The following is a 115,343-nucleotide window of genomic DNA, read 5'->3' as shown; positions in this document are numbered from 1 at the left end:
GTCGCCCTGTTTTCTCCGTTTCTTTCATTGTGTACAGTTTAGATAAGGTAACTGCCTCTCTAATTTTTGTTATGCCACACAGCTGCGTGACACACTCTTTTAGCTGCTCATTTTGAAGCACAATGTTGATTATTTTTTTGAGTGACCTGAACTCCTTGAAGCTGGGGTCAGCATTTTTCAACCGATAATGGGCTTTTTCAAAGGCCACGATCATTTCAACTTTTCGTTCAGGAGAAAACCGTGGATCTTCCGCTGGCCTTTTGATGTTTATGCGACCATGAGCAGGCAGAGGTGGTGAAGCGTCCTGATTAACCTGTAATTTCAGCAGATTTGATGCCTTTCTTTGCATGTGACTCGTGATCTTGGCATCGTAAACCCTGCCCAGCTCTTCTGTCACTTTCTTAACTTCAGCTTTGCTGGTTTTCTGTAAGGACTGGATAAATATATCCCGGTTTTCGCGGAAAACTTTGCAGATAAAATTATAGTGATAATAACTCAGCGCCTCCAGACTTATATTCTCGCATATAATAGCATTTCCGAATTTGGTTTTTGATTTAGCCGGAATAGCGTCCAGGAATTCATGAAATATAAAACCTTCTGGTGGCATACACTGTCGGAGAAATTTTTTTTCTGAAGAATCAAAGATGCTCTGAAGCTTTTCGTCTTTAAACGCACATATAAACCGTTCCTGGCAACGTTGCTTAATATCTTGTGCTATGGAATAGTCGATTGATGAACCTCCATCGGACTGCAGATATTCATTTAAATGTGAATAAAATTTTCTGGCATTCTCTCTGATGAGTTCTTGAAACAGGCTATTGAGTTTCTTAGTGAGGAAGTCTTCAACAATTATTTTTATGTCCCTGGACGCTTCCGTGATGCCATGGGGAGGATTCATATACTTCTGTGCTGTGCACTGGATTGCATAGTCACTGAGTGCGAGTGACTTACCCTGCAGGCTGCCCGCTATCCAGGCTGGAAGAGGCGGAGTGACAACGGAAACAACACGGCTTAGCAAACTTGCTGTCCAGGAACCTAACCGGGCACCAGACACCAAAACCTGGCCCATATTCAGACTGATGGAGGTATCGTACATTACCACACAGCCTTTGACCCTGGCTGATGTCGACGAGCCTTTAGGCCCGGATGGTTTTTTCCCTGCTTTTTTGGTGCGCGCCCCTGAACCAGCGTTCTGTTGTCTTTGTGGGGGTCTACTTCTTTGTATACTGTTTATCGGTACCACCTGTGTGCATTTTGCGACAGCAAATTGTCTCTGTTATTGTTGAAATAATTCTTTAACTATGGCCGCAACAAAACATCAACAGAACCTGACCTTTTTTCATTAACAAGACCTCATCCGAATCAATTTGGCATATCGCGCGCGATCACATCAGCCGGAGGCTTGGGAATGTTACCAGCAGCATCAGGATTTAAGTTCGGGTATTGGCTCAGTACTTGATTGATCCTGGCCCCCAATACGCCTATCTGTTTTTGTTCTGACGCGCTATATTTCAAAATTTCAGAATACTCCCTGGCTAATGGGCCCTGCTCGACGTAAAAACAGGGCCTTTCAGGAAAGCTCCAGAGAATGCGGTTAAATTCGTCATATTCTTTATCAGTTAACACCGGTTTGACTGCCTTCAGCAGTCGTACCTGAGAAAACATTAAATATCCCCGGTCCATATCAAGGTTGCGGACAAAACTTGTTAACTCCACACCAGCCCTGTAAAAATCACGCTCATCATATTCACGGGGGGCATCACCCGGATTGTCGAGGCGAGACAACATAACGGCATCCACAAAACCTTTCAACTTTCCCGCCAGATAATTAGCCTTATCCCTGTAGACGGCCATGCACTTATTATATTGCTGCTGTGATTGCTGCTTGTATGCTGCGGCCTCCGCCGGCAGGTGAGGCTTAAGCTCCGATAGACTTTTATTATATTTAGCTATCTGATCCTGATGAACCTTAATTTCTTGAATGTCCCTCTGTAGCTCATGCCTCAACCCTTCCCGTACAGCCTCTATAGACGCTTTCGTTATAGGCTTCAGACTGCTGTACGCAAAATAAAACCCCACAATAGCGACTACAGCTCCAGCAACTGCACCGCAGGCTAATGGGTTTTCCTTGATGGCTGATTCCATCACTTCAATCACACGATCAGACAGACCTGTACCTGGTCTGACTCTGTCAGGAACCCTCCCCAGATGCTCTGCCAATTTAGCAAAAGCAACAGCTCCGGCAGCAGCAGAAACCCCGATGCCGAATGCGGTAGGGCCAAATTTTATTGTAGTTCCATCCAGAGGGTCATAACGGAGATAAGCTTCCCTGGCATATCTAAACAAACCACCCTCAGAAACACTGCCTGATGAGAGTTCAGGCTGTATCAACTGACCTGGATTCATCGCATTACTAACGAACATAACCAAACTCCTGTATGCTGAATTGAGTTAAGTAGTTCACCATTTGCTATCGCATAAATCGCTGACAACATAGCCATTTAAATAGAGTCGAGCATTTGTAGACGGAAATGCTGTTTTATTTTCACTCTACCCCTTGCTAAACAGGATTAATTACTGGTTAATCTATCGAAAATATTCGATTGCATTTGGTTAACTGCTTATGCTGGCTGTTTGAGCGCGTTACAGCCATTCAGAAAGGTTAGACCTCCATTCTCGTACTAAGTTCCAAACACAAATTATGGGAGTGAATATAAGCAGACGGAAAATTGAACTTTTTGCCTCCACGACAATCATTTAAATGTCGATCCTGCGATAACGTCACAAACACTATGTTAGAGGCAACAACACCCCAGGCAGGGAACGCTTCTCAGAACATACTCGATGATATAAGTGAGCATTGTACAAGTGGCTCCTCACAGCTCTTACAACCCATTGCAATCAATAACAGGAGCAACCGGTATATTGACAGCTCCGGGCCAGAAGAAAAGCACACTAAACCTTTCGCTGAGTATTCCATCCTCGCCCCGGAACCAGCACTTACCATCCCCAAACTGTCCCGTCGTTTGAACAGACTGGTCCAGCTGGCTTCTGATTTCAACATCATCTGGGATATCGGCTGTGACCACGGTAAAGCCGGAATGGCCCTGGCCATTAACAACGTATCCAGAGAAGTCCACTGTATTGATTGCTCCAAACACGTCATTGCCCGGCTTCAATCTCTTCAGCTGCCCACTAACCTGACGGCTACCTGCGTGGATGCAGCCACCGTTAAAATACACAACTGTAAAGATGAGCTGGTCATTCTTGCTGGCATGGGTTCCCATACCGCCAACAAAATCATTGATGGAATTCTTGCAGAAACAGGCGATTATCAAGCCAGCTTTCTGATCAGCATTCATCGAAACCATGATGATACAGTGGCACACCTTGCTGGCCGCTATGGATTTAATACGACGCAACACAGTGAGATAGAGGAAAAAAAGTACACTTACCGTTTTGACTTAATGTCCCCTCAATAAGCAGTTGGCCAATAAGCAGAAATACATTAACGATGGGTGTTCGGTGATAAGCAACGGCAGCAAAAAGAAGTCCATGGATCTTTACGGTGAGGCAAATTCAGACAATAAAAAAACCGGCGCTCTGGCCGGTGACTTTTGGCGCGTAAAATGGGTTAATCAATAATGTCATCAACGGTAAGATTCAGGGCTTGTGCAATTTTAGTAATTGTTTTCAAGGAACCCTGCTTCTTGCCACTCTCAATCTGGCTGATCATGGCTTCGGAAATACCGGTTTTTTCAGCGAGGGACTTTTGACTCATGCCTCTGTACTCTCGCCACACCTTCACAGTGTTTTCAGTCAACAACCTGTTCACTACTTCAGCAGGTATCAACTCTTCCTCACCCCGGCGTAACGCAGCCCGAAATTCATGAACAGCATCAGAATCCTCCAGGTCCTCCAGCTTCTCAAGCATTGCCTGATATTCGTCATAAGGCATAACCACAAAAGCCGGTTTCCCTTCATGCTTCAGTATATCGACCATCACCAAAACCTTTGGGGGCATTGCCCCCATGTTTAATGCTTGTAAATCTTGCCTCGCGGCGCAATTTTGATCACCTCAATGATCAGCCTGTCATGCTCAATCTCGTAAACAACGCGCCAGCCTCCAACCCGCAGCCTATAGCCTGCTTCACCCGTCAGCTTCTTTACATCACCGTCTGGAAGCTTGTTGATAGCCTTTTGAATCCTCAATCGGTCAAGCTCTGAAGCTTTCCTCAGAACTTTAACGGCCTGCTTTGAGAAAACCACCTTGAACATTGCATTATTCTACTGCACATTAACTTAAAGTAAATATAGAATTTACCCCAGGTTATTCAACAAAAAATCTTGCAAATTTGATATGCCGCCGATTTTGGCGAGGAATAAACTGGCACGCAACGGTATTGCATAACTGGTTCGGTCATACAAAACAATTTGTCAAACCAGTGATACTTTTGCCTGCTGGCAAACTATCCGCATGTTAACATTGCATTTATTACCGATCAGATGGGGCTCACGGACTATTCGATGCTGGTTAAACCCTATGGTTGCCAGATGAAAACAGAGAGCCGGAATGAGGTTATTCACATCTGGACCGCTCTGGAGTCCAACGGGCATTGCCTGGATAAAAATGCCCCGATGATGCCCCAGGAATCAACCAACACCACTTAAGCTATTGGATTAAATGGAAAATACCGACCTCTCCAACCACACTCCGATGATGCAGCAGTATCTGCGCATCAAACAGCAGCACAGGGATCACCTGGTGTTTTACCGGATGGGTGATTTCTACGAGCTGTTTTATGACGACGCCAAAAAGGCTGCACACCTGCTGGACATTACCCTGACCAAACGAGGGCAATCCGGTGGCGAACCTATCCCCATGGCGGGTATTCCATACCATGCGGTGGAGGGTTATCTGGCCAGGTTGATCCGGTTGCGTCAGTCTGTTGCCATTGCCGAGCAGATTGGTGATCCGGCCATCAGCAAAGGGCCGGTTGAGCGTAAGGTGGTTCGTATTCTGACCCCCGGTACCGTTAGTGATGAGGCTTTGCTGGATGAGCGTCAGGATAATCTGCTGATGGCGGTTAACCAGCGGGAAAACCGCTATGGGCTGGCATTTCTCGATATCAGCAGTGGCCGGTTCAATGTGCTTGAGGTGACCAGTGAAGAGGCACTGCTTTCTGAAGTTGAGCGCCTGAGCCCTGCCGAAGTATTACTGAATGATGACCGCAACTGGCCTGAGATATTACTGCGTCGCCCCGGTTCCAGCAAACGCCCCCCATGGGACTTTGACCATGAGAGTGCTGTTGAGCAATTAACCCGACAGTTCCAGACGCAAAGTCTTGATGGCTTTGGCTGCAGCCACTTAACACTGGCTATTGAGGCGGCTGGCTGTCTGCTGCAGTACGCCCGGGAAACACAGCGAACTGCCCTGCCCCATATTCGCGCCCTGGCACAGGAAAACCGCGAAGAGAGCGTGGTGCTGGATGCCGCCAGCCGGAGAAACCTGGAACTGACCACCAATATGAATGGCGGCCGGGAGCACACAGTGGCTGCAGTGCTGGATCGCACAGCCACGGCCATGGGCAGCCGCCTGCTCGGACGATGGATCAACCGGCCACTGCGCAATATTGACAAACTGCAGGCCCGTCAGTCAGCAATCACCGCCCTGAAAGATGGCTGCCATTTTGAGTCCCTTTATCCCATTCTCAAACATATTGGCGACATTGAACGTATTCTTGCCAGGGTTGCCCTGAAGTCTGCCCGACCACGGGATCTGGCGCGGTTAAGAGATGCCCTGCAGCAACTGCCAGAACTGCAGCAACAGCTGGCAACGATTGATAGTCAGACAGTACATCAACTGGCGAAAAGCATCAGTGAACACCCTGAACTCGAAGCATTATTAACCCGGGCCATCATTGAGAACCCACCTGTGGTGATCCGTGATGGTGGCGTGATCGGCGAAGGTTATGACGCCGAGTTGGATGAGCTGCGCTCCATCAGTGAGAATGCGGGTGACTATCTGATTCAAATGGAATTACGGGAGCGTGAGCGTACGGGCCTGCCCAGCCTGAAAGTCGGTTATAACCGGGTACACGGTTACTATATCGAATTGAGCCGCCGAGAATCCGAAGACGCCCCGGTAGACTATATTCGCCGCCAGACCCTGAAAAATACTGAACGCTTTATTACCCCGGAGCTGAAAGAGTTTGAAGACAAGGCGCTGTCCAGCAAAAGCCGTGCCCTGGCCCGGGAAAAAGCACTGTACGATGAGCTTCTGGACAAACTGGTGGCACAGCTGGGACCACTCCAGGAGTGCTCCATGGCCCTGTCAGAGCTGGATGTGCTCAGCAACCTGGCTGAACGGGCCGAGACACTGAACTTCCGCCGTCCTGAAATCCTGCAGAGCCCTGGTATTGACATTGTTGAAGGCCGCCATCCGGTTGTTGAGCAGGTTTTGGACGAACCGTTTGTGGCAAACAATGTCACCTTCAATGTTCAGCGTCGTATGCTGATTATCACCGGTCCCAATATGGGCGGTAAATCCACCTATATGCGACAGACGGCGTTGATTGTGCTGCTGGCTCATATTGGCAGCTTTGTACCGGCATCCCGTGCGCGTATTGGTCTGGTGGATCGGATTTTCACCCGCATTGGCTCTTCGGATGACCTGGCCAGTGGTCGTTCAACCTTTATGGTGGAAATGACGGAAACCGCCAATATTCTGCATAACGCCACCGAACAAAGTCTGGTGCTGATGGATGAAATCGGCCGTGGAACCAGCACCTTCGATGGGCTGTCCCTGGCCTGGGCCTGCGCTCAATATCTGGCGGATTCAGTAAGGGCATTCACCCTGTTTGCCACCCACTACTTTGAGTTGACCCAGCTGCCCGACGAGTGCAATACGGTAGTGAACGTGCATCTCAATGCGACCGAACATGACGATCGCATTGTCTTTCTTCATGCGGTTCAGGAAGGTCCTGCCAGCCAGAGCTATGGCCTGCAGGTGGCACAACTGGCCGGTGTACCCCGACATGTCATTAACCAGGCACGGCAGAAACTGGCCATGCTGGAGCAGCAGGAACCCGCTCCACAACCTGTTGCAAAACCATTGGGAAAGGCTATTTTCACACCTCAGGCTGATCTGTTTGCCAGCCCTGAGCCACACCCGGCGGTTGCAGCCCTGGATAAAACAGACGTGGATAACCTGACACCCCGCCAGGCCCTGGAGCTTCTTTATACGCTCAAGGGGCTGGGAAAATAATTTAATGGTGCTTATACCCTGACCGGTATAAGTTTATGGTAATCCCGGCTATCCAGCGGGTTTACAACTCTGGTAGACTTGCCCGACGTTTTTGTATTGCCTCAGGTTCTGTTAAGAGAACCTGACATAATGTTTCAGGTCACATTATGACATGCTTTCGTTAACTGAGTTGTTATCACGATTTTAACAGCAAAACCGGGCAGTACTTTTTTTTAGTCAGATCAAATGGAGTTTAACCACCATGGCTTTCGTAGTGGGTGAAAACTGCATCAAGTGCAAATACACCGATTGCGTGGAAGTCTGTCCTGTGGACTGCTTCTATGAAGGACCAAACTTCCTGGTTATTCACCCGGATGAATGTATTGACTGCGCTCTTTGTGAGCCAGAGTGTCCGGCAAACGCTATTTTCTCCGAAGATGAGGTTCCCGATGACCAGCAGGAGTTCATCGAACTGAACGCCGTGCTCGCGGATGTCTGGGATAACATTACCGAGAAGAAAGACCCTCTCCCTGATGCAGCAGAGTGGGATGGCGTGAAGGGCAAGCTGGACCAGCTGGAACGCTGAGTTCAATAGCAAAAAAGCCATGAGGGTTACTCATGGCTTTTTTATTAACGGAAATTCAATGTCAGGCCATCAGTTAAACAGGGACTCTCCTGACAACCCCTGCTTTTCAAGAATAGATCGAAGCCGTTTTAAAGCCTCTACCTGAATCTGTCTTACCCGTTCACGGGTCAGGCCAATCTCCTTACCGACTTCCTCAAGCGTGCTGGTTTCATACCCCCTGAGACCAAACCGGCGGGCCACCACCTCTCGCTGTTTTTCTGATAACTCACCTAACCAGCGGTCAAGACTGTCATTAAGATCCAGATCCTGTAACAGTTCGGCCGGGTCGGCACCTTTTTCATCAGAGATCGTATCCAGAATGGATTTATCAGAGTCAGGTCCCAGTGGTGTATCAACCGATGTCACTCGCTCATTAAGACCGAGCATCCGTTTTACATCAGCCACCGGCTTATCCAGCAACTCGGCAATTTCTTCCGGGCTGGGATCATGATCCAGCTTCTGGGTTAATTCCCTGGCAGCCCTGAGATAGACGTTCAGTTCTTTAACCACATGAATGGGCAGCCGTATGGTGCGGGTCTGATTCATGATCGCCCGCTCAATCGTCTGTCGTATCCACCAGGTCGCGTAGGTTGAAAAACGGAATCCACGTTCCGGATCAAATTTTTCAACCGCACGAATCAGACCAAGGTTACCCTCTTCAATCAGATCAAGCAGTGTCAGGCCACGGTTGACATAGCGCCTGGAGATTTTAACAACCAGCCGGAGATTACTTTCAATCATCCGACGTCTGCCCGCTTCTACCCCTTTTCGGGCAAGGCGGGCGTAGTGAACCTCTTCCTCAGGGGTGAGGAGAGGTGAAAAGCCAATCTCATTCAGGTACAGCTGGGTTGCATCGATGGATTTGTAAAATCCATCGTCTTCTTTTCGACGACCGGTACTCACCGGAGACACAGCCGCAGGCCGTGGCTTATCGATATCATCGTTCTCGCCAACCACTTCAATGAGGTCACCGGCATTTTCGTCCGGGCTCAATTCATCCTGTCCCTGGATTACATCGTCAGCATAACTGCTTAGCTCTGCGTCATCCCTCTTCGATGCCATAAGAGTTAGTCCTATCCGAAAGTCCCACTCTATGTCGGGCAACCTGAAGTTGCGCCGACACCCGTGAGATCCCTCTACTACAACAGCCACTGACCTTCGTTATCAGCGCCCTGGAAGGTACCCCATCGGGTCGACCGGTTTACCATCACGCCGAATTTCGAAGTGCAGCTTAGGCTCCGTCGTTCCTGTAGAACCTATTTCGGCTATCTTCTGGCCCGCTTTAACTGAGTCTCCCTCATTCACCAATAGATCCCTGTTGTGCGCATAGGCGCTCAGATAGCTACTATTATGTTTCAAAATGATCAGCCTGCCATAGCCGGACAGGTCGCTTCCTGCGTACACTACCTCACCACTGGCTGCTGCCTTTACAGGCTCTCCTAATTTGCCGCCAATATCAATCCCCTTGTTAACGGGCATTTTGAGCGAATAGGCGGAAATAATTTTTCCGTTCGCAGGCCATTGCCAGCCACTGCTGCCGGAAGCGGTACTTTTTGGCGTCGAACTCTTTGCTGTATATTTTTTAACCGGAGCGCGGCTTTTGGCAACTGTTTTCTTTGGCTGCCTGACTGGAGTTACCGACGGAGTGGCAACCCCGGACCGATGGATAGATAAGTCTATTTTCTGCCCCGGATAGATAGTATAAGGACTTCGAATGCTATTCTTTCGGGCCAACTCTCTGAAGTCTCTGCTATAGAGCCAGGCTATTGAATAAAGAGTTTCTCCTCTTTGGACAATATGCTGACCTGAAGTCACCTTCGGTGGTGACCTCAGGTCAGTGACCGTAACCCTGGCCGGATCATGGCTGCAACTTGCAGTTAGCAGGCAGGCTGTTAGAAAAAGTATTTTTATTGAGCAATCACTCAAATTAATCAGAGTGATTTTCATGAAATCCAACACTTTATCAACTCCACTACCCTGCATACCCACAAAAATCATATATTCAATAATCGAATATAGAATGTAACTTATGGTTTAAAATATTATACCAATGTTAGTATTTTCACCTATATTGGCACGATGATTTAGTGCTTTTTACTACCCATCCACTCAATCATCGCCACCAAAGCAATGGCAAAAATCATCAGCCCAATAGATTCAACCAGATAAGCAGGCTGCCCGGTAATTCCCTGATAATTCATCGGCGAAACATTCGCCTGAATCAGCGGGACCAACTCACCGGAACTGTTAATCCGTGTTTCCAGCGTCTCCTTCCATGGCCAGACTTTGCCCAGGGCTCCAAGCATCAGGCCGGTCAATAGTGAAATCGCCAGATCGCGGTGCTTGTTTAGCAGCCATGACAACACATGAGAAAAGCTGAGCAAACCGCCGATACAACCCAGGCCAAAAACGGTCAGCACACTGAAATCCAAACTTTTCACGGCATCAATGACCGGACCATACAGCCCCATCATCAGTAACATAAAGCTACCGGAAATACCTGGCAGAATCATCGCGCAGATTGCAATGCTACCGGCAAAAAACAGCGTCACGGGCTCTGGTTCAAGACTGGTCGGGGTTAATACACCTACAGCATAAGCAATCACAATACCAGCGATCAGGGTGATGATAGTCGCCACATTCCACTGATCAACCTGACGAATCATATGCAATCCGGACACCAGAATCAGACCAAAAAAGAATGCCCAGAGCATCTCCGGATACGTCGCCAGAAACCAGGTAATCACATGGGCAAAGGACAGAATACTGGTCAGCACACCACCAAACACACACACCAGAAATGTGCCGTCTATTCTCTGCCACACACCGGCAACCCCTTCCTCACCAAGTACCTTCAGTAACGATGGGTTAACACTTTTCAAGGCATTCAGCAGCCGGTCATAAATGCCGGTAATAAATGCGATGGTTCCACCGGATACGCCCGGCACAACATCGGCGGCCCCCATAGCCATTCCCCTGGCGATGAGGGCAAAGTAAGAAGAATGATTCGACATGTTCTGACCTTTGGAACAGAAGTTAAGTAAAATGCCATCAGCCATCCCTGACTGACTGCTTTTTGTGTGGGTACGTTGTAAAAAAAGGCAACGTCTTTTTTATCAGGTATCAGCGTATAACACCGGCCAGCAATGGTACAAACCGGACAGCTTCCAACACCTTGCGCTGATACTCATCACCGTTTCTGGTCACCAACACAAGATCCTGAAAGTTGTTTCCTCCAACCGGAATGACCAGCCTGCCACCTTCCGGAGACAGCTGGCTCAACAACGCTGCCGGAATTTCTCCCGGTGCCGCCGTGACGATAATCCCATCAAATGGACTTTCTTCCGGCCAGCCCATACCACCATCGGTATGACGAAGACGAACATTATTCATAGAGAGCCTGGAGAGTCTCTGCTGTGCCTTCTCCTGCAATGGCCTGATGCGTTCCACGGAGTAGACCTTAGCCACCAGCGAAGCAAGCACAGCCGTCTGATAACCGGATCCGGTGCCAATTTCCAGTACCTTGTTCAGTTCACCCCGGGCCAACAGTTCTTCTGTCATTTTGGCCACAATATATGGCTGGGACAGCGTCTGATTATGACCAATCGGCAGTGCTGTGTCTTCGTAAGCACGATGCGACAGCGCCTCATCGAGAAAAAGATGACGGGGAATGGTGCGAATGGCATCCAGAACCTTGCCGGACTGAATACCCTGATCCATCAGGCGCTGGATCAGCCGCTCTCTGGTGCGGCGTGACGTCATACCGATACCATCAATTTCAAGATCCCTCATACACAGGCTCCAAGCCAATCCTCCATCAGTGATAACGTTGCATGGCTGGTCTTATCGTATTGCAATGGGGTAATGGATACATAGCCAGAAGCCACTGCATGAAAATCAGTCCCTTCCTCAGCAACCAGGGGCTTACCAACACCGCCGATCCACCACACCGTATTGCCACGGGGATCGGTGATTTTTACCGGAGGCTTTGACGGGTGACGATGGCCGAGCCGGGTAATTTTCATTCCACGGATCTCTTCATAGTCACAGGCCGGGACATTGACGTTAAGTATCGTGCCTTCTGGCAGAACCTGATCCTCAAGGCGCAACATCAAATCGTGCAACACCCTGGCGCTCACTTCCAGGTGGTGATCCCCTTGACCACAGGATGAAATAGCGATTGCGGTTTTTGCCAGCATGCGTCCTTCCATAGCCGCAGCCACAGTCCCCGAGTAGAGCACATCATCGCCCAGGTTTGCGCAACTGTTAATACCGGAAACTACGCGTTCCGGAAGGCGGCCAAACAGCCCACTGACGGCGAGGTTGACACAATCTGCCGGTGTCCCGTTCACGCTGAAGAACCCATTGTCGTGCTCTTTCATACGCAGCGGCCGGTCCAGAGTGAGGGAATGGCCCTTGCCAGAACAATCATTATCTGGAGCCACTACCCAGCACTGACCGTGGGATTTCATGGTGGCAAACGAAAGGGCCAATCCCCTGGCGGTAACGCCATCATCATTGGATAGCAATATGGTCATAGTCCCTCAATCCTGAATTAATCCAAACTTTTCTTAAGCCCACTGTCGTGAACTGCATGACTCATTTCACGACCATGCTTCATGGTTCTTTTTCATAACAATTAAACAACTCCCTGAGCACAGAAGTCGCAAAACAGCCCTTTGGCAACCGGAAGCGCAATACCAGTGAACTTCCTTCCGGACTGTTTTCCCACACCCAGGTGAACTGCTGAGGTATCAGGCGGTTAACTCTGCGCTCCTGTAGCAAACCGGCCCTCTCAAGTCCATCACAAAACTGAGGATATCCGACAGTGACCGACTGTTCAAAAGTCAACACCTGGTCGGTCACTTTCGATGCCCCCCTGCCCCACAGCGGCGAAGTCGGACTCAGCTCACCATTCCCCAGGCGGGTCATCATGGCTTCGTCCGGCGCTGCAAAAATCAGGCTATTACTATCTGGAAATCCTAATGCATCTCCACAAAGATACTGGTTCCAGACCCCGGCAATAACCTTTTGCGACAGAACCCGGTTAAACAGCCAGGATCGGGCTGCAGACAGATAGACCGATCGTTTATTACGCTGAACCCTGAATTTTCCAGCCAGCATATCGACGGCTTTGTCAATATTACGCCCCTCATGACCAAAGCGCTGTTCACCGAAGTAATTAGGCACCCCTTCACGAGATATCTGCTCTAACCGGGCATTAACCAGTGCAGGATCAGCATCAACACTCCGCAATGTGATACAGAAGTCATTTGCCTTCAGGGCACCGGTTTTCAGTTTTTTCCGGTGGCGAGCCTGTCGAATGATCCGTATGGTATCACTCTCCAGCCCACTCCAGTCGGGATCAGCCATACCAGGCAGGGAAACACAAAACCATTGACGTGTAGTTCCATGGCGATCTTTTCTCCCGGCATAACTTACCGACTGTCTTCTGACTCCTGCATGTCTCGCCAGAAGCCTTGCAACCCAGTCGGTATTCTCACCTTTTTTTTCAATCAGCAGAAAAAGGTGTTCACCTTCACCTTCCGGCTCAAAAGGCAACAGCTCATCAACCAGAAAATCTTCATGACAGGACTTGAAAAGACAACCACCTAAAGGACCACCAAAGGCATAATACCAATCAACGGAGTAATCGGCAGGCATCGGTACATCTGCATCCATGATGCGCACTCAACAAAGCAAAAATTAACAATAAACAATACCGCGTTTGACGCAGTTTTTGAAAGGGAATACCGAAAAATAACCATGGGTGGTGGGCCTCCTTGTCCAGAAGACTCCACCCTTTGAATCATGATCCCAAATCTGTCAACAGAACAACGGCGTGAACTGCGATACCCTCTTTTCTACCGGTATAGCCCAGCTTTTCAGTGGTGGTCGCTTTGACATTCACCAGAGATGGGTCAATCCCCATGTCTTCGCTGATATTCTGCCGCATCTGATCAATGTGCGGTGCCATTTTAGGAGACTGGGCAATGATGGTACTGTCCATATTGACGGGAACCAGGTTGTGCTGCTCAAGCAGGGCAATAACATGACGCAGTAACTTGCGACTATCAATGCCAGCATAGCGTTCATCAGTATCCGGAAAATGCTTGCCAATATCACCCAGACCTGCCGCTCCCAGAAGTGCGTCGCAAAGGGCATGAAGCAGCACATCGCCATCAGAGTGCGCCACCAGCCCATGGGTGTGAGGGATTTTCACTCCGCCCAGAACAATATAATCACCTTCACCAAAGCGGTGAACATCAAACCCATGACCAATACGCATCAAGTGACCTCAATAAGTTTCGACTGCTGTTCTATATATAGAGTGGCCAGAGCCAGATCAGTTCCCCGGGTCACCTTAATATTATCGGCATGTCCTTCCACCATCACGGGCTGTTTGCCAGCGTATTCAATGGCACTGGCTTCATCCGTTACCGGCATCTTATCCGCTATCGCTTTTGCCATTGCATCGTGCAGCATTTCGAGACGGAACATCTGCGGTGTCATGGCATGCCAGAGTCCCTGACGGTCTACTGTTTCAGATACAACATCATTGCCCCCGGCCCGCTTGATGGTATCGGTAACCGGGCAACCCAGCAGACCTCCCACAGGGTGGTTATGGAGCTGATTAACCAGCCACTCCATATCAGAACGGCGAATGCAGGGGCGGGCCACATCATGAACCAGTACCCAGTCATCAGGGGAACCTATATCCAATAGCACTTTCAAACCATTAAGTACCGAGTGGTAACGCTCATCCCCCCCCTGGGCCAGGAGAATTCTTGGGTTGCGGAGTAATTCAATGGATTGGTGATACTCATCATTATGATCAAGCACCACCACGATCTTTTCCAGACCGGGAAAATCCAGCAACCGCTCCAGAGTATGCACCACCAGGGGCTTGCCCTTGATTTCAAGATACTGCTTGGGAATATCGATATTCATTCGGCGGCCAACGCCTGCTGCCGGAACAACCGCCCAGTACCGAACCGTATTCATGGTTTCTACGCTACTCACTCTGATACCCTTAATTTGAACATCCAGAAGCCCGCTCAGAAACGGCTCCTGACCAATACAGGATTTAATCGTAAGTCAAAAAGAACGTTTCATCACTGCGGATCATACCCAGCTCCTGACGCGCTCTCTCTTCAACCGTTTCCAGCCCCTGCTGCAGCTCCACAACCTCTTTGGCCAGCAGACGATTACGCTGGTACAAACGTTCATTCTCCAGCCTGAAACGCTCAAGGTTATCTTGTTGTGTCAACATTTCAGCCACACTGCCTTCACCAATCCAGAGCCTGGTTTGCAGGTAAACCAGCAGCAGTGTCAACAGGGCTATTGCCAGTTTTTTCATCATCAGTTCCGCTTTAAACCGTCACTATCCAGCAGCAGGGGCAGCACCAGAAACAGGATGCAAAAAGCTGGGGCAGTAATAGAGACTTAACGGTGAAGTTTAACAGGAGTACCCGTGGTTTAACATATGACCAGTTATTTGAACTGTTTCACATTAATGAAGGTCATTAGAAAAAAGCCAGACATCAAAATAAGCAACTCAAATAATCGCTCTTACTATCCTGGGTATTTATGAACGAAAGACACCCAGGTTGTATTACCTGTTGAGTTCAATCTGGTACTGGCTACCTATCACCCGCAGGCCAAAAACCCGGGAGTTCGGAATATGCCGACTGGCGATCCCATTGGCAGTACCAACAGCTATATACCCCCGACTGCCACCCCCATCCTGCCCGTGGAACACAGAACCAATAACCGAATCACCGCCGTTTCCAGCCCAAGGCCGTTGCTATTGCTGGATCTTCCAGAGCAACCCATAAGGCACATACTGGGTTTTTTAGGGGATCGTGATATCAAGGCCATGGCACAGACCTGTTCGTCTTTGCTGGCTATCGTCCGTGCAGAGCATCTGCCCGCCAGGATCTGGTTTAAACAGTTCGAGCCACGGCAACAGCAGCAATTCATCCAGATTGCCAAAAACATCAGCAACCAGGAACTGAAAGCCTGGCTGGGGCAATTCACCGGCAATGAGACGCTGATCAGCACTATTTGCGGCCAGTCAGCCGGGGAAGTAACAGACAACGACATACCGCCACGGGAACCACAAAAAGGGAAATATTTCCCGCAAATCCTGTTTTACACAGTGAGCCAGTTGATGGTTAACTGTCGTACTTTCCAGCCGGAATTGGCAATATCCATCGATTGCATCCCCTTTACGGCTGCATCAGCCACACTCAGCGGCGATGGACGCTTTCTGGCGACCAACAGTTACGCGCGCTGCGGTTCGGGTTACGGCAGAACGGAAATCACCACAAGGCCCACAGAGATAGCCATTGCCCATGAAGACAGAGTGCGGCGGATTACCTTCAGCACTGATAACCGGCATATATTGAGCTACACGGCTTCAACCGCAAAAATCACCAGCTGCAATGCCGACGGCAGCTGGACAGAAAAACTCATCATCATTTCTGATAGATTTATCAGCTCGGCAACTTTCAGTCCCGACAGCCGCCATGCTGTGATGGCCAGGAGTGGTCGCAGGGCCATAATATGCTCAATAGACCAGACTGGCCGCTGGGCAGTAACAACAACAATGGGACACAAAGGGAGGATTTTTTCAACAATATTCAGCCCTGACAGCCGCTTTATAGTCACCACCAGTGACGATCACACGGCGAAAATCCATGGCCGTGACAGCAACGGCAACTGGCTGGAGCTGACCACCCTGAACCATAATGGCAAGGTCAGTGCCGCTGAATTCAGCCCTGATAGCAAACATATAATCACCATTAGCGACAAAAATAACCAACCTGATCGTACCGCAACGATTTTCAGCAACACCGATAACGGTTGGGTAAAAAAAACCTGTATTAACCACTCCCAGGAAATCACATACATTTCATTCAGCCCTGACAGCCGCCATGCAGTAACGGAGAGCTACGAATATGCTGCCAGAATCCTGAGCTTTGATACCCGCGACAACTGGCAACATAAAACCACGATTAAGCATAAACGACAAATTTCTTCTACTAGATTCAGTCCCGATAGCCACTATTTAGTCACGGCCAGTAACGATCATACAGCAAAGATCTACCGGTATGATGCAAACACCAGGCGCTGGTCAAAACAACAGATTATCGTCCATGATGATATGTATATTACCTCAGCCACGTTCAGCGCTGACAGTCGGCATATCCTGACATTTTCCCGCAATTACTCACCAATATCCCTACCTGTATGCAACGCCAGAATCCACACTTGTACGGCCGGTGGCAACTGGATAACCAGCCTCAATTTTACGACAGCAGGCGGAGTTTACTCCGCCAAATTTAACCACGATGGCTCCCATATTGTCATCGAAGCCAGAAATGATGACGCCATCATAATCTATGGCCTTACGGCAGACGGCAACTGGTTACACAAATCGACGCTGCACCAACATTACAAGCTTGACCTGGTAACATTCAGTGCCCACGGGGGACATTTAATGACGATCAGTAATGACGCTCAACTGGTGCAGGTCTGGCACCTTTATAAGGAAGATTTAGCGCCACATCCCCAGTGCTCTTTAAATAAACTGTCGCCTCCCCCTGGCAAAAAGGCCCGAAAGTCTGCTCCAAAAGTTCACAGGTAAAGGGCGATCGACGGGTTGACTTTCCCCCGGTCGGGGTGATTCAGGCTTCTTTGCGCCTGACAGGTTTGCCCGCTTCGCCGGGCAAACAAAAAAAGGGAGGCTTAAAGCCTCCCCTTGCCATCAGCAGTGACTGCTAATCAGGCACGCTTGAATTCAGCAATACCACGGTAAGGCGCTTTGCCTTCCAGCTGCTCTTCGATACGGATCAGCTGGTTGTACTTGGCTACACGGTCAGAACGGCACAGGGAACCGGTCTTGATCTGGCCAGCACAGGTACCTACCGCCAGGTCAGCGATGGTAGCGTCTTCGGTTTCACCGGAACGGTGAGAGATAACGGCAGTGTAGCCAGCGTCTTTGGCCATCTTGATCGCATCCAGAGTTTCGCTCAGAGAGCCGATCTGGTTGAACTTGATCAGGATAGAGTTGGCGATGCCCTTATCGATACCTTCTTTCAGGATCCTGGTGTTGGTTACAAACAGGTCGTCACCAACGATCTGGATCTTGTCGCCCAGCAGTTCAGTCTGGTACTTGAAGCCATCCCAGTCAGATTCATCCAGACCATCTTCAATGGAGATAATCGGGTATTCTTCGGTCAGACCTTTCAGGTAGTCAGAGAACTCATTGGAAGTGAAGACTTTGCCTTCGCCTTTCAGGTTGTACTTGCCATCTTCGTAGAACTCGGAAGCTGCACAGTCCATAGCCAGAGTGATGTCGGTGCCCAGAGTGTAACCGGCCGCAGCAACGGCTTCTTTGATGACCGCCAGAGCGTCTGCATTGGAAGCCAGGTTTGGCGCAAAACCACCTTCGTCACCCACGGCAGTGTTCAGACCCTTGTCGGAGAGAACTTTCTTCAGAGCGTGGAATACTTCAGCACCCATGCGCAGCGCTTCAGCAAAGTTTTTGGCACCAACCGGCTGGATCATGAATTCCTGAATGTCAACGTTGTTGTCAGCGTGCTCACCGCCGTTCAGGATGTTCATCATTGGCACTGGCATGGTGAACTGGCCGGCAGTACCGTTCAGCTCAGCAATGTGCGCGTACAGGGGCATGCCTTTATCAACGGCAGCGGCTTTGGCAGCGGCCAGAGACACCGCCAGGATGGCGTTAGCGCCCAGTTTGGCTTTGTTGTCAGTGCCGTCCAGATCGATCATCTTCTGATCCAGGCCACGCTGGTCATTGGCATCAAAACCAAGCAGTGCTTCACGGATAGGACCGTTAACATTGGCAACGGCTTGCAGAACGCCCTTGCCCAGGTAGCGGGACTTGTCACCATCACGCAGCTCCAGAGCTTCGCGGGAACCCGTGGAAGCGCCGCTGGGAGCACAGGCAGTACCAAAGGCACCAGACTCAAGAATGACGTCAGCTTCAACAGTGGGATTACCACGAGAATCGAGGACTTCGCGAGCCTTGATTTCCTTGATAGCGGTCATGAGATACTCCGGGTGAAGAATTCGGAAATTTCAAGTGAGAGGTAAGCAATACCGTAAAAGAGCAGTGGCATTGTTACGGGAGCGGCAACTATACCACCGGAAAATCCTGTGTCAAAGCCTTACAATTTCGCTGGACACCGCGCCAACATTGAGCTTCGTGGATTTCTGATCGTTACTGTTAACGACTGTTAATCGCCTGTTAACCATCGTTTAAACCAGGCACCAATGATCAAATAATCATCAAACAGCCATAACAATGATAAGTAAAATTACTACCTGAGATACAATTCAAAAATCAGTTTTTCTGCTGTGCAGTCAAAATCAAACATGGCATCAATGGTGGCACTGCCCTGATGGAGATTCACCGTTTTCTTTACCTGACAGTGGTCAGAAATACTGTTGGCCAGGGCTTCCATCGTTGCCATCTGGTCGTTTGCCTGTTGCTCAGTATCCCCCTTTATGGTCATTTCGAGGTGAGTATCCCCGGGTGCAATCACCTGGCCAATCTCTAAACAGTGATCGGCATCAACTTCCAGTTCAGCGGTGGTATTGTCCATATCAGGCCTCCTGTTGAATGCCAGATGATGATATGCAAGGAATGGTTTTCTGAAAAAAACCAACAATAAGATAGCACAATGGCCTTGAAAAATGAGTAAATAAGAAAAATCGGAAATAAAATGGAACCATATTCCAAATTATTGGTCAAATAAAAGTAAGAATCACATCCTGTGAAAAAGGATTGGACGCAAAAACAGGAAGAACCGAATTAAATTAAAAAATTCTTATTTATAAACGAAAGTTATTATAGAGCACCCAATGTCTAATACAGTATCAAATTTAATGGATTCAAAATACACTGGCTATCTTCAAGATAACTGTATTTTTGCCAGTTTTCTGAGCATCCCGGTTACTGTCGCCAAGGCTTTATTTCCAAGCTTACTTTTGTCGTCTGAAGAAAGCAGCCTTCAACCAGAAAAAATTTCTTCATACAATATATCAGTTCGTAGTGTTGACGGTTATATCTTAGTATCTCTTCCTTCTGACAAGGATACTCATCCCGATAAAACCACGACAATGCCTCCTCCATCAACAGGAGATTCTGACGAATTAGAATGCCGTATTCCCGATAATGATGATGATCCGCGACGATACTTTTCATTCTGGTTTAATGCCTCACCGGGCAAATCCACTGATCACGCGTCCACATCATTAATCAAGGATTCATTATGTGTGGCTATTGCGGATGATAGCGATGCAGATGATCAATTTTTCGAAAAAACGATGCCTGTTAGTGGCCCTGATAGCATAATCCCTCCCATAAGTCTGCACTGTTTTGAAACTGACAGTATGATTTACATTCATAACGATTCAGAAAAACTGGATATTCATACTGTTGACATCATTAAGGGCAGTGAGCTTGCCAACCAGCTTGGCATTTCGGGTAAAATCAACGTTGACAAAGTGTTTTATCAACCAGGAACCGGTGCTATTAACGCCCAGGTAACGATCAATGGCTTAGAACAGTCATTGACTCTTTTTTATATCAAAGTAGAAACCAACATCAAGCTTCCGGTCACTCAATATCAGCTGGATTCTTATCTCTCAGAGACAAAAAATGAGTATGCTCCTCACTATAAATTTTTCAAGGAGGAATTAAAAAAGCATCTCAGCCCAAAGGTCATGGGAACGGACAAAATAAAAGACGATAAAGACGGTGAAGAAAATAAAATCAAAGAAAATAAAATCAAAGAAAATAAAATTGAAGAAAATAAAATCAAAGAAAATAAATTGAGAATGGAATCATTAAGAATAACGATGCCAACGTATATGCATCCGAAAACCATAGAACAGGAAAAATATTTTTGTTGCAATCAGGGTATCAGCGCCGTCACTAATAAAGAAGGAACTGACGTCATTGAAGCGGTCAAGAGGAGAATGTACCAGCAGGAGGAGAAATTAGTTAGCCTCAGAGGGCCACGGTTGGAACACCCGAATATAGATTCAGCACTAGAACACGTCAAGCAACAAAAAATCGCGCTGCCGGCCAGTCAGCGTGATGCTAAAAATCTGAAAATACACTTTGACAAGCCACAGAAGGTTACCTTGTCCCAAAGACAACTAGAAACAGTCAATATGCTAAATCAAAGGAGGCTTATGCATAAAAAGGAAGGGATTGATTTCGGAGCCCCTAAGGATACTCCAACTGAATTTCCACATTACTTACTGCCCAGCGACTCCCCCAAAAAATTGATCAAATCTGTTGATAAATAGCGATTAAACCAAAAAAAGACTGCGCATTGTGTTTAGACATTCCCTTAAATATCAATAATTTTGCCTATTTGCGGGAATCGCTGCTTACCTCTTATCATTTAGCTATGGTGATTTGGGAAGCAGTTCCGTAAATAGAGCCGCTTCACCTCACAAATGAAAAGTCCTAGACTTCTTCAGGTTCAGGTTTAGGTTCAGGTTGCATTGCGATGGCATCATGTGTCGGAATATGGCATAGCCGTTCATATGCCGGAGTGTGGCATAGCCGGTCATAGATTGATTTACATCCGTTATACATCTTGCACAAGCTACCGCTGGCAACAAAAAAAGCTGTTGATGTTACTGCTATCTCTGTCAAAAAGAGCGGGGTAAACGGAGTTAGTTCTCCGTACTCATCAGACTCAGCAAGGGACATATTATTAAAACAATGCTCCCTCAAAAAGACTTTACCAGGATCATTCAGTGGTGAAACGACCCGATTTTTTACAAAGGTAGTACAAGTCCCAACAGCAATTGAATATAAGGCGCGAAAGATCGTTGATGAATAAAGATCATTGCGTTCTCGCTGGGTTGAATTATCAGATGGATTAGTTACAGCCTCGGATTCGGGATTGCCTGGCATTGATGATCCAGCGTTAAAACCGGCTGAACGAGTTATTGGAGTCATTCTTAATATCCTCACTGGTTGACATTTTTAAGACAATATCAGGAGGTATTTCGTTCAATTCTAATCAACTTTTTTTTAATTATTTTTACTATCAATGGTTAATATTTTGATGTCGATGGAAATTTTCCCGGTTTGGTTTTTCAGGTTAGCTTCGGTTTATTTTACCTGCCACGGGCAAATGGAATGGGAAAGCGCTGGAATGGCGAATGGTCATCCCGGATAAGAGATGACCAGAGTCATCCGAAAACCATAACACCTGTAAAGCATTATGGCTGCTATCTGGTCAGGAATTCAGACCAGGGAAGTGGCTTCGACTTCATCATTGGCTTCTGGATAGTCTCCGGCAGGTTGATTTGCTGTAGCATCAGGCCTCGAAAAACAGGTGCATGCCCGGTCATATATAGATTTACATCCCTCATACAATTTGCACAGGCCACCGGTGGCAAGAAAAAAGGATGTTGACGCAACTGCCACCTGTGACAAATAAGCCGGAGCATACGGAGTTAGATCTGTGTACTCGTTTCTCTCAGCACTGGACAAATTATTGAAACAATGATAGGCCAAAAAATCATCGCGAGGTTGATTCAGTTGTGAAACAACAAATTGGTTTATCAGAGTAGTATACGATCCAAAAGCTATTGCATAAACTGCATGACAGAGCGTGGATTGCAAAAGATGTTTGCCATTTCGCCGGGTTAAATTATCAGGTGATCGAGTGGTTGCATCCATATTACCTGGCAGCACTGGTCCAGTATTATTAGTTGCACTGTTTGACATCATGTTAAAATCCTCATTTGTTAATTTTTTTTGTGGACACTATCAGAAGGTATTTCGTTCAGAAGGTATTTCGTTCAATTTTTTTAAGGCAGGTGCAGGCATTCCCGGTCTTGGCCGTGCCCGAGTGAAACCATGGCAGCTGCTTTTATTATTGGCGGCACCAACCGTATTGAGGCATCACTGAATTTATGCCAGCCAACTTTATCTACTCCACCATTGCCCAAAAGTTAATGAGACTACCAATGAGCGTCGCTACCACCATTTCTACCCCTGACCAGGTACAAATTCAGCCTAAGGAAGCTGCTTAGGCTTAATCACAGTCTCCTGCAGGTTGGTTTGCTGTGGCATCAGGCGCTGAAAAATAAGTGCATGCCCGATCATATATAGATTTACATCCGCCACACAATTTGCACAGGCCACCGGAGGCAAGATAAATGGCTGTTGACGTTACTGCTAACTGTGATAAGAAAAGCGAGCTATGCGGAGTTAATTCTCTGTATTCCTGAAACTCAGCAAAGGTCAAATGATCCTCCAAAAAATCATGGCCAGGTTCATTCAGTTTTGCAATAACAACCCTGTTTACAAAGACAGTCCACGTTCCAACAAATACTGAAGCAGCTACGTGCATGAGATTGGGTAGCAAATGATCCTTGCCATGGCACCGGGCCAAATTATCAGGTGATTGAGTCGTTGCGTCCGTATTGCCTGGCATTACTGGTCGATTATTAGTTGTACAGTTTGGCGTCATTTTAATATCCTCGTTTGTTGTTATTCAGACACTATCAGGAGTTATTTCGTTCAATGTTTAATTGAGTTTTTGCTGCTTGATTTTAACTATGAAAACTTACTATTTTGATGTTTGTGAAAAGCCTCCCGGGATTTTTGCTGTGTGCTTTTTTCTACCAATGGCTAATGGATTGGGAAAGCGCTGGTAACATAACCTCAACGTGTGAACAGACTGTCATACTTCTGCAATATACAAGTAATATTTCTGTAACATTTCCCCTCTATTCTCGCCCCCATCGAACACAAACACACTCAAAGCGTTTTCGGGGGAAAAGAACCATGACGTTCTTAAAGTCTGTTGTTGTATCCTCAGTTTTAGCCGCCGCCACTCTTTCCGGAGTAGCCAGTGCACAGTCGATCAACGGTGCTGGTGCCAGTTTTCCGCACCCTGTCTATGCCAAGTGGGCAGAAGAGTACAACCAGGAAACCGGCGTAAGAATTAACTATCAGGCCATCGGTTCCGGTGGCGGTATTCGTCAGATCACGGCCAAGACCGTTGATTTTGGCGCTACCGACGCACCAATGGATCAACAGAAACTGAATGATGAAGGCATGATTCAGTTCCCGATGGTGATGGGTGCCATTGTTCCGGTGGTCAACATTCCTGGCATTGAACCAGGTGCCCTGAAACTCACCGGTGACATTGTTGCTGATATCTACATGGGCAAGATCAAAAAGTGGAATGACGAGCGCATTACCAGTATCAACCCGGATCTGAAGATTACGGGACAATCCATTTACGTGGTACACCGTTCAGACGGCTCCGGAACCACCTATAACTTCACTGACTACCTGAGTCAGGTCAGTGAAACCTGGAAAAACGACGTCGGCACCAACACCGATATTACCTGGCCCAAAGCGGCTACCACCATTGGCGCTAACGGCAATGCCGGTGTGGCCAATTTTGTCCGCCGTACCCGTGGTTCCATTGGTTACGTCGAGTATGCTTTTGCCAAGCAGAACAACCTGAGCCACACCCAGCTGGCCAGTGCCGAAGGCAAGTTTCTGCAACCAACAATGGAAACTTTCCAGGCAGCAGCCATAAACGCTGACTGGAAAAACGCTCCCGGCTTCCGCCTGCTGTTGAATAACCAGCCCGGCGCTGATTCCTGGCCAATGACTGCTGCCACGTTCATCCTGATGCACAAAGATCAGGTGGATGCCGGACGGGCCAGAGAGATCGTCAAGTTCTTTGACTGGAGCTATGAAAACGGTGACGAGATGGCGGAAAAGCTGGATTTCATCCCCATGCCAGACAGCGTCATTGAACTGGTTGAAAACACCTGGAAAGAGCAGCTGACCCACAAAGGCACAGCCATCATCCAGTAAACCTGTGACGTTTATTTAAAAAAGTAGGAAGGATTTCAGGGCAATGAGCTTGACGGCTCATTGCCCTCCCGACAATTATGCATTCCACCTCCAGTGCTCTCACATTACGACCTGGCACAATCAACGGCGATTCGATTTTCCATCGACTCAGCTTTGCCAGTGCCGTATTAATCTTCCTGGTGCTGATCGGCATCATTCTCTCCCTGATTGACGGTGGCTGGCAGGCGCTGGCCAAATTTGGCCCCGGCTTTATCTTCAATAACACCTGGGATCCTGTCGGTGGTGAATTCGGTGCCGCAGCCGCTATTTACGGTACCCTGGTTTCCTCGCTGATCGCTATTGTTATCGCCATTCCCGTTGGGCTCGGAACCGCCATCTTCCTGGCTGAACTGGCACCACAGTGGATCAGCAGGCCCGTGGGTATGGCCATTGAACTCCTGGCTGCAGTACCCAGCATTATCTATGGCATGTGGGGCCTGTTTGTCTTCGCCCCCTGGTTCTCTGAAGGTTTCCAGTTCTGGGCGCTGGAGAACCTGGTTAATATCCCCCTGATTGGCCCCTGGTTTGATGGTCCTCCCATCGGCATCGGCCTGCTGACGGCGGGTATCATTCTGTCGTTTATGATCCTGCCCATTATCACCGCCCTGACCCGCGATGCCCTGAAAACCGTGCCGAATGTTGTTCGTGAGGCAGCATACGGCATTGGCGCGACACCCTATGAGGTCATCACACGTGTACTGTTGCCTACCATCAAGAATGCTGCTGTCGGTGCGGGTATTCTCGGTCTTGGCCGTGCCCTGGGTGAAACCATGGCGGTTGCTTTTGTTATTGGCGGTGCCAATCGAATTGAGACATCACTCTTTATGCCAGCAAGCTCTATCTCCTCAACCATTGCCCAACAGTTCAATGAGGCCACCAATGAGCTGCATATTGCCTCATTGATCAGCCTGGGGCTGGTGCTGTTTATCCTGACCTTTGTGGTTATGGGTGCAGCGCGCATCCTGTTGAGAAAGCGTTAAGGAGTTGGTGATGTCATTAAGAAAACTCAAAAATCAGGCGTTTATCGGTTTCTGCATACTGTCAGCACTGTTTGGCCTGGTCGTATTGTCCAGCGTACTGTCCAGTCTGGTGGGCAAGGGCATTGCCGGCATGGGGCTGCATATTTTTACCGAATTGACCCCGGGACCCGGTAGCCATGGCGGCCTGAAAAACGCCATTGTCGGCAGCTTGATGCTGACCACCCTGGGCATTGTTATTGCCACCCCCCTGGGCATTCTGGCTGGCACCTGGTTATCCGAAAGCAACAAGTCATCAAAGGCCGCAGAGATGCTGCGCTTTCTGAACGGCATGCTGATGAGCGCACCCTCGATCCTGATCGGTCTGTTCGTTTATAACATGGTGGTGGTGACCACCGGTTCATTCTCTGGCTGGGCAGGGGCAACCGCCCTGGCCATTCTGGCACTACCCATTATTGTCAGTACCACTGAAGAGATGCTGCGCCTGGTGCCAACCACCCTGAAAGAAGCAGGCAGCGGCCTCGGCGCACCCCGCTGGCAGGTCATTACCAAACTCTGCTATCGCGCTGCCGGCCCCGGCATTATCACCGGCGTACTGCTGGCCATGGCCCGTATTACCGGTGAAACTGCCCCGCTGTTGTTTACCGCACTGAACAGCAATTATATGACCACGGACATGAGCCAGCCCATGGCCAACCTGCCGGTGACTATTTACCAGTACGCCATGAGCCCTTATGAGTCATGGAATGAGCTGGCCTGGGCCGGTGCCCTGCTGATTACCACTTTTATTCTGATTATCAATATTCTGGCCACCGTGTTACCTCGCTGGCTGAAAGCAAGAAAGGCTGCCAAATGACCATGAATAAAAACGTGCATGTTTTTATGGAAGAACGTCCTGAGCATATCGACAGTGTCCAGACAGTATCTGACGTTGCCATAACCGGACTGGAAAGTGCTAACCCGATGCCACGGATGGAAGTTAAGGGTCTGAATTTTTTCTATAACAAAGGCGCTGAGCCCGCGTTGAAAAATATCAACATGCCCATTTATAACAACCGGGTTACCGCCTTGATCGGCCCATCCGGCTGTGGTAAATCCACACTGCTGCGAACCATGAACCGTATCTATGACCTGTACGGCACTCAGCATGCCCAGGGTGAGGTATTACTGGACGGTGAAGATATTCTCAAGAGCCATGTGGACTTAAACGCATTGCGCTCCAAAGTCGGCATGGTGTTCCAGAAGCCAACGCCCTTCCCCATGTCCATCTATGACAACATCACTTTTGGCCTGAAAATGCAGGGTGGTCTGTCAGCTCCACAAATGGCAGTACGGGCCAAAAAGGCACTGAAACGTGCTCACCTGTGGAAAGAGGTAAAGGACAAACTGGATGCCGATGCGAGCAGCCTGTCTGGCGGACAGCAGCAGCGCCTGTGCATTGCCCGTACTATTGCCCTGAAGCCCGAAGTCATTCTGATGGATGAGCCGACATCCGCACTGGACCCTCTGGCCACGGCAGCCATTGAGGAGCTGATTTCCGAGCTGCGGGAAAAGTACACCATTGTGATTGTCACCCATAATATGCAACAGGCGATGCGTATCTCTGATTACACAGGCTTTATGTACCTTGGGGAGTTGATGGAGTTCGGCCCTACCGAGAAGATTTTCCATAATGCCGACAACCAGAAGACCCGTGACTATATTGCCGGCAACTTTGGCTAACGTGCTTTCTTAGGATAGACATTAAGCGCCTACTCCTCTGCAAGTTAAAGATGGAACCACGAAGGACACGAAGAGCACGAAGGAAAAGAATAGCTCTTCTTCTTTGTGCTCTTCGTGTCCTTCGTGGTTCCATCCAAAACCCCAATGAAAATGGAGGGATAAGCTTAATGTCCAACCTAAGAACGTGCTTTATCTGACCATCCATGGGGCTGTTGACGTTTCGCGGAACTCGTAACGACGCGCCAACGGGCCCTGATATTCTTTCTTGCACTTCCTTTATCCTCTGCCAGAATTCCATCTCTTACTTTTCGACAAATCCAGCCTGCCTGACACAGACTTAAAAGGAGTTCACATGAAGTTTGCATTTATCTATGCCATGCCCGGCTTACAGTCCTCATCCATCCAGGAAAATGTTACTGAAAAAGCCCACTTTTATTGTGTATCCGTTGATATGAACCACAGGGAAACCGCCGCAGATATCGCCAGAGAACTGGTTGAGAAAAACGGTGTCCAGATGATTGAACTTTGTGGCGGGTTAGCCAGCGCTGAAATTATTGCACTGGTAAAGGAAGAAACCGAAAACAGGGTGCCTGTTGGCGCAGTATTTTATGGGCCTGAATGTAGAAAGCCACTGATTGAACTGATGGGAATTTAGCCATTTGAAAAGCCTTTATCATAAGCCAGCAAGAGTGAACAGCCAGACCGACGAATACGATCAGATGTTCTACCAGTGCTTTCGTCTGAGTCATAATAGACTCAGACAATGTGTTATGAGATCCGGGAGTATCAATCACCAGGCTATCATGTTCGTTAACACCCAAAAAGTCATTTTATCCACTACGCGGAATGTAATTGAGATTGCTCCGGGGAACTATTTGCCAGCATATCATTCAGGATTTTAATATAATTAATGGCTCCCCTTAATATTTCAATATCCTTTATTTTCACATTACGTGTCTCTTCAGGGAAATAACTTCCACAGAGCACTCCTTTTAAGTCACCCATTGCCCCCCTGACTATTTCCATACGGTTCCGTTCTCGCTCATTAGCCAAGCGTCGTTTCTTACTGACTCCTGTCAGGCATGCCACCTTGCGTTTTCTCTTCTTGACAGCCTTCTTATTGTTAGGTTCGACAATATTACTCGATGATGATTCAGTATCATCAACTGACGGCCGGTTGTTTTGACTGATACCTTCGGATCTGCTTTCGATAGCAGGAAGTGACTTAGTTGCTGCCTGTTCCCGGGGCATCTTATCAGTACCCGCCAGGCAGTGGTTCAATGGCCCGCTTTGAGGTTTGTCCGCATTATCAGTATTTGTTGCAAGAGAAACTGCAATTTCATTAAATTCCAGAGGGCAATGCCTGTCAGGATCTGTTTTAACAGTACTGATTTTGAAACTGGATAATTGACTATCAGCAAATAAACCAGGCTGTGTTGATTGGCTCTCAGGATACAATGCCGGTTTATCTTCGACTTTGACATTCTGAATTGTACGCCCGGCGAATAAAGGATTTGGATAGTTATCATCCAGGAAATCACTCAAGAGGCTAAATTTACGTTGAGAACCATCTGTACATATATTGAAGTTGCTCGCACCGTTCATAAATGTGCTCCAGATTTATTTTATTTCTAAATACATGACCAATTTTAAAAACAATAGTTCACTAAAAATGACTAATCTGAAACAAGCCCTATTATAGGTGGTGAAAGAAAAAGGTTAAGGTTGATATGTAAGTAGCTAACCATATGAAATCGAATATTTCTGACTCCTTGTTCCGGCACTCTGCTTCGTTACAACTCCGGTTACATAGCTACGGCTATGCTCCCTCCGTTGTGCCTCGCATAGTACCAGCCCAAGAAGCCAGAAATATTCGATTCCATATGGCCAGCTACTTACAGTTCGATTTACTGATAGTTAAAAACAGCCATCTCATTAGCACCTCACGTAACAGAAAAAGCTCCTTTTTCATCAAATAACCTCCCGCTTCTGAACAAAAACAGGAGGAACTGAGTAAAACAGCAGAACTTAGTGAGTATTCAGTGCTTCAAATGATTTAACCAGCTCATCCAGTGCTTTCATCTGAGTCAGGAAGGACTCAAGCATAGACAGGCGGAGTGCTGAAGGGCCATCACAGCGGGCATTATCAGGATCAGGATGAGCCTCGAGGAACAGTCCTGCCAGGCCAACCGCCATACCGGCACGGGCCAGTTCAGTCACCTGGTGGCGGCGGCCACCGGACGCGGACCCCATTGGATCACGGCACTGCAGCGAATGAGTCACATCGAAGATAACCGGAGCACCGCCGCTCACCTGCTTCATGGTATGAAAGCCAAGCATATCGACCACCAGGTTGTCATAGCCAAAGTTCACACCACGCTCACAGAGGATCAAACGGTCATTGCCGGCTTCCCGGAATTTATCGGTAATATTCCCCATCTGGCCGGGGCTGAGAAACTGCGGCTTCTTGATGTTAATGACCGCACCGGTTTTGGCCATGGCTTCTACCAGGTCCGTCTGGCGGGCCAGAAACGCTGGCAACTGAATCACATCCACCACTTCCGCCACAGACTGGCACTGATGAGGTTCATGGACATCAGTAATCACCGGAAAGCCAAAGGTCGCTTTCAGCTCCTGAAAAATCTTTAACCCCTCATCAATGCCCGGACCACGGTAGGAAGCGATTGACGAACGGTTAGCCTTATCAAAGGAAGCCTTGAAGATATAGGGAATACCGAGTTTTTCGGTAACCCGCACATACTCTTCCGCCACTTTCATGGCCAGGTCTCTTGATTCCAGCACGTTCATCCCGGCAAACAGGACAAACGGCAGGTCATTAGCGACCTGAATGCCATTGACATCAACAATTTTGCTTTTCACAAACGTTCCTTCAGACGTTCCAGAAAAAACCTGCAAAAGCAGGTATCAACGATTGGCTTCAGTGAGAAGCGTGCTTAAAAGCCTGCGCTGCATGAATAAAGGCAGAAAACAGGCCATGGCCATCCCGGGGCGTTGAGGTAAATTCCGGATGGAATTGACAGGCGACAAACCATGGATGGTCAGCAACCTCAACGATCTCTACCAGACTGTTGTCTTCTGAGCGACCGGCAATAACAAGACCAGCGTCTTCCAGTGCCTCAACGTAATGGTTATTCACTTCATAACGGTGACGGTGGCGCTCGGTAATAACATCCTGACCATAGGCTTCACGGGAGAGTGTACCGGCAATCAGGTTACAGTTCTGGGCACCCAGACGCATGGTGCCGCCCAGATCAGAACCTTCGTCGCGCTTTTCAACCATACCGTCAGCGTCGATCCACTCAGTAATAAGACCAACCACCGGATGGTCCGCCTGACGATCAAATTCCGTACTGTTTGCCCCTGCCAGACCGGCAACATGGCGGGCATACTCAATGACCGCCACCTGCATGCCAAGACAGATACCCAGGAAAGGAATCTTGTTCTCACGGGCATAGCGTACGGTCTGGATCTTGCCTTCCACACCACGGTGACCAAAGCCACCGGGCACCAGAATAGCAGACACCCCTTCCAGGGCAGAAAGACCATCCTGCTCGATGGTTTCAGAGTCAATATAACGAATATTAACCTTGGTACGGGTTTTCAGACCGGCATGTTTGATCGCCTCAATCAGCGACTTATAGGCATCCAGCAGTTCCATGTACTTGCCCACCATGGCGATGGTGATCTCTTCGGAGTAGTTAAACTCACGATCCACCACATCGTCCCACTCAGAGAGATCCGCTGGCTGGCAGCCCAGGTTGAAGCGATCCACAATGATCTGATCCAGACCCTGCTCGTGTAGCATCCGCGGAATTTTGTAAATGCTGTCCGCATCTTCCAGGGAGATAACCGCACGCTCTTCTACGTTGGTAAACAGGGCAATCTTGCGGCGGGCCGAGGCATCAATGTACTGTTCGCTGCGACATACCAGGATATCCGGCTGAAGACCAATCGAGCGCAGCTCCTTAACGGAGTGCTGGGTTGGTTTGGTTTTGGTCTCACCGGCGGTTTTGATGTAAGGCACCAGGGTCAGGTGCATCAGCATGGCACGTTGAGATCCCAGCTCCACCTTGAGCTGGCGAATGGCTTCCAGAAATGGCTGGGATTCGATATCACCAACAGTACCACCCACTTCCACCAGGGCGATGTCCGCATCGCCCGCACCATTAACCACCCGGCGCTTGATCTCATCGGTGATGTGGGGAATAACCTGTACCGTACCACCCAGATAGTCGCCACGACGCTCTTTACGCAGAACATCCTGGTAAATCCGGCCAGAGGTAAAGTTGTTACCCTGCTTCATGGTGGTACGGATAAAACGCTCGTAATGCCCCAGGTCCAGGTCAGTCTCGGCACCATCTTCGGTAACGAAAACCTCGCCATGCTGGAAAGGGCTCATGGTACCCGGATCGACGTTGATATAAGGGTCCAACTTGAGCATCGTCACCTTGAGACCGCGTGCCTCAAGAATGGCGGCGAGAGATGCCGATGCGATGCCTTTGCCTAACGAGGAAACAACACCGCCGGTGACGAAAATATAACGCGTCATGCTTACCTGCTGTGAAAATAATTAAAGCGGGGTGAAAAGAGAGTCTCAAGATGGGATATCAGGATACCAAAACCGGCTGTAAACGTAAAACCGTTATTACATCAATACAATACCCGCGCAACCAATGCCTAACAGAATGACTCGTGCCAATTACCGGGGCGATCACTCACTCTGATATCCGAACCACTAACACTCATTTATCAGCGCCGGGGATAAAAAACCGACAGTTTATGGTCAAAGCAGCAATAGCACAAACACTCATAATTTCGCTGAGGTTGATTTATGTATCCCCCACAATTTGAAGACACGAATATAATACGTTATGCCACCCACGGAGCCACGGGCCAAAATGGAGCCTGCGGTGCAAACGGTGAATTCGGCGGTCATCCGGGGCAGCACGGCACCCGGGGAAAATGCGGCCAAAATGCCCCCGCATTGAATGTTGCATTATCAACCTACAATGGCATAGTTTTTGCGCAAGGGAACCAGGCGTCACATACGTTCGATCTGTCCAATAGAAAAGTATCAATCATTCTTGAAGCCCGGGGCGGTGATGCGGGCGATGGTGGCAACGGCGGTGATGGGGGCAAAGGACTAACCGGGCGCAAGGGAAGAAACGCCACCCGATATCGGCTGGGTGAAAACGGAGGTCAAGGCGGCCCCGGAGGCAAGGGTGGCGATGGCGCACGAGGTGGCGATGGTGGCAATGGCGGCGAAGTAACCCTTACATTAGCACCTTCGCAAACCGATCTACTCATGCTAACCAACATCCCTGACGTTCGGGGTGGTGCCAGGGGAATGGGGGGAAGAGGTGGAAACGGAGGCCCGGGAGGAGACGGAGGAGAAGGCGGGGATTCATGCTGGTATACCGATACCAGGAGCTACACCACCTCAAGCGGGCAGACCCGAAGCACCCGTACATTACATGTTACTCCGGGAGGACATCGTGGCCACTGCGGTCCCCCGGGACAAGACGGGCGAAACGCCCCTGATGGACGTCGCGGGAACCCTGGCAGTTTTCATATCGCTGTGGGCCATAATCATTATCCCGGGCCTTATGACCTGTCCGTTACTGACTACAGACTGCGGCTAAATAACCCCGGCGACGATGGTTTTTTCGAACCCGGCAAAGCGGTCTCTGTTGATCTCTCCGTCACTAATACTGGTTACATGCCAACACCAAATACACAACCAATCAGAATGAGCCTCGTGGGTAATAAATGGGTCAGCATCAATCCCGGTTCTGTTTTCAATCTCCCTTTCGAGATACCGCCTGGCAAGAAAGTTAACCCGCAGGAAAGCCTGGAATTTACCATTAACAGGCCTCAAACCATACCCACCGGTGAGCCCCTGAATGAAACGGGTATCGCCAACTTTAGCGCCACTGTCGGACGGATTGAGCGACAGTTCTCAAAAGTAGCCTCACAGAAAATCAGCTTTCCCGTAAGATTTCCAGCGAATATCGATGCGATAAAAGGGGACAGATCAATCAGCCGCACTGAAGAAGCTTTGCTGTGCGTAAAAGTGAACAATATTTCTCCGAAAGCCCTTGGTTTGCAGGGCAGCCAACAGAGGTTGCTCAAATTGAACTTTAAAGCAGATACCAATAATGGCCAGACGAGAAGCGACGACGTTGCTTTTTACAGCAGAGATGGAGTAGCGTTCAGCGGCAATCAGGGGCTCACGAAATCGATCGATGACCTACCTCCCTGTGGCCAGGGCGGACTTTCAGGTTCGATCGCATTCAAAAATCCTGCACAACCTCTTTACTCAAAAGTAACACTATTCGCAGAACTCGAACTGGGACGTTTGGATTGCCCGACAGATCCCCGGCTGACGGAAGTGGTACACCGAAGAGTATTTGAAGTTCAGTTTGCCGAAGGTTACCAGTACAAACCTGATGCGGACTTTCTGTTAGTTACCAACGCCGACACTTCTTTGCCAGAATGGAATCAATGGAAAACTCTGGCCGATCGGCTTGGACTGACTTTTGCCACCTGGAACAGCTCGCTCAACAACGGGATAAGCCTGTACCATGAGCCGCAATCCGGGGAAACGGAAGGGCATCCACCCCATCCGGCTGTCGAAACCGACACTTCACCATTGCCCGCGCCCGAAGTACCAGCGGATAGCAACGTCACGTTAGTTGATCACTTTAAAGACAAAACCATTGTTTTTCTGGATAATAACCCCACCTGTGTACGCACCCTGAAGCCCTGTGATTTATTCCGATCTGCCAACAGCGGAGTCAGAAGCTACATAGTGGGGCCAAACCCGGTCAGGGAAGACCTGTTTTACCCAGAAAAAGATCTTGCTGCAAACCTCAGCGGACGTGCGAGGAAAACGGTAGTAGAGAACTACATCCGCACTATGAACAGATCATCCGAGGACAGACTGGTAAAAGCAGCAAAAAAACAGGCAAAAAAATTGCAGAATGAGTGGCCTGAAAAAAGATTTACCGTCGTTTATAACTACGAAGACCTACCGCTACCAAGAAATAGCCTGCCCATTATCGGAACGTACGGACCCAAAAAACATCAGATTGGTACACTGACCTCCATTCTTTCGCCGACGAAACACATGTTTACCAATCTATCCAAACAACCTGACGAAAGCGATCGCTCTGATTACGTCCTTGACCCAAGTAACGTCTACGGCTTACTAAAAAGTCTGCCCTTGCAGAAAAAAATTCAGCTGGTGCAAAACAATATCACTGAACACCGGGATACCTTGAAAAAAGCCATACTCTCAGATCTCGTGGATGAACATAAAGCGTTCAGTCAAAAAAAGTGGGCAGGCAGTATCGGTAAGAGCGCATTGAAGAAGCGTTTGACCTGTTTACAACAAGTGGTAAATGCCAGCTACTCTGAGCCCGGAAGTAAAGAGCTGATACAAGAGATACTCATTGAATTTCGTGCTTTTGCCGCCCGGATGCCCGGGCTCTGGGATAAATTATCCCACAGTCACCAGCGCCAACTGGCCACAGTAACCAAAAAAATGATCGATAGTTTCAAGCAACAAGAGGATATTGACACTAGCAACTGTCTGGAAAATTACAAAGCAAAGAAACAGAGTTTTACCACGATTCGCCGAAAGGATTTATGGCGTCACTATCAGGACTCTGACGTTTTGCCAGTCCCTCAAAATGTTCTCAATGACCGGAACCCCGTGATTGATTTCAACGAATTACAAAATCCATACGAAGCTGAGAGGGTGTCCCGGGTTGCTGAAAACAGGCGCTATTTCACAGACCATAGAGAACGTTTGCGGGCATTGGAAACATTAGAAAACGGTAACTCAAACGACATTAACCCATAAAATAAAGGCGGATGGCTATTACCAGTGGAGAGCTAAACCATCGCTCTCGCTGGCATAATAACCATCACATACCCAAAGACCGGGAGCTGCCACCATTTGATCACCATCAAAAACCAGGGGCAGATATTCTCTCAGCCACGGTGGCACGTTATAGTCCTGCAGCCATTTTTTCAGGGTTTTGCGACCTCGCCGACCGGCAATGGCAAACTTTTCATCGCCGGATATATGGCAACGGCGTTTCAACAGTAAGGGTTTTTGTGGCAGTCGTATGGCGCTACCATTGTGCTCCTGTTCGGCACTGCAGATCAGCGACCGGTCTCCCAACACCACTATTGGCTCTTTCTGCCAGTCCCAGATCATGGGTTCAAATGCCAGCAGGTTCACTTCTTCATCCAACACCACCAGCATTTGTTGGTAGCGAGTCAGGGTAAAGCGAGTTGAAACTTTCAGCAAAGGCTCGGCGTCGATTCGAGCCTCAATCACTTCATCAAAGGTCTGTTCAAGGGTTTCTCTTGAAGGGGGTTGTATTCCCTGCAGTTTCAACCATTGGCGAACCACACGTCGCCGGGAGCTGACATCAAGGGATTGCAGAGTTGTCAGGTTAATCAGCGGTTGCTGGCCAGGCAGCCATTGCGGGCGATAATCAATACAAGCGGCCAACTGTTCGGCAGTTTGTTGCTGAACGGTCTGATTCATCTGCCCCACTTCCCGGGCAAATTCAACCAATCGTTCCGACGCACCCGGCCAGCGCTCTTCCACCATGGGCATCAGTCGCTGACGGAGAAAGTTGCGGGAGAAGCGTTCATCTGTATTACTGTCATCTTCAATAAATCGGAGGTTATTTGCCCGGGCGTAATCTTCAATGGATGATCGGGCCACATTCAGTAAGGGCCGTAACAACAGTCCATTACCCAGGGACCTTTGTTCGGGAATCCCCTGAATACCATCAACACCGGTCCCGCGGAATAACCTGAGCAGAACCGTCTCTGCCTGATCATCACGATGATGCCCCTGCAACAGACAGCCACCCTCTTCCACGGCATTGCTAAATACCTGGTATCGCGCATCCCTGGCCGCCTGCTCCAGACCATAGCCGCCATTTTCCAGAGAAACTCTGGCGATGGTCAGCGGTATCTGCCACTGTTCACATACCGACTGACAGTGCTCAGCCCACTGATCAGCGTAGCGGCTCAAACCATGATGAACATGAACAGCACACACATCAGCGATATCTCCCCGGTCACGCAGGCAGGCCAGCAAATGGAGTAAAACAGTGGAGTCAACACCGCCACTGAATGCCACCGTTAAAGGGCATTCAGAAACCGGTAACTGCAGGCTTGAAGATAGTTGATCAAGCACCCACTCAGAGCTGAGTGGGTGACAGGAAGTGATCTCTGCACTGGTTTTTGCCATCGTTTTCGCAATCAAAGCGCCCCAGAATCCCTGATTTTCTGGTAACGATTTTCCAGCAGGGTATTGCTGTCCAGTGCCGAGAGGATGTTCAACTGATCCACCAGCGTTGCTTTCAAACTGGCAGCCGCTGCTTCAGGATCCCGGTGCGCACCACCCAATGGCTCTGCCACCAGGGTATCCACCAGACCCAGCTCTTGCAAACGACCAGCGGTTACCCCCATGGCTTCAGCAGCAGTGGAAGCGTACTCGGCTTTTTTCCAGAGAATGGAGGCGCAACCCTCAGGGGAGATAACAGAGTAGGTTGAATACCCCATCATCACCAGATGATCACAAACCCCAATGGCCAATGCGCCACCGGAACCACCTTCACCGATCACCGTGGAAATCACAGGCACTTTCAAGCGGGACATAACCGCCAGGTTGTAGGCAATCGCCTCACTCTGCCCACGTTCCTCGGCACCAATACCGGGGTATGCGCCCGGCGTATCAATAAAGGTCAGGATGGGCATATTGAAACGCTCTGCCATTTCCATCAGGCGACAGGCTTTACGGTAACCTTCCGGTTTGGGCATCCCGAAATTCCGGCGTACTTTTTCTTCGATCTCACGCCCCTTCTGATGACCAATCACCATCACCGCCCGACCATCCAGTCGGGCCATGCCACCCACAATGGAAGGGTCATCGGCAAAATGGCGATCGCCATGGAGTTCATCAAACTCGGTAAAAATATGGCGAATATAGTCCAGCGTATAGGGCCTTCTGGGGTGTCTGGCCAGCTGGGCCACCTGCCATGAGGAGAGGTTGCTGAAAATGGAATCCGTCAGACTGCGACACTTATCCTGCAGTGTGGCAATCTCTTCAGTAATATTCAGCTCTGCATCGCTGCTGACCAGTCGAAGCTCTTCTATCTTGGCTTCCAGTTCAGCAATTGGCTGTTCAAAGTCCAGGTAATTCGGGTTCATGAAGTCCACTTATCATGGCCAGATAGTAAATAGGGTTCAAAATACGTAAACACCGCCAGAAAGTCGAGTTAAAAAGCGTAATCGCCTGTAAACAAATCAGCGTTATGTAGTCCTAAAGGGCTCCAGAAAATTCATATGAGAATAGGATGACATCATGTGCAAAAGGTAAAATTTCTGCCTGACAGGGGACACTATTTGAAGGAAGGAGGTCCGCCCCATGAACATTAAGGTCATTCAGGTCCCACCCAATGCAACGCTGGCCTACCGGTAAATTCTGTACACTTTTGGTGTTCAAAAAATCATTGACAAACCAGCCTACCCGAATGATCAGAAGTTACCATGAATAACGGGACAGACAGGGCCGTGAAGCATTGACCAGAGTCACATCATAAGTATGCAGACAAAGTTTGTTCAACAATGGCTAACCACTCTGGGTCTTCCGGAGGTCTTTCCGGGGCTTTCGCTGGTAACTCCGGGACTTCCGGTTTATGTGCTTCATGGATCGTACTAAATGAGTCAGACCCAAATCCCAACAGCGGCCTGATGAAAGTCGCTATGTCGCTGCCTTTACAAGCCAGTTCAAAAGCTGACAATGCTTCTTCAAAGGTCTTTCCACAATAAAAGGAAAAAGGAAAGCCGTTGTTATCGAGCCGTAAGTCATCATAACCCGTGTACCGGATTTTCAGGTGTTCAGGATCAAATTTAAATAGCTGTTTACAAAGAGCAGGCCTCAGTGTGTAGAGGAAAAACATACCATCATCCAGTTGACCAGCATGTATTGAATAAGGGTCATACAACTCTCTGAACACTCTTCTTGAACGTTGATGATATTCACCTGCCTCAAATTCATCGAGAACAAGAATACCGGTAACCTCTTTCAAGGTACTGTCACATACCTTGAGATCCGCCTGGCCCAGTGCTCCATCTGCACACGGAAAGTATTTCTCCAAAGTGTGGGGCAAAAAGAAGTTGGGGCTCTGTCCAAGTTTTCTCATATTTCGAAAAACCCGTGAAGGCGAACCAGTTGCCGCTATGATGGTATCGGAGTCCACCAAGCTGGGTGAATATTTAATTAACAACTCTGATCCGGACCGGGAATTATCAGCCTGTGGTATCGCGGCAGAAGCCCCGGAAACTATGGTAGTCGACAGGTTGTTAAACTTTCCCTGATGATCATCTGTTATGGGTTTAGTCTCTTGCTTTGGTTGTGCTGGCAACGCCTTTTGGCAAGACTCGACAGGAGTCATAAAAAAATTCCTTCCATAAAAATTGCATTAAGTTCATGACCATTTGCTTTTCAGGCAACCCGAAAACCCGGCGCAGCCTTCAAGCAAGAAAATTTAGATTCCATTTGGTCATTAACTCTGACTCCATATTCCAATGAAAGTTCTATACAAGGTGATTTTATTTTTCCGTTCAGATTTTCTTACTCCTGAAAAGGGAAACTGCAAAAGACCACAGCTCCTGTTTCATACCTCAATTCCGCATACTCAGTAAGTTCTTTAAGTCAGGCATACTCAACGTTAGCAGCATTTTTGCCAAGCCACTGCCTGAGTTCCAGCACCAGCTCATCACTGGGGCTGACCAGCCACTGCTCGCCGAGCATCAGGCTGGCACGGGCATCGTCCCGATGGTAATCAATCCTGACCGGAAGCCGCCCCGGCTGCCCGCCCAACATTGACGACAGTTTTCGTTCAAAATGACCATCAATCTGCTCATGGGAAACCTCAAGAACCAGGCGACGGGCATAATGGCTGCGGGCATCCACCACTTTCATCACTTTTTTCGAGCGGACTTTCAGGCTACCGGAGTAATCATCAAAGGTGACTTCCCCTTCCACCACCAGCACCGCGTCTTTATGGAGCAGGTGTTGATACTCGCCAAACACATCGGCAAACACCGACACTTCAATCCGTCCGGTGCGATCATCCAGGGTAACAAACGCCATTTTGTCCCCCTTCTTGTTTTTCATCACCCGCATATCCACCACCAGCCCGGCAATATTCTGGCTATCGCCCCGGGCAGGCTGCAGGTCTTTGATACGGTTGCGGATAAAGTGCCGGATTTCACTTTCGTATTCATCAATAGGGTGACCGGTCAGATAGAGCCCAAGGGTATCCTTCTCGCCACCCAGACGAACCTTATCCGTCCATTCGCTGGTTTTCAGATAAGTGTCGTAAACAGCCTCTTCTCCGGCGGGGACCAGGGCACCAAACATATCCATATGACCGGAATCCAGGCTCTTGGCCGCCTGATCCGCCGCTTTGATCGCCTCAAGCTGGCTCGCTTCCAGCACGGCCCGGTTGAAATTCAACTGTTGCGGCTTTTGTGGGACCGGCCCAAGCAGATCCAGCGCCCCGGATTTGATCAATGCCTCCAGCACCCGTTTGTTGATGCTTTTGGCATCCACCCGCTCACAGAAGTCAAACAGGTCCTTGAATGGACCACCCTCTTTACGAGCCCGGACAATCGCCTCAATAGGGCCTTCACCCACGCCCTTGATGGCCCCCAGTCCATAGACAATATGGCCATCGTCATTCACGCCGAACATATATTCGCCGCTGTTCACGCTGGGTGGCAACACAGTCAGCCCCATATCCCGGCACTCCTCAATAAAGGTCACCACCTTATCGGTATTCTGCATATCGGAACTCATGACCGCCGCCATAAACTCCGATGGATAGTGCGCCTTCAACCACAATGTTTGATAGGAAACCAGGGCGTAGGCCGCAGAGTGGGATTTGTTAAAGCCGTAACCCGCGAACTTCTCCACCAGGTCAAAGATCTTCATGGCCAGCTCACCATCAATCCCCTGGCTGATAGCGCCCTCTTCAAAGACTGCCCGCTGCTTGGCCATTTCTTCCGGCTTTTTCTTACCCATGGCCCGGCGCAGCATATCCGCACCACCCAGGGTATAACCGGCCAACACCTGGGCAATCTGCATCACCTGTTCCTGATACAGAATAATGCCGTAAGTGGGCTGCAAAATAGGCTGAAGCCACTCGTGCTGATACTGGGCATCCGGGAACGAGAGTTCCTCCCGGCCATGCTTACGGTTAATAAAGTTGTCCACCATCCCGGACTGCAGCGGCCCCGGACGAAACAGGGCCACCAAAGCGATAATATCTTCAAAGCAATCGGGCTGGAGACGCTTGATCAGATCTTTCATCCCACGGGATTCCAGCTGGAAGACCGCCGTCGTTTCCGCCCGCTTCAGCATGTCGTAGGAACTTTTATCTTCAAGATCGATGGCTTCAATGGCCAGAGGCTCTTCACCCCGCTGCGCCCGGCGGGGGTTAATCAGTTTCAGGGCCCAGTCAATAATGGTCAGTGTTCTCAGGCCCAGAAAGTCGAACTTAACAAGACCTGCGTATTCCACATCATTCTTGTCATACTGGGTGACCACCCCTTTACCGTGCTCATCGCAGTAGAGCGGAGCAAAGTCCGTCAACTTGGTGGGGGCAATCACCACACCACCGGCGTGCTTGCCGACATTTCGCGTGACCCCTTCCAGCTTCAGCGCCATCTCCCAGATTTCCGCCGCTTCTTCGTCGGACTCCAGAAACTCCCGAATGGCTTCTTCCTGTTCATAGGCCTTACTGAGGGTCATGCCGATTTCAAAGGGGATCATTTTGGAAAGGCGATCCGCCAGACCATAAGACTTACCCTGAACCCGGGCCACATCACGCACCACCGCCTTGGCCGCCATGGTTCCGAAGGTGATGATCTGGGAAACCGCATTGCGTCCATAGGTTCGGGCCACATAATCAATCACCCGGTCCCGCCCTTCCATACAGAAGTCAACGTCAAAGTCGGGCATCGACACCCGCTCAGGGTTCAGGAATCGCTCAAACAGCAGGTCGTATTTGATCGGGTCCAGATCGGTGATTTTCTGGGCATAGGCCACCAGGGACCCGGCACCGGAACCACGCCCCGGCCCCACAGGAATACCGTTATTTTTAGACCACTGGATAAAGTCCATTACGATCAGGAAGTACCCGGGGAATCCCATCTGCAAAATGGTGTTCAGCTCAAAGTCCAGTCGCTCCCGGTAGATTTTTTCGGTTTCCGGAAAGTCCGGTGCCGAGGTATCAAACAGAAACGCCAGACGCTCCGTCAGGCCGTCATGGGAAAATTCACGGAAAAACTGATCCATGGTTTTCCCTTCTGGCACGGGATATTCCGGCAGAAAGTACTCACCCAGTTTGACATTAATGGAACAGCGCTGGGCAATGGCCACGGAGTTGGCCAGGGCCTCGGGAATATCCGCAAACAGCTCGACCATCTCATCTTCAGACTTCAGGTACTGCTCTTCGCTGTAGCGATGTTCCCGGCGGGGATCATCCAGAACCACACTTTCGCCGATGCAGACCCTGGACTCATGGGCTTCGAAATCATCCCGGGTCATAAACATCACATCATTGGTGGCCACCACCGGACAGTTGAATTCTGCCGCCAGAGCCACGGAACCATGAACGCACTCTTCATCCCCTGCCCGGTTGGTGCGGTGCAGCTCCAGGTAGAAGCGATCAGGAAACGCCTCCATCCACTCCTGCAATATCTCACCCGCCAGCGGCTTTTTGCCCGATAACAGTGCCCGGCCAATCTCACCTTCCCTGGCACCGGAGAGCGCAATCAGGCCCTCTGACTGAGCCATGATCCACTCCCGTTTAACCAGTGCTTTTTCATGGTGTTGATTTTCCATAAACGCCCGGGAGATCAGCTCGGTCAGGTTGTGATAACCCTGCTCATCCATACACAGCAACACCAGACGGGACGGCGCATACTTGTCCACCGGATTTTCCACCCAGAGGTCAGCACCACAAACAGGTTTGATACCCGCCCCCATGGCCCCGGAATAAAACTTCACCAGCGCACAGAGGTTGGACTGGTCGGTCACCGCCACCGCCGGTGTGCCAGAACCGGAAATCGAGCTGATCAACGGTTTTATTCGCACCAAACCGTCGCTGAGGGAAAACTCGGTATGCACCCGTAAGTGGATAAATCGTGCAGTCATGGGAGAAGGAGGTCCTGAATGGCAATCGGGTAATGATAACAATGAAGGGATGCACCTAACAAATTAATATTTAATGCAATATTTAATGCCAATTAAAAAACAAGTGTTAAATTCCAACATCAAAAAAGTACATTAAAAAAACAGGGAATTCTTTAACCTCAATTTCTCGCAATCCTCGCTACGGATGCTTAAGTCCGACAGTCTCTATTTAGTAGTAACTCATAAATCGACTTAAAATTCACCGTATTCAGGAATTCCCTGGCAATGGTGGTTAATTCCTCAGATTTAAGCACCAGCGCATTGTCCGTGTTGTGTGCCTGACTCAGATAACGGGCCTTAACCGATTTTTCAAGAGCAGAATTATTCTGTGTTTTCGTCATCATGGCATACAGCTCTTCCGGTGAGGATACTTCATGGGCACCATATCTGTTGGAATACCTGCGTCCGACAGAAGCCTCAAGAAAACAATAAGTTAAACGACCGCCCCTGGTTTTTGTCATATGATACAGGTAATAAGTGAATGCCTGGTAAATAGCCTGTTTAACCATAGCGTTAGGGACACTTGAATTGCCATTACCCGGCACATGGAGGGAATTTATAATTGGCTTGTACCTTGTCCAGATTTCCTTGGTTTTTTTATTATACTCTTCAGACTCTTTTTGATTTCGACTGCCTTCTCGCTTCGCTGGAAGACGGGCAGACCTGTGAGTTTTATTGGTATCTCTTCTGGGTACTTTACGAACTTCAGCGAAATATTGAGTATATGTCAGATTATACCTGAAGTTTGTTTCCATAACCTGCCATGGTTCTGATGGATAATGGGCTTCAACTTCATCCGCGATAACTGTGTAGGCCCAATCAGGCTTACCCAGTATAATAACCGGGCGAATGCCAGTCTTACTGGCGTTAAACTTTGGAAAAGCGGGCTTTCGCACCAACATTCGCTCAATGTCCGGAATGCCCTCAGGATTGTCCGTCCAGGACAACTGTAAAGACGAACAGTCGATTTTTTCTACCAGAAATGGCGAAACCCCATTAAAGCTTTGGGTTACAAAAAAATGATTGTCTCCTTTCAGTTCCCAATCGTAATAACTCAGCCACTTCTGGCTATTCATTCCCGGAGTCAGCAATGCTTTATACCACTGTCCCAGGTAATTGACGGCCTGAGCCTTCAATTCCTTTACAGTTTCCAGACGTACCATCAGGTCATGATACTTACGAGCTGGAATAATATCGGTATAGTATATTTGCGGGGGTCTTAGCCAACCCGCCTTGAATGCTTCAACGGCAAACTGAATGACTGGGGGGTGGGCTGAATTACTCTCTGTCAGTATATCCACAATTGAACCCAACCAATGATCATGATCATTATAACGGTTGTGAACAATCGCTTTTGAGTAGAGCGCCTTGAGCAGCCCGCTCACCTGATCTTCACTACTGCTGGACAATATTTGACTCACCGCCTCAGACATCGGTTTATAGTAGGTACAGGAATTCCTACAAAACACCCTGCCAATCAACCCAGATTCATCAACGTTCAGTGTCTCTTTCTTTTCCAGGATTGAGACGCCCAGAGAAAAACCGGTTAAGTCTTTTTTTTCCCAAAGCCTTCTTACCACCTCGCTGGTACTTGGCACTTTACTTGGTAATGCACAGCCTGCCTCAAGGGCTTTGTGCAGATCTTCGATACTCCAATTATAAGCTTTGGCAAGGCGCTGCTGTTGCTCTGGATCAATACTTTCCAGAAACGCCTTAATCTTCTTTGACTCGGTGCTGGAACCACCTCCCTGCCTGAAAGGCTGAAAGTCAGGTTCGATTCGTTTTACATGTTTTACAGGAGCGCCTCCGAGATCCTCTGGCTTCCAGCTCATGCCGCCATCCAGTGAATACTCCGGATACAGGTGGTATTTAGCTCTTACTGCGCGAGCAGGAATTCCAAAATAGCGGCAGAGCGCCACAAATATGGGCGTTCTGTGTTGACAACTGCCCTGTTGACGCCACAGCAGAAAGCGAAAAAAACCTTCACCACCTTCATATTTCTCTGAGCCTTTAAAATTTTCGCAATACTCTGCTATTGCAGCAATACGATCTTTCAGGGTCTTTGCCGACTGAATACAATGAATCTGTTTCTTTTGATTCTCTGGCATATCAGCTGCTGCAAAGCCGTTAAAGAATTCAGTTAATTGTAACTTCATGGGATCAGAAACAGTGCAGTCTAACCTCGCATCGCCAGATTGCTGCAATAAATCCAACGTTTCGACCGATAGTTTTTTACACGAACTTTTTGTCACTCTTTTTTCTACAACGTAGTTAACTGTTATTTCCTGATCATCCCCGACATTTGGAAAACGCACCATGTGAAGGCCTGTATACCTGTCTTTTATCAACCGGTAATCCAGAGACGGTTTTATTCGCAAAGCCTGGATAGTTTCATCCAGGTTCAGACCTGGCAGGTAAAAATACTTATCCTTGTCTACCCACAGGCAATGAACACCCAGGCTCTGCCCACTGCCCAGGGTTACTTCTCCATCAGGCAGAGCGGAGGGAAGCACCACCTCAAAACCGAACGCCCCGGGGCTGAAACTTCGTAGTTCAACATTACCCTTATTATTCAAAGCCACATCAAAGACCTCCAGGCGATACATCCTGGGGCTTTCACGAGAGGAAAAAATCTTTCTCTCCACCAACTGAGGTAACTCTCTGTGTTCATAAGCGGTATCAACATCCAAATGCAGAATCGTTTTGGCGGGTAACTCTGCCTGTTTATCAAGAGGCAGGGTATAGTTTGCGGAAATAGTGGAAGCCTCTGTTTCGCCATTTTCCCGTGGTGCAGATTGAGCAGCTGAATGGTCAGAGAGTGGCTTTCCCGGAGAGTTGTGTGTATCGCCACTATTTACTGAAACAGCACCAGTTACTGAAACAGCACCAGTTACTGAAACAGCACCAGGATATTGTCCATCAATAACTTCCTCTTTTTTTGCCCGTTTCTGGTCTATCGCTTCTGCGCCGGAACTGTGAAAATCTGACCTTTTTCGAGTACCCTGCCTATTGCCACTGCAGGAATAGTGTCTGACGGGGTTTGAGACTATCCGTGAGATTTTCTGCCAAAAAGCAGGCCACAAAAAAACCTTGTTGGCATCCCATGCACTTATCTGTTTGTCAGCTTCCCGGAAGTATGGCTGGTTAGTGGATATTTTCAGGGTTTGCTTTTGGGCATCCGTCAGGGTAAAGACTGTATTTGCCTCCACCCCAGTGTGATTAAACCTGTGATCAAACCAACAGTGCTGCCAGTATCGATAAAGAGTCTGGGTCAGAGTATCATCCGCATCTTTCGGTTTCGGGGAGAGATCCGAAGCCAGCCATTGGGCCTGAGCCACACGCTTGATGATTTCCGTTCGGGCCTCTGCATCACCCAGGTCAGCCTTGATTTGTATTTCATGGTGCTGTTCATCAATATGGTTGAGATTGCTGCGACGTATCAACCAGGGGCGATCAGAGCCAAGCTTCGTGTGGTGAAACCAATTGCAAAGTATAGGATCAATCCCCCACTGGCCAATGGGCACAGCCGATAATTCCGGCAATTTCTCCAGGGTTGCTCTGACCGCTATAAAATAAAGGTGATAGTGATGATTGATGTGTTGACGGAGCGTATTTTCGGTAAAGTCTCCTTCTTTAATGACGGCCCTGGCCAGATTTTGTAAATCCAGGCCGGTGGGCTGCAAGGGCAGGCCTTGCTGTTGCAAACAGGCCCTCAGTTGACAGTGCCACTGTGTCAACAATTCAGCGGCGGACTTGCCCTTTGGCGTTTGTGGCAACACTTTTTCAACAATGGCCTGCAGTTCCGCCGGATTATATTGTCGGATAGGCAAATGGCGGAAACGTCCTTTCAACGCCGGTGATAACGGTTTTCGTCCACTGTACCGGGGAGGATTGGTGGTGGCAAACAGGTGGAACCCCGGATGAGCGTCACCGGCCAGAATATCATTGAGTTCCCCTTCCAGGTGCTGGCTATCAATCAGATTCAATTCAGAAATGACTACGATGCCACCGTTGACTTTCGCCCGCTGGATGGCTTCGCACACTCTGTCCCAGGGACAATCCCCGGCATTGCAATAAAATACCTCCGGCATGGATTCTCCCCGCTGTGCAACCTGCTGTTTGAAGCTTTCAATCAACAGGTTCAGGGTGACATCCTTACCCCGCCCGGCAGGGCCTTCAATCAGGGTAGCCTGACGACCATGATGTTTGCTGACGTGATGATGCGCTTGCTGACATCGGCTTAAATCCTGACCAAGCCGTTGCACCAATTCACTGACCGCTGATCCGGAGGTATCAAACTCCGGCCGGGTTTGTAACGTCGCCCGGATAAAAGCGTTTCGTATACCCTCCAGGACCTGAGTATGTACCAGGTCTCTCAACGTGTTGTCTACCCGGTCACGGGCAGAAAACCAGAGTTCCAGTGCTGTCCTGGCATCCTGACTCACCCCGGAAATTTCTGAGCCCAGTACATCCTGAAAACTCTGCAAGATCAACCCATCCACCCGTTCACGGGTAACGCTGCCCTGTCTGTGCCCATTGGATAATGCACGATCCAGATACCAACCCACCCAGCTGCAGATATCGGTCAAATCCCTGGGAGTAAACTCATGTTCCGGCAGCAATTCCGGATAATATTGCCAAAGCACCATCACACGGTCACTGGCGCTTCGTACAATGTCGTCTGTTTGCGGTTCTGGCAAATACCGTTGTAACTGCCTTAGCAAAGCAGGTTCAACCACCCGGTCCCTGAGATAAGCCCGATTTAAGGGAAGGTAGTATGCCCCGGGCAGTTTCTCCTTCAGCACGGGGTCCAATTGGCGTCCGGCGTAATGGACCGGGTTCCCGGTCAAAATCACTCTGTGCTGAGCAGTCACCTTAACCGGGTGACCGTTAACATAGATGCACGGTGTCGGCTCCCATAAACCATTCAGTGAAGCCTGCAATCCGGTATTGGCCAGATTGGCCTCATCCAGAACCACTGTGACATAATGACCGTCAGCGGCAGGTTGAGTATTGGCCCATTCCAGTAATGCCCTCTCTTGTAATGCCATATAACGATCACCACCGGTGCCGGTATGTTCCCGCCATTGCCAGCGTTTCATCAGGGTCTGTTCGCTGTCGCAGGGGCCAAGAGAAATCAGCGAAGCAAATCCGGACGCCTCGGCAGTTTTGGCGGCAAAATAACTTTTACCAGTTCCGGTTTCTCCCTGCAGGAAAATGACGGGAGAATCCTCAAGCCGGTCATAGAGCCTGGATAAACGACGAAGTTCCCGATCCTTCTGGTTAACCGAGCCGTAATAAAGATCATGGGCCAGCGCCTGAAGCGGAGCCTGAGCGCAACCTTGCCATTCAAGTGATTGCGCCAGCAGGTGCTCCAGCCGCGCAATGCGCTCCGGTTCATTTTTTCTGGCTACTCTCTCCTGGCTAATACGATAACAATCCGTCGCCAGAGTATGAATGGCATCCGATCGGGTCTGTACTGAATATGGACGTAACTGCCAGCCAGAAGCCAGCGCATCTTCCAACCGCCTGATCTGATTTTGTGGCCTGATTGTTAACTGTTGATACTGCTCTGCCAGCAGTGGATCAACCTGCAGCTGAAAAGCCACCGAACTTCGCAGCATCCGGGGCGTTTGTGCGACAATCAAGGCACAGAGGCAATCCATACATTCGTCGGACATGTAGGCTCGAAATGGACTTTCATAGAACAGTTGTGGTTGTTCAAAAACAGTATTGGCAAATACAGTCGGGCCAAAAGCCCTGGCCAGTTGCCACACATTGAGCCTGACAAAACTCCTGTCTAACGGCTGGGCGCTGCTAATGACAGCATTCAACCGCTCAGGATCCACCCAGGCAGTTTGCGCTGTATCCGGTAATAACTGCCTGCAAGCCACCTTCATAAAATCACGAACTGACGGATTCTGCCGGGTGCCATGACTGAATACGCTATTGATGGCTTTGCGCCAATGGCAGGGTTGCAGCTGTGGTGCATGGTCAACCTGCTGTGCCCGCCGGGCAGCCAATATCAGGTTATTCAACAACCCTTCTGTGATTTCAGGCAATGGATGACAAAGGGTGGCAGGTACGGTTTTAAAAGCTTCGCAGAGTTGCCTGAGCGCCTGTTCCGGGAGTTCACTCCGGGACATACCATGATGTTCGGCGGTGATATTCCAGATATCTACCGGTGGACATGACTCTGCGGCGGCGATCATTGCGCTCCATACCGGGGATGGGCTTTGTGCAAGCCCGGGCCAGAGTACGGTAATACAAGCTTTCGGGTAAGCCTGTAATGTGCCGTTAACCAGCAGAGGTTGTCCATATACCAGGGGCTCAAGCAGCTGCTGAAGCTTTGGATTGCTCTCCAGCCCCCGGAATACGACGGGCTTGCCCGTGGTCAAAGCTGCCTGCAAGCCACTCTGACAGCGGCCAAAATGCGCCTTTTGCTCCGAGGTGATAAAGATATTGTCAAACAACTGGCTGAAGCCGGTCTGGTTATTGATCTGTATCACCAGGGGCGTTTCCTGATGACCATTAATCCAGTGATTTGCCTGGGCACTGTGCTGATAAGTCACTGTGTTAACGGGAGCGTGATCCCCGATATTATCTTTACAGCCAATGTAGCTGGCCAGTTCCGGTTGCCCGGCTTTTTCTGTCAGCCCAAGTGATTGCGGTTGCCGCTGTGAATGAGCGACCTGAAGCTTCGGTTTTACCCCTGTGGTCTGGTGGATATTCTGCAGTGCACCCAGCAAAAGAAACCAGAGCGCTTCACTGAGAGGTGAGGTGACTGTCACCACGTCACCGGCCTTAACCTGGTCCAGCAAGCTGGTGTTAGGAACCGCAAAACCCTCCTGCCCGATACTGATTGGCCCCAACCATTCCATAATATTGCTATGGTTAATAATCAACGGGTTTTGTGGCTCGTTACAGGCAAGTCTTGCATCCCCCGAGTTAGCCATGGTTTGAAACAGCGATAGCAGCTCGTCATCTCCCACCGGCATCCGGTAAAACTGAATATCTTCTGGCAGAGTACAGACAGCCCCGTTGCTCTCATAACGTTTTTGCGCCAGCAGTTGGCGAATGGTCTGTTCAAATGCCAGACTATTCCAGTCGGCTCCTTTGAGAATCACCCGTTGCCCGACTTTCAATTGCTCAAATTTGCCTGGCAGGTGCCGGATACGCCCCTGCTTATCCACCGCGGGTCCACCAAAAAACAGCTGTCGCCAATTACTGTGCAAATGACAGTGGATAATAACGGTATTGCCATCATCCATAGCACTGTCCGGGGGGAGTTCAGCCAATACCGGTGGCACATCACCGATATCCATTGTCTGGTCATTGCCATTGTCTGCGTCAAACTGCCAGGTATTGCCCGGTCGATTAATTCGTCGCCAGAAATCCGCACCCGGTGCTTCGTCACTTTTCCCCACCATCGCCAACTGCCCATGACTGGCCAATACCAGCAGCGAAACATGTTCACCCAGAGCACGTTTTTTCTGAGTGACTTTGTCAAACAGACAAGGATTATCCGGATCCAGCAAATCATTAAGTTTTGGCAGCTCTTCACTGGTGAGCATTCGGATATCGATAACCAGGGTCAAAGGCTCGTTATTTTCAAATAGCTTGCCCGGTTTCAGAGAGTGATGACCGGTCCCGGCAATACTCAAGCGGCTGAGCAGGTTCCCCTGCGAGAGATCATCCGGATGAGAAAGAATGACTACGTCTTGCTCATGGGTTTGAGCAGATAAAAGCTGTCGAACCTGATTATTATTAGCGACAAAACGAAAATCAAAGGAATGGGAAAACCTCAGGTCTGGTGAAACCTGTAAGCATACAGTTCTCGCATTGTCAGACAGCGGAATCCGGGGTGACGTTAAATGCAGCCTGGATTGTACTTCAACGCACATATCCACTGGCTTTAACGGTTGCTTTAATTTTGCCTTTTTGGCCGACAAGTTACGCTCTGATTCCAATCGTACATTGTTTCCACTATTTTGAATGTTCATAGATCCCGCTACTCCATTATCCATAAGGTTCTTTTTGGATTACAGACTGCTGAACTATTCTTTGCAGAAAAAAACACCCGGTATCAGAAAAGACACCTATCAAGAAATATTGCTTTAAAACTGAAAGTTGTCAGGTAGTTTAGAATACAAATAGCTGACCACGGTTTAGTTCAGGTTATGTGTTGATAAAACCCCTTGGATCGATATTCGATTTAAAAAGCCTTCAAGTGAGAGCATATGAGTCTTTATGAGACTCATGGAAAAAGGTTTCATCTTCCTCGGCAATACCGGATAACAGGCCATATGAGTCATTTTCTACCATACACAGCAGTATCAGGCGCGATGGTGCATACTTATCCGCCGGATTTTCCACCCAGAGGTCAGCACCACAAACAGGCTTGATACCCGCCCCCATGGCTCCCGAATAAAACGTCACCAACGCACAGAGGTTGGACTGGTCGGTCACCGCCACCGCCGGTATGCCAGAGCCGAAAATCGCACTGATCAGCGGTTTTATTCGCACCAGCCCGTCGCTGAGGGAAAACTCGGTATGCACCCGTAAGTGGATAAATCGTGCTGTCATGGATGAAGGAGGTCCTGAATGGCAATCCGATCATGATATCAACGAAAGAACACAGCTAAATTAATATTTAAAGAAATATATAATGATAATTAATAAACAAGTCCGACGAGAATTCACAACAATTTTGCCGGTCCAATGGATGGCTGCCGAATGGCACTGTAAGAAGCAGAGTGACCGGCAAGCAGTGGTGTGTGTTCACTGGATGGGACAATTTTTCTTTTTTTTATGGCTTTTGCTGCTTTTAACATTACCACTGTTTCTCTGCTTCCATGATAACGCCGAGCGGCTGCCTCAGGTGACCTGGTGAACGAAAAACGCCACAGTCGAAATATTTCCGCTTTTTTGTTTGGATCTGCACCATTGGCTAATAAGAGTTCAACAATCTTATTGTTACCCAGCTTAGCGGCAAAATAGAGCGGAGTGGCCCCTTTTACAGTAGCCTGGTTAACAGCAGCACCGTTTTCGATCAGCAGCCGGACCACCTCAACATGTCCTTTTTTCACGGCAAAAGAGAGCGGTGTATTGCCTATAACAGTCGCCAGGTTAACCTTAGCCTCATTGTTGATCAGCAGCTGAACCAGCTCAATATCCCTCCTCAGCGCAGCAAAACTGAGCGGCATATAACCGCTAGGAGGCTGACCGAGAATAGACTGCCCTACTGCGGCGACAGCAAATTGGTCTAAAAATCCGCTTTTGTTCGGCAAATAGCCCCGCTATTCACCTCACAAAACCGAATTTTTATCCTCAATTTTCTGCCGTCCTCGCTACGGGGTCGCCTAGACGGGCGCTATTCTCGGACAGCCTCCTAGCTTCTGCATCCTTGCAGTCGTGGGTTGAGTTGATAAACATACCATTCGTACTGAAGGGGGTCGAAGTGCGGTACCCACACCCTTCGACTCCGCTTCAGGATGAGCGGGGTATACGGATATTAACGCTTTTCTGCAACAGGAGCTATGTGCTGCTCCTCAACGGTCAGGTAACCCGGTTTGGCGTGCTCGACCTGTCGGTCCGGAAGCGGCTTAAAGCACGGGCAGTCATCTATGCAGATACAGGCGACAGCAGCACCACAAGTAGCAGCAGCACAAACAGGTAGGCCGGTAGCGATAACTGCAGCTGTTTTCCAGCTGGAAAGAGCACCACCAATAAGAGAGGCTAAACCGGTACTCCCAGCGATAAGGCCAACAGTCGTGACAGCATCTCTTTTAACAGTGGCGTTACAATTAAGGGTATAATCTGATATTCGATATTCCTCTGGTTGTGGCTGCGTGGTCACGGGCGGAAAAGGCTTATATGGATTCATACCATTCATATTGAAATTCATTCTTATAAACTCAAATTTTCTGTTGCTGACACAACAAAGTTCCAGATTCTTTCTTGTTTTCAGAAAGGCTTGAAATACTCAGTGTTAGTGAGCTTGTTATTTGAGTGAGTTATTAAGCAAAAGTTCCTTCAGAATTATCACCATTTGGTCACAGCAGGCATGCCGGTTAACTGCCCTCCTGCGCTACGCAATGTCTCTCGTAAAAGTACCAGCTCCTCACAGACACTGTAAATCTGACCTGACAACGCCCACATTGAAATGACTGTATTATTGCGACCCAAAGACCTGCACAGGCCAAGCCTGGCAGGGCTTGTTGCGTCCGTTGCTTTTTATTTCAACTGACCACGTCAGCCAGGAGCTCCCGAACTGGCTTGAAGGAACGACGATGGACGGGAGCAGGCCCCAACTTTTTTAATGCTTCAAGGTGGACTTTAGTAGGATAACCTTTATGCCCTGCGATGCCATAACCCGGCCACTCCCTGTCCATAATCAACATTTCCCGGTCGCGGGTCACCTTGGCAATAATGGAAGCGGCAGCAATCTCAGGAACACGACTATCGCCTTTTACAATGGCTTCAGCACGACAGGAAAGCGTTGGACAGCGGTTACCATCGATATAAGCCAGTTCAGGCCTGACCGATAATCCCTCAACGGCACGCTGCATTGCCAGCAGGGTGGCATGGAGAATATTCAGCTGATCAATTTCTGCTACTTCAGCCCTGCCCAGTGACCAGGCCAGGGCGTTATGACAAATAACGTCAAAAAGTGCCTCCCGCTTTTTCTCCGACAGTTTTTTGGAATCATTCAAACCTTCAATCGGGCGGGCAGGATCCAGGATAACAGCAGCAGCAATCACCGGGCCACACAGCGGACCTCTGCCCACTTCGTCAACACCGGCAACAATGATTCCTGTGTCACTGATGTCACACCAGTCAAATTGATTTTGCTTCATTGACTCTCTACCCGCTGCCTGGTCCGCTGAACAACTGATATCACCGCTTCATAGGCCAGCCTGCTGGCATCCTGCTTCAGTTGATGGTGAATCTCCTTAAAAGACTGTTCCAGAGCCTCTCTGTACGCCTGATCCTCAATGGCCTTCCTGATCAAAACCCGGAGATTTTCAGGAGTAGCATCGTCCTGTAACACTTCAGGCACCAGCGCTTTGTCCGCCAGAAGATTGGGCAGTGAGACATATTTGACCTTAACCATACGGCTGACTATGGCAAAACTGAGCGGTGCCATTTTATAACTGACAACCAGCGGCTTTTTATGCAGTGCAGCTTCAAGAACAGCGGTTCCCGAGGCGATCAGAATCGCATCCGAGGCGGCCATAACCGATTGCGCCTGACCATCATAGACCGTTACGTCCAGGTCTGGAAACTCACTGACAATGGGTAGAAGTTGCTTTTTTCGTCGCTCATTGGCACAGGGAATTAAAAAGCGGGCATCCGGGAAATCTTTTCTGAGCAGGCGGGCGGTCTCGAGAAATAGTTGACCAAGTTTGGCTATCTCTGGTTTGCGGCTGCCTGGCAAGAGCCCAATTACCGGCCCACCGCCAGGACTGACACCCAGGGTATGTCTGGCTGCGTCTTGATCCGGATGCATGGAAATCTGGTCAGCCAGGGGGTGGCCAACGAAGGTCACAGGTACACCATGATCCCTGTAATAGTCCGCTTCAAACGGGAGCAGTGCCAGCATATGGTCTACGGAGTGCCGGATTTTTTTCAGACGGCCTTCACGCCAGGCCCACACCTGGGGGCTGACATAATGCACGGTTGGAATACCGGCAGCTTTCAGCCTGCGTTCAAGGGCCAGATTAAAATCAGGGGCATCAATACCAATAAATACATCGGGCTGGTCGGCAATCAGCCGCTCCCGCAACTGTTTGCGAATACCCAGCAGTTCTCGCAAACGACCCAGGACCTCAACCAGCCCCATCACCGATAACCGCTCCATGGGGAACAAGCTGTCAAAACCCTCTGACTGCATCAGGGGACCGCCAATACCATAGCAGTAAGCATCTGGACAATGTCGTTTGATTTCCCGGATCAGCCCGGCCCCGAGAATATCCCCTGAGGCTTCTCCTGCAACCAATGCCACACGTAATGATAACCCCGGGGAAGAAACAGCCGACTGCATCACCGGGTAATACCACGGCTTGATGATTTCAGAGAGTCAATCAGCAGTTGAATTTCCGGTAACGGCTCCATACTCTCGAGACGATCAATCGCTTCAGCCGTTCTCAGCCCCTGACGGTAAATGATCTTGTAGCACTGTCTCAGTTTGCTGATCAGTTCAGGCGTGTATCCCCGGCGACGCATGCCTTCAAAGTTCATACCATGGGCTTCAGCCGGGTTACCACTGGACATGATAAATGCCGGCACATCCTTGAACAGTGCCGTATGGGCAGCGCTCATACTGAAAGCACCAATCTTGCAGAACTGATGCACCGTCGTGTAACCGCCCAGGATGGCGCTATCACCAACCATCACATGACCGGCAAGTGCCACATTATTGGCAATAATACAGTTGTCGCCTATAACACAGTCATGGGCCACATGCACATAGGCCATCAGCAAATTGTTACTGCCAATAGCAGTCAGCCATTGATCCTGAATGGTGCCACGATGGATGGTACAACCTTCACGGATAATATTGTTATCGCCAATCACCAGCCGAGTGGGTTCACCAGCGTATTTTTTATCCTGACACTCTTCACCAACACTGGAAAACTGAAAAATACGGTTATTTTTCCCGATCACCGTCGGGCCCTTGATCACCACATGAGAGTGAATACGGCTACCCATACCCACTTCAACACCCGACCCAATATAAGTCCATGGCCCAACTTCAACATCTACACCAATACGGGCACCCGGTTCGACAATGGCCGACGGATGCACTTTGGCGGTTGGATGAATATCGGCTTGCAACGGGCTAATGGTTTCAACCGCCCCGGCAGCTTCAGAATCAGTAACGGAGAGTGTGTCGCTCAAGATTTTATTTCCTTTCTTGCACACGTAACTTCTGCATTGCAGACAATATTACCATCAACCACCGCCTCACAGGCAAATTTCCAGATATCCCGTTTCCGTGCCAACAGTGTTGCCCGGAGAATCAGCTGATCACCGGGAACCACCGGTTTGCGAAAACGGACCTTATCCGCTCCGGCAAAAAAATAGATCGTGTCGCCATCCGTCTTGCGAATGTGGTAACCGAGAATACCTGCCGACTGAGCCATCGCTTCAATAATCAACACCCCCGGCATCACCGGATGCTGTGGGAAATGACCATTAAAATGCGGCTCATTACTGGACACATTTTTAAGACATTCGATGGTGCCATTTTCTGTATCCACATGAAGAACCCGGTCCACCAGCAGAAAAGGATACCGATGGGGCAGGATCTCCTTAATGACCTCAATTCGTCTCATTCACCTTAAACTCTAAAACAGAAAAAGGCTGGACAACCAGCCTTTCCTTTACCGTAAAAATTCTTACCCTGGTAGCAGCCAGGTTTCAGTGGACTTATATCAGTCTCACTGTTTCTCCAGCTGTTTAACCCGCCTGGCCAGATCATCCAGTTGCCGGAAACGAACCACGTTTTTCCGCCACTCACGACTCTCCATAAAACCAGTACCGGAAGAGTAGGAACCAGCCCTGGTAATTGAGCGCGTAATCATGGCCATGCCACTGATAAACGTCCCATCAGCAATGGTCAGATGACCGGCAAAACCGGCGGCTCCGGCAATAGTACAGTTTTTACCAATCTTTGTACTTCCGGAAATACCGACACCCGCGGCAATAGCTGTGTTCTCGCCGATTACCACATTATGAGCAATCTGAATCAGGTTATCGAGACGGACACCACTGTGTATTTCCGTATTACCCAGGGCACCACGGTCAATACAGGTGTTGTTGCCAATTTCGACATCACTGCCGATCACCACACCACCGATCTGGGCGATTTTGTACCAGCGGCCATCTGCGTGTGCATTACCGAAACCATCACCACCGATCACCGCTCCGGAGTGGATGATGGTTCGATCACCGATGGTGACACCATGGCAGACCGTAACATTGCGATGCAGGTGGACATCGGCACCAAGCACGGAGTCGTGCCCCACCACGGTACCGGCATCAATGCGAACACCGGCGGCAATCTGAACGCCTGCCTCAATAACAACGTTGGCACCGATGGCAGCGGTCGCATCAACAATCACTGTCTCATCAACCACGGCACTTGGGTGGATACCTGCATTGCCACCACGGTCAGTATCGAACAGGGAGGAGAGCCGGGCATAACCCAGGTATGGGTTATCAAGAACCAGGGCATTTCCGGCAAACCCATTGGCGGAATCCGGGCAGAGAATAACCGCACCGGCCTGAGTGGTTTCCAGATATCGGGCATAGGCCGGATTGGCCAGAAAGCTTAACTCATGCCCCCGGGCATCCTGAAGGGTATTCAGACCTGAGACCTGCTTATCCCCATTTCCCTGCAGTCGGGCACCACACTGTTCTGCCAGTTGGGACAAAGTATAAACATCAGTCATGATTCATTACTTCATCTGGTTGAGGCTTTCGATGACCTTGCGAGTGATATCAATACCAGGGCTGCCATAGATGGCCATCTGACGATCAATGACCAGATCCAGCTTTAATTCACTAATAACGGTATCGATGGCAGTCTGCAGTTTTGGCCGCAGCTTTTCACGCTCAGCATTATCTGCTTCTGCTTTGTCAGTCTGATACTGGCGTCCTTTCAGTTGCAAATCTTCATACTTGCGCTGCAACTCCAGCTGGCGAACTTTCAATTGCTCGGCGCTCAAAGTCGGGCCATCTTTTTGCAGTTTTTCCTGCATATTACGAACTTCACTCTCCAGCTTCTGCAGAGCCACTAACTGAGGCTTGAACTTGGCTTCAGACTTTTTGGCGTATTGTTTGCCTGCATCGGATTCACTTAACACCATCACCGTATCAAGCACACCCACTTTAGTGCCAGTAGTGGCTGCATTGGCCAAAGGGGCCAGCATAATCAGGGCCAGGAATGCCAGTCTGATGGATTTCAAAATAAATCTCCTGAAAACGGTAAAAGGAGGCATTATAAAGAAAAGGTGCCTGATAGCACCTTTTAATTACGTAAAATACCCTCTTTCAAGAGGGCTTTGCTTAGAATGGAGTACCCAGAGAGAACTGGAAGGTCTGGGTTTCATCCCTGCCTTTGGCATTCAGAGCCTTAGCCAAACTGAAAGTCAGCGGGCCAAGGGGGGTAATCCAGGTCAGGCCCATACCAGCACTGTAACGCAGCTCGCCCAGGTCCGGCTTGTAACAATCAACCACCTGTGAGCTGCAGCTCGTATCAAACACATTACCATAGTCAAAGAACACGCTGGTCCTTAATGAACGCTGATCCTTGACAAAGGGCAACGGGAATAGCACTTCAACCGTACCCTCAAGCAGAACATCTCCACCCATGCTGTTGAAGTCATCACCGTTATCCCGTTGCGCAGCCTTGGGCCCAAGGGAGTTATCATTGTAACCCCTTACAGAACCAAAACCACCGGCATAAAAGTTCTCAAAGAACGGCATTTCTGAAGTGCTGCCATAGGCACCGCCATAACCCAGGCGGGTGGCAAAACGCGCCGTCAGACTGCGGGTAATGGGCTGGAAGTACTGACCTCGATACACCAGCTTATAAAACGTAGTGGTTGAGCCCGGCATCGCGGCAGACAGCGACAAACTCTGGGAATAACCCGCCGTTGGCAGTAGCCCACGGTTCAACTCTGACTGCGACCAGCCCAATGACGCCTTGATATTGGTAAACTTGCGTCCTTCTTCATCCAGATAATCCAGGATAACCTGGGGAGTGCCAGAACCGGTGGTAATTTCCGTACCATCAACCCCGAGACTGAAATTAATGGACTCTGTTTCAGACAATGGATACCCGAAACGAACGTTACCGCCAAAAGTATCAGCCGCATAACTGGAGATATCCGAATCACTGTAATCGTAGGTTCGATAGTAAATATCATAACCACGGGATACACCGTCAATGGTGTAATAGGGATCCATAAAACTGAAATTGTAGAGCTGGCTGACATCACTCTTGTTCAAACCAACAGTGACCTTGTTGCCGGTTCCCAGAAAGTTATTCTGGCTGACCGAGCCACCAAGCAACAGACCATCAGACTGGGAGAAACCGATACTGGCCGTAACACTGCCGGAAGGCTGCTCTTCTACGGTGTAATTAACATCAATCTGATCGCTGGTTCCCGGCACCGGCGGCGTTTCAACATTGACCTCCTTGAAATACCCCAGACGCTCGAGCCGCACCTTGGACTGCTCAATCTTCTGGGTATTGGCAGAAGCACCCTCCATCTGGCGCATTTCCCGACGCAGTACCTCATCATCGGTCTTGGTATTCCCGGAGAAATTAATCCGTCGGACATACGCTCTGCGGCCCGGATCAACAAAGAAGGTCAACTCAACGGTTTTGTTGTCATGGTCCGGTTTGGGAATTCCGGTCACATTGGCAAAGGTATACCCTTCGTTGCCAAGGCGACGGCTCAGAATCTCTTCCGTGGTAGTAATCAGTCTGCGGGAGAACACCTGCTCTGGCTGGGCCAGCAGCAGCTTTCTTGCCTCATCTTCGGGAATCACCAGATCACCGGCCAGCTTAACGTCACTGACTGTGTATTTATCACCCTCAGCAACGTTGACCGTAATGTACACACTCTGCTTGTCAGGGCTGATAGACACCTGGGTGGAGGTAATATTGAAGTTGATATACCCCCGGTCCAGGTACCATGACCGCAAACGCTCCAGGTCACCGGACAGTTTCTCCCGGGAGTATTTATCCGCAGAACTGAAAAATTGATACCACTCGGTTTTCTGCAGCTCAAACAGGTCAATCAGTTCATCCCTGGGGAAGGCCGTATTACCCACAACATTGACATGCTGTATGGTGGCCACCTTGCCTTCCTTGACATTGATGCGCAGCTTCACCCGGTTACGGGGCTGCGCTTCAACATCGGCAGTGATTCTGGCACCGTATCGCCCCTGGGCAACGTATTGACGCTCAAGCTCAAGACGGATCGCTTCCAGGGTGGCCTGCTGGAAAATCTCCCCTTCCGCCAGACCGGACCGCTCCAGACCAGTAATCAGATCTTCCGTCTTGATCGCCTTGTTACCCTTGATCTCAATTGCGCTGATGGAGGGTCGTTCAACCACGGCAACCACCAGAACATCACCTTCACGGGCCATACGAATATCATTGAAATACCCGGTTTGATAGAGCGCCCGGGCGGCCCCGGCAATATCCGGTGATTCAATATCATCGCCAACCTCAACCGGCAGGGCATTAAAAACTGTCCCGGCTGAAACCCGTTGAAGGCCATCAATCCGGATATCTGAGACGACGAAGGCCTGGGCAGCAGGCGCGATGGCTAAAGAGCCAATCAGCAGAGACAACAGTGATCGCTTCATGGAATCCGTTCTTATCCGTGTTCATTTCGCATTAACGTGAAAAACATGCTTTTCAATTTCCACATCGCTATTCATGACGCGCAGGGCGCAAAATGCTTTTCTTTCACCTGGATGTTTGCTGGTCAAACCAATGCTGTTACCACTTCATCAGGCAGTGCGTCAGTCTGACCAACGTATCATTGGAAGAGTCGACTCAGGTCGTTATACATGGCCAGCATCATCACTCCGACAACAAACGTTACCCCGATTTTCAAACCCAGTGTCTGGGTTTTCTCGGAAAGCGGCTTGCCCCTGACCATTTCAACGAGGTAGAAAAGCAGATGACCGCCATCCAGCACGGGTATGGGGAGCAGGTTCAACACCCCCAGGCTGACGCTCAACATGGCCAGAAAATAGAGAAAATTTTCCAGCCCAGACTCAAGCGACGCGCCAGCCACTTTAGCAATGGTTATCGGACCGCTCAAGTTTTTCACCGAAACAAGCCCGACAACCATCTTCCAGAGGGATTCCAGGGTCATACTGGTCAGTGACCAGGTCGCCCGGGCACCTTTTACCAGCGAATCAATAGGCCCAAACTGTAAATGGCGAATCATGGTTTCTGGCCAGGAAACCTGTTGGACACCTGCACCGATAAAACCGGTTGTCACCCCGTCAGTGGATCGACTGCCCGGGGTCAACGGCATATCCTGACTAACGCCATCCCGCTCAACCAGCAACTGCAGTGTTTGACCAGCATTGTCACGGATCAGTTCAACAAAGTGTATCCAGTCAATGACGGTTTCCCCATTAACCTGCAGGATTTTATCACCCGGCTCCAGGCCATCTCTTGCTGCCGCCCCATCATCCGCTATCTGACCAATGACCGCAGGGATAACAGGAGAGTAAGGCACAATACCCAGGGAACGCACGGGGTTTGGCTGCTCCTCATTAACCAGCCAGTCGACTATCGCGATATTTTTATCCCGGACAGCCCCCTCTGAGGTCTCTCCGGGCTCACCTGCCCGGATAGAGACATCAAGATTTCTGCTCTCACCAATGTAGGACAACAGCTCCATGTTCACGGCCTGCCAGCCCGGTGTTTCCACACCATTAACGGCAACAATTTCATCTCCGGGCTGAATGCCTGCAACGGCAGATGGAGAATCGGGAATCACTTCGCCAACCTGAGGCATCAGGGTACGAACACCCACCATGTACATGAGCCAGAGGGCAAAAATGGCCAGCAGAAAGTTGGCAACAGGCCCGGCAGCAACAATGGCAATCCGGGCAAGGACGGGCTTATTATTGAAGGAAAGGTGCTGCTCATCATCGGGCACTGGCCCTTCCCTCTCATCCAGCATCTTGACATAGCCGCCCAGCGGTACTGCTGCAATACTGAATTCAGTACCGTGACGATCAGTCCAGCGCCATAATGACTTGCCAAAGCCTACGGAGAAACGAAGCACTTTGACACCGCAACGGCGGGCCACCCAGAAGTGACCATACTCGTGAATACTTACCAGTATTCCAAGGGTCACTACAAAAGCAAAAATGGTCTGTGCTGAGCCAGCGATCTCCGACAAGAGCGATTCAAAAATCATGCAACACCCTGCATTTGTGAAACCTGTTTCCGGGCCAGATAGCGGGCTTCCCTGTCAGCTTCCAGCACTTGATCTATGTCGCCGGCATTCATGACCGGTAAGGTCTGCAATGTGGCATTAATAACTTCAGGTATGCGATCAAAACGCAGTTTACGTTCCAGAAATGCATCAACGGCAATTTCATTGGCCGCATTGAGCATAGCAGCCGCTGTACCACCGCTGCGCGCCACGTCCTGGGCCAGCTTCAAACAACGGTAACGCATCATGTCCGGCGCATAGAAGTCCAGTCTGGCGATCTCGGTCAGAGACAGGGGAGCAACGCCGGATGGTATTCTTCCCGGCCATGCCAGGGCATGGGCAATGGGCGTTCTCATGTCCGGATTACCCATCTGGGCAAGTACCGAGCCATCCTCATAATCCACCATTGAGTGGATAATGCTTTGCGGATGAACCACCACCTCTATCTGCTCGGGACGGGCATCAAACAGCCAGCACGCTTCAATAAACTCAAGCCCTTTATTCATCATCGTGGCAGAGTCCACCGAAATTTTACGTCCCATACTCCAGTTTGGATGGGCACAGGCCTGTTCAGGCGTCACAGCGACAAAACTTTCTACCGGAGACTGTCGGAATGGACCGCCGGAAGCGGTCAGCAATATTCGCCTGACCCCTACCCGCTCAAGCCCCCTGTGGTGATCAGCAGGCAGGCACTGAAAAATGGCGTTATGTTCACTATCGATAGGAAGGAGTACAGAACCAGATGCCTTAACCGCATCCATGAATAAGGCACCGGTCATCACCAGCGTTTCCTTGTTGGCCAGGAGTATTTTTTTTCCGGCACGAACCGCCGCCATGGTTGGCGATAACCCTGCAGCACCGACAATGGCCGCCATAACCACATCAACATCACCATCCGCCGTCACCTGGTTCATGGCGTCCAGGCCGGACTCAACGGAAATGCGCAGACCTTCAGACTGAAGACCTGCCCTGAGCTTATTGGCTGCCTGTTCATCCGCCATAACAATATACTGCGGACGAAACCGACGTGCCTGCTCCAGCATAACATCCGCATTTCTGCCCGCTACTAAAGAATGCACGCTGTATTGGTCCGGGTTCCGCGCAATAACATCCAAAGTACTTTTGCCAATGGATCCCGTGGATCCCAACACACAAACCCGCTGTCTGTCGGATTGAGAGCATAATGCAGTCATGACCTATATACCCCTGACTATCATGACATAAAGAGTAAATATCGGAACGGCTGCAGTCAGGCTATCAATTCGATCAAGCACACCACCATGACCTGGCAGCAGGCTTCCGCTGTCCTTAACCCCCCGGTAACGCTTCAAAACACTTTCCCACAGATCGCCCAGAACGGAAACCAGAACGGTCAGTATGGTGAGAATCAACAATGATACCCCCTGAAAAAAGCTGACACTGCCAAACAACGTCACAATACTTGCAATCAGCACTGAAAACAGCAATCCCCCGACCAATCCTTCCAGCGTCTTTTTCGGGCTGACCCGCTCAATAAGCTTTGTTTTACCAAAACGCTTGCCCGCAAAATAAGCGCCACAGTCTGCCGCCCAGACCATCACCAGGAGAGTAACGATCAACCAGGCTGAGTCTGGCATTTGCTTGAGTTCATAAAGTCCCAGCCATGGGGGCACCAGAGTCAGCAACCCCATCAATAATCTAAGGGGCCTGCTCTCAAGCCAGCACCGGCTCTGGGGATATTGCCTGACAAGGATGAAAGCGACCAGCCACCAGACAACAGCCAGACCAAGAATCAGAGAGGACGGTAAAAAAAGTGTCAGAACACAAAAAACACCAATAGCCAGCGCATAGAACAGACGTACAGATCGCTGTTCAAAACCGGAAAGGTTTGCCCATTCCCAAGCCGCCAGCATAATAATAGCGGCAATAAACAAGCCAAAACCGGTTAACGGCAATAAAAACACGCCTGCCAGCGCCACTGGTGCCAATATGACAGCAGTTATAATTCTTTCTTTCAGCACAGTGTTTCAGCCTCCACTTGCTCGCTGGTTTTGCCAAACCGTCGCTGGCGACGGGCGTAGCTCAGCAGGGCCTGCTGTAATTCATTACGGCCAAAATCCGGCCACAGGGTGTCGGTAAAATAAAACTCACTGTAAGCACATTGCCACAATAGAAAGTTACTGATTCGCTGTTCACCACTGGTACGAATCAATAGATCAGGGGCAGGCAAACCCGACGTACTGAGATGCTGTTCAATGGCAAACTCATCAATATTTTTAGCATCAAGCTCACCACGCGCCACTTTTTCAGCCAGTAGCCTCGCAGCAGAAGCGATATCCCACCTGCCGCCATAGTTGGCAGCAATGACCAGGGTCACTGAATAATCATTGGCAGTGAGCGTTTCTACTTCTTGAATATACTTCTGAATTTCAGGACTGAATCGGGTAATGTCGCCAATGACCTTCAACCGGATGCGTTTTTTCTGCATCCGTCGAGCCTCTCGCTTGAGAACCCCCAGGAACAGGCGCATCAGGCCATTCACTTCAATGACCGGCCGACTCCAGTTCTCGCTGCTAAACGCAAACAGCGTGAGCACTTCAACACCCTGTTCATCGCAGGCTTCAACCACCTCACGAACCCGGTTAACACCCGCGCGATGTCCGGCGAGTCCGGGCAGGTGTTTCCTTTTGGCCCAGCGGTTGTTCCCATCAAGAATGATAGCCACATGGCGCGGCAGCCTCTCTGGCGGAACTCCCTGAATGCCGCTTTTTCCCTGTAACGATGTATTGGCCATGGATTAAGACGATCTGAAAATTGGCAGGTAAAAAAAATGTAACAGTAGAACCTTGCAGGAGCCCGCCGTAAAAAGCAAGCTCCCACAAAGCATCATAAGACAGCTGACGCCTGAAATATTGCAGTCATTACCACCTGGATTCTGTCTGACATACCAGACAAGACAATAACTGCAATTCAGTACAGCCAGCCATTAGATCGCCATTAAATCTTCTTCCTTAACAGAAAGATTTTTATCAACTTCAGCAATAAACTGATCAGTCAGCTTCTGCACGTCATCCTGACCACGACGCTCGTCGTCTTCGCTGATCTCTTTTTCCTTTTCCAGCTCTTTAATATCAGCCAGTGCATCACGGCGAATATTGCGGATAGCAATGCGGGCATTTTCCGCATCCTGACGCGCCTGACGAATATAGCCCTTGCGGGTCTCTTCGGTCAGCGGTGGCAGAGGAATACGAATAACTTCACCGGCAGTCGAAGGGTTCAGCCCCAGGTCAGACTTCAGAATCGCCTTTTCAACATCAGGCACAATCTGTCTTTCCCAGACACGTACTGCCAGCGTACGACCGTCTTCAACAGAAATGTTAGCCATCTGACTCAGTGGTGTTTCTGAACCGTAGTAAGACACCTTAATGCCATCCAGAAGACTTGGATGGGCACGACCGGTACGAATCTTGTTGAAGGCAACCGTCAACGATTCAATGGTTTTGCCCATACGCTCTTTGGCATCATCTTTAATCTCATTGATCATCATTAACCCCCGTTTACCAGTGTTCCTTCATTACCGCCAACCACAAGATTTAACAGAGCGCCGGATTTGTTCATATTAAACACCCGGACAGGCATCTGCTGGTCGCGCACCAGGCAAATGGCCGTTAAATCCATAACGCCCAGCTTGCGAGCCAGGACATCATCATAGGTCAGCTGATCAAATTTAACCGCATCAGAATGCTTTACCGGATCTTTATCATAGACACCGTCAACCTTGGTGGCCTTGAGAACGATATCAACGCCCACTTCAATGCCTCTCAGACAGGCCGCAGAGTCAGTGGTAAAAAATGGATTTCCGGTACCAGCAGAAAAAATCACCACATCGCCAGAGTTGAGGTACCGCACGGCACGACGATGATCATAATGCTCCACAACACCACTCATGGGAATGGCTGACATCACCCGGGTATTGATATTGGAGCGTTCCAGGGCATCACGCAGGGCAAGGGCATTCATCACGGTTGCCAGCATGCCCATGTGATCACCGGTGACCCGGTCCAGGCCTGCGGCACTCAGCGCAGCGCCACGGAAGAGGTTTCCACCGCCGATAACGATACCAACCTGTACACCGATCCCTACTAACTGACCAATTTCCAGGGCCATTCGATCCAGGACCCTGGGATCAATACCAAACTCACCCTCGCCCTGCAGAGCTTCACCGCTGAGCTTCAGCAGTATACGTTTGTATTTCGGTTGACTATCACTTGCCGGCATGTTCAGTTTCCGAGTCTGGTTGGCTAAATTACACACATCCCGCAAATGCGCTGCCATCTGGAGACCAGCCATGAAAGCTGCATTCGATGAACCGTCTGGCCGAAACTGATCTGCTCTGACCAATCAGCCAGCGAGTTGATGTGTTCTGACAGTTGACATTCTTGTCCATGAAACTTTCCCATGAAGAAAACCTGAAAATCAACCATCAGCTATGGATAGACATGAAAAGGCCAACCCAATGGGCTGGCCCGGGAGGCTCCTGGTTATTACAGTCCTGCCTGAGCGCGGACTTCAGCAGCAAAGTCCACTTCTTCTTTCTCGATACCTTCACCCACTTCGAAACGTACGAAGCTGGATACAGTAGCGCCAGCTTTCCTGGCCAGTGCACCAACAGTGGTATCAGGATCTTTAACGAAAGGCTGTTCAACCAGGCTGCTTTCTGCCAGGAACTTGCTGATACGACCTTCAATCATCTTCTCGATGATATTGGCTGGCTTGCCAGACTGTTCAGCCTGAGCCTGGAAGATCTCTTTCTCTTTCTCTACCAGTTCAGCCGGCATATCTTCCTTGTTAACCACCTGTGGGTTAACAGCCGCAACGTGCATGGCGATATCACGAGCCAGTTCAGTATCACCACCTTCCAGTTTGGTCAGAACAGCGATACGGTTGTTACCGTGAACGTATGAGCCAATCACGCCGCCTTCAACGATAGCGATACGGCGAACACCGATGTTTTCACCGATCTTCTGAACCAGCGCCTGACGGGCTTCTTCCAGCTCGCCTTCCATCAGCGCGTTAACGTCAGCTTCTTTACGGGCAAAAGCAGCGCCAACCACCTGCTGAACGAAGTTCAGGAAGTTATCATCACGGGCTACGAAGTCAGTTTCACTGTTGACTTCAACCAGTACACCAAAGCTGGCATCGTCAGCCACTTTAACGGCTACAATACCTTCTGCTGCGATACGACCGGCTTTCTTGGCAGCTTTTGCCTGACCGGACTTACGCATTTCTTCGATTGCTACTTCAATGTCACCCTGTGCTTCAACCAGTGCTTTTTTGCACTCCATCATGCCCAGGCCAGTACGCTCACGCAGTTCTTTTACCAGTGCTGCACTAATAGCTGCCATGGTTGATTCCTCGCAAATTGACAGTCTTTTTATGCCACCATCAATAACAGCGGCATAAAAGAATAGTTATCTGTACATCGGAAAAAAGGGGGCAAAGCCCCCTTACTCTTTTCCAAAATCGGCAAACAGTATCTGTTATTTATGCAGGACAATCCCTAAGTCTGCACTCCAGTCATAAGACCAGCTAAATCAGATACTGCCTGAAGCCGGTTCTTCAAAAGCCTCAGGCTTCTTCAGAACCTTCTGCTTCTTCAGACTTGGGAGCTTCCTCAGCCTTTGGTGCTTCTTCGACTTCTACGAACTCGTCTTCAGCACCGGTGCTCGCACGGGCACGACCTTCCAGAATCACATCAGCAGCAGCCTTCAGGTACAGCTGGATAGCACGGATCGCATCATCGTTACCTGGAATGATGTAGTCCACACCTTCAGGGCTGGAGTTGGTATCCACGATACCAATAACCGGAATACCCAGCTTGTTGGCTTCCTGAATGGCGATGCGCTCATGCTCAACGTCGATAACGAACAGAGCGTCTGGCAGACTGCCCATGTCCTTGATACCGCCCAGGCTGCGATCCAGTTTTTCCAGATCACGGCTGCGCATCAGCGCTTCTTTCTTGGTCAGTTTTTCAAAAGTACCGTCGTCACGCTGGCTTTCAAGATCACGCAGACGCTTGATGGACTGGCGAATGGTCTTGTAGTTAGTCAGCATACCACCCAACCAGCGGTGATCAACGTAAGGCATGCCACAGCGAGCAGCTTCTTCACGAATGATCTTGCCAGCAGCACGCTTGGTGCCAACAAACATGACCTTGTTCTTGCCTTCAGCCAGCTTACCGATGAACTGCAGAGCGCCATTAAAGGCAGGCAGGGTGTGCTCAAGGTTAATGATATGAATGCGGTTGCGTGCACCAAAGATGAACTTGTTCATCTTCGGGTTCCAGTAACGGGTCTGGTGACCGAAATGCACGCCGGCCTTGAGCATGTCACGCATAGTGACTTGAGTCATGGGAATCTCCTGATTCAGGGTTATGCCTCCAAACACCCCATGTGTTCGACCAGAGCATCATCCGTTTAACGGATTAAGAACTGGCACCCGGAACCATGTGTCGGTGAATGTGAGATCTTTTATCAACGTTAAGTTTAATGAAGTTCATGCTGCCAGCCCTGAGACTAACCGCCATGTACCCCATCTTGAAATCGCATCTCGAAATCAAGTGGCGCTTTATACCACACCCGGACAATTTTCGAAACTTTTTCTGCCATCAGCCAAAACGCTGGTTATCCTCTTCCACCGCATCATAAAGTCGCTCCAATATATCCGGAACAGCAGACATAACCCGGTTCCAGCTGGGAATAAAGGGACGCTCCATGGGGTTTTCCAGAAAATGCTGACCAGCTTCCATGATATTCCTGGCAAACAACTCCACAGCCCGCTCTTCACTGTCACGATCCACATGCAAACCATTGATCATGGCGTCATCATAGTAGGATTCAATAAAGTCCAGGGCCACCCGGTAGTAGGTCGCCTTGATGGTCCTGAAGGTCTCGGTATTAAACTGAACACCATTGGTGGCCAGTTTGCGAAAAATCGCCTTGATGATGTCATGACTCATTTTCGACAACCCGCGACTGACATCCCCTTCAGACAGCGGCTGATGCTTATGATCATAAATATCCGCAATATCCACCTGACAGAGCCGCTTACTGGAGTAATTGCGCTTAACCTCTGACAATACGCCAATCTCCAGCCCCCAGTCACTGGGAATCCGGATATCGTTAAAGACACTGGTTCTCATGGAGAATTCACCCGCCAGAGGGTAACGAAAGCTATCCAGATATTCGAGATACTCCATCGGCCCGAGAATCTTTTTCAGCGCCCGCAAAAGGGGCGTAACCAGCAGACGGCTGACCCGGCCATTTAACTTATTGTCAGCGATTCGCGCATAGTAGCCTTTGCAGAAGTCGTAGCTGAAGGCGGGATTAGCAACCGGATAGAGCAGCCTGGCCAGCAGATCCCGCTGATAGGTAACAATATCGCAGTCATGGAGCGCCACTGCCTCTGACTTTGCCGATGCCAGCACATAGCCGTAGCAGTACCAGACATTCCTACCCTTTCCGGGCTCTTTCGGTGCCAGACCCTTTGCAGCCAGCAGGGCATCAATTGCCTGCAACCTTGGCCCATCCTGCCAGAGAATACGGTGATGCTGATCCAGCCGTCCAAAGAAATCCCTGGCATAGGCAAACTGCTCCTGATCAGCGCGATCAAGGCCAATCACTATTTCAGAGAGATAGCGCACCTGACTCAACTCTTCGACAATATGCCCCAGGGCAGGCCCTTCCAATTCTGAAAATAATGAAGGCAAGACCAGTGACATGGGCCGCTGGCGGGAAAATGCCAGCAGGTCACGCTCCATATCGTCGGTTGACCGAACTCTCAGATTGTGAAAATTGGTAATTATGCCATTCTGATAAAAGTCACCCATTCCCTACCCTTTTTCTACTCTTGAAAGTGATTTTATGACTTGCCAAACAAGTCGAGTATGGTCTGATTCCAGCCCTGAGGGCCGACGCTGCGGGTTTTGACAACATTCACCAAATGACTCACATCCGGTGCCTGACCATGCTCCGACAGGATAAGCACCGGATAATCGGCCGCCTCCAGCATCGGCAAGTCGTTTATCCCATCCCCAAGCGCACAGGTTTGCCAGGTCTCTTCCGGAAATTCCTGCTGATACCTTTGCAGTAATGCCTGCAAAGCCAGCCCTTTACTCCCTTTCCCGGAAACATGATAAAAGCGCCCTCCTCTCGTCAGATAAAGCCCTTGCGATTCAAGCAACCTGACAAACTCCCGCAATTCTGCATCACCATCACGCCAGATCACCGGCTCACTGGCCTTTCGGGCAATGGCTTTACCAGCCTCATCGATTGATAACCCGGTAACTTCTGCCACCTGATCCTCGGTCAGATCACCAAAGCCGGCAAACCTGAAACCATGTTGATGCCGGATATTGGATAAAATTCGCCGTATGCTGCGATAAGGCTGACCATGAAAAAAGTGGGTACGCTCACAGGAATCCCGGAAATAATCCGCCGGGATCGTCGTCACCATGCCATTTTCACTGATAAATGGCTGATCAATTCCCATCTTTCGCTGAATAACAAGCACTTCTTCCAGCGTTTTACTGGTGTTAAAAATCACCGGTATTTCACGCTCAACCAGCAATTCCAGGGCAGGTTGAGCGGCTGCCCAGCCATAGTCATGATGATCCAGAAGGGAGCCATCAAGATCGGTAAAAATCAGTATTCTCGGCGCTGTTGCTGCCATCAATAAACCATCCGCTCAGCCAAAACGTTTTTGATAAATGGCATTAGTGGCTTCGACAAAACCACCCATACTGCCACAGTCAAATCGCCTGCCCTGAAATTTACAGGCAATCACACAACCACTGTTGGCCTGAGACAAAATGGCATCTGTCAGTTGTACCTCACCGTTTTTTCCCGCCTCGGTGTTGGCAATAATGTCAAAAATATCGGGGGTCAGAACGTAACGGCCAATCACCGCAAGATTACTGGGAGCCTCTGAAGGCGCAGGTTTTTCCACCATATCCGTCACCCGGATCAAATGCTCATCCAGGGCCTCCCCGGCAATCACTCCATACTTTTCGGTTTCTGCCGCAGGCACTTCCTGTACCGCAAGAATCGTACATCTGAACTGTTTATAGAGATTGACCAGCTGAGCCATCACCGATGGCCCCTTATCATTGACACAAAGGTCATCCGCCAGAATAACACCGAAGGGCTGATCACCTATTAATGTCTGGCCACAGGCAATGGCATGCCCCAGCCCCAGCATCTGATTCTGCCGGGTATATGAGAAGGTACAGGCAGACATCACATCCCGGATCGACGACAGTTTCTCCTCCTTGCCACTACCGGCAATCTCCGCCTCCAGTTCATAGTTAATATCAAAGTGATCCGGTATCGCCCGCTTATTCCTGCCATTAACAAAACCGAGATCCGTTAATCCTGCTTCCATCGCCTCCTCTACCCCGTATTGTATCAGCGGCTTATCGACAATGGGCAGCATTTCCTTGGGCATGGATTTGGTGGCTGGCAAAAAACGTGTGCCATAACCGGCAACAGGAAAGAGGCATTTTGTAATCATTCAATAACTCCGTTTATCACTTGATCTTGAATGCGTTAATACAATGCAGTTCCCATGCCAATGTTACAAGGCACAACTCATGTCAAGAAGGTAAAGAGTGTCAATCAGAGCTTTATTGCTATTTCAGGAGAGGCATTTTGCAATAGCAGGTTCCGGTTTGCTTCTTCCGAAGCTTTCTTAATAGTCGACCCAATCATTGGGCGGAACCTGCTCTTATCTAATCTTAAAGTTTTGGATTAGATTTAATACTTATACCCATTTGCCTTTTGGGGTCAGGGTCAGTAGATGTACAGATTATCAACATACCTTTTTGGAGGTCGTCTTCATTGCGAAAAAAGACGAGCGGATTATAGCTGGTTATGGCATTTGCCTCTCTCAGGTGTTTTATCACACTTTCATGCCGTAAATTTCCCATGACAACTGATCCAGCTGCAATGAAAAAATCCTTCATAAGCAGACCGGAATGTTTGCCCCAACCTTGTTGATCGTTATTAGATTTACCCGTTACTTCACTTATCCAGGGATAATGCTGCTTACTAACCAGTTGTTTCACACTTTCGATAACTTCAGCTATTTTACAGATTTTGATATCTACACGATTATCTTTGTCATAGAAATGAGTTAAATCATGGCCTGATTGCTCTGCTTCGTCCCGGCTATTGACATCCTGAAATTTCAACAGCGGGTATTGATAGATAACCTGATCGATAAATCTTTCAAGAAAGGCTTTAGGACTTTCGTCCTGTGCCCGGGTAATATAGAGAGGCTTTCCAATGGTAGTGACTCCCGGGTATTTGGATATCAGACGCTCAAGCAATTCTTGAACACTCAACTTCTCTTCTATGTCACCTTGGTGAAGTTTGATATGACTCAGTTGTTCTGTGACCAGCCTAACCAGGCCTAACCTGCTGGGAACGGCTTGATCATAACCTGGAGGAGGGGATTTATCGTTAGTATCAACATTCGGTGAACCAGTTGGTTTGACGTTCATTTTTTCTTCCTGTTATCGGGGTCACAATACACAAAAGTTAAGTGCTGCAATTATGGAAATTGCCTTGAGCATATTACAAAAATTGCCAAGCGTGATTTTTGACCACTCTGACAAAAAATAGTTCAAAACCTTAAAGTGATATATCGCAAATAAGTTGGAGATAGCGGGGGATGTCACTATCATCATTCCGTAAAGGCGGGGTGAATAATATGCCAATGTTACATGGCACAACTCATGCTCCTGATATTAAGAATGTGAATCAGAACTCCATAACGCTGCTATTTCAGGAGAGGCATTTTGCAATAGCAGATTCCGGTTTGCTTCTTCCGAAGCTTTCTTTATAGTCGACCCAATCGTTGGGTGAAACCCGCTCTTATTAATGACTTCTGCTTGATAGATCGAATGAATATACCCATTTCCCTTTTGGGGTTAGGGTCAGTAGATCTACAGATTATCAACATACCTTTCTGGAGGCTGTCTTCATTGCGAAAAAAGAACAGCGGAGAGTAGCTGGTACAGGCATTTGCCTTTTTCAGTCGTTTCATCACCCTCTTATGCGCTAAATCCACCACGTCAACTGATCCGGCTGAAATGAATAAATCACCGTTAAGCAGACCGGAATATTCGCCCCATTTGTGTTGATCTTTTATTAAATGATCGATCCAGGGATATTTGTACATACTGGCCAGTATTTTCACACTTTCGATGACTTCAGATATTTTACAGATTTTGATATCTACACGATTAACTTTGTCATAGAAATGAGTTAGATTATGACTTGATTGCTCTGCTTCATCTCGGCTATTGACCTCCTGAAATCTCAACAGCGGATATTGAGTGATAACCTCCAGGATAAATCTTTTAAGAAAGTCCTTATGACTTTCGCCCAGTGCTCGTGTAATACAGAGCGGCTCTTCAATGGTGGCGGCTCCAGGGTATTCGGATATCAGACGCTCAAACAATGCTTTAACACTCTGCTTCTCTGCTTTGCCACCATGGTGAAGTTTGATAAAACTCAGTTTTTCCATGACCAGACTTACCAGGCCTGACTTACTGAGAACGGCTTGAGCATCAGCTGGAGGGCCGGGTTTAAGGGCAGTATCAAGTTGTAATGGACCTGCTGGTGGGACATTCATTTTTTCTTCCTGTTATCGGGGTGCACAATACACAAAAGTTAAGGGCTGCAATCATGGTTATTAAATGACGCATATTGCAAAAATTGCCAAGTGTGATTTTTGATCATTATGACAAAAAATAGTTCAATGCCTTAAAGTGATATATCGTGAAAAATCTTCAGATATTAGGGTATGTTACTATCATATACCCGTAAAGTTGGTTGAATAACATGCCAATATTACATGGCACAACTCATGCTCTTGATATTACGAACGTGAATCAGAACTCCATAACGCTGCTATTTCAGGAGAGGCATTTTGCAAAGCTATCCCCCTATCTTTGCGTCATTTCATCAATCGCTATCCAGGCTTCTTCACATCCCTTATGGCGATCAATCGGATGACCTCGCCAGTATCATCGTCCGTCGGGTTGAGCACTATCTGCACAACCATGAACCGAAAAGTTTTGATGCCTGGTCAGAGCAGGATATCTATCTGATCACTTATGGCGACAGCCTCACAGAGCATGGGAAACCACCACTGAAAGTACTCAGTGAATTCCTTGGCAGGCACATCCGGCAGCTGATCTCCACCGTGCATATACTGCCTTATTTTCCCTACAGTTCTGATGATGGATTCTCCATCATTGATTATCTACAGGTTAACCCTGCTCTTGGTGACTGGAATAACGTCGGGGCCATCGCTGAGCGCTATCGGTTAATGACCGACCTGGTTATCAACCACGTATCCCGAGAAAGCCTGTGGTTTGCGGATTTTGTCAGCGGCATCCAGCCTGGGCGGGACTACTTTATTGAGGAAGATCCATCCACAGATCTCACCATGGTCACCCGCCCCAGAAACTCCCCCCTGCTGGTTCCCACCCAGACACGCCGGGGAACCCGCCACGTCTGGGCCACCTTCAGTGAGGACCAGATCGACCTTAACTTCAAAAACCCGGATGTACTGATAAAAATGGTCGATATTGTGCTTTTCTACCTTGCCCGGGGCACCAGCGTAGTGCGTCTTGATGCCATAGCTTTTCTATGGAAGAAGCTCAATACAGCCTGCGTACATCTGCCAGAAACCCACGCCATGGTAAAAGTCATGCGGCTGATTATTGAACAGGTCTGCCCCGGTGCATTACTGATAACTGAAACCAATGTACCTGACCCGGAAAACTTCAGCTATTTCGCCCGGGGCGATGAGGCGCATCTGGTGTACCAGTTTGCACTGCCGCCACTGATACTTCATGCACTAAACCGGGGCACAGAAAAATACCTGGCGCACTGGGCAAGGGCATTACCGGAATACCCTGAGGGTTGCACAACACTGAATTTCACCGCTTCCCATGATGGCATTGGGCTGCGACCGCTTGAAGGGCTCGTCCCCGACAGTGAAGTCGCTGAACTGGTGGACAGCATGCACCGTTTTGGCGGGTTCGTCAGCATGCGCACACTACAGGATCAAAGCGAAAAACCTTATGAGATCAATATCTCTCTATTTGACGCCATGAAAGGCACACGCCGTGGTGAGGATCACTGGCAGGCACAACGCTTTCTCTGCTCACAGATCATTATGCTCGGCATGAAAGGTATTCCGGCCATCTATATTCATAGCCTGCTGGCCACTGGGAACGATATTGTCGGCGTTGAACGATCTGGCCGCACCCGATCCATCAATCGCCGTAAATGGGATATTGAAGAGCTGCGCACAGAACTGGAAAACCCCGTCTCAATGCAGAGCATGATCTTTAAAACCCTGAAAACCATTATTGGAATTCGCCGAAAAGAGCGCTGTTTTCACCCGGACTGCCCTCAGCAAATCATTGATATCGCACCGGGCATACTGGCCTTTTCCAGGACTGAGCCCAAAACGGGCAGAAGCCTGATTGCCATTCATAATCTGACGGCAACTTATATGGACATAAATGCAGAAGAATACCAGGGCTGTCTTGACCTGCTTAGCGACAAGACCTTTACCTCAGAACATTTAAAGCCCTATCAAACTCTATGGCTGGTTTCAGGCACCCGGTGATCTAAGGACCGTTCGGCACAGTGAGTGCGTTATCTGGTCATCGCGCCCGGAACACCCGGGCACATAAGATTCCTGGTAATGCAGCAGATGGCTCAACCTCAGTAGAGGCTAAAGCACCTGATAAACCAGTAGTTAATATCCGGGCCAGGGATATCAGACTCTGCTTGCCCTATCAGCGGAATGCTGATGACCAGAAGTTTCACCCCGGGTATTGAAGACCTCTGATTGACTCGATGCCTCACTGATTGATCTGCTTGCCAGAGAATTTTGCTGTATTGTGCGGCGACGTTCATCGAGTAAGAAAATAATACTCCCTGCTAAAAAGCCTATGCCGGCCCCCAGGATTGGCTGCGGAGTATCTTTTGTGTGCGATGGCATAACACCATCCCGTTTCCATACAAGGTAATTACTCAGAAACTCACCACCTACCCCCAGGGCTACACCAACGGAGACAACGGCTAGCCCCCGCCAGACAGTTTTTGCCTGGTCTGTTCTGTACCAGGGAGTAGCAGTTTGGCGTTCATTGCCAGAACCACTTGCATCACTTGCCCCCTCTGATCTGTCAGGAATATCAATTTGTGCACTGCCAGTGCCGGTAATATGGATGACAGGGTTCATAATGAACTCTCAAAAATTAGAAATTTTTAGTATTAAAAGAAAATGCTTTATTAACGATCAAACATTTTGACTTTGGATAATTGAAAAAGTTCACTTATCAACTTCAGTGATCGGTAAAATCGTACTAACTAAACCTTAATAGCATCAGTGCCTGCCGAAAAGCTGGCACGGAAGCTATTGACAATTGAGGTAATGCCCCTGATAAACCGGCGCAGTAATTAACGAGCTACAGCAGACAAACCGTCAGACTTTACTTCCAGACTCAACGGGACGCTGATCATCAGAGATTTTTATCCTTGACAGTGATGACATTTGGCTGGCATGGTGCCACACTAATTGATCTGTTCTCAAGACAAGTATCATGAATTGCATTGAACAACTCAGTTAAACTGGCCTGGAAAACCCCGTTAGCAAAACCCAGGACTGCTCCTCCCAAGGATGGCTGCGATATATTGAACGGATACAATGGCATATGACCATCCCGTTCATCTGCGAAGTAATTACTAAATGCCTCACAGCATGCAAACATTGCTGTATTAACGGAAACAATGAACAGCCCCCGCCAGAGGGGCTTTGCCGCCATGGTTCTGTAAAAGGCAGTAGCAGGGCTTTCATTGCCAGAGCCACTTACATCGATTGCCTCTGAACGGGCAGGAATATCATTTTGTGGGTCACGTGTAACAGCAAGACTGGTAGCAGGATTAATCATAATGAACTCTCCAATGATTATAGGTTTTTAATATCAAAAAAGATCAATATATTATTGACTGAACTTTTGGACTTTGGGCAATTGAATAAGTTCATCAATCATCATGAGAAAGCAATAAAATCGTACCATCTAAATTTGGACAAAATCTGAATAACTCTTTAACAAAAAAGATCACAGCCCGAAAAAAATAAAAGTTTCAATAAATTAAATATACGCCCATCAATCATACGATCATCAGGCCACCATTCAACTCGTCAAAACCAACCCAAAAATAGAGAGCAGCTTCAAGACCAAAGCAAAACAGTCATTTACGCTGTTAAATCACATCTGTTTTTTTAACAGCCCAGATGCATATTCAAAAAATCGGAACTATATTCTTTCACCATGGTCAAATTACCAGTTGAATAATTTTTTAACTTTTCAGAGCTTTTAAAATGAACAGAGCTACTGGCAGCATAATATGCTGTGCAATATTCCTTGCTTTTACGTCTTTCGACACTGTTTCGGCAAGCAGTTCCTTACGGAGTGACCCGCCCCGGTTTGAGCAATACCATGGGCAACAGGTATCTCCCGGTCACTATTACGAAAAGGCTCCGGGATCTGACGCTGATGCAGTATTCCCACCGGTTATCAGTGTCACTCCGGAAAACAGTGACGAATTGACTATCAACCTTGCCAACAAAACAGAAATCGAGAAACAGTATATACAGGCCTTTTATTTGAGAGGTGAGCGTGATGGTGACATCCTGCTGAAAACCATTAACGATCTTGGCCGCAGCCTGAGAGACCTAACCACCGTTGCCTCAGAGCTCCAGAAAATTTCTGACGAAAGCATCCTTCAACCAATACCCGTAAGGGAATTTCTCGACCATGTAAGAACGTTCACACAGGAATCAAACCTGTTCCTTCAAGACGTTAACAACCTGGAACATTTCCCCACTCTCAGGCCAGACATAACTGCTGATCCCGACAGCGAGGTTGATATGCTCCCGCTGGTTCATCAATACCAGTCAACCTTGCGCAGGCTTGATACGCAAATGAACGAGCTTCATTTCAATATCGTCCTGCCCAATGGCGTCCTTCATCAGCAGCTCGGAATCAGTAACGACCAGCTCAAGTCCATGTCACTGTATACTGCAGAGCAGATCGCTGATATGAAACGTAATGCCTTGCAGCTACGGGCCATGCGAACCCAGGATAAGCGAGTCATTGATGAAGGGATCAACCGTTTTACCAAAGATGCCATTGAAACCTTTATAGATACCTTCGGTACGTCAGAGAGATACAGGACCATTTCCGACCGGGAAGGCAGCAAAAGAGCCAAAGAGATGTTGATCGATGCATTCTGGGCAAGATCTTACATTCGTGCCACCTATGGTATTCAAATTGGTTGCATTCCGGTGGAATATGACAAGCGTATTTTCAATCTGGATTACTACCTGAACGATATGACCGTTGGTGCTGCACCCATTTATGATCAGAATAAGCTCATGCGTTACGCCAATCTCGCTCATGAAGCAATGTTAACCATTGAAAATTCCGCCAGTAAAAAGTGGCTATCTGTCAGTTCATGGATCACCTGGGTGGCCGGCAAATCCAATGAAATGGACACAAAATATTTTATTATCGCCCTGATTAAAAAAGATATTGATGAAGAACTGGCCATCAGCCGCTCAGGCGGCCTGAGAAAGGTTCGTGACGGATATCGTCAACACTACCTCAGTTCAGACATGTCAAGAGCCCTCTATCAGGCAAAAGCAAAGCAGGTTTTCAGCTCATCAGAAGAGGACGATGATATTGAGAGCGACGTCATGATGGTTGAGGCTGGCACACTTAAAGGAGCTGTTGCCATGTGCATCAACGCCCTGGAAAACCAGGAAAACCGTCTCGATGAAGCCAGAAAGCTGCAAAGCGTGGTTGATATGCTGACCAGGGACAACGTCTTTTCTGATCGGAGAAAAAGACGGCAGTTCTTTTAAAACATCAATACAAAACAATGAGTATCTGTGACGGGATACTCATTTTCACAATAAATTCATTAAACGTTTTCGCAGGTTGATGTGATGGCTATCAAAAAGCAACTTGTGTATGTAGCTTTGCTGCTAATACTTTTATTTTCAAAGCCATACACCTCTTTTGCCGTGCCTTTTCTTATTAACAACCATTGCTTGCAAGTGTCTGCTCCGAGGATAACAGCAAGCCAGTCATGTCCCGGACACGTTATCCCTGCCCATCAAACCCGCAACCTCCACTCTGAAGAGTTAAGATGTTCGGCCAACCACCATACCCATGTTCGCTTACCGGAAACCTTTGACGAAGAAGCATGGCAGGACTTGAAAAACATCAGCCGCCACGAGGCGGCAGATATTTTGCGGCAACAGCCGTCACCAGCCTGGACAGGTGTTATTAACTATCGTACATACCTTCACTGGAATTGGCAGGAGTGCCAGCTGGTCACCGATGCACAGCACTGTGGCTCCTACCATGTATGTGAAAAGATATTCCTGCCCACCTCGGACGGTGGCATGAAACAAGTCGAACATTGCCATTGGAAGCCAAAAACCTGTTACGCCGATATCACCATGCACGAAAGCCGGTACTGTCAGGATGGTGAGGGAAAAATGGTCTTTGACGTGGAGTTTCTGAAAAAAGATAAAGCCCGCTGGAGCCCCGACTCCCCCGGCTTTATTGACCGTCTTGCCAATGGCTATGACCTGCTACCGGGTGAAGAGGAAGTGGTCACTGTCAGCAATCTGAAAAACACCGTGCGAACCTCACAATCTGCCAGATTAGCGCCAACCCTGTTTATTGAAGATCCTAAAAACGAGTACATCTTCAACGAGTATATCCACAACCCGCAACCTGATAGCCTTTCCTGTCGCTTCAAGGGAGAAGACGAAGTCAGCTTTACCGTAACCACACGAAAAAGAATTGCTTCAGGCTCTCCCAACGCTTTTTCGCTTCCCAAAACTTTTGACAACGAGAATATTGACCCACTGGTATGGCAGTCTGCCCCTGGCCTTGATGGCTCAAGGCAAGAAAAAGGCTATCCATTTATCATGAGAGCCCAGGACTTCTCTGCCGCAGCACTCAACGAGGTATCAGAAGATGTCACTGAAAAGCTGAAAAATATCATCGTCAGAGTTCAACTCTACGAACCATCCATATTTGGCGACAGACTGAAGTCCACTATCTATATCGATGAAGCAAAAGGTATTCAGCAAACATTGAACGCCATCTCCAGTGACCAGAAAATTCGACGCTCCACGCTTTGGGAGTTCAAACTGAAAAATGGTGATAACCCTGACAAAAATATTTACCGGAGTTATGTGCCCACACTGTTCTATTACCCCGGAAAAATTTTCCTGTCCAACGAGGCCCTCAGTTACGACGACCAGCTGGCTCCGAACACAATATACACACTGAAGTTAACGGTTTATCAGAAAAACCTGCCTTTCTACAATCAGTCCTGCGAATCCGATCCTGACGCCTGGGATTGCCAGTGGTATACCTTGTGGGGCCTCTTCAGTTCCAAGCGCTATGAAGATAATTATTTTTCAAAGAAAAGCCTTGATGTCAGGTTCAGATCAAACCCCAAGGTAGACCAGAGAACCTGGCTATCTTCCTTCTGGCACTTTGTCAGATATGCTCAAATTGCAGTACCGTTAGGGGCAGTGGCTTTATCGGCATCTTACCTGCTATAGGTGCCTGCCGGACTTAAACGCAGAAGTCACCCCTCGTTTTGAGCAACACCTGACGGATATAATATTGTTAATACTTCGCTTGGGGATTCTGGTAAGATAACACGAATTATCATTTGACTTTCGCATCTTTAAGCGGCCTGACCTGACAATGAATGTAACCATCAAAACCCCTGAAGAAATTGAAAAGATGCGCATCGCTGGCCGTCTGGCCGCTGAAGTGCTGGAAATGATCGAACCCCATGTGCAGCCCGGCGTCTCAACCGGCGAACTGGATAGCCTCTGCCATGATTATATTGTCAATGTGCAGAAGGCAATCCCTGCCCCATTACATTACGGCGCAGCCCCGGGCAGACCCGGCTTCCCCAAGTCCACCTGCATTTCCATCAACCAGGTCGTTTGTCACGGCATTCCCAGTGATAAAAAATTTCTGAAAAGCGGTGACGTTGTTAATATCGATATCACTGTGATCAAAGATGGCTACCATGGCGATACCAGCAAAATGTTCCTGGTTGGTGATGTTCAACCATTTAACCAGAGGCTGGTACAGGTGACCCAGGAGTGTCTCTACCTGGGTATTGAGCAAGTGAAACCAGGTAACCGTCTAAGCGATATCGGTCGTGTAATTGCCAGACATGCCCACGGCAATCATTTCTCGGTTGTTGAAGAGTACTGCGGCCACGGCATTGGCAGAGTGTTCCATGAAGACCCACAGGTCATCCATTATGAAGGTTATAACGATAGAAATGACTGTGTCCTGCAAGAGGGCATGACATTTACTATCGAACCAATGATCAATGCTGGCAAGAAAGGGACCAAACTGCTGGGCGATGGCTGGACAGCGGTAACCAGAGACCGGCGCCCTTCTGCCCAGTGGGAACACACCATTGCTGTAACCGCTACAGGCTATGAAGTGCTCACCAAACGAAAAGAAGAAAACTTCTAAAATGAGCAATCCGTTTCAGAAAATCCCAACCTCTGTTCAGGACCATCTTTTCAACAAGAGTCAGTTCCGGGCGGACCTAACGATTTCCAAAACCCCGATACCGGCCTATAAGAAATGCCTGAAGGAAGCCACATCCAAAATGGATCAATGGTTTCTGGATGGTATGGATATAGAGCAACTGGTATTTGCCAGGGCATGGTTGATGGATCAGATTCTGCGGCTGGCCTGGGAACATCTGAACTGGAGTGACAGCTGCCCCATCACCCTACTGGCCGTTGGCGGTTACGGCAGAGGGGAGCTGCACCCCGGATCCGACATTGACATTCTGATACTGCTGGAAAAAGACCATTACCATGAGCACCAGGATGCGATCGAACATTTCCTGACTTTACTCTGGGATATCGGTTTAAAAGTCGGCTCCAGTGTCCGCTCCCTTGATGAGTGTGCCAGCCAGGCCGCTGACGATCTGACCATCATCACCAACCTGATAGAGTCCAGGGTTATATCCGGTCCGGCATTTCTGCACGAATACCTGCTGGACCTGATTGACACTGAACATATGTGGCCCAGTCAACGGTATCTTCAGGCGAAATTCGATGAACAACGTAAACGACACCGTAAATATAATGATACCGAATACGATCTGGAGCCAAATATCAAGGGTTCACCGGGCGGTCTTCGGGATCTGCATATGCTTGGATGGGTGGCCCGTCGCCACTACGGGACTCATGATCCCGCTGAGCTTCTGGAGCTTGGATTCCTGAGCAATGTTGAATATCAGCAGCTGCAGAGGTGCCGGGCATTTCTCTGGAAAATCCGCTGGGCACTTCACTCCCTGACCGGACGGGGAGAAGATCGCCTGTTGTTTGACCACCAGCGAACACTGGCCAGCCAGTTTGGTTATCACGACCACACAGGCGCTTTGGCGGTAGAGCAGTTTATGCAGAGCTACTTTCGCACGGTCATGATTGTCAGCCAGCTAAAAGACCTGCTGTTGCAACATTTTGACGACGATATTCTCAGCGCTGGCATCGTTCATAAAGTTCATGCCATTAATGAACGCTTCCAGGTATGCAATAACTACATTGAAACCGTCCACGATAGAGTCTTTGCCGAACACCCGCCCGCGATTCTGGAGATGTTTGTGCTGCTCACCCGGGATCAGACAATCCAGGGCCCCACCGCTGAAACCATACGACTGCTGAGAGATTACCGCCACCTGGTAGACGGTACTTTTCGCAAAGACCCAAGATGCACAAGGCTGTTTCTGGAACTCATGCGTGCCCCCTATGCTTTAACAGCGTCGTTAAAAAGGCTGGCCCGCTACGGCATACTGGGTCGCTACCTTCCGGAGTTTGGTCGAATCATAGGGCAGATGCAGTATGATCTTTTCCACACACTCACAGTGGATGCCCATACCCTGTTATTAATAAAGTACCTGAGAAGTTTTTCCTATCAAAAGAGCCATCAGCAGTTTCCTATTGCCTCAAGAATCATCCATCGAATACCCAAACCGGAATTACTTTATCTGGCAGGCCTTTACCATGATATCGGTAAAGGCCGTGGAGGCGATCACTCCCAGCTCGGTGCCGAGGATGCACAGCAATTCTGTCGTGTTCATGGCCTGAATAAGGAAGATACTGCGCTGATTGTCTGGCTGGTGCAGGAACACCTGACCATGTCCGTCACCGCTCAGAAAAAAGATCTGTCCGACCCGAAAGTGATTCAGGACTTCGCCCGACGTGTCGGTACCCGGGAACGACTGAAATACCTTTACCTCCTGACAGTAGCGGATATTAATGCCACCAACCCCGGGCTTTGGAATGGCTGGAGAGCCTCTCTGTTGCAACAGCTTTTCTCGCAAACCCACCAGCTTTTGAAACGGGGCGTCGATAATCTGCCGGAAATGAATGAGCAGATCGCCAACACCAAACAACGGGCAATGGCTCTGTTAATCGAAAAAGGCCTGAAAGAGGAAGACATATCCTATCTCTGGGATCAGTTTAATGATGAGTATTTTCTCCGTCACCAAAGTGATGAAATCAGCTGGCAGACCGAAGGTATTCTCCAGCATGACTCAGAAAAGCCGATGATCGTGATTCCGGAAATTGCCGATGGTTATGAGCACCAGGGGTCAAGCGTGTTTGTCTATACCCATGACCAGTCCAATCTGTTTGCTGCCACGGTAGCGGCGTTTCATCAGCTGGGACTGGCCATTCAGGATGCCCGTATCATTACCTCCAGAAGTAACTACAGCCTTGATACCTATACCGTGCTTGAAGAAGATGGCTCTGCCATCGGGCCCAATGCCGAACGGATACTGGACATCAAAACGCACCTGCTGAATACCCTGTCTGCACCAGACACATTCCCGGACCTTATTCGCCGTCGAACACCACGGCAACTGCGCTATTTTAACCGGGAGCCTGCGGTGCTGATCAGCAATCAGATTGAACCCAGGCAAACAGTGCTGGATATCACCGCAACGGACCGCCCCGGGCTGCTTGCCCTGATCGGCAAAACCTTCGCCAGACTGAATCTGCAGGTACACGGTGCCAAAATTGCTACCTTTGGGGAAAAGGTCGAAGACAGTTTTATCATAGCTGACCGTAACGGTGAGGCCATTCAGGATGCTGCGAGCTGCAACGAGATATGCATTGCATTAATCCGTGTACTGCGTGAAGCTTCAAGCCATGATGCCATTACACCTTGATACCTGAGTTTCATGGTGCATGGCGGTTGGGGCACGATTCGGCTCGCGATCCGACCTGTATTGAGACCGTTTTGCGGGTGTAGCGCCCCCCCGTAATCAGAGCGTTCAGCCCCCGTCACTTTCCTTATACTACCATGCCAGGTTATTAGCACCTGACACATTCCCACTATCCTAATAGAAGTCAATTATCGTACAATTCCTCTCCTTTTTGTTACCAAACGGTGCAACCCTCTGAAATCTGAAATGACAATATCCTCCGTTGTTTTTTAAAATATTCAGGGTCTGGTCGTTCAGATAGCTTGGTGGCTGGCACTATGATTTTGAGTCGGCCAATCTATTTCGTTATCAATAAGGCAGTAACTATGATCTTTGCCTATAGTGCTCAGGATAACCAATTTTCCATTGACCGGGTGACGCCAGATTTCCCGTCGGCCAAGGGCACTATATGGCTGGAAGCAACAGAGCCGGACAGTGCTGAGCACCAATGGTTAACAACCCACTTCCCGGGCTGTCTGCCCGAAGAAGAAGATCTGGGAGAGATTGAAATTTCCTCTCGCTACTTTGAAACCGAAAGCGGCATTCATATTCGCTCCCTGTTTCCCCACAGGTCCGGCCACGAGCTGAGAAATATTAACGTCGCATTCAACCTCAGACCCGATAAACTGATCACCCTTCAGGATGAGCCCACCGGTTTATTCAGGCTTATGCGCAAACACCTTAAAACCCAGCATATCAAGGCAACAACGCCTCTGGAGGTGATCATTGCCCTGTTTGATGCCAAGGTTGAATACCTTGCTGATACTCTGGAAGAAGTTTACGAGGATCTGGAAGAAGTCAGCAAGAACACGCTGTCAGAGCAGTATAAAGATGTTGATGAGCAGCTGCGCACCATCACACTTCAGGAGGACCTGAATGGCAAAGTCCGGTTGAATCTGCTGGATACCCAGCGCTCACTTCGTTACCTGATGCGCGCATGCAGCCACATGCTCAATGATGAACAGAAAGACAATATCAGGGATATGCTTCGGGATATTGAATCCCTGACACCACACACCGGCTTCCTGTTCGAGAAAATCAACTTTCTGATGGAGTCCACCATGGGCTACATCAATCTTGAGCAGAACAACATAATCAAGATTTTCTCAGTGGCCGCCGTTATGTTCCTCCCGCCGACACTGATTGCCAGTATTTACGGGATGAATTTCAAAATCATGCCAGAGCTCTCGATTGAGTTCGGCTATCCAATTGCACTCGGACTTATGTTGTTGAGCGCGTTAGCCACCTTTCTGTTTTTTAAACGTAAAGGCTGGTTGTAATACCAATAGCCCCTGAAATACAACCATCAGCGGCTATACTCTTTTCACCTCAAGCCAAAATTTACTGGGGTGATTTCTATCATGAGCATTGCCAACACAGTTTACGATTACCTTGCCAGGCAGCATATTCCCTATCAAACCATCCGACATCAACCCAGCAAAAGTTCAGTGCAGAGCGCCATCGCCGCCCGTATTCCATTGCACCAGCTGGCCAAGGCAGTGGTCCTGAAAGATAGTCTTGATCACTACCTGATGGCCATTTTACCAGCAGCCAACCGGGTCAATATTCACCAGGTGAGCCAAATCACCAACTCAAAACTGCAGTTCGCCACAGAACACGAACTTAACTCCAGGTTCAAAGACTGCGAACCCGGAGCTATTCCCCCCTTTGGCGAGCCCTACAATATGCCAGTGCTCTGGGACAACCGGCTGTGCCAGAGCCCGGATGTTTTCCTGGAAGCCGGTGATCATGAAACCCTGATCTGCCTATTGCAGGAAAGCTTGCAACAAATCAGCAATGATCAGCCCCATGATGACCTTTGTTCAGCACCACCGGGAAATCATTAAATGATTGACGTAGCGCTTTTTCGGACTCTTCGATTGCCCTGCTACCACTTTCACAGATAGCGTCCATACTGATAGCAGGCAGCTGGTTATCTGTCATCAGAAAGGCTATTTAATTAATGTAAAAAAGGAGCAGATCCCGGTAAAACTTCAATAATCGGGGATTCTGGAAGCTGAAAACATGAAACAAAAACTGAGTTTACAGAATATTGTCGGTATGGGGTTTATGGTATTTGCCATGTTTCTCGGGGCAGGAAACCTGATTTTTCCACCCATGGTGGGGCAACTTGCCGGGCAGGATATGTGGTATGCCGCTGCGGGTTTCCTGCTTACCGGCGTAGGCCTGCCACTACTGGGCATTGTTGCCATCGCCAGAGTGGGTGGCGGATTCAACGAAATCAGTGGCGAAATGCCCAGAGCCCTAATCATCGCCCTTGGTTCCTGCATTTACCTGATTATTGGCCCATTGTATGCCGTTCCAAGGACCGCCCTGGTCTCTTTTGAAGTGGGAATCACACCATTTTTGGCCGAGCCCGACAAACCCAGCCAGCTGATATTCAGCCTGATCTTTTTCAGTATCTCCTGGTACCTGTCTATCCGGCCCGGAAAACTGCTGGAGTCGGTAGGCGAACTGATTACTCCGGCGTTAATTGCCCTGCTGGTCATTCTCGGTCTCTCACCAATTTTTTCACCTCTCGGCGTTCCCGGGCAAGCCATGGATACTTATACCGAATCACCGGTTATCAAGGGATTCCTTGAGGGTTATATGACCATGGATGCCCTCGCGGCACTTATGTTCGGCATTGTCATCATCACCAATCTTAAATCCCATGGTATTGAAGATAAGTCCAGCCTGTTTCATTACAGTATCATTACCGGCATCATCGCAGCGGCCGGACTTGCCCTGGTTTACCTCTCTCTATTCTACCTGGGAGCCACCAGCCGGGAGGTCGCCCCCGATCCGGACAACGGCGGGCAAATCCTGACCATTTATGCCGAGACATTGTTCGGAACCACCGGGATAGCACTGCTCGCGGCTGTAGTCACATTGGCCTGCCTGACCACGGCCATTGGCTGTATCACCGCCGCCAGTGAGTACTTTGATGAAATGTTCGAAAGGGTCAGCTATCGAACCATCGTCACCATCATAAGCATAATCTGTGTCTTTTTTGCCAATATGGAGTTAAACGAGATTATTGATCTTTTTATTCCAGTACTGCTGATTCTCTATCCAATCTCCATAACATTGATTTTCCTTGGGCTTATTCGCGACTGGCTACCCAGACCCGTCCTGACTTACCGGGCCACACTGGCGGTCATTTTCATCTTCAGCATCATTGATGCTCTGCGCATAAAAGAGTTTGCAGCGCTACAGCCTGTTTTACAGCCTTTTAGCATGATTCCCGGCTATGAAGTACATATGGTCTGGCTACTTCCGTCTCTGGCTGTATTAATCATTACCGTTCTGATTGGCTTGCTCACCAAACCTGCATCGAACTGTCAAACGCCATAATAAATAGTCAAAACTCTCAGGGTAGACATTAAGCTTTACCCCTACATGTTCAATGGGTTTCGGGTGAAACCACGAAGGTCACGAAGAGCACAAATGCCCATGACTGAAAATATTTTGCGCCACCCTCAGGGATGAAAAATGGTTACGCAAAATATTTTTCACGGGCAAAGAAGAGCTTTTCTTTTCCTTCGTGCTCTTCGTGTCCTTCGTGGTTCCATCTTTAACGTCCTATCCGGGCAGGCTTATATACCGCTACAGACATACCCGTCTCAAATGCAAACAGATCCTTAATAACAAAAGTTATTTTTCAACACCCCCTGTTTCTACTACAAGCCCCTCTGGACATAAACATTCGGCTCCTGACACATCTCAGAATTTAACAATTGGCAAGCGAAGGCAGATCAAGTAAGCTTTCCAGCTTTTAGTTGCCAATACTTCAGCCACTATCACCGGACTCCTTTAGGCTCTACGGTTTTGTTGATGACAGGCAACCGCCATGGCTGCACGCATAAAATGCGAGAGCCTTAAATAGTCCCCAAAAAACGTAGTGCTTGTCACATGTTTCGCAACTTGGCTCTGCCTGCTTTATTTGTTTTAACCATGATTTTAACCGGATGCCAGACAGCTTTTTATAAAGAGCGTCCTGCCAAGGACGATTCTCGTATTACCCAACCCATTCCGGTTCCGGAAACGTCGGAACACCCCATGGTGCCAGCAAGGCCCGAGGCACAAACAAAGCCTCCTGCCGATACCCATACGATTACCATTCGTGAGCAGACCATCCAGACACCGGCTCATCAGGATGGCCTGCTCGTTCTTGGCATCAACGAAACCGCTACCCTGCCAAACCTGAACCTCAAAATGGAGGCAAAGCTGGATACCGGCGCAGAAAACAGTTCCGTGGATGCCAGAGAGATTCAGTTTTTTGAGCGTGATGGCAAAAAGTGGGTCAGGTTTGAGCTCCATCGTACGTCCAAAGGGACTGAGCTGATGGAGTTACCGCTGAAAAGTGTCACCCGGATCAAACGTCCGGGGCTCCCATCGGTGGAGCGCCCGATTGTCATGATGACCATAACCATCGGTGACATTACCCAGTCTGTGCCTGTTTCACTGACTGATCGCAGCAACTATGAGTCACCGCTGCTGATCGGGCGCAGCTTTATGCAGGATCTGGCTGTTATTGACGTCAATCAGAAGCATATTGCCACTAAAACGGTGATCAGCTCCAATAACCGTAAAGCCCTGGTTCCCGTTACCCAGAAATCCTACACCAGGGCTATCATCAAACCGGTCAGCATTAAAGGCCTGGTCACCGTGGGCGCTGTTGAACATATGACGCTGCCTGATGCCGATACGGTCCTCAAAGCCCGAATTGATACCGGTGCCCTGACCTCATCCATAGATGCACGGGATATTGAGTTTTTCGAAAAAGATGGCAAAGACTGGGTTCGCTTCCGATTGGCAAACTCCACTGGTGCTCTTATATCCATGCAGGAGCCGGTCACCCGGTTTGTTCGGATCAAACGTCATGGAGAAGAGCCTGAACGACGCCCGGTGATCACGTTGAACGCCAGCATTGGTGACATCCTTGTGCCGACACAATTCACTTTGCGCAGCCGTGAAAACTATGAATTCCCGGCATTGATCGGTGCCCGTTTCCTTGAGAAACGAGCGCTTGTGGATGTATCCAGAGAATACACATCGGATACCAAACAGCCCTGAGCAGGTGTTGCAAAAGCGATAAAAGCGTTGAACCACAAAGACACCAAGGCACAAAGAAAGCCTTTTTTGTTTGCTGAGTCCAGAAAAAACTCTGTGTCTTTGTGCCTTTGTGGTTCCCTTCTTTATTAAGGCCGTTGGCAACATCACCCTGAGCGGCAAAAAGCCATTAGCAGGTTCAGTAGAAAATAAGGCTCTTCCTACCAACTGAACCCGAGACAGACAGTTAAAAGCGAGGAAAAGAATGAAAGGTCGTTTTCAGCTTGGCCTTATGATTGCCGGACTGATTGTCGCCGGCCTTGGATTAACCCTGTACAAACACTTCGCACTGGGTTTTCCGCTATTGGGCAAGGATGTCTCTACTGTCTGGAGTATTGAAGCCTGGGTGAGCTTCAAAGCCCGGGGACAGGCTGCCCAGGCAAGCCTGACCCTTCCGGATCAGCAGCCCGATGTAAGAATTCTCGATGAATCCTTTGCCTCACCCGGCTATGGCATTAACCAGACCAACGATGGCGGTCAGCGCCGTGTAGCCTGGAGTATCCGCAAAGCGGATGGTCGCCAGGATCTGTTTTATAAGGTTAAGATCCGTCTGGAGCCCGGCATCAACCCCAGCGTGAATGACCAGCCCGAACCGTTCATTGCGCCGGTGCTGCCCGAGCCCTATCAAACCGCGGCCAAAAGCCTGTTAAAACAGGTGACTGAACACTCAGCAGACACGGTCAGTTTTGCCGGCACCATGATCAGCCAGTTTAATGCCAAAGAACCCGGCCAGAACACCAATATGCTGCTCGGTATGGTGGAAGAAGGGGTCAAGCTTCCGGACTTGCTGGTCAATCTACTCCATATGGGTAATATCCCCGCTCGCATTGTCCGGGGCCTGCACCTGGAAGATGGCCGACGCAGACAACCCATTATCGACATGATAGAGGTGTATGATGGCACCGAATGGCAGCTCTTTGATCCCAAAACCGGTAAAGCAGGCAACCCGGACGCCTTCTTTCTCTGGCAGCGCGGGGCCAAATCACTGCTGGATGTTATGGGCGGGGTTAACTCTGACGTCAGGTTCTCTATTATTTCCCAGAATGCCCCGACCCGGGAGCTGGCACTTACTCAGGCAAACCAGGATGGTGCTGCCTTAATAGACTTTTCCATCTACTCCCTGCCATTGGAAGTCCAGAATGCCTTTAAGATCATTCTGTTGATACCGATCGGGGTATTGGTTGTGCTATTTATGCGCATCATCGTTGGTCTGCGCACCTCCGGTACCTTTATGCCGGTGCTGATTTCCATGGCTTTCCTGCAAACTCAATTAATACCCGGGCTGGTGATTTTCATCTCCCTGGTATCCATTGGTTTATGGATACGATCTTTCCTTAGTCAGCAAAACATGCTGCTAGTGGCAAGGCTGGGGGCTGTCATCATTGTTGTCATTCTGATCATGGCCGCCATGAGTATCTTCAGCTGGAAGCTGGGCATCACCCAGGCACTGACGGTCACGTTCTTCCCGATGATCATTCTGGCATGGACCATTGAACGGATGTCCATCCTCTGGGAAGAAGAAGGCCCCGGTGATGTCGTGAAAGAAGGCGGCGGCAGTCTTCTGGTAGCCACCCTGAGTTATCTGTTAATGTCCAATCCCGTTGTTGAACAGCTCACCTTCAACTTCCCTGAACTGATGCTCACCTTATTGGGCATTGTTCTGCTGCTTGGTCAGTACACTGGCTATCGACTGCTTGAACTCAAGCGGTTCTACCCACTGGTTCATTCGGATAAGTAGAGGTCGGTTTCCATGGGATGGTTAACAAGCTTCGTGCAAAACACGCTGGCAAAAAGCTCAATAACAACTCCTTCCCGGCTCAGGGAGTCCGGGATACTGAGCATGAACAGTCGCAACCTGAATTATATCTCCCGGTATAACCCCAGACGCCTCCTGCCCCTGGTGGACGACAAACTGACCACCAAACGCATGGCCGAGAAAGCCGGTGTCGATGTACCAAAACTGATTGGCGTGATTGAATACCAGTCCGATATCCGCAAGTTAAAGGGCATTCTGGAACCACTGGATAAGTTTGTTATCAAACCGGCCAAGGGCAGTGGCGGCAAAGGCATTCTGGTGATTACTGGCCGTGATGGTGATCGATACGTCAAGGCCAGCGGCGAAAGTCTATCCTTTGACGCCATTAGCCGTGATGTGTCCAATATTCTCGGCGGTCTCTACAGTCTGGGCGGCAAATCAGACGTTGCCGTTATCGAAAGCCTGATCGTCGCTGACCCCATTTTTAATGACTACAGCTTTGAAGGCGTACCGGATATCCGGGTCATTGTGTTCCGGGGCTTCCCGGTTATGGCGATGATGCGCCTGGCCACCCGGAAATCCGATGGCAAGGCCAACCTGCACCAGGGGGCAGTGGGCGTCGGCCTGGACATGGCAACCGGCAACAGCCTGAGAAGCGTGCAGCATGATTTGCCGGTCAGCCTTCATCCGGATACGGGGCACAATTTCTCAACCCTCAACGTGCCTCACTGGCATAAGATCTTATGCCTGTCTGCTGCCTGCCATGAGATGACCAACCTGGGCTACCTGGGTGTCGATCTGGTGCTGGATAAGCATCTTGGCCCTCTGATTCTGGAGCTCAACGCCAGACCGGGGCTGGCGATTCAGATTGCCAATGGCCAGGGGATCGAGCCCAGGCTGAAAATGATTGAATCCCTGCGCAAGCATGACCTGGCTATTGAAGAACGGGTTGCTTTTTCACAGCAGCATTTTGGGGCAACTGTCTTGAACACCGCAGAAAACATCAATAGTGATGCCTCCGGAAAAGTAGCAATACCATAGTGGCTATTGCTATTGATAGTTAGAACCCACAAAGTCATTTTGTGACCATGTTAGCAAGGTTTGAAAAGCCACCTGTGAAACCAGTACAAACGCTTCACAGAACTCCTGCGACTGTGTAAGAATGTCTTAAATGCTCTGCTTCTCCAGGAAGGAGGAAGCTCAATTGCTATCCACGATCAATGGACAACAGGCAGTCGATCTGAAACTTGTATCCTCGTTAGGGAAGACGATATTGCTGTTTCCGAGACAACACTTACCCGAAAAAAATCATAAGCGCCGGGTCATCCATCACCCTGCCAGCGGCCTTCGCCTGCTTTTTCTGGTGTTATGGCTGTCGCTTTCCGGCTCATTAATTGCCGAGCCCATTTACCTCAGTGGTGATGATGCCATCACCAACCTGCCTCTGGTGCCGGTAAATCCACCGTCTGACATTTTTCAAAGCTCACTCCCCAATGAAAATACCCCCCTGAACTGGTATCGCCTGGATCTTGAACTGTCACCCTACTCCCCCCATGACTGGCTGATGGTATTCCACCAGATTCCCCATAAAAAGCTGGATGTTTTTATCCCGGTCAACAACGGGTATCAACTGACAAAAATGGGGATTGACGGTGCACTGTCAGGCATGGTGCCCAACACCCTACAGCTAACACTCAAGCCCGGGGAAAGCAAAACCTGGTATCTACGTCATGATCCGGTAGCGCTCAATCAGCTCAATCCTGAGTTATGGCCCTCTCTGGACTACTATAAAGCGCTGAGTGAACAGCAAACCGTCATCGGCTCGATTCAGACGCTGTTGATCGTCGCCTTGATTTTCATCTTTACCCTGACCATCCGGAATCGAACCCCTGCCTTGTATCTACTGATCAGCCATCTGCTTGCTGCCAACCTGATGATTCTGATGTGGAAAGGCGACATTTTTCGTGCTGTCTCATGGCCGGGGGAGCCGGGCCACTGGCTTATTCTGATAACAGCGGTGGTGCTGGTCACCGGTATTGCCAGCTATCGAAGCCTGGCACTGCTGCCGGTCTACACCCCAAAAATGAATCGAATGATTCGTGCACTGAACATCGTTGCAATGGCGCTCGCGGTTTATGGGATCACCTCTGCCAGCAATGCATCAGTGGCAACCCTGAAACTCGCCGCCTACACACTTCTGGCCAGTCTCACCCTGGCTGTGTTGGCCACCGCCTACTGTCTCTATAATGGCATTCGCCCCGCAAAAGTGGCCTTTCCTTCAGCACTGACCATGCTCATTTTACTCTCATGGTTATGGTATCCCAACGCAGAGTCAGGAAGCCTGACAACCTACCCTGAGATTATACTCCTCTCGGTTCATGCAGCCCTGCTGCCTCTGTTTTACTGGTACGGTCACCAGCAGAACCTGAACCACGCCATGTCGATTAATGCCATCGCCCCTGCCAGCAAAAAACGGCGTATCTTTGAGTCAGCACTGCGTGAACACCTGCAAACCCCGGACTCACCACTTTCCGACAATGAGCTGATCCAGAAAGTATTGACCACCTTCGACCAGGTATTACCTGGCGTTCCTGCCATGGTGTTTTGTCACCAGCAGGATGAATGGCACTTTTCCCCCGGGGAAACCTCTGACTACTTAAAAGCCGCTGAAAATTTAGCCAGGCAGCTTCCAGATATCGAAGAGGACTTGCTCAGCGTTATCGCTTCAGGCATCGAAACAAAAATCAATTTTAAAGACCGGTTTGGCACCATCTATTGGCTATTCCCACTGAATATAGATGCCGGGAATAAAGTACTTATGGTACTGGCCCCCTCCAGATATCACCGGAATGCCACTACCTGGCAAACCGCCAGCGATATCAGCAACCATGCATGCACCCTCTTTCAGGCAAACCGACAGTCGCTCTTCTGGCAGCAGCAGGCCAACCTTGACCCACTGACCGGCTTGCTGAACCGGCGAGCCTTTTGTCAGGAAGCAGAGAATATCATCCAGACTGCTCTTGACTCTGACCCAATCCGCCCCTGCTGCGCCCTGTTTATGGACATTGATAACTTTAAGCAACTGAATGACCTGCTGGGTCACAATGTCGGTGACCAGATACTTAAAACCACAGCTGTTATATGCCGTAAGTCTCTCCGACATCAAGACCTACTGGGGCGTTACGGGGGTGAAGAGTTTGTTGCATTATTGCCCGATACAGAGCCCTGGCAGGCATTTCATGTGGCTGAACGAATGAGGAGTGCCATCGCCAGTGAACATGCAAAAAACAATCAATGGGCGAACAATCAGCCCACAACCGTGAGCATCGGTATTGCTACCCTGTCCAAAGATGTGAACTCCCTGGACAGGCTGCTTGAGGAGGCAGATACGGCAATGTACCAGGCAAAACAGACAGGTAAAAACCGGACATCAATCAGCACAAGCCTGAACGATGTTCGTTTGCCAGCCACATAAGCACCCTAAAAAGAGAGAACAGGGTTACCACCTCAACCACGAGGTACCTCAGAACCCTGGTGTTGCTGTTTTTTTGCCTGCCTGTGGCTTTTGCGAAGTGCTTCCGAGGCATAATAAGCGGGCGCTGCAACAAACGGCGATATTGACTGCTTACCCGGTACGTCATTATTAAGTGTCTTGATGAAGCCAAGCTGGCTCTGCAGATTTTTCTCGCATTTTTCTCTTTCCCGGGCGGCTGTCATCATCAAGCCTGATTGTTCCCATTCGTCCGGCGGAAGTGAACGGTGATTAACCAATAACTCCTCCCCGACAGCGATATCCCTTTCGGCAAAATAGACAGGGAAGGTAAGATTACCAGAACGGGTATTCACTGAAACAAACGACATGATGACATTGTTATCTTTGACCCTGTTGGCCGCATTCAGAAAATGCATCGGTGTATAACGCTCGTTATCCGGCAAAAAGACAACCGTGTTCGTAGAATCTGAAGAAAACCCCGCCATTGTGAATTTCGAGAGCGTTCGCTGCGTTTGATCCTTACCTCTCAGACCTGCCATCAGGGTCCGGTAGTAACTCATGAAATCCGGCATTTCAGTAGTCACTTTCTGATGCACATGCTCAGGTTTCCAATTGTGGTTATACTTGGCCCACTCCCTTTTGTTGAGCACATAGCCAATACCGGAATAGACCCCGATCAACTCCCCCCCCTTAACTGGTGCACGGGTAAATACCCCGTAATTTTTTTCTGGCTCTGTACCCGAAGCATCAGAGCAGTTAAAGCCATAATCAACAAAACGGTATTCAAATCGCGCCTGAAAGTATTGCCGGGCCTCTTGCTCAGACATTATCAACTGGTCAACCAGACGGGGTAGCAAAGCTTGATTCAACTGAAATTCCGGCAGCAACTGACTGCTGGCCAGACGGGACATCCAGAAATAAGGCTGGTAAGTATGCCCGGGAGGAAGTTCAGAGTCTGAAATAGCCCGGCTCCCCAACGCTCTACTGGCCATGCCCTGCCCATTGCTGCCAGTGGCGAAGGCCTGGGGTGCTGAATGCCGTGAAGGTTTGTTCAGTAGCGACAGAAGCATTGTTTCTGTTATTCCCCGACTGAATATGCTGGTGTCTGGAAGTGCACGTATATCTGCTGCCAGCTGCTCCGGGGCTACTGCATGATCACTGTCATGTCCGGCGCGGTTGGCAGAGGTGGAGAAAACTTCTGATGTCGCCACTCTCGAGGCTACAGATGAAACTACAGATGCAGTGGTTGAATCGTCAGTTAATGGACTTATCTTTGATTCAAACATATTTCCGGAAGCGGTTGCTGCAACGCTGTCAGAACCTGAGTGACTGAGACTCGGCTCATCACTGCGGGAAGCGGCAACACCACGGGCAAAGGCCACGACCTGACTTTTCCTGCCACCACTCGATTCCCGTTGCCCATCACCCGGATCAGGGGGATTTACAGCCATTTTTGACGGTAACAAGGTATTCGGTTCCATAAGTTCCCTATTGTTGTAAACTTGCAACAGCGCTCTCCAAAACTTTGACAAAGTGCATGCCCAAAAGTTCAACTCACTGCAAAGCCAAACCCTTTGCCCATTAAAGCAACGAATGCCCTTCCCTGACGTCTGATTCATTTAAACAGACACAATCCAACGTTTTTCAGGGGCACCTGCCACTATCGTAGATTTACATATAGGGATTTACGGTTAAGGCTGATTAGAATACCTCACAAAAGAGCACTCCCCGCCGCAGGTTCACGCCAACATGTCGAATGCAACCGGCCTTCATAACACTGCTCCCGATAACCAGGAGCCACAGAAAAAAGAGCTGGACAACGTTGACCTTAAACTGGAAGGCCGTGACCTTCGCTGGCTTGAAAAAGTGGCCAGAGCCCCGCAACAGGAGCCCTGGAGTGTCATCATTCTGCAGTACGCATGGACGGCCGGCCCGGTCACCCTGATGGCCGCCTACTTTGGCTACTATTTTGCGTATGGCGAAATGATGCCGATTGAACGGGCTTTTTATTTCCTCGGCTACTCGGTTATCGCGGTGGCACTGGGTATGGGCTACCGCCTGTTTCATAACATGACCCACGGTCGGCAACAGGTAAGAGAACGGATAAGCCTTCTGAACCTGATCGACCAGATTTCCGAGCTGATCTACCAGGTTCGCGACCTTGGCCAGGCGAATATGACAGAAGAACAGCGTCGTATACATTCTGCGGGTATCCTGTTGCGCAAGCTTGATCTCGGCCCCGAGTGGGTTGCTGCCGCAATAGAAGACCTGACCGGTAACCAGCAACTGGCAAAACAGGCAGAGCGCATTGAAATATTCCGCCGCGCCGGACTTTATAACCGGATGCAGGACATCATCCATGAGGCCAGAGACGAAGCCGATAATGCCTGGCTCGCCCTCAATGAGAACCACCCACGAACCGCTGAGGCCCTGAAAAAGCGCCTGAACGGCATTGTAGCCCGCCCCCATGATGGACAGAAACGGGAACCTCTCTTTATTGAGCGGATTCTTTCCGCAATTGAGGAAGGCAATGAAAACCTGATGACCCTGCACGACGTGGAGGAGATACTCACCCTCTGTTTTGAGCTGATCTGCGGCCGGGAAATTGCCTACCTGAAAATTGAGTACACCGGTCACTGGGATCTTGCCAGGGCCCTGGATAAGCTTGAGGAAGAACGCAACGATCTGCGCATCAGCCGTGCCAGAGTCTATTCCCGCCTGAAGGCATTAACCACCTACCTGAACAATATCGGGATTCCTTCGGACATTGGCAGCGGTAACGGACTAAGTACCCACAAACTGCTGGCCACCGCCACAAAATCCCTGGACAACCTGAGCCTTCAGGTACGTGAAGCCCGTCAGCTGACCCTGTCCAGCCCCCAGAAAAAAACGGCAAAAAAACATCTGCTGACGCTCACCTCAAAAAGCCAGCAGCTGGAAAAAGCGCTCCAGATCTACAACGAAAGCCGCAGGGCCTACCTGAAACAGGGACGGGACAGCCTGCAATTAAAGCGAGCCCTGAAGAACTGGCAGAAACTCTCCAGTAAATATCAATATCAAAATAATGAAAACCTGAAGCGCAGTCTCACCATCTCGGAACAAACCATTTTCCTTGATGTGGAGGCTAAGGCAGAAGTCACACAACGTATTCTGCACTACCTCAATGAGTCACCCTACTTACCCAAAGCCGTGCATGAAACACTGTCGACTGACGACAACAGCCAGATTAACTCAGTAAAGACCGACGCCGGGAACCTCCTGGCCGAAACCGGGGCCCGTGATATCGCCATTGAGATAGCGACCATTCTCGATCCTTACATTCATCTACATGATCCACAAATCCAAAGGGCCATCGAAAGTGCCAATGCCACCAGTCTGGCCAATATTGAACCGGGAATGAGTGCCCGGACCAAAGCCGCCTGGGGAGAAGCGATGGCCGGTGCCGTGGCAAAGAACCTCGCCGCCAGTGCGGAGAAACTGGCGCAAAACCTGATCCGTTATTACCGGGTGCCACTCAGTGACCAGACCATCAACTTTCTGGTTAAAACCTATAGTGCCAGCCTTGAAAGGCTTCAGTTTATTGCCCGTTATGAAACACCATTGAGTGCTTCCTACTCTCTGGACAATGTCTCAGCCATGGAAGTTCCGGGGCCAAAAGATACCTGGCAAATTGATCTGTACAACGCAAAAAAAACGATCACCCGCCTGAGCCTGAAAGGCATGGCATAAGCGGTGATCCAGAGCGACCAGCCGACCGTAGCAACCTGAACAGAGCAATAAGTCAAACAGTATGCGGCATACCGAAATATACCTATTTTCTTACATAAGATACTATCTCTCGCTGATTACTTATTGCCCAGACCCGCTATCAAAGGCTCAATGATTTCACCGGCCGTGTCTTTTCATACAAGGCCACCGGATCCGGAACGCCCTCCGGTTCCTGCTATCTTGTTGGGAGCCGCTGGCTGAAGCCACATTTACGTTCTATGATGCAGGTAGCTGGGCGTTACTCCAATTTTATCTATGGAGGAGTCGTATGATTCTGGAAGAAGTCATAGATCTCTCGCGCTTTCAATTTGCCATTACTGCGCTCTATCACTTTTTATTTGTGCCACTGACCATTGGCATGACCTTTATCCTTGCCATTATGGAATCCGTCTATGTGATGACGGGTAAACAGATCTACAAGGATATGACCAAATTCTGGGGCAAACTCTTTGGTATCAACTTTGCCGTGGGTGTCGCCACCGGTCTGACCATGGAGTTCCAGTTTGGTACCAACTGGTCCTACTATTCCCACTACGTAGGCGATATTTTCGGCGCACCACTGGCCATTGAAGCCCTGATGGCTTTCTTCCTGGAATCCACTTTCGTAGGCATGTTCTTCTTCGGTTGGGATCGCCTGAGTAAAGTACAGCACCTGGCCTGTACCTGGTTGATGGCCATTGGCACCAACCTGTCGGCACTCTGGATTCTGATTGCCAACGCCTGGATGCAGAACCCGGTGGGTGCCGAGTTCAACTTTGAAACCATGCGCATGGAGATGACCAGCTTTGCCGACCTGGTATTCAACCCGGTGGCACAGGTTAAATTTATCCATACGGTAGCGGCTGGTTATACCACAGGTGCTATTTTCGTCCTGTCCATTTCTGCCTACTACCTGCTGAACCATCGTGATATCGGCTTTGCCCGCCGCTCTTTCGCCGTGGCTTCAGGATTTGGTCTGGCGGCTATTCTGTCCGTTATCCTTCTGGGTGACGAATCCGGCTATGAGCTGGGCGATGTTCAGGAAGTAAAACTGGCCGCCATTGAAGCGGAATGGGACACCCACCCGGCACCGGCCAGCTTCACCGTGATCGGGATTCCTGACCAGGAAACCATGCAAACCGATTACGCCATCAGAATCCCTTACCTGATGGGCATAATTGCCACCCGCTCACTGGATGAAGAAGTCACGGGCATCAAAGACCTGATTGAAAACAAGATGGTCCGTATTCAGAGCGGTATGGAGGCCTATGAACTGCTGCAAAAACTGAAAAGTGGCCAGGATACACCACAAAACCGGGCAGCCTTCCTGGAAGTGGTGGATGACCTCGGCTACGGCCTGTTGCTGACCCGCTACACCGACAACATTCCTGCGGCCACCGATGCCATGATCCGTCAAGCGGCTGAAGATGCTATTCCAACCGTATGGCCACTGTTCTTTGCCTTCCGCATCATGGTTGGCTGTGGCGTCCTGATGCTGCTGCTTCTGGTAACTGCATTTGTGAAAACCGCCCGCCGTAATGAATACAAAAGTCGCTTCTTCCTGAAACTCTGCCTCTGGTCGCTGCCCCTTCCCTGGATTGCCAGTGAAATGGGCTGGTTTGTGGCGGAATTCGGCCGTCAGCCATGGTCGATCTCCGGTATCCTGCCCACCTATCTGTCGGCATCCACCCGGACGGTCACCGATCTTTACCTGAGCATCGCAGGCTTTACGCTGTTCTACGGTATCTTTGCCGTCATTGAGGTCTGGCTGCTGGTGAAGTATGCCAGACTGGGCCCAAGCAGCCTGCACACCGGACGTTACCACTTCGAACAACAACAGGCGTTAACCGATGCTGTGGTTTCTGACAGTCCCCTCCACGGAAAAGCATAAGGAGCGATGACGATGGATTATGAAATTCTCCGATTTATCTGGTGGGTTCTGATCGGCGTCCTGTTTATCGGTTTTGCCATTATGGATGGCTACGATCTCGGCACTGCCAACCTTCTGCCATTTATGAGTAAAAACGACACTGAACGTCGAATTATGATCAACGCGGTTGCGCCCCACTGGGATGGTAACCAGGTTTGGCTGATCACGGCCGGTGGTGCCCTGTTTGCCGCCTGGCCTACCGTCTATGCGACGGCCTTCTCCGGCTTTTACTGGGCAATGGTTCTGGTGCTATTTGCCCTGTTGATTCGCCCCATGGCTTTTGACTACCGCTCAAAACTGCCTGACCCACGCTGGCGCAACGCCTGGGACTGGGGACTGTTTGTCAGCGGTATTGTCCCATCCCTGGTGTTTGGCGTTGCCTTTGGCAACATCTTTGTCGGCTTTGGCTTTACCCTGGACGACTTTATGCGTTCCAGCTTCTCTGGCTCATTCTTTGATCTGCTCAACCCATTCTCACTACTGTGCGGCGTGGTCAGTGCAGCCATGTTGACCATGCAGGGCGCTGTCTGGCAGAAAATGCGTTCTGGCGAACCCATCCGTCACCGTGCAGCAATGGTCGCCCGCTACTCTGCCCTGCTGACCATGGTGGCATTTGCCGCAGCCGGTTTCTGGGTTGCCCATATCAACGGTTACCAGGTCACCAGCATTCTGGATACCAATGCACCATCCAACCCGCTGGAAAAAACCGTCACGCTTGCTCAAGGAGCCTGGCTGAATAACTACAGCCAATACCCCATCATGATCATTGCACCTGTGCTCGGCTTTTTGGGTAGCCTTGGCGTTATGATCTTCTCCGGCACCAAACAGGATGGGCTTAACTTTACCTGCTCATCCCTGGCACAGGCCGGTATTATCATGACTGCGGGTTTCAGTCTGTTCCCGTTTGTACTGACTTCAAGTACCGACCCATCCTTCAGCCTGACCCTCTGGGACGCAACCTCCAGCTTTATGACCCTGGCCATCATGACCGGCGTTGCCGTTGTGTTTGTTCCCATCATCCTTGGCTACACCATTTGGTGTTTCTACAAACTCTGGGGTCGCATGACCGCCGAACGCATTGAAAAAGAAAGTCATTCACTTTACTAGAGAGGGAGCTGAACAATGTGGTATTTTGCATGGATCCTGGGTGTACTGCTGGCTTGTGCGTTTGGGATTATTAATGTGATGTGGTACGAATTTCATTCGGACAATTTTGATAATGAAATCAATGAGTTAGACTGATCGAAAATTTTTCAGGTTGCAATTTGATTGTAACCTGAGCCTCAGAAACGGTACCAAACCGTACCTTCAGCGCATTTTGCGGTGAAATTCGTACTGGTAAAATGGTATCGTTTTATTTGTACCTCCTTGGTACAGCTTGGTTTTCCCGCAACCATCGAATAAACTCCCGCCTCAGCTATTCAACCACTGCATAAGAAGTACTTTCAGTCCATGAAAACCCGCGACCTGCTCAAACTCCCTGATCTCAAACTGGCCCAGGCCATCAGCACCATGAAAGGCAAGGAGTGCGAGAAACACGCCCGGAACTACACCAGAATTCTGGGCATAGAGTTTGAAAAAGCGATTATGCACGCCACCCACGCCGCCATGTTCAGTCAGAGCGACGACCCGGTCAAACTGCGCACCTATAAAGCCATAGTTGATCTGGTGGCTAGCGATACTGAATACGGCGAAAGGGAAGCAACAATTCTTACTGCCCTGCTATTAGCCCATATCAGCAAGAAAATGGATCTGGTTCAGTCCCTTGTTGCTCAAACGCCACCATTTGCCATGTCGTGAAGTTCAAGAACTAACTATGAGTTCAAAGAAACCACCCTATACGCCACTGCAAGGCCAGTACCTGTCGTTTATTTACTACTACACGAAGATCAATGGCATGCCACCAGCGGAAAAGGATTTGCAGCGATATTTTCAGGTTACCCCACCCACCGTTCACCAGATGGTGGTGAAACTGCACCAGCTTGGCCTGATTAGTCGGGTACCCGGACAAGCCCGGACAATGAAGGTGGAGCTACCTGTTGAAGAGTTGCCCTTTCTTGATTAAATAATCCGTTGGTCGCGAAATTAGCTCAGAACCTGTTCATACGCAAAGTGGGCAGTTTTTCCCTTTCCCATCGCAAAAACACGACTACCGCCAAACACCTTACATGCGTACAATGACTGATTACCCAAAACTCCACCCCTGAGCTATCTGGTCCCATGCTCCCCAAAGTCAATAAAAGACGGCGGTAAAATCCACGGGCGGTAGCGTAGATTCATATCATCTTCTGTAAAGCACCCTATGGCGATTAAAAAATCCGAACTGTACTCATCTCTCTGGGCCAGCTGCGACGAGCTGCGGGGCGGGATGGATGCCAGCCAGTACAAAGACTATGTGCTGGTGATGCTCTTTGTGAAATACATCAGCGATAAATTTGTCGGCCAGTTCAGCCCGCCGGTTAAAATCCCGAAAGGTGCCACCTTTGCCGATATGGTTGCCCTGAAAGGCAAGCCCACCATAGGCGACGACATCAATAAGAAAATCATCATTCCCTTGCGTGATGCCAACAAGCTCACCGGGATGCCGGACTTTAACGATCCGGACAAACTCGGCAGTGGCAAGGAGATGGTGGAAAAGCTCACCAACCTGATCGCCATTTTTGAAAGCAAAGACCTGGACTTCAGTAAAAACCGGGCCGATGGCGACGATATTCTCGGCGATGCCTATGAGTACCTGATGCGTCACTTCGCCTCTGAAAGCGGCAAGAGCAAAGGGCAGTTTTATACCCCGGCAGAAGTGAGCCGCATACTCGCCAAGGTGATCGATATTGAGAAAATCGATAGCCGTGGCTACTCCGTGTATGACCCGACCTGTGGTTCCGGTTCATTGCTCCTGAAAGTGGCGGACGAAGCCGGTGAACACGTTTCCCTCTACGGCCAGGAGAAAGATGCCACCACCAGCGGCCTGGCGCGGATGAACATGATTCTGCACAACAACCCCACCGCACAAATCCGTCAGGGCAACACCCTGGCCAACCCGCTGTTTACTGATGGCGACAGTCTGAAAACCTTCGACTTTGTGGTGGCCAATCCGCCATTCAGCGATAAACGCTGGGGCAGTGGTGTGGATGCGGAGGAGGACAAGCACTACCGTTTCCAGAGCTACGGCGTGCCACCGGCCAAGAACGGCGATTACGCTTACCTGCTGCATATTATCCGCAGCCTGAAAAGCCATGGTAAAGGTGCCTGCATTCTGCCCCACGGTGTGTTGTTCCGTGGTAATGCCGAAGCAACCATCCGCCAATCACTGGTGGAACGGGGTTATATCAAAGGCATTATCGGGCTGCCTGCCAACCTGTTTTATGGCACCGGCATTCCGGCCTGTGTGATTGTCATTGATAAAGAAGGCGCGGCGGCTCGCAAAGGCATCTTTATGGTGGATGCCGGTAAAGGCTTTATCAAAGATGGCAATAAAAACCGTCTGCGGGAGATGGATATCCATAAAATTGTCGATGTGTTCAACAAGCAAATCACCATAGACGGTTACAGCCGTATGGTGAGCTATGACGAAATCCGCAAAAATGAATTCAACCTCAATATCCCCCGATACATTGATAGCTCCGTAGCGGAAGATATTCAGGATATCGATGCCCATCTCCACGGTGATATTCCCAAAGTGGATATCGATGCCCTGCACCACTACTGGCAGGTATTCCCGACCCTGAAAAGCACGCTGTTCGCCACCGCTGCACGCTCTGTGGATTACTACACCCTTCAGGTCAGTGCCGAAGCACTAAAGCCAACCATCTATGAACATCCGGAATTTGTCGCTTACATCCAAGAGGTGAACCAGGTATTCAATGGCTGGAAGAGTGCCACGCAAACTTACCTGAAGCAGCAGGATGACGGTTGCAAACCCAAGGTGATGATTGAGGAGATCAGCGAATCATTGCTGAGTGCCTATACCGGCAAACCGCTGCTGGACAAGTACGACGTTTACCAGCACCTGATGAACTACTGGGCAGGCACCATGCAGGACGACTGCTACCTGATCTCTGCCGATGGTTGGGAAGCGAAAACCTATCAGATTGTTGAAGTCAAAAAAGGCAAAGAGGTGATTAAAGGCTGGACCTGCGATCTGATTCCCAAATACCTGGTGATTAACCGTTACTTTGCTAAAGAGCAGGCTGCCATTGATCAACTGATTGCCCATAAAGAGCAACTGGAAAGCCAGTTGGAAACCTTGCAGGAAGAGCACAGCGGTGAAGATGGGGCATTGAACGACGTTGGCAGTAAAGCGGAAGCGGCTGCTGCGCTGGTGGAGTTTCAGGAGTTGGCATGGGCCGCACTGGATGCCGCTACGCACCAGGAATACACCGTACTGCAAAAACGGCTGGAAACCGCCATTGACGATTTTAATGAGCTGAAAAACGACAGCTTTCTGGATGCCCTGAAAAATAGCAAAGGCACCATTACCGCCAAAGTGGTGAAGGATCGCCTTAAGCGCACAGACGACCGGGAAGAGACAGATATTCTCAATGAGTTCCTGACCACCGAAGCCAGTATAAAAGAATGGCGCAAAACCTGCCGGTTGCTCTGGTCGGATGCCCTGACGCTGATTGACCGAACGATTTACCCCGACAACGAAGGCCGGGACAACCTGAAAGAGATTGTGGTGCTGAACCGCTATCTGGAACTGCTGGAAAATATCGCTGCCCAGAAAAAGGCGATTAAAGAAGCGGAGAAAAAGCTTGAAGATGCCCTTTACGCTCACTACCCCGAACTGACGGAAGACGAGATCAAACAGTTGGTGGTGGACGACAAATGGCTAACGACCATTGACCGGGATGTGCATACCGAGATGGATCGCATCAGTCAGCGGCTGACCCAGCGGATTAAAGAACTGGCGGATCGCTATGAAACCTCATTGCCGCAATTTAACCAGCGAGTAGTGAAGCTGGAGCAGTCGGTGGGCAAACATTTGGTGAAGATGGGGTTTGTATGGAACTGAAGCCGGGGTATAAGCAGACTGAGGTTGGGGTGATTCCGGTGGATTGGGAAGTGGTTGAACTTTCTCAGGCAGCTGACTTTCTTGATTCTCAGCGAAAGCCAATCAAATCTTCGGAGCGAGCCAAGATGCGAGGAGCTTTCCCTTATTATGGCGCATCAGGGGTTGTCGATTACGTTAATAATTTTATCTTTGATGGTGAATTTATTCTTCTTGGTGAAGATGGTGAGAACATACTAAGCCGAAATGTACCACTTGCATTCCGTGTTTCCGGTAAGATTTGGGTTAACAATCATGCACATGTTCTTCAACCACGTGAAAGTTTTGATATTGATTATCTTACTGCTTTCCTGGAAAGCCTGGACTATAAAGACCACAACAAAGGTACCGCTCAACCCAAACTTAATAAGCAAACATGTTTAAAGCTTAAGATCGCAAAACCACCTGCAATAGAGCAAGAAGCCATTGCCAAAGCCCTGAGCGATATGGATGCCCTAATCCAGTCGCTGGAGCAGCAGATCATTAAAAAGCAGCAGATTAAGCAGGGGGCTATGCAGTTGCTACTTAATCCTTATGATGCCCATGGTCAGCTCAAACAAGGCTGGTCGATTAGAAAGCTTGGTGAGTGCGTTAATATTGATCCTGAAAATCTACCAAGTAACACCCCCCCTGATTATGAGTTCAAATACATATCTCTTGAAAATGCAAAGAACGGCGTTTTACAAGGCTACTCAACGGAGCATTTTGAAAAGGCATCTCCCAGGGCAAGAAGGGTGCTTAAAAATGGCGACGTTCTGATTGGCACAGTACGACCAAATCTAAAATCGCACTGCATCTTTACTGAAACAACTGCTGACTGGATATGTTCTACAGGGTTTGCTGTCATTCGTTGTCCAAAAGACTTGGTTAGTCCATATTTCGTTTTTGCTTCCTTTTTTGCTCCTTTTATTGACAGGCAGATAGAAAACTTGATTACAGGCTCGAACTATCCAGCCATTAGCAGTGGTGATGTTCGCGCATTAAAATTTGCTGCACCTGAATATAAACAACAGTTACAAATTGAAGATGCTTTATCCAAGCAAGATTCAGAGTTAGCTGCTCTGAAAGCCAAGCTCGAAAAGCTAACAGTTCTCAAACAAGGCATGATGCAAAACCTGCTCACCGGCGCCGTCCGCCTCGTTTAACCAACCCTTACCCCCTTCAACCACCGGCAGCACACTGTCCACACCCTGCCGGTACTTCCCCCTATTTTCAAGGAGAACGCCATGGCTGGCTCCGGTACCGTAACCAAACCCGAACGGGCCACCCAAAACCGGGTGGTGAAAACCCTGTTTCAGGATCAACTGGGTTATCACTACCCGGGCGACTGGGAAGATCGCCCCAATAACAGCAATGTGGAAGAAACCCGGTTAACGGGCTTTCTGGCTGGCAAGGGTTACACCAGCGCCGCCATCAGCCGGGCGGTCACCCAACTGAAAGCCGCCGCCAGTGAACAGAGCAAAAGCCTCTACCAAAGCAATAAGGCTTTTTACGGGCTGCTCCGCTTTGGCGTGAATGTGAAAACGGATGCAGGCAATCTCACCGAAACCGTCCAGGTGATTGACTGGCACAACCCCGAAGACAATGACTTTGCCATTGCCGAAGAGGTCACCGTATTTGGTGAACGGGAAAAACGCCCGGATGTGGTGCTCTATGTCAACGGTATTGCTGTGGCGGTGCTGGAGCTGAAAAACAGTCGTGAATCCGTGGGCAAAGCCATACGACAGAGCAATACCAATCAGCGGGACGATTTTATCCGATCGTTTTTTAATACCGTCCAATTTGTCTTTGCCGGTAACGATTCGGAGGGTTTGAAATACGGCACCATCCTGACGCCGGAAAAGTTCTTCCTCACCTGGAAAGAGGACGAGGCGGACAACAGTGGTTACAAGCTGGATAAATACCTGGGCAAACTGTGCGAGAAACGGCGGTTTATTGAGCTGTTGTACGACTTTGTGCTGTTTGATGGTGGCATCAAAAAGCTGCCACGGGTGCATCAATACTTTGGGGTGAAAGCGGCACAGGAACATATCCGTCGGCGGGAAGGTGGGATTATCTGGCACACCCAGGGCAGTGGCAAAAGTATCACCATGGTGTTGCTGGCCAAGTGGATTCTGGAGAACAAGCCCGATGCCCGGGTGCTGGTGATTACCGACCGGGTGGAACTGAACGACCAGATTGAGCGGGTGTTTACCGATGCCGGTGAAACCATCTCCACCACCAGTAGCGGTCGTGATTTGATGGCGCAGCTTGGCCAGGCCAAGTCCCGGCTGATCTGTTCGCTGGTGCATAAGTTCGGCCGCCGGGAGGTGGATGACCTGGATGCCTATATCAAAGCACTGGGCAGGCAAGAGCGTCATGCGGTGGGCGATATCTACGTGTTTGTGGATGAGTGCCATCGCACCCAGAGTGGCAGTTTGCACCGGCTGATGAAGGCGATTCTGCCCGGTGCGCTGTTTATCGGCTTTACTGGTACGCCCTTGCTGAAAAAGGATAAAGCCACCAGCCTTGAGGTGTTTGGGAAATACATTCATACCTATAAGTTCAACGAAGCTGTTGAAGATGGTGTGGTGCTGGATTTGGTCTATGAGGCCAGGGATATTGACCAGCGACTGAAATCCCAGGGCAAGGTGGATGAGTGGTTTGACGCCAAAACCAAACCATTGAATGACTACCAGAAATCCGAACTGAAAAAAAAGTGGGGCACCATGCAGAAGGTGTTGAGTGCCCGCTCCCGGATGAATGTGGTGGTGAGCGATATCATTCTGGATTTCAATACCAAACAACGGCTCAGCTCGCAGTCGGGCAATGCTATTCTGGTGGCATCCAGCATTTACGAGGCGTGCAGGTATTATCAGATTTTTCAGGAGACTGAGCTGAAGGGTAAGTGTGCGGTGGTTACTTCTTATAACCCGCAGACCAAGGATATCGCTACAGAAGGCACCGGCAATAATACCGAGACGGATAAAGAGTTTGTCTTCCGGGTGTATGAGCAGCTGCTGAAGGATGTGAAGCCGGATGCGGGTAAGACCAGGACCGAAACCTACGAATCCAGGGTAAAGGGGCTGTTCACCAAAGAACCGGCCAATATGAAACTGCTGATTGTGGTGGATAAGCTGCTGACCGGGTTTGATGCACCCAGCTGTACGTATCTTTATATTGATAAATCCATGCAGGATCACGGGCTGTTTCAGGCGATCTGCCGGGTAAACCGGCTGGATACGGAAGATAAGATCAACGGCTATATCATCGACTACAAAGACCTGTTTAACAAAGTGGGCAAGGCGGTTGCCGTTTATACCAGTGAGCTGGATTACGACGACTTCAAGGAAGAGGATTGTGAGATTCTGCTCAAGCAGCGGCTGGAAGAAGGCCGGGAGCGGCTGGACAATGCCCTGGAAGCCATTGAGATGCTGTGTGAGCCGGTGCCACCACCCAGGGGGGATCTGGAGTTTATCCATTACTTCTGTGGTAATAGCGAGATGGCGGCAGACCTCAAGGCAAAAGAACCTTTGCGGGCTGCGCTCTATAAATCGACGGTGGCGCTGATCCGGGCTTACGCCAATATTGCCGATGAACTGGTGGCTGCGGGTTATACCGCTGAGCGGATTGAGCATATCAAAGAGCGGCTGGATTTTTATGTGAAGCTGCGGGAGCTGATTCGCCGTACCAGCAATGAGGTGATTGACCTTAAAGCCTATGAAGCGGATATGCGTCACCTGATTGATACTTATATTCAGGCGGATGATTCGGTGGAGATTTCCCCGTTCAAGGATACGCCGCTGATTGATGTGATTGTGCGAAGTGGTATGGCCGAGGCGATCCGGACAGAACTGGGACGGATGAAAGGCAATCAGCGGGCGGTGTCGGAAGCTATTGAGAATAACGTGCGCAGCCGCATTATCGAGAGCCAGCTGAATGACCCGGCCTATTTTGACAAGATGTCTACACTGCTTGATGAGCTGATCCGCCAGCGTAAGCAGAATGCCATTGAGTATGAAAAGTATCTGAAGGAAATTGCCGAGCTGGCTAACAAGGTCGTGACCGGGCAAAAGTATGAAATGCCTGCAGCGTTGGACACTCCGGCAAAGCGTATGCTCTACAATAACCTGGGAGAAGATGAGGCGCTGGTGTTACAGGTCGATGCCGCCGTTAGAGCCAATCTGATGGATGACTGGCGTGGGGATGAGGCCAAGGAGAGCTATATACTCAATGCGCTCTATGAGATTCTGAAAGATAAAGATGAGACTTATCGTGTTTTCAATCTAATCTCTAATCAGCAAGAGTATTTATAGAAGCCCTTTGAACCACAAAGGCACAGAGACACAAAGATTTCTTTTTTTCTTCCTTTGTGTCTTTGTGCCTTTGTGGTGAAAGTCTTTTAAAGGAGCCTGAATGCCCGAAATGACGTTAGGAGGTATTGCTATTGAGGTGGTGCAAAAGAATATCAAGCATGTTCACCTGAGCGTTCTGCCACCGGAAGGTCAGGTTCGGGTTTCTGCGCCGCTGCATATCGATCAGGAGACCTTGCGGGCCTATATCATCACCAAACTGCCCTGGATCAGAAAGCAGCAGCAGAAGTTGCAAGCCCAGGTGCGGGAAGCGCCACGGGATATGGTAGGTGGTGAAAGCCATTATTTTAACGGGCAACGTTATTTATTAGAGATTGTCGAGCGCGATTCGCCGCCAGAGGTGGATTTAGGCCACCATACGATCACGCTGTCTGTGCGCCCCGGCACAGCCCCGGATAAGCGACTGGCGATTTTGCGGGAATGGTATCGGGCAAAGCTGAAGGAGCGGCTGCCGCCGATTATTGAGCACTACGAAAAACTGATGGGTGTGAAGGTTGCCGAGTTTGGTGTTAAGCAGATGAAAACCAAATGGGGTACCTGTAACCCGGCTGCGGGCCGGATTTGGGTGAATCTGGAGTTGGCAAAAAAACCGGCATCGTGTCTGGAATATATTGTGGTGCATGAGATGGTGCATTTGCTGGAACCTTCCCATAACAAACGGTTTAAGTCATTGATGGAACAGTATATGCCGAACTGGCGCGGTTATCGGGATGAGTTGAACAGTTTGCCGGTGCGGTATGAGGATTGGGGGTATTGAGGTCTCTGGTCTGTTATTCCGTGGCCGGGAGAAATCTTGTTTATTATGTCGAAAATTGAAATCACTCAACGAGAAATGGATCGGGCGTTTAGAAGTCACCATGCAGCGACTCAGCAATTGCCATCTTCCGTGAACCCTTCCAAACTCGTCTGCCTGTTTTATGCAGTGGAGTGCGGATTGAAGTCACTCATTATGAAGCAAGAGCGTCATCAAACCACGAATGGTATTGAGATACACAACTTTAAACATGATATTAATAAAATGTTGGAATACCTTAAAAGTGGGGCAGAGCTGAGGCTACCAACCAAAAGAATTCACCTTGCAGGAAAATCCGATGTCTCGCGCGATACTTTCCAAAGTGAATTAAACCAGGTTTGGAGATATGGCGCGGATATTAACGACAAGGGAGATCATACTCGTATCACTACAACCCTTGAAAATATCTGTGCCTGGATTAAGGAGCAGCGTTAATGAATCTTTACAGCTGGCTGGATGCCGAACGACTGCTGGCATCCAACACTCAGAATTTTACCCGCTTCCCAGAGGGTATTGCAGATATTCGCGTCTATAGTGAAGCGATTGAAATCGACCTTATCGGCGATGATCAAAGTATTGCCTTTGCTTTTGTAAAAGCCGTATTTGGCAATAGCTGGCAGGCTGATAAACAAAAGATAGAGCTGGCTTATGGCCCACAAAGCTCGATGGATGTTGAAATTATCACGCAGTGTGAAGAACCGGGCGAACGTCATCCAAGACCGCTTTGGAAAGATCTTGGTTATGAGGCCGCAACACAAGTACTTCCCAAAACCCCTGAACCTTTCGAGGGTCAGTGCAAAGTCGCAGCCTTTCACTCCTTTAAAGGCGGTGTGGGCCGCACCACTTCATTGTTGACATGGTTCAAGGCGCTTCAGGTGAATTTCCACCGTGAAAACAAGCGTAAGAAATTAAAAGTATTGCTTGTCGATGCTGATCTTGAGGCACCGGGTCTGACGTATTTGTTCAAGGACAGCGATAAGCCGGATGTTTCATGGATTCAATTTTTGGAAGCCAGTCACTACCCGGCGGTTGATGAGTCAGAAATGGTAGCCTCCTTCGCTAAAGAGCTTGATCGCTACACAAAAAGCGAAGCCGGTTTTGAGTACTGCTTGCTTCCTGCGTTTTCGAGCACCAGTGAATCGGGCATGGCTCAACTAATGAACATTTCTGTTCGACCAGAACACCTGGCCCGATCTTATGAACAACCCTGGCGTTGTACCGATATGCTGCAAAAGCTGGGTAATCAACTCCAGGCAGATATCATCCTGATTGACCTGAGAGCCGGGCTCAGTGAACTGTCCAGCCCGCTGTTGTTTGACCCAAGAGTTGAACGTTTTGTGGTGACTACCTTGGCTGAACAGGCCATCACGGGTACGGAATTTATTTTGAACCGTCTGACATCTTTGGCGAATAATCAAGAGTGGCATAAGCAGTTTGGTGAAAAGACCTTAGACCCTCGCGTCATCACTACATTTATCAATGAAGAGTTCAAAAAAACGGATCAGTACAAAGTTGGTCTGGAACGACTGACCGCTGCATATATGCCGGATACATACGCTAATGAAACCGCTAATGCCACTGATGGTCTTGATATTATTGAAGGTGAATTCAGTTCTCAGTTGTTGAATCTCGGAACCTTGGACAGCGCCCTTTCGGTCATAGAACATGCTAGCCCTTTGCTCAATGAAGGTTTGAACTGGGCTAGAGACTTCCTTGATGCTGAGAACCTGCAACTAACTCAAAATAGGGATGCCCACGCTTTAGAGGGAGGCGAGAGCCCTGCAAGTAAACTCTATGAATTAAGCTCACAGCTGGTTTATGCCGAGCAGGGCAAAACGGACAAATTGCTGTTAACGACACCTCTTCGAAACCTTGCGCAGCGACACGCCAGCAGCTTGCCTCAGGTTGTTTCGATTGGCGCCAAAGGTTCCGGTAAAACGTTTAACTACATTCAGTTATGCCGGCGCGGAAACTGGAAAACATTTCTGGAGGAAGCGGATATCACCGTAGATCCGAATCAGTCTGCCTTGTTATCCAGCACCTTTATTCTTCCTTTTACCCATTCAAAGAATACGGTTGATGATGCTGAAGATGCTATTAACAACGCTCGACTTTCTTTCTACAAAAAAGCAGGCGTACAAGACTCATTTAAGCAGAGCAAGTTCTCAAGCATTAAAGGTGAAGCTTTGCGAGACACAGCAACCGATTGGCTAGCATTTTGGGAAAAAAATATTATTGACCTTCATAATTTGGGAGCTCATATCACCGATTTTGAAGCCTTAAACGAGGAGATGAAAAAACAGGCACTCCAGACCATTGTCGTTATTGATGGTATTGAAGATCTATTCTCGGAGGTGGGTGACTCTGCACAAGAAGCACTGGCTGTAAAAAATCTTCTTGAACTGCCCAACCGGTTACGTGAAATTCGCAACTGTGCTATCGGTATTGTCATCTTTATTCGTGAAGATTATGTGGAAGCGGTCACGGCACAAAATCTTGGTCAGTTTGTCGAACGCTATGAACCTTATCAGCTGCAATGGGATGCGGATGCGTTTCTGCGACTGGTTTACTGGACTTGTGGACAGGCTGGTTTAGCGTTTGCACAAGACCCGGTTGCCAATCTGACAACTCGTGAAATATCAGTAAAACTCCATCAATTATGGGGATTAAAATTAGGCAGTCCTTCATCTCGGGAAGCATACTCTGTCCGTTGGGTCTATGCGGCATTGTGTGATCTGAAGGGCCGTTTACAGGCAAGGGATGTTGTTCGCTTTTTAAAATATGCCAGTAAAAAAACTCGTGATTCAGGCAATGTAAACCAATGGATGGATCGGGTTTTAATACCTCAGGCTATGCGCAACGCTATGAATGAATGCAGCTTGGAAAAAGTTGAGGAAGCGAAGAAGGAGCTGGCAGTTTTAGGTGATTGGATTACAAAACTGGCTAATATTGAGCCCGATAAAAAAACGATTCCATTTTCGGCGAAAGCTATTGATGCCAGCATGGAGCAACTTGAAAAGTTGATCGAGTATGGAGTTGTCTATGAGGATAAAAAAATTACTGAACCTCACCGCTACTACCTGCCAGAGTCTTACCGACAAGGTTTGGGCTTCTCCATGTCTAAAGGTGGTCGGCCAAAAGTTCAGGCTATGTTGAAAGATTCTCTGGGCAAAATCCCGGTTGATCCATGATGAATCAGGTGGAGTAGTTCAGACTCTGATCTTGAGTTTTGTTTGCCTTAAACCTCTACCTCATACTGCGCCAAGCTTGGCGCAGTACCTTTTATCTCTCCATCCTGGATAAATACTTTCTGCCCCACACTAACACCCTCCCCCTTAACCGTAATAACCGAACCATCCCGGAGTTGTGCCTGACTGGTGCCATTGCCGTTATTGCCGGTAATGGTGGCGACGACTCTCACACCCTCCGGTATCAGAGCCTTGAATTGCTGCCAGATATTGGTAGTCGCCATCAGTAGTGCCTCTCTAAATCTATGCTCTGGATAACAGCCCCAACCCCGGATGCACTTATACTTGTCGCCAGACAAAGCCCCAGCCAATCCCCCGTTATATCCAGCACCTCAACCAGCATCCCCGGCTCAATTAATCCAGGTGCTGTGTTGGTATCCGTCAATGGCAGCTCAATGGTAGTAATACTCTGATTGCCCCCCTTGGCCAGCTCATTTCTACCTCGCTCTGTATTGACCTGCGTTTCGGTAAGCCAGTCTTCCAGAATATCGGGAGCCGGGTTATCGCCATTGGTGCCGGTTCGTTTAACATTGACTGCTACGCCAGCATTGGTCCCGGAAACATAGACCGCATTGTAAGCCTGCTCCGGTCGCCAGTTGGCGCTCAAACTGATCACCATACTGGCCGGAACGATCTTATCCATTGTGGCGGTATTCCAGTGCCAAGGGCTGGCCGGGTATCGGGGCTGAATGCTCACCTGGTCATTATCTCGGCTTGGGATAATCACTGACCCTGCTGTGGTTGCGACTTTGGCCACCACCTGCATAGCGGTCTGGTTCTGATAGCTAAGTGAGCCTCCGGGCATAATCCAATCCGGTGTACTGTAGTCGTTCAGATCGGGATAAGTTGCTGTGAAGCCGGTATTGGCCAGTTCTTCGTTAATGGCCTGTTTGGCGTTTAGGTTGGCGCTGTTGCTCTTGCTTCGTTGTGGCGCATAAGGCGCTGCCAACAGCTGGGTTCGGCTGCTGCCATAAAGGGTGTAACGTTCATCCCCGAAGCGTCTATCCGTGCTGTAACGCTCGATGATGAATACCCATTTCCAGCCGTTTATATCCACCTCGATCTGCTTGGGACCATTCTCGTCCGGTTCCACCAGTGCGATATTGGAAGCGCCCAACAGCTGCCCGGTAAAGCTCCATGAGAAGCTATCAATATCGAGGCTGATTTCCATTGAGGGCAATTCCAGCGGTGTCCGGGCAGGCAATACCACTGCGGTGATTATGTTCATTAGCAGATAACTCTCCCTGATCTCTGGCTGATCCGGCTGTGGCTTTTCAATGACCTCCGGGTCTGTCTCGCCGCATAGTTGCCGGTTACCGTTTCATCCTTGGCTTTCTGGCCAAAGCCCCACGGCAGGATAACCGGCTGATCTTCTGCTCGGTTGCTCTGGAAGGTAAAGCACCGTTTGCTATCAATGGGGACAGCAGCAGTTTCTTCTTTAAAAGCACCAATCTGGAAAAATACCGAGCCATTGCCTTGTGGCTGATACTCCCGATCCTTAAGTAGCTAACCATATGAAATCATATATTTCTGACTCCTTGTGCTGGCACTCTGCTTCGTTACAACTCCGGTCACATAGCTACGGCTATGCTCCCTCCGTTGTGCCTCGCATAGTACCAGCCCA

Annotated in this window: 90 protein-coding genes (1 of these 90 running past the window's edge); 37 read left to right on the top strand and 53 right to left on the bottom strand. The window is 49.4% G+C overall.

Annotation, left to right across the window (positions count from 1 at the left end; genetic code table 11):
* Together J7438_RS05335 and J7438_RS05330 are read right to left on the bottom strand one after the other, a co-directional pair.
* Nucleotides 1–1,096, bottom strand: the 5' portion of a protein-coding gene (locus tag J7438_RS05335) for a hypothetical protein (RefSeq protein WP_209275720.1). Its footprint begins 5 nt before the window's first position; only the first 1,096 of its 1,101 coding nucleotides appear in the window; its start codon is at nucleotides 1,094–1,096; the stop codon falls past the left edge of the window.
* Nucleotides 1,097–1,362: 266 nt separating this feature from the next.
* On the bottom strand, nucleotides 1,363–2,424 hold the full coding sequence (locus tag J7438_RS05330; protein ID WP_209275719.1) for a hypothetical protein: 1,062 nt from the start codon (nucleotides 2,422–2,424) through the stop codon (nucleotides 1,363–1,365).
* A 602-nt stretch (nucleotides 2,425–3,026) separates the two neighbouring features.
* On the opposite strand from J7438_RS05330, the gene J7438_RS05325 reads away from it, so the two are divergent.
* Complete coding sequence (locus J7438_RS05325; protein ID WP_209275718.1) at nucleotides 3,027–3,482, top strand: SAM-dependent methyltransferase; 456 nt, start codon at nucleotides 3,027–3,029, stop codon at nucleotides 3,480–3,482.
* Nucleotides 3,483–3,634: 152 nt separating this feature from the next.
* Here the strand turns inward: J7438_RS05325 and J7438_RS05320 are convergent, their stop codons facing one another.
* Together J7438_RS05320 and J7438_RS05315 are read right to left on the bottom strand one after the other, a co-directional pair.
* Nucleotides 3,635–4,003 (bottom strand): helix-turn-helix domain-containing protein, encoded by a 369-nt coding sequence (locus J7438_RS05320; RefSeq protein ID WP_209275717.1) that lies wholly within the window; start codon nucleotides 4,001–4,003, stop codon nucleotides 3,635–3,637.
* Nucleotides 4,004–4,035: 32 nt separating this feature from the next.
* Nucleotides 4,036–4,278, bottom strand: coding sequence for a type II toxin-antitoxin system RelE family toxin (locus J7438_RS05315; RefSeq protein ID WP_209275716.1), 243 nt, complete (start codon nucleotides 4,276–4,278; stop codon nucleotides 4,036–4,038).
* 249 nt (nucleotides 4,279–4,527) lie between these two features.
* On the opposite strand from J7438_RS05315, the gene J7438_RS05310 reads away from it, so the two are divergent.
* The 3 genes from J7438_RS05310 to fdxA all read left to right on the top strand — a co-directional run bounded on the left by J7438_RS05310 (nucleotide 4,528) and on the right by fdxA (nucleotide 7,832).
* Complete coding sequence (locus J7438_RS05310) at nucleotides 4,528–4,671, top strand: hypothetical protein (protein ID WP_209200084.1); 144 nt, start codon at nucleotides 4,528–4,530, stop codon at nucleotides 4,669–4,671.
* Between the two features lie 13 nt (nucleotides 4,672–4,684).
* The gene (gene mutS / locus J7438_RS05305; RefSeq protein ID WP_209275715.1) at nucleotides 4,685–7,267 is read left to right on the top strand and encodes a DNA mismatch repair protein MutS; all 2,583 of its coding nucleotides are present in this window, start codon (nucleotides 4,685–4,687) and stop codon (nucleotides 7,265–7,267) included.
* 241 nt (nucleotides 7,268–7,508) lie between these two features.
* On the top strand, nucleotides 7,509–7,832 hold the full coding sequence (gene fdxA / locus J7438_RS05300; protein ID WP_101747078.1) for a ferredoxin FdxA: 324 nt from the start codon (nucleotides 7,509–7,511) through the stop codon (nucleotides 7,830–7,832).
* A gap of 69 nt (nucleotides 7,833–7,901) precedes the next feature.
* Here the strand turns inward: fdxA and rpoS are convergent, their stop codons facing one another.
* The 9 genes from rpoS to J7438_RS05255 all read right to left on the bottom strand — a co-directional run bounded on the left by rpoS (nucleotide 7,902) and on the right by J7438_RS05255 (nucleotide 15,234).
* Nucleotides 7,902–8,933 (bottom strand): RNA polymerase sigma factor RpoS, encoded by a 1,032-nt coding sequence (gene rpoS / locus J7438_RS05295; protein WP_286196419.1) that lies wholly within the window; start codon nucleotides 8,931–8,933, stop codon nucleotides 7,902–7,904.
* A 102-nt stretch (nucleotides 8,934–9,035) separates the two neighbouring features.
* Nucleotides 9,036–9,686, bottom strand: coding sequence for a peptidoglycan DD-metalloendopeptidase family protein (locus tag J7438_RS05290; protein ID WP_209275714.1), 651 nt, complete (start codon nucleotides 9,684–9,686; stop codon nucleotides 9,036–9,038).
* Nucleotides 9,687–9,955: 269 nt separating this feature from the next.
* The gene (locus J7438_RS05285; RefSeq protein ID WP_209200080.1) at nucleotides 9,956–10,885 is read right to left on the bottom strand and encodes a polyprenyl-phosphate transporter; all 930 of its coding nucleotides are present in this window, start codon (nucleotides 10,883–10,885) and stop codon (nucleotides 9,956–9,958) included.
* A gap of 109 nt (nucleotides 10,886–10,994) precedes the next feature.
* Nucleotides 10,995–11,663, bottom strand: a complete 669-nt coding sequence (locus tag J7438_RS05280; protein ID WP_209275713.1) for a protein-L-isoaspartate(D-aspartate) O-methyltransferase — start codon at nucleotides 11,661–11,663, stop codon at nucleotides 10,995–10,997.
* Entirely contained in the window at nucleotides 11,660–12,409 is a 750-nt protein-coding gene (gene surE / locus J7438_RS05275) for a 5'/3'-nucleotidase SurE (protein WP_209275712.1), read from the bottom strand. Before surE ends, J7438_RS05280 begins: the two co-directional genes overlap by 4 nt.
* A gap of 79 nt (nucleotides 12,410–12,488) precedes the next feature.
* On the bottom strand, nucleotides 12,489–13,553 hold the full coding sequence (gene truD / locus J7438_RS05270) for a tRNA pseudouridine(13) synthase TruD (protein WP_209275711.1): 1,065 nt from the start codon (nucleotides 13,551–13,553) through the stop codon (nucleotides 12,489–12,491).
* Between the two features lie 127 nt (nucleotides 13,554–13,680).
* Nucleotides 13,681–14,160, bottom strand: a complete 480-nt coding sequence (gene ispF / locus J7438_RS05265; RefSeq protein ID WP_209275710.1) for a 2-C-methyl-D-erythritol 2,4-cyclodiphosphate synthase — start codon at nucleotides 14,158–14,160, stop codon at nucleotides 13,681–13,683.
* The gene (gene ispD, locus J7438_RS05260) at nucleotides 14,160–14,894 is read right to left on the bottom strand and encodes a 2-C-methyl-D-erythritol 4-phosphate cytidylyltransferase (protein ID WP_209200076.1); all 735 of its coding nucleotides are present in this window, start codon (nucleotides 14,892–14,894) and stop codon (nucleotides 14,160–14,162) included. The genes ispF and ispD overlap by 1 nt, the downstream gene beginning before the upstream one ends.
* Before the next feature lie 64 nt (nucleotides 14,895–14,958).
* The gene (locus J7438_RS05255) at nucleotides 14,959–15,234 is read right to left on the bottom strand and encodes a septum formation initiator family protein (RefSeq protein ID WP_209200075.1); all 276 of its coding nucleotides are present in this window, start codon (nucleotides 15,232–15,234) and stop codon (nucleotides 14,959–14,961) included.
* Nucleotides 15,235–15,555: 321 nt separating this feature from the next.
* Between J7438_RS05255 and J7438_RS05250 the strand changes: the two genes are divergently transcribed.
* Nucleotides 15,556–17,523, top strand: a complete 1,968-nt coding sequence (locus J7438_RS05250; RefSeq protein WP_209275709.1) for a WD40 repeat domain-containing protein — start codon at nucleotides 15,556–15,558, stop codon at nucleotides 17,521–17,523.
* A gap of 137 nt (nucleotides 17,524–17,660) precedes the next feature.
* On the opposite strand, the gene eno is transcribed toward J7438_RS05250, so the two are convergent.
* Both eno and J7438_RS05240 read right to left on the bottom strand, forming a co-directional pair.
* Nucleotides 17,661–18,953, bottom strand: a complete 1,293-nt coding sequence (eno, locus tag J7438_RS05245) for a phosphopyruvate hydratase (protein ID WP_209275708.1) — start codon at nucleotides 18,951–18,953, stop codon at nucleotides 17,661–17,663.
* 272 nt (nucleotides 18,954–19,225) lie between these two features.
* Nucleotides 19,226–19,510, bottom strand: coding sequence for a DUF406 family protein (locus tag J7438_RS05240; protein WP_209275707.1), 285 nt, complete (start codon nucleotides 19,508–19,510; stop codon nucleotides 19,226–19,228).
* A gap of 259 nt (nucleotides 19,511–19,769) precedes the next feature.
* Here J7438_RS05240 and J7438_RS05235 point away from each other — a divergent pair, with 259 nt between their 5' ends.
* On the top strand, nucleotides 19,770–21,224 hold the full coding sequence (locus tag J7438_RS05235) for a hypothetical protein (protein WP_209275706.1): 1,455 nt from the start codon (nucleotides 19,770–19,772) through the stop codon (nucleotides 21,222–21,224).
* 163 nt (nucleotides 21,225–21,387) lie between these two features.
* Here the strand turns inward: J7438_RS05235 and J7438_RS05230 are convergent, their stop codons facing one another.
* The 3 genes from J7438_RS05230 to J7438_RS05220 all read right to left on the bottom strand — a co-directional run bounded on the left by J7438_RS05230 (nucleotide 21,388) and on the right by J7438_RS05220 (nucleotide 23,413).
* A complete protein-coding gene (locus J7438_RS05230) occupies nucleotides 21,388–21,888 on the bottom strand; it encodes a hypothetical protein (protein WP_209275705.1) in 501 nt (166 codons plus the stop codon).
* Between the two features lie 291 nt (nucleotides 21,889–22,179).
* Nucleotides 22,180–22,668 (bottom strand): hypothetical protein, encoded by a 489-nt coding sequence (locus J7438_RS05225; RefSeq protein ID WP_209275704.1) that lies wholly within the window; start codon nucleotides 22,666–22,668, stop codon nucleotides 22,180–22,182.
* Between the two features lie 307 nt (nucleotides 22,669–22,975).
* A complete protein-coding gene (locus J7438_RS05220) occupies nucleotides 22,976–23,413 on the bottom strand; it encodes a hypothetical protein (RefSeq protein WP_209275703.1) in 438 nt (145 codons plus the stop codon).
* 317 nt (nucleotides 23,414–23,730) lie between these two features.
* Here J7438_RS05220 and pstS point away from each other — a divergent pair, with 317 nt between their 5' ends.
* The 5 genes from pstS (at nucleotide 23,731) to J7438_RS05195 (ending at nucleotide 28,173) form a co-directional block, all read left to right on the top strand.
* Nucleotides 23,731–24,780 (top strand): phosphate ABC transporter substrate-binding protein PstS, encoded by a 1,050-nt coding sequence (pstS, locus tag J7438_RS05215; protein WP_209275702.1) that lies wholly within the window; start codon nucleotides 23,731–23,733, stop codon nucleotides 24,778–24,780.
* A 77-nt stretch (nucleotides 24,781–24,857) separates the two neighbouring features.
* Complete coding sequence (gene pstC / locus J7438_RS05210; RefSeq protein WP_209200066.1) at nucleotides 24,858–25,799, top strand: phosphate ABC transporter permease subunit PstC; 942 nt, start codon at nucleotides 24,858–24,860, stop codon at nucleotides 25,797–25,799.
* 10 nt (nucleotides 25,800–25,809) lie between these two features.
* Nucleotides 25,810–26,652, top strand: a complete 843-nt coding sequence (gene pstA / locus J7438_RS05205) for a phosphate ABC transporter permease PstA (RefSeq protein WP_209275701.1) — start codon at nucleotides 25,810–25,812, stop codon at nucleotides 26,650–26,652.
* 2 nt (nucleotides 26,653–26,654) lie between these two features.
* A complete protein-coding gene (pstB, locus tag J7438_RS05200) occupies nucleotides 26,655–27,518 on the top strand; it encodes a phosphate ABC transporter ATP-binding protein PstB (protein WP_286196418.1) in 864 nt (287 codons plus the stop codon).
* A 352-nt stretch (nucleotides 27,519–27,870) separates the two neighbouring features.
* Nucleotides 27,871–28,173, top strand: coding sequence for a DUF6506 family protein (locus J7438_RS05195; protein ID WP_209200064.1), 303 nt, complete (start codon nucleotides 27,871–27,873; stop codon nucleotides 28,171–28,173).
* A gap of 182 nt (nucleotides 28,174–28,355) precedes the next feature.
* On the opposite strand, the gene J7438_RS05190 is transcribed toward J7438_RS05195, so the two are convergent.
* The 3 genes from J7438_RS05190 to pyrG form a co-directional block, all read right to left on the bottom strand.
* Nucleotides 28,356–29,123: a helix-loop-helix domain-containing protein gene (locus J7438_RS05190; RefSeq protein WP_209275700.1), complete on the bottom strand. Its 768-nt coding sequence runs from the start codon at nucleotides 29,121–29,123 to the stop codon at nucleotides 28,356–28,358.
* 423 nt (nucleotides 29,124–29,546) lie between these two features.
* Nucleotides 29,547–30,398: a 3-deoxy-8-phosphooctulonate synthase gene (gene kdsA / locus J7438_RS05185; protein ID WP_209275699.1), complete on the bottom strand. Its 852-nt coding sequence runs from the start codon at nucleotides 30,396–30,398 to the stop codon at nucleotides 29,547–29,549.
* 58 nt (nucleotides 30,399–30,456) lie between these two features.
* Complete coding sequence (gene pyrG, locus J7438_RS05180) at nucleotides 30,457–32,088, bottom strand: CTP synthase (protein WP_209275698.1); 1,632 nt, start codon at nucleotides 32,086–32,088, stop codon at nucleotides 30,457–30,459.
* Nucleotides 32,089–32,370: 282 nt separating this feature from the next.
* Here pyrG and J7438_RS27605 point away from each other — a divergent pair, with 282 nt between their 5' ends.
* Complete coding sequence (locus tag J7438_RS27605) at nucleotides 32,371–35,406, top strand: DUF7932 domain-containing protein (protein WP_286196417.1); 3,036 nt, start codon at nucleotides 32,371–32,373, stop codon at nucleotides 35,404–35,406.
* Nucleotides 35,407–35,424: 18 nt separating this feature from the next.
* On the opposite strand, the gene tilS is transcribed toward J7438_RS27605, so the two are convergent.
* The 28 genes from tilS to J7438_RS05035 form a co-directional block, all read right to left on the bottom strand.
* Complete coding sequence (gene tilS / locus J7438_RS05170) at nucleotides 35,425–36,834, bottom strand: tRNA lysidine(34) synthetase TilS (protein ID WP_209275697.1); 1,410 nt, start codon at nucleotides 36,832–36,834, stop codon at nucleotides 35,425–35,427.
* Complete coding sequence (accA, locus tag J7438_RS05165; RefSeq protein ID WP_209275696.1) at nucleotides 36,831–37,781, bottom strand: acetyl-CoA carboxylase carboxyl transferase subunit alpha; 951 nt, start codon at nucleotides 37,779–37,781, stop codon at nucleotides 36,831–36,833. Before accA ends, tilS begins: the two co-directional genes overlap by 4 nt.
* A 386-nt stretch (nucleotides 37,782–38,167) precedes the next feature.
* Nucleotides 38,168–39,028 carry a hypothetical protein gene (locus J7438_RS05160; RefSeq protein WP_209275695.1) on the bottom strand — a complete coding sequence of 287 codons (861 nt, stop codon included), beginning with the start codon at nucleotides 39,026–39,028 and terminating at the stop codon, nucleotides 38,168–38,170.
* Nucleotides 39,029–39,288: 260 nt separating this feature from the next.
* Entirely contained in the window at nucleotides 39,289–42,798 is a 3,510-nt protein-coding gene (gene dnaE / locus J7438_RS05155; protein WP_209275694.1) for a DNA polymerase III subunit alpha, read from the bottom strand.
* 188 nt (nucleotides 42,799–42,986) lie between these two features.
* Nucleotides 42,987–50,840, bottom strand: a complete 7,854-nt coding sequence (locus J7438_RS05150; protein WP_209275693.1) for an AAA family ATPase — start codon at nucleotides 50,838–50,840, stop codon at nucleotides 42,987–42,989.
* A gap of 223 nt (nucleotides 50,841–51,063) precedes the next feature.
* A complete protein-coding gene (locus tag J7438_RS05145) occupies nucleotides 51,064–51,423 on the bottom strand; it encodes a PHP domain-containing protein (protein ID WP_209275692.1) in 360 nt (119 codons plus the stop codon).
* 113 nt (nucleotides 51,424–51,536) lie between these two features.
* Complete coding sequence (locus J7438_RS05140; protein WP_209275691.1) at nucleotides 51,537–52,127, bottom strand: ankyrin repeat domain-containing protein; 591 nt, start codon at nucleotides 52,125–52,127, stop codon at nucleotides 51,537–51,539.
* A gap of 224 nt (nucleotides 52,128–52,351) precedes the next feature.
* Complete coding sequence (locus tag J7438_RS05135; RefSeq protein ID WP_209275690.1) at nucleotides 52,352–52,744, bottom strand: hypothetical protein; 393 nt, start codon at nucleotides 52,742–52,744, stop codon at nucleotides 52,352–52,354.
* A gap of 334 nt (nucleotides 52,745–53,078) precedes the next feature.
* Nucleotides 53,079–53,696: a ribonuclease HII gene (gene rnhB, locus J7438_RS05130; protein ID WP_209275689.1), complete on the bottom strand. Its 618-nt coding sequence runs from the start codon at nucleotides 53,694–53,696 to the stop codon at nucleotides 53,079–53,081.
* Complete coding sequence (gene lpxB / locus J7438_RS05125) at nucleotides 53,693–54,883, bottom strand: lipid-A-disaccharide synthase (protein WP_209275784.1); 1,191 nt, start codon at nucleotides 54,881–54,883, stop codon at nucleotides 53,693–53,695. Before lpxB ends, rnhB begins: the two co-directional genes overlap by 4 nt.
* Complete coding sequence (gene lpxA, locus J7438_RS05120; RefSeq protein ID WP_503003887.1) at nucleotides 54,883–55,647, bottom strand: acyl-ACP--UDP-N-acetylglucosamine O-acyltransferase; 765 nt, start codon at nucleotides 55,645–55,647, stop codon at nucleotides 54,883–54,885. Before lpxA ends, lpxB begins: the two co-directional genes overlap by 1 nt.
* A gap of 89 nt (nucleotides 55,648–55,736) precedes the next feature.
* The gene (gene fabZ / locus J7438_RS05115; protein WP_209275688.1) at nucleotides 55,737–56,177 is read right to left on the bottom strand and encodes a 3-hydroxyacyl-ACP dehydratase FabZ; all 441 of its coding nucleotides are present in this window, start codon (nucleotides 56,175–56,177) and stop codon (nucleotides 55,737–55,739) included.
* Between the two features lie 105 nt (nucleotides 56,178–56,282).
* Nucleotides 56,283–57,296: a UDP-3-O-(3-hydroxymyristoyl)glucosamine N-acyltransferase gene (gene lpxD, locus J7438_RS05110; protein WP_209275687.1), complete on the bottom strand. Its 1,014-nt coding sequence runs from the start codon at nucleotides 57,294–57,296 to the stop codon at nucleotides 56,283–56,285.
* 6 nt (nucleotides 57,297–57,302) lie between these two features.
* Entirely contained in the window at nucleotides 57,303–57,812 is a 510-nt protein-coding gene (locus J7438_RS05105; protein ID WP_209200049.1) for an OmpH/Skp family outer membrane protein, read from the bottom strand.
* Between the two features lie 100 nt (nucleotides 57,813–57,912).
* On the bottom strand, nucleotides 57,913–60,228 hold the full coding sequence (bamA, locus tag J7438_RS05100; RefSeq protein ID WP_209200048.1) for an outer membrane protein assembly factor BamA: 2,316 nt from the start codon (nucleotides 60,226–60,228) through the stop codon (nucleotides 57,913–57,915).
* Between the two features lie 176 nt (nucleotides 60,229–60,404).
* Nucleotides 60,405–61,808, bottom strand: coding sequence for a sigma E protease regulator RseP (rseP, locus tag J7438_RS05095; protein ID WP_209200047.1), 1,404 nt, complete (start codon nucleotides 61,806–61,808; stop codon nucleotides 60,405–60,407).
* On the bottom strand, nucleotides 61,805–63,019 hold the full coding sequence (ispC, locus tag J7438_RS05090; protein ID WP_209275686.1) for a 1-deoxy-D-xylulose-5-phosphate reductoisomerase: 1,215 nt from the start codon (nucleotides 63,017–63,019) through the stop codon (nucleotides 61,805–61,807). Before ispC ends, rseP begins: the two co-directional genes overlap by 4 nt.
* Before the next feature lie 3 nt (nucleotides 63,020–63,022).
* Nucleotides 63,023–63,793, bottom strand: a complete 771-nt coding sequence (locus tag J7438_RS05085) for a phosphatidate cytidylyltransferase (RefSeq protein WP_209200045.1) — start codon at nucleotides 63,791–63,793, stop codon at nucleotides 63,023–63,025.
* A 26-nt stretch (nucleotides 63,794–63,819) separates the two neighbouring features.
* Nucleotides 63,820–64,599 (bottom strand): polyprenyl diphosphate synthase, encoded by a 780-nt coding sequence (gene uppS, locus J7438_RS05080; RefSeq protein WP_209200044.1) that lies wholly within the window; start codon nucleotides 64,597–64,599, stop codon nucleotides 63,820–63,822.
* A 192-nt stretch (nucleotides 64,600–64,791) separates the two neighbouring features.
* On the bottom strand, nucleotides 64,792–65,349 hold the full coding sequence (gene frr / locus J7438_RS05075; protein ID WP_209200164.1) for a ribosome recycling factor: 558 nt from the start codon (nucleotides 65,347–65,349) through the stop codon (nucleotides 64,792–64,794).
* A 2-nt stretch (nucleotides 65,350–65,351) separates the two neighbouring features.
* Entirely contained in the window at nucleotides 65,352–66,083 is a 732-nt protein-coding gene (gene pyrH / locus J7438_RS05070) for a UMP kinase (protein ID WP_209200162.1), read from the bottom strand.
* A 266-nt stretch (nucleotides 66,084–66,349) separates the two neighbouring features.
* The gene (tsf, locus tag J7438_RS05065) at nucleotides 66,350–67,210 is read right to left on the bottom strand and encodes a translation elongation factor Ts (RefSeq protein WP_209200043.1); all 861 of its coding nucleotides are present in this window, start codon (nucleotides 67,208–67,210) and stop codon (nucleotides 66,350–66,352) included.
* Nucleotides 67,211–67,433: 223 nt separating this feature from the next.
* On the bottom strand, nucleotides 67,434–68,216 hold the full coding sequence (gene rpsB, locus J7438_RS05060; protein WP_209200042.1) for a 30S ribosomal protein S2: 783 nt from the start codon (nucleotides 68,214–68,216) through the stop codon (nucleotides 67,434–67,436).
* Nucleotides 68,217–68,472: 256 nt separating this feature from the next.
* Nucleotides 68,473–69,693 carry a glycosyltransferase family protein gene (locus J7438_RS05055; protein ID WP_209275684.1) on the bottom strand — a complete coding sequence of 407 codons (1,221 nt, stop codon included), beginning with the start codon at nucleotides 69,691–69,693 and terminating at the stop codon, nucleotides 68,473–68,475.
* Between the two features lie 32 nt (nucleotides 69,694–69,725).
* Nucleotides 69,726–70,535, bottom strand: coding sequence for an HAD-IIB family hydrolase (locus tag J7438_RS05050; protein ID WP_209275683.1), 810 nt, complete (start codon nucleotides 70,533–70,535; stop codon nucleotides 69,726–69,728).
* Between the two features lie 15 nt (nucleotides 70,536–70,550).
* Entirely contained in the window at nucleotides 70,551–71,375 is an 825-nt protein-coding gene (gene galU, locus J7438_RS05045; protein WP_209275682.1) for a UTP--glucose-1-phosphate uridylyltransferase GalU, read from the bottom strand.
* A gap of 223 nt (nucleotides 71,376–71,598) precedes the next feature.
* A complete protein-coding gene (locus J7438_RS05040) occupies nucleotides 71,599–72,366 on the bottom strand; it encodes a hypothetical protein (protein ID WP_209275681.1) in 768 nt (255 codons plus the stop codon).
* A gap of 338 nt (nucleotides 72,367–72,704) precedes the next feature.
* The gene (locus J7438_RS05035; RefSeq protein ID WP_209275680.1) at nucleotides 72,705–73,502 is read right to left on the bottom strand and encodes a hypothetical protein; all 798 of its coding nucleotides are present in this window, start codon (nucleotides 73,500–73,502) and stop codon (nucleotides 72,705–72,707) included.
* Between the two features lie 297 nt (nucleotides 73,503–73,799).
* On the opposite strand from J7438_RS05035, the gene J7438_RS05030 reads away from it, so the two are divergent.
* Entirely contained in the window at nucleotides 73,800–75,515 is a 1,716-nt protein-coding gene (locus tag J7438_RS05030; protein ID WP_209275679.1) for a sugar phosphorylase, read from the top strand.
* A 20-nt stretch (nucleotides 75,516–75,535) separates the two neighbouring features.
* The gene (locus J7438_RS05025; RefSeq protein WP_209275678.1) at nucleotides 75,536–75,730 is read left to right on the top strand and encodes a hypothetical protein; all 195 of its coding nucleotides are present in this window, start codon (nucleotides 75,536–75,538) and stop codon (nucleotides 75,728–75,730) included.
* 683 nt (nucleotides 75,731–76,413) lie between these two features.
* On the opposite strand, the gene J7438_RS05020 is transcribed toward J7438_RS05025, so the two are convergent.
* Nucleotides 76,414–76,842 carry a hypothetical protein gene (locus J7438_RS05020; protein ID WP_209275677.1) on the bottom strand — a complete coding sequence of 143 codons (429 nt, stop codon included), beginning with the start codon at nucleotides 76,840–76,842 and terminating at the stop codon, nucleotides 76,414–76,416.
* 434 nt (nucleotides 76,843–77,276) lie between these two features.
* Between J7438_RS05020 and J7438_RS05015 the strand changes: the two genes are divergently transcribed.
* From J7438_RS05015 to J7438_RS04965, 11 genes are all read left to right on the top strand, one after another.
* Nucleotides 77,277–78,821, top strand: a complete 1,545-nt coding sequence (locus J7438_RS05015; RefSeq protein WP_209275676.1) for a hypothetical protein — start codon at nucleotides 77,277–77,279, stop codon at nucleotides 78,819–78,821.
* A gap of 195 nt (nucleotides 78,822–79,016) precedes the next feature.
* Nucleotides 79,017–80,546, top strand: coding sequence for a hypothetical protein (locus tag J7438_RS05010; protein ID WP_209275675.1), 1,530 nt, complete (start codon nucleotides 79,017–79,019; stop codon nucleotides 80,544–80,546).
* A gap of 148 nt (nucleotides 80,547–80,694) precedes the next feature.
* Complete coding sequence (map, locus tag J7438_RS05005) at nucleotides 80,695–81,489, top strand: type I methionyl aminopeptidase (protein WP_209200031.1); 795 nt, start codon at nucleotides 80,695–80,697, stop codon at nucleotides 81,487–81,489.
* A gap of 1 nt (nucleotide 81,490) precedes the next feature.
* Nucleotides 81,491–84,202, top strand: coding sequence for a [protein-PII] uridylyltransferase (gene glnD, locus J7438_RS05000; protein WP_209275674.1), 2,712 nt, complete (start codon nucleotides 81,491–81,493; stop codon nucleotides 84,200–84,202).
* A 362-nt stretch (nucleotides 84,203–84,564) separates the two neighbouring features.
* Nucleotides 84,565–85,518, top strand: a complete 954-nt coding sequence (gene corA, locus J7438_RS04995; RefSeq protein WP_209275673.1) for a magnesium/cobalt transporter CorA — start codon at nucleotides 84,565–84,567, stop codon at nucleotides 85,516–85,518.
* An 81-nt stretch (nucleotides 85,519–85,599) separates the two neighbouring features.
* Nucleotides 85,600–86,085, top strand: a complete 486-nt coding sequence (locus J7438_RS04990) for an aminoacyl-tRNA deacylase (RefSeq protein ID WP_209200028.1) — start codon at nucleotides 85,600–85,602, stop codon at nucleotides 86,083–86,085.
* A 178-nt stretch (nucleotides 86,086–86,263) separates the two neighbouring features.
* On the top strand, nucleotides 86,264–87,595 hold the full coding sequence (gene brnQ, locus J7438_RS04985; RefSeq protein WP_209200027.1) for a branched-chain amino acid transport system II carrier protein: 1,332 nt from the start codon (nucleotides 86,264–86,266) through the stop codon (nucleotides 87,593–87,595).
* Nucleotides 87,596–88,195: 600 nt separating this feature from the next.
* A complete protein-coding gene (locus J7438_RS04980) occupies nucleotides 88,196–89,317 on the top strand; it encodes an ATP-dependent zinc protease family protein (RefSeq protein ID WP_209275672.1) in 1,122 nt (373 codons plus the stop codon).
* Nucleotides 89,318–89,558: 241 nt separating this feature from the next.
* Nucleotides 89,559–91,091, top strand: coding sequence for an inactive transglutaminase family protein (locus tag J7438_RS04975; RefSeq protein WP_209275671.1), 1,533 nt, complete (start codon nucleotides 89,559–89,561; stop codon nucleotides 91,089–91,091).
* A gap of 12 nt (nucleotides 91,092–91,103) precedes the next feature.
* A complete protein-coding gene (locus J7438_RS04970; RefSeq protein WP_209275670.1) occupies nucleotides 91,104–92,150 on the top strand; it encodes an alpha-L-glutamate ligase-like protein in 1,047 nt (348 codons plus the stop codon).
* A 163-nt stretch (nucleotides 92,151–92,313) separates the two neighbouring features.
* The gene (locus J7438_RS04965) at nucleotides 92,314–94,584 is read left to right on the top strand and encodes a diguanylate cyclase (protein WP_209275669.1); all 2,271 of its coding nucleotides are present in this window, start codon (nucleotides 92,314–92,316) and stop codon (nucleotides 94,582–94,584) included.
* A gap of 32 nt (nucleotides 94,585–94,616) precedes the next feature.
* Here the strand turns inward: J7438_RS04965 and J7438_RS04960 are convergent, their stop codons facing one another.
* Nucleotides 94,617–96,083 (bottom strand): SET domain-containing protein, encoded by a 1,467-nt coding sequence (locus J7438_RS04960; RefSeq protein ID WP_209275668.1) that lies wholly within the window; start codon nucleotides 96,081–96,083, stop codon nucleotides 94,617–94,619.
* A gap of 268 nt (nucleotides 96,084–96,351) precedes the next feature.
* Here J7438_RS04960 and J7438_RS04955 point away from each other — a divergent pair, with 268 nt between their 5' ends.
* From J7438_RS04955 to J7438_RS04900, 12 genes are all read left to right on the top strand, one after another.
* Nucleotides 96,352–98,331 carry a hypothetical protein gene (locus J7438_RS04955; protein WP_209275667.1) on the top strand — a complete coding sequence of 660 codons (1,980 nt, stop codon included), beginning with the start codon at nucleotides 96,352–96,354 and terminating at the stop codon, nucleotides 98,329–98,331.
* A 307-nt stretch (nucleotides 98,332–98,638) separates the two neighbouring features.
* Nucleotides 98,639–100,240, top strand: coding sequence for a cytochrome ubiquinol oxidase subunit I (locus tag J7438_RS04950; RefSeq protein WP_209275666.1), 1,602 nt, complete (start codon nucleotides 98,639–98,641; stop codon nucleotides 100,238–100,240).
* 6 nt (nucleotides 100,241–100,246) lie between these two features.
* The gene (cydB, locus tag J7438_RS04945) at nucleotides 100,247–101,386 is read left to right on the top strand and encodes a cytochrome d ubiquinol oxidase subunit II (RefSeq protein WP_209275665.1); all 1,140 of its coding nucleotides are present in this window, start codon (nucleotides 100,247–100,249) and stop codon (nucleotides 101,384–101,386) included.
* A 15-nt stretch (nucleotides 101,387–101,401) separates the two neighbouring features.
* Nucleotides 101,402–101,521: a cytochrome bd-I oxidase subunit CydX gene (gene cydX / locus J7438_RS04940; protein WP_163373267.1), complete on the top strand. Its 120-nt coding sequence runs from the start codon at nucleotides 101,402–101,404 to the stop codon at nucleotides 101,519–101,521.
* Between the two features lie 210 nt (nucleotides 101,522–101,731).
* Nucleotides 101,732–102,079 carry a hypothetical protein gene (locus J7438_RS04935; RefSeq protein ID WP_209275664.1) on the top strand — a complete coding sequence of 116 codons (348 nt, stop codon included), beginning with the start codon at nucleotides 101,732–101,734 and terminating at the stop codon, nucleotides 102,077–102,079.
* Between the two features lie 16 nt (nucleotides 102,080–102,095).
* The gene (locus J7438_RS04930; RefSeq protein WP_209275663.1) at nucleotides 102,096–102,344 is read left to right on the top strand and encodes a LexA family protein; all 249 of its coding nucleotides are present in this window, start codon (nucleotides 102,096–102,098) and stop codon (nucleotides 102,342–102,344) included.
* 237 nt (nucleotides 102,345–102,581) lie between these two features.
* The gene (locus J7438_RS04925) at nucleotides 102,582–105,290 is read left to right on the top strand and encodes a type I restriction-modification system subunit M (RefSeq protein ID WP_209275662.1); all 2,709 of its coding nucleotides are present in this window, start codon (nucleotides 102,582–102,584) and stop codon (nucleotides 105,288–105,290) included.
* A complete protein-coding gene (locus tag J7438_RS04920) occupies nucleotides 105,281–106,471 on the top strand; it encodes a restriction endonuclease subunit S (protein ID WP_209275661.1) in 1,191 nt (396 codons plus the stop codon). The genes J7438_RS04925 and J7438_RS04920 overlap by 10 nt, the downstream gene beginning before the upstream one ends.
* Nucleotides 106,472–106,552: 81 nt before the next feature.
* The gene (locus tag J7438_RS04915; protein WP_209275660.1) at nucleotides 106,553–109,621 is read left to right on the top strand and encodes a type I restriction endonuclease subunit R; all 3,069 of its coding nucleotides are present in this window, start codon (nucleotides 106,553–106,555) and stop codon (nucleotides 109,619–109,621) included.
* 109 nt (nucleotides 109,622–109,730) lie between these two features.
* On the top strand, nucleotides 109,731–110,435 hold the full coding sequence (locus J7438_RS04910) for a M48 family metallopeptidase (protein ID WP_286196416.1): 705 nt from the start codon (nucleotides 109,731–109,733) through the stop codon (nucleotides 110,433–110,435).
* A gap of 45 nt (nucleotides 110,436–110,480) precedes the next feature.
* Nucleotides 110,481–110,906 (top strand): hypothetical protein, encoded by a 426-nt coding sequence (locus J7438_RS04905; protein ID WP_209275658.1) that lies wholly within the window; start codon nucleotides 110,481–110,483, stop codon nucleotides 110,904–110,906.
* The gene (locus tag J7438_RS04900) at nucleotides 110,906–113,662 is read left to right on the top strand and encodes a KGGVGR-motif variant AAA ATPase (protein WP_209275657.1); all 2,757 of its coding nucleotides are present in this window, start codon (nucleotides 110,906–110,908) and stop codon (nucleotides 113,660–113,662) included. Before J7438_RS04905 ends, J7438_RS04900 begins: the two co-directional genes overlap by 1 nt.
* A 47-nt stretch (nucleotides 113,663–113,709) precedes the next feature.
* On the opposite strand, the gene J7438_RS04895 is transcribed toward J7438_RS04900, so the two are convergent.
* The gene (locus J7438_RS04895; protein ID WP_209275656.1) at nucleotides 113,710–113,943 is read right to left on the bottom strand and encodes a hypothetical protein; all 234 of its coding nucleotides are present in this window, start codon (nucleotides 113,941–113,943) and stop codon (nucleotides 113,710–113,712) included.
* Entirely contained in the window at nucleotides 113,943–114,947 is a 1,005-nt protein-coding gene (locus tag J7438_RS04890) for a hypothetical protein (protein WP_209275655.1), read from the bottom strand. Before J7438_RS04890 ends, J7438_RS04895 begins: the two co-directional genes overlap by 1 nt.
* Nucleotides 114,948–115,343 lie beyond the last annotated feature (396 nt).

Origin of the sequence: Thalassotalea sp. G20_0 (assembly GCF_017744175.1) — a bacterium.
Lineage (GTDB): Bacteria > Pseudomonadota > Gammaproteobacteria > Pseudomonadales > Endozoicomonadaceae > Endozoicomonas.
This window is presented reverse-complemented; position numbering and strand designations above follow the sequence as displayed.

Bases quoted from the DNA above. Each gene is read 5' to 3' on its own strand.
- J7438_RS05230 (WP_209275705.1), bottom strand. From the start codon at position 21,888: ATGACTCCAATAACTCGTTCAGCCGGTTTTAACGCTGGATCATCAATG.
- J7438_RS04930 (WP_209275663.1), top strand. From the start codon at position 102,096: ATGAGTTCAAAGAAACCACCCTATACGCCACTGCAAGGCCAGTACCTG.
- J7438_RS04960 (WP_209275668.1), bottom strand. From the start codon at position 96,083: ATGGAACCGAATACCTTGTTACCGTCAAAAATGGCTGTAAATCCCCCT.
- rseP (WP_209200047.1), bottom strand. From the start codon at position 61,808: ATGATTTTTGAATCGCTCTTGTCGGAGATCGCTGGCTCAGCACAGACC.
- J7438_RS05145 (WP_209275692.1), bottom strand. From the start codon at position 51,423: ATGACAGCACGATTTATCCACTTACGGGTGCATACCGAGTTTTCCCTC.
- pyrH (WP_209200162.1), bottom strand. From the start codon at position 66,083: ATGCCGGCAAGTGATAGTCAACCGAAATACAAACGTATACTGCTGAAG.
- J7438_RS04980 (WP_209275672.1), top strand. From the start codon at position 88,196: ATGATTTTAACCGGATGCCAGACAGCTTTTTATAAAGAGCGTCCTGCC.
- J7438_RS05040 (WP_209275681.1), bottom strand. From the start codon at position 72,366: ATGAACGTCAAACCAACTGGTTCACCGAATGTTGATACTAACGATAAA.
- uppS (WP_209200044.1), bottom strand. From the start codon at position 64,599: ATGGCCAATACATCGTTACAGGGAAAAAGCGGCATTCAGGGAGTTCCG.
- J7438_RS04890 (WP_209275655.1), bottom strand. From the start codon at position 114,947: ATGAACATAATCACCGCAGTGGTATTGCCTGCCCGGACACCGCTGGAA.
- eno (WP_209275708.1), bottom strand. From the start codon at position 18,953: ATGACCGCTATCAAGGAAATCAAGGCTCGCGAAGTCCTCGATTCTCGT.
- fdxA (WP_101747078.1), top strand. From the start codon at position 7,509: ATGGCTTTCGTAGTGGGTGAAAACTGCATCAAGTGCAAATACACCGAT.
- cydX (WP_163373267.1), top strand. From the start codon at position 101,402: ATGTGGTATTTTGCATGGATCCTGGGTGTACTGCTGGCTTGTGCGTTT.
- J7438_RS04970 (WP_209275670.1), top strand. From the start codon at position 91,104: ATGGGATGGTTAACAAGCTTCGTGCAAAACACGCTGGCAAAAAGCTCA.
- J7438_RS04935 (WP_209275664.1), top strand. From the start codon at position 101,732: ATGAAAACCCGCGACCTGCTCAAACTCCCTGATCTCAAACTGGCCCAG.
- lpxD (WP_209275687.1), bottom strand. From the start codon at position 57,296: ATGACTGATGTTTATACTTTGTCCCAACTGGCAGAACAGTGTGGTGCC.
- J7438_RS04990 (WP_209200028.1), top strand. From the start codon at position 85,600: ATGAGCATTGCCAACACAGTTTACGATTACCTTGCCAGGCAGCATATT.
- J7438_RS05150 (WP_209275693.1), bottom strand. From the start codon at position 50,840: ATGAACATTCAAAATAGTGGAAACAATGTACGATTGGAATCAGAGCGT.
- ispC (WP_209275686.1), bottom strand. From the start codon at position 63,019: ATGACTGCATTATGCTCTCAATCCGACAGACAGCGGGTTTGTGTGTTG.
- mutS (WP_209275715.1), top strand. From the start codon at position 4,685: ATGGAAAATACCGACCTCTCCAACCACACTCCGATGATGCAGCAGTAT.
- frr (WP_209200164.1), bottom strand. From the start codon at position 65,349: ATGATCAATGAGATTAAAGATGATGCCAAAGAGCGTATGGGCAAAACC.
- J7438_RS04900 (WP_209275657.1), top strand. From the start codon at position 110,906: ATGAATCTTTACAGCTGGCTGGATGCCGAACGACTGCTGGCATCCAAC.
- surE (WP_209275712.1), bottom strand. From the start codon at position 12,409: ATGACCATATTGCTATCCAATGATGATGGCGTTACCGCCAGGGGATTG.
- rpsB (WP_209200042.1), bottom strand. From the start codon at position 68,216: ATGACTCAAGTCACTATGCGTGACATGCTCAAGGCCGGCGTGCATTTC.
- pstC (WP_209200066.1), top strand. From the start codon at position 24,858: ATGCATTCCACCTCCAGTGCTCTCACATTACGACCTGGCACAATCAAC.
- J7438_RS05055 (WP_209275684.1), bottom strand. From the start codon at position 69,693: ATGGGTGACTTTTATCAGAATGGCATAATTACCAATTTTCACAATCTG.
- dnaE (WP_209275694.1), bottom strand. From the start codon at position 42,798: ATGACTGCACGATTTATCCACTTACGGGTGCATACCGAGTTTTCCCTC.
- accA (WP_209275696.1), bottom strand. From the start codon at position 37,781: ATGAACCCGAATTACCTGGACTTTGAACAGCCAATTGCTGAACTGGAA.
- J7438_RS05320 (WP_209275717.1), bottom strand. From the start codon at position 4,003: ATGGTCGATATACTGAAGCATGAAGGGAAACCGGCTTTTGTGGTTATG.
- fabZ (WP_209275688.1), bottom strand. From the start codon at position 56,177: ATGAGACGAATTGAGGTCATTAAGGAGATCCTGCCCCATCGGTATCCT.
- J7438_RS05035 (WP_209275680.1), bottom strand. From the start codon at position 73,502: ATGAATGTCCCACCAGCAGGTCCATTACAACTTGATACTGCCCTTAAA.
- J7438_RS27605 (WP_286196417.1), top strand. From the start codon at position 32,371: ATGTATCCCCCACAATTTGAAGACACGAATATAATACGTTATGCCACC.
- tsf (WP_209200043.1), bottom strand. From the start codon at position 67,210: ATGGCAGCTATTAGTGCAGCACTGGTAAAAGAACTGCGTGAGCGTACT.
- J7438_RS05160 (WP_209275695.1), bottom strand. From the start codon at position 39,028: ATGACTCCTGTCGAGTCTTGCCAAAAGGCGTTGCCAGCACAACCAAAG.
- truD (WP_209275711.1), bottom strand. From the start codon at position 13,553: ATGGATGCAGATGTACCGATGCCTGCCGATTACTCCGTTGATTGGTAT.
- pstA (WP_209275701.1), top strand. From the start codon at position 25,810: ATGTCATTAAGAAAACTCAAAAATCAGGCGTTTATCGGTTTCTGCATA.
- J7438_RS05240 (WP_209275707.1), bottom strand. From the start codon at position 19,510: ATGGACAATACCACCGCTGAACTGGAAGTTGATGCCGATCACTGTTTA.
- J7438_RS04895 (WP_209275656.1), bottom strand. From the start codon at position 113,943: ATGGCGACTACCAATATCTGGCAGCAATTCAAGGCTCTGATACCGGAG.
- J7438_RS05235 (WP_209275706.1), top strand. From the start codon at position 19,770: ATGTCTAATACAGTATCAAATTTAATGGATTCAAAATACACTGGCTAT.
- corA (WP_209275673.1), top strand. From the start codon at position 84,565: ATGATCTTTGCCTATAGTGCTCAGGATAACCAATTTTCCATTGACCGG.
- rnhB (WP_209275689.1), bottom strand. From the start codon at position 53,696: ATGAAGCAAAATCAATTTGACTGGTGTGACATCAGTGACACAGGAATC.
- J7438_RS04975 (WP_209275671.1), top strand. From the start codon at position 89,559: ATGAAAGGTCGTTTTCAGCTTGGCCTTATGATTGCCGGACTGATTGTC.
- J7438_RS04905 (WP_209275658.1), top strand. From the start codon at position 110,481: ATGTCGAAAATTGAAATCACTCAACGAGAAATGGATCGGGCGTTTAGA.
- J7438_RS05315 (WP_209275716.1), bottom strand. From the start codon at position 4,278: ATGTTCAAGGTGGTTTTCTCAAAGCAGGCCGTTAAAGTTCTGAGGAAA.
- J7438_RS05190 (WP_209275700.1), bottom strand. From the start codon at position 29,123: ATGAACGGTGCGAGCAACTTCAATATATGTACAGATGGTTCTCAACGT.
- cydB (WP_209275665.1), top strand. From the start codon at position 100,247: ATGACGATGGATTATGAAATTCTCCGATTTATCTGGTGGGTTCTGATC.
- galU (WP_209275682.1), bottom strand. From the start codon at position 71,375: ATGATTACAAAATGCCTCTTTCCTGTTGCCGGTTATGGCACACGTTTT.
- J7438_RS05285 (WP_209200080.1), bottom strand. From the start codon at position 10,885: ATGTCGAATCATTCTTCTTACTTTGCCCTCATCGCCAGGGGAATGGCT.
- J7438_RS05250 (WP_209275709.1), top strand. From the start codon at position 15,556: ATGCCGACTGGCGATCCCATTGGCAGTACCAACAGCTATATACCCCCG.
- rpoS (WP_286196419.1), bottom strand. From the start codon at position 8,933: ATGGCATCGAAGAGGGATGACGCAGAGCTAAGCAGTTATGCTGACGAT.
- J7438_RS04910 (WP_286196416.1), top strand. From the start codon at position 109,731: ATGACGTTAGGAGGTATTGCTATTGAGGTGGTGCAAAAGAATATCAAG.
- J7438_RS05225 (WP_209275704.1), bottom strand. From the start codon at position 22,668: ATGATGTCAAACAGTGCAACTAATAATACTGGACCAGTGCTGCCAGGT.
- lpxB (WP_209275784.1), bottom strand. From the start codon at position 54,883: ATGCAGTCGGCTGTTTCTTCCCCGGGGTTATCATTACGTGTGGCATTG.
- ispF (WP_209275710.1), bottom strand. From the start codon at position 14,160: ATGCGTATTGGTCATGGGTTTGATGTTCACCGCTTTGGTGAAGGTGAT.
- J7438_RS04950 (WP_209275666.1), top strand. From the start codon at position 98,639: ATGATTCTGGAAGAAGTCATAGATCTCTCGCGCTTTCAATTTGCCATT.
- J7438_RS05220 (WP_209275703.1), bottom strand. From the start codon at position 23,413: ATGACGCCAAACTGTACAACTAATAATCGACCAGTAATGCCAGGCAAT.
- J7438_RS05015 (WP_209275676.1), top strand. From the start codon at position 77,277: ATGAACAGAGCTACTGGCAGCATAATATGCTGTGCAATATTCCTTGCT.
- J7438_RS05280 (WP_209275713.1), bottom strand. From the start codon at position 11,663: ATGAGGGATCTTGAAATTGATGGTATCGGTATGACGTCACGCCGCACC.
- pstB (WP_286196418.1), top strand. From the start codon at position 26,655: ATGAATAAAAACGTGCATGTTTTTATGGAAGAACGTCCTGAGCATATC.
- J7438_RS05050 (WP_209275683.1), bottom strand. From the start codon at position 70,535: ATGGCAGCAACAGCGCCGAGAATACTGATTTTTACCGATCTTGATGGC.
- J7438_RS04955 (WP_209275667.1), top strand. From the start codon at position 96,352: ATGTCGAATGCAACCGGCCTTCATAACACTGCTCCCGATAACCAGGAG.
- bamA (WP_209200048.1), bottom strand. From the start codon at position 60,228: ATGAAGCGATCACTGTTGTCTCTGCTGATTGGCTCTTTAGCCATCGCG.
- J7438_RS04920 (WP_209275661.1), top strand. From the start codon at position 105,281: ATGGAACTGAAGCCGGGGTATAAGCAGACTGAGGTTGGGGTGATTCCG.
- J7438_RS05255 (WP_209200075.1), bottom strand. From the start codon at position 15,234: ATGATGAAAAAACTGGCAATAGCCCTGTTGACACTGCTGCTGGTTTAC.
- pyrG (WP_209275698.1), bottom strand. From the start codon at position 32,088: ATGACGCGTTATATTTTCGTCACCGGCGGTGTTGTTTCCTCGTTAGGC.
- J7438_RS05310 (WP_209200084.1), top strand. From the start codon at position 4,528: ATGCTGGTTAAACCCTATGGTTGCCAGATGAAAACAGAGAGCCGGAAT.
- J7438_RS05330 (WP_209275719.1), bottom strand. From the start codon at position 2,424: ATGTTCGTTAGTAATGCGATGAATCCAGGTCAGTTGATACAGCCTGAA.
- J7438_RS05020 (WP_209275677.1), bottom strand. From the start codon at position 76,842: ATGATTAATCCTGCTACCAGTCTTGCTGTTACACGTGACCCACAAAAT.
- pstS (WP_209275702.1), top strand. From the start codon at position 23,731: ATGACGTTCTTAAAGTCTGTTGTTGTATCCTCAGTTTTAGCCGCCGCC.
- J7438_RS04915 (WP_209275660.1), top strand. From the start codon at position 106,553: ATGGCTGGCTCCGGTACCGTAACCAAACCCGAACGGGCCACCCAAAAC.
- J7438_RS05195 (WP_209200064.1), top strand. From the start codon at position 27,871: ATGAAGTTTGCATTTATCTATGCCATGCCCGGCTTACAGTCCTCATCC.
- glnD (WP_209275674.1), top strand. From the start codon at position 81,491: ATGAGCAATCCGTTTCAGAAAATCCCAACCTCTGTTCAGGACCATCTT.
- map (WP_209200031.1), top strand. From the start codon at position 80,695: ATGAATGTAACCATCAAAACCCCTGAAGAAATTGAAAAGATGCGCATC.
- J7438_RS04925 (WP_209275662.1), top strand. From the start codon at position 102,582: ATGGCGATTAAAAAATCCGAACTGTACTCATCTCTCTGGGCCAGCTGC.
- brnQ (WP_209200027.1), top strand. From the start codon at position 86,264: ATGAAACAAAAACTGAGTTTACAGAATATTGTCGGTATGGGGTTTATG.
- J7438_RS05135 (WP_209275690.1), bottom strand. From the start codon at position 52,744: ATGAATTTCAATATGAATGGTATGAATCCATATAAGCCTTTTCCGCCC.